Here is a 111213-nt window from a genome sequence, read left to right on the forward strand (position 1 = left end):
AACCTGTCGCCGGGACTGGATTTTGAAACGCAGATCATTGCCAAGCACAACATCGCCGAGGTGCTGCGCGCCGAGCTGGCCCGCCCTGGCCATGTGCCGCGCCTGCTGAACGTCGGCTCGGCCACCGACTGCTATCAGCCCATGGAGCGCGAGTTGCGCCTGACGCGCGGCGTGATCGAGCTGCTGCGGGATGCGCGGCATCCGTTCTCGCTCATCACCAAAAGCAGCGGGGTGGAGCGCGACCTGGACCTGCTGGCGCCGCTGGCAGCGCAGCGCCTGGCGGCGGTGTATGTGACCATCACCACGCTGGATGCGGCCCTGGCCCGGCGCATGGAGCCGCGCGCGGCCGCGCCGCACCGGCGCCTGCGCACCATCCGTGCGCTGGCCGAGGCGGGTGTGCCTGTGGGCGTGAGCGTGGCGCCGCAGATTCCCTTCATCACCGAAGACATGGAAAAGGTTCTGGAGGCGGCGTACGAGGCCGGTGCGCGCAGCGCTTTCTACACGGTGATCCGGCTTCCGTGGGAGCTGGATGCGCTGTTTCGCGAATGGCTGGCCCTGCATTACCCCGATCGCGCCGCGCGCGTGATGGCACGCATCCAGGACCTGCACCACCTGGGCCCGGCGGCCCGCGCCGCAGGCAAGAGCTACGACAGCAGTTACGTGTCGCGCATGAAGGGGGCGGGCCTGTGGGCCGACCTGCTGCGCCAGCGGTTTGCCGCATCGTGCCGGCGGCTGGGGCTCAACCGCGAGCGGGTGGAACTGGACCTGGGCCAGTTCCGTCCGGCGCTGGCGCGCGGGCAGGCGTGCCTGTTTTAGGGTTGCGCGAATCACCTGGCTAGCCCATCCACATCTGCTGCACCACCTGCGTGTAAAGCGGAATACCCAGCAGGATGTTGAGCGGGAATGTCACACCCAGCGAAAGGCTCACATAGAGCGACGGGTCGGCCTCGGGGATTGCGTAGCGCACCACTGCGGGTACCGCGATGTACGACGCACTGGCCGCCAGCACCATCAGCAGCACCGCATCACCGGCCGGCACCTGCAGCAACCACGCCAGCACCAGTGCCAGGCTTGCATGCATCAGCGGCCCCAGCACCGCATAGGCCAGCACCCAGGGGGACTGCTTGCGCACCGCAGGCAGGTTGCGCGCAGTGCTCAGTCCCATGTCGAGCAAAAACAGGCATAGCATGCCCTTGAACAGGTCGCCCGAGAATGGCTGCAACGCCGCCTTGCCCGCGTCGCCAGTCAACAGGCCAATCACCATGGCGCCCAGCAGCAGTAACTGGGTGCCGTCGGTGAACGACTCGTGCAGGATCTTGCCCACCGACAGGTGCGGCCCCGGCTTACCGGTTGCCGCGGTGCCCCCACCGATGACCGGGCCCCCGGCCGATGCCATGGCCACCACCGGTTGCACGCGCAAGAGGGGTGTTGAGGCGGTTGCTGACACCGCCTGCCGCTGGCGCAGCGTATTGGCCAGCATCACCGCAAGGATGATGGCGGGCGACTCCATCAGCGCCATGGCTGCCGCCATGTAGCCGCCGTAGGCAATGTGCTGTGACTCCAGATACTGTGTGGCTGTCACGAACGTCACCGCGCTGACCGAACCATAGGTGGCCGCCACCGCTGCCGCGTTAAAGCCCGACAGCACTCGCCGCAGTACTGCATAGCCCACCAGCGGCACCAACACGGCCAGCAGCACCGCCAGCCCCAGGCTGCTGGCCACGCTGGGGGTGAGCCCCGAGGCCGCCAGCGCAAAACCTCCTTTGAGCCCCAGCGCCACCAGCAGGTAGATCGACAAGAACTTCGAGATCGCCGCCGGCATCTCGAGGTTGGAACGGACCAAACCCGCAAACACTCCCAGGGCAAAAAACAAGATCGCAGGGTCCAGCAAGCTTTGCATCAGATAACTCCTTGTGGGGTGGGATGCTAGTGGCGTGACACTCCAAAGTAAAATCGATTCGAATGCGGATATATATAGATAAAAATCTATGAACATCACTTTTCGCCAGTTGCGCCTTTTTCTGGCGCTGGCCGAAACCGGCAGCGTCAGCGCCGCCGCCAAGGTCATGCATGTCACGCAGCCCACGGCGTCCATGCAGCTGCGCGAGGTGACACAGGCCGTGGGCCTGCCGCTGTATGAAGTGGTGTCGCGCCGCGTGCACCTGACCGAGGCGGGGCAGACCCTGGCACGCACCGCACGCGCCATCGCGGGTGAATGGGATGCGTTTGAGCAGCGCGTCTCTGGCGTCAAGGGGCTGACCAGCGGGCGCCTCAAAGTGGCCGTGGTCAGCACCGCCAAATACTTTGTGCCCCGCCTGCTTGGCAGCTTTTGCAAGCTGCACCCGCAGATCGACATATCGCTTGAAGTGCTCAACCGTGACCACGTCATCACCCGACTGCGCAGCAATCTGGACGACCTCTACGTCATGTCCATGCCGCCTGGCGACCTGCCGCTGGAAGACCAGATCCTCATGCCCAATCCGCTGGTCGTCATCGCGCCTGCGGGCCACAAGCTGGCTGCCAAAAAGCGCATCACCATGGCGCAGCTGCAGGCCGAGCGCTTCATCCTGCGCGAAAAAGGATCAGGCACCCGCATGGCCACCGATGCCCACCTGAGCCAGATCGACTTTGCCCCCAGTGCCGTGCTGGAGCTGGGCAGCAACGAGGCCATCAAGGAATCGGTGGAGGGGCAGCTCGGCGTGTCCATCCTGTCCCGCCATGCCCTGGGGCCCCATCACGAAGGCCTGGCTGTCCTCAACGTACAGGGCTTCCCCATCCAGTCGCAATGGCATCTTGTCTGGCCCAGGGGTAAGCAGCTGTCACCCATTGCGGAGGTGTTCCGGCGGCATTTGCTCGGTGAGGCGAAGGGATGGCTGGGGGCGCGGTAAGGAAGCAGGGTAGGGGCCAACAAACAGGCGGGGGCTCCACGGGATTTTCTGAAGCCCCCGCGCGCGGTTTTTCTTCGGTGAAAAACCGCCTGGCCTTCGCGGTGTGTCAGCCGGCCGGCTGGACGGCAGCCGGGTGCCGGCAGCCCGTAAACATGTCCCAATCGCGGTTGTAAACGTTCGTCTTCACATCCATCAACCCCAGCACCGAGTGAAAGTAGCCATCGTGCGTGATGCGCCGCTCGGCCAGGTCTTTTTGCAGGCAGGGGGTGGAGACGCCGCTGCGCGCCTGCATGGCGGGAGACAGCCAGGTGATCCAGGGCACATGCTTTTGCACATCGGGTGCGATGGAATAGGGCAGGCCATGCAGGTAGATGTTGTTCTCGCCCAGCGATTCACCATGATCCGCTACATAAATCATAGCAGTTTGCGCTTTATCCGATTGGGCTGAGAGCCAATTTATTACTGAATCGAGAAACTGGTCGGTCTGCACGATGCTGTTGTCGTAGGCGTTCACCACCTGCGCTTGTGTGCATTCCTGCAGGGCAGTGGAGGTGCATTCGGGCTGGAACTTCTTCAGCGCCGCTGCAGAGCGTTTGAAGTAAGCCGGGCCGTGGCTGCCCATCTGGTGCATCACCACGACGGTGCCTCGGCTGCGCTGCTCGGCGGGCAGGTTGGCCAGGCGCTGATCCAGGTCCTTGAGCATGATGGGGTCCAGGCACTCGCCATCGGGGCACAGCGCCGGGTCTTGCAGCGCCGTGGTGTGCACTTGCCCGACACGCTCGCACACGCCCTTGCAGCCGGCCTGGTTGTCCAGCCACAGCACGGCCAGGCCCGCATGGTGCAGTACATCGATCAGGCTTTCGTAGTTGGCCTTGCGCGCCTCGAAGCCGCTGCGCCCCAGGTGCGAAAACATGCAGGGCACCGATGCGGCGGTGCTGGTGCCGCACGACCAGGCGTTGCGCGCTGTGACCAGGTCGGTACGGGCCGACAGCAGGGGCGTGGTGGGCCGGTCGTAGCCGTTGAGGCCGAAGTTCACGCTGCGGCCGGTTTCGCCCAGCACCAGCACCAGCAGGGGCGGCTTTTGCTGGCCCATATAGCTGGCGCCCAGTTGGGCGTCGCGGCCCAGCGGCATCAGCGTGCTGGTGTCCAGCCGCAGCGGCTTGGTGGCGATGTTGCCCAGGGCGTACACACTGTTGAGCGGATTGATCAGGTAGCGCAGCTTGGTGTGGTTGCGCATGACGGAGGCGAAGTCCTGGAACACCAGCAGCAGGCAGACCACGATGACCACGATCGAACCCACCAGCAGTGCGCCGTTATGGGCCATGTGGCGAAAGGCATGCATGCGGCGCACCGGGCGCCGGTACAGCCACAGCAGCGGCGGGGCCGTGAGTGCCAGCACCGTGGCCAGCATGCGCCAGTTGAGGAGGTCGCCGGCCTCTTTCACATCCGTCTGCATGACGTTGACCAGCATGCTGGCATCGATGGCAATGCCATAGGCCAGCATGAAATAGGCACCGAAAGCGGCCATGAGCAGCATCACGGTGATGGCGGGCTTGAGCGTCCAGCGCCAGGCCAGCACACTGAGCAGGGCGGCATTGCCCGCCGCCACAATCACCGCAAAAGCCAGCGCAAAGCCCCAGCCGCGCAGCGTGTCCTGCCCCGGCAGCGCGGCCACCTCACGCCACAGCGGAACGTTGCAGGCGGTGGCCAGCCAGGCGCTGGCGAGCACCACGACCCACGCGGGGTGGATGTCGCGAGACGGATGGGTAGGGTGGGCAACGGCACGACGGCCGAACGCGAGGCGCTGCATACGCTGCAATAACAATGGCATCAGGCATTGTTTGCAGCGCAGCTTAAGTGGATATTAATGTTCAGGCAAGCGAGGTTGCATGGTGCTGCAGGTGGTCGGCCAGGAAGGTCTGGATGAAATAGTAGCCATGGTCGTAGCCTGCATGGCGGCGCAGCGTGAGCGGCTGCCCGACCTGGGCGCAGGCACTCTCGAACAGGTGTGGGTGCAGCTGCGTTGCCAGAAACTGGTCGGCCAGCCCCTGGTCGATCAGGATGCCCTGGGGGTAGGGCGCGTTGCCTTGCCGGCCCATCAGAACACTCGCGTCATGTGCGGCCCAGGTGCTCTCATCCTGGCCCAGATACCCGGTGAAGGCGTTGTGCCCCCACGGGCACTGGGTGGGCGCGCAAATGGGTGCAAAGGCCGAAACGCTGCGGAACACACCGGGGTGCCGCAAGGCAAGCGTGAGCGCACCGTGGCCGCCCATCGAATGCCCGAACAAGCCCAGCCGCTGGTCGTCCAGGGAAAACTGCGCCGCCACGTCGGGCAGCAACTCTTTGATGAGGTAGTTCTCCATGCACCAGTGACCGGCCCAGGGCGCCTCGGTGGCGTCCAGATAGAAGCCGGCGCCCACGCCGAACTCCCAGTGGTTGCTTTCACCCACAATGCCCGCGCCACGTGGGCTGGTGTCCGGGGTGAGGATGGCCAGCCCCCATTGCGCCGCCAGGCGCTGCGCACCGGCCTTGATGGCGAAGGTTTCTTCCGTGCAGGTCAGGCCGGCCAGGTAGGTGAGCAGCGGCACTTTCTGCCCGGCCAGGGCCTGAGGTGGCAGATACAGGCCAAAGCGCATGGGCAGGCCGATTTCGGACGAGCTGTGCTTGTAAAAGCGCTGCACGCCGCCAAAGCAGGCGTGTTCGCTGATCAGTTCCAGTGCGGTGAATGTCATGAATATCAAATTTGATAGCTGCTAGCGCTTATGGATAAAGCGCTAGCGGCCATTTTTATCAGTAAATGACCACGCCGCGGATGGACTCGCCGCGCTTCATCAGGTCGAACCCCTTGTTGATGTCTTCGAGCGGCATGGTGTGGGTGATCAGGTCGTCGATGTTGATCTTGCCGTCCATGTACCAGTCCACGATTTTTGGCACATCGGTGCGGCCGCGGGCGCCACCAAAGGCCGAGCCTTCCCATTTGCGGCCGGTGACCAGCTGGAAGGGGCGGGTGCTGATCTCGGCGCCGGCCTCGGCCACCCCGATGATGATGCTGCGGCCCCAGCCCTTGTGCGTGCATTCGAGCGCCTGGCGCATCACGGTGGTGTTGCCGATGCACTCGAAGCTGTAGTCGGCGCCGCCGTCGGTGAGTTGCACGATGGCGTCCACCACGTTCTCCACCTCTTTCGGGTTGATGAAGTGCGTCATGCCGAACTTGCGCGCCATCTCCTGGCGCGCGGGGTTGATGTCCACGCCGATGATCTTGTCGGCGCCCACCATTTTTGCGCCCTGGATCACGTTCAGGCCGATGCCGCCCAGGCCGAACACCACCACGTTGGCGCCCGCTTCGACCTTGGCGGTGAAGATCACAGCGCCGATGCCGGTGGTAACGCCGCAGCCGATGTAGCAGACCTTGTCAAAGGGCGCATCCTCGCGGATCTTGGCCAGCGAGATCTCGGGCGCCACGGTGTAGTTGCTGAAGGTGCTGGTGCCCATGTAGTGAAAAATCGGCTTGCCATCCAGGCTGAAGCGGCTGGTGTCGTCGGGCATCAGGCCCTTGCCTTGCGTGCCGCGAATCAACTGGCACAGGTTGGTCTTGCGCGACAGGCAGAACTTGCACTGGCGGCATTCGGGTGTGTACAGCGGAATGACATGGTCGCCCTTCTTGAGCGTGGTGACGCCCGGCCCCACGTCCACCACGATGCCCGCGCCTTCGTGGCCCAGGATGGCCGGGAAGATGCCTTCCGGGTCGGCGCCCGAGAGCGTGTAGTAATCGGTGTGGCAGATGCCGGTGGCCTTGATCTCGACCAGCACTTCGCCGAATTTGGGTCCCTCAAGGTCCACGGTTTCAATGGTCAGGGGCTGGCCTGCTTGCCAGGCGACGGCGGCTTTCGTTTTCATGGGGGTTCCTCTGGTGACGGTGTCGCAGCACTATACGGGCACCGGCGCGCGTTGGTAACAGGCACAAAAAAGCCCGCCGGGGTGCGGCGGGCTTTGGAGCTGTGGGGCGCGCGGGGTGCGCCGCCGATCAACGGGCCGTCAGGGGCGGGACATCGCGGCGCACCGAGCCGGTGAACAGCTGGCGTGGGCGGCCGATCTTGTACTCGGGGTCGCTGATCATTTCGTTGAGCTGGGCAATCCAGCCCACCGTGCGGGCCAGCGCGAAGATGCCGGTGAACAGGTTGACTGGAATGCCCATGGCGCGCTGCACAATGCCCGAGTAGAAGTCCACGTTCGGGTAGAGCTTGCGCGAGACGAAGTAGTCGTCTTCGAGGGCGATTTTTTCCAGCTCTTTGGCCAGCTTGAACAGCGGATCGTTTTCGAGGCCCAGCTCCTTGAGCACTTCGTTGCAGGTTTCCTGCATGAGCTTGGCGCGGGGGTCGTAGTTCTTGTAGACGCGGTGGCCAAAACCCATCAGCTTCACGCCGGAGTTCTTGTCCTTGACCTTCTCCATGAACTCGCCCACCTTGGCCACGCCGCCCTGGCGCTGGATGTCTTCCAGCATGTTCAGGCAGGCTTCGTTGGCGCCACCGTGGGCAGGGCCCCACAGGCAGGCCACGCCAGCGGAGATGGCCGCAAACGGGTTGGTGCCCGACGAGCCGCACAGGCGCACGGTGGAGGTCGAGGCGTTTTGCTCGTGGTCGGCGTGCAGGATGAAGATGCGGTCCAGGGCGCGCTCGAGCACCGGGTTGACCTTGTAGTCTTCACAGGGCGTGCCGAACATCATGCGCAGGAAATTGCCGGAGTACGACAGGTCGTTGCGCGGGTACATGTAAGGCTGGCCGACGCCGTACTTGTAGGCCATGGCGACCAGCGTGGGCATCTTGGCAATCAGGCGGATTGCGGCGATGTCGCGGTGCTGCGGGTTGTTGATGTCGGTGCTGTCATGGTAGAAGGCCGACATGGCGCCCACCAAGCCCGTGAGCACTGCCATGGGGTGCGCGTCACGGCGGAAACCGCGCAGGAAGAACTGCATCTGCTCGTTGACCATGGTGTGGTCGAGCACCAGCTTGTGAAAGTCACCGCGCTGGGTGGCGTTGGGCAGCTCACCCTTGAGCAGCAGGTAGCAGGTGTCCAGGTAGTCGCACTGCGTGGCCAGTTGCTCGATGGGGTAGCCGCGGTACAGCAACTCGCCCTTGTCGCCATCGATGTAGGTGATGGCGGACTGGCACGACGCCGTGGACAGGAAACCGGGGTCGTAGGTGAACATGCCGGTTTGAGCGTACAGCTTGCGGATGTCGATGACGTCCGGGCCGATGGTGCCCTGGTACACCGGCATTTCCACGCTGGGGCTGCCGTTACTGAACGACAGGGTGGCTTTGTTGTCAGCGAGTTTCATTGTTGATTTCCTTTGGGTTTCCGATGATCCGGTCTGGGGCTATCGATTCAGTGCCAATGCACTATTGCACCGCGGTGCTGCCACCTTGCCGCAGCATGCCCAGCACTTCGTGCACGTCTGGTGTGTCCAGCGGGGCCTGTGGCTCGCGCCGGCGCAGCAACAGGTCCAGCAGGTCGTTGTCCGCCAGGTCCATGAGGGCCATCAGGCCGTCGGCGTGGCGTTGGGTCAGCTGGGGCTCAAAACGGGTGAAAAACTGCTCGATGAACAGGTCGTTCTCCAGCAGCCCTCTCCGGCAGCGCCAGTGCAGCTTGCTCAGTGCGCGCTCGTCCAGCAGCGGTGAGGCTGCTGCACTGGCGATGGTGGACGTTTCGCTCATGGCTTTGCGCTCGCTTCAGATGGCGCGACGCACCATCAGTTCCTTGATCTTGCCGATGGCGCGCGTGGGGTTCAGGCCCTTGGGGCACACGTCCACGCAGTTCATGATGGTGTGGCAGCGGAACAGGCGGTAGGGGTCTTCGAGGTTGTCGAGGCGCGCACCCGTGGCGTCATCGCGGCTGTCGGCGATGAAGCGGTAGGCCTGCAGCAGACCTGCGGGGCCCACGAACTTGTCGGGGTTCCACCAGAAGCTCGGGCAGGATGTGGAGCAGCTGGCGCACAGGATGCACTCGTACAGGCCGTTGAGTTCTTCGCGCTCTTCGGGTGACTGCAGGCGCTCACGGTCGGGTGCCAGTTCTTCGTTGATCAGGTAGGGCTTGATCGAGTTGTACTGCTTGAAGAACTGCGTCATGTCCACGATCAGGTCGCGGATCACGGGCAGGCCCGGCAGCGGCTTGAGCACGATGGTGCCTTTGAGCGTGTTCATGTTGGTCAGGCAGGCCAGGCCGTTCTTGCCATTGATGTTCATGGCGTCCGAACCGCAGACGCCTTCACGGCAGGATCGGCGGAACGACAGCGTGGGGTCCTGTTCCTTGAGCTTGATCAGCGCGTCCAGCAGCATGCGCTCATGGCCGTCGAGTTCGATCTCGATCGTCTGCATGTAGGGCTTGGCATCCTTGTCCGGATCGTAGCGGTAGATTTGGAATGTGCGTTTTTGCATGTTTCTTCTCTCGTGACGATTTAGAACGTACGGACCTTCGGAGGAACGCTGTCCACCGTCAAAGGCTTGAGGTTGACGGGCTTGTAGTCGAGGCGGCTGCCTTCGCTGTACCACAGCGTGTGCTTGAGCCATTCCTTGTCGTTGCGGCCCAGCGGGAAGTCGGCGTGGTCGGCGGGGTGCTCGTAGTCGTACACGGTGTGGGCACCACGGCATTCCTTGCGGGCTGCAGCCGACACCATGGTGGCCTGGGCCACTTCGATCAGGTTGTCCACTTCCAGCGCCTCGATGCGCGCGGTGTTGAACACCTTGGACTTGTCCTTGAGCGTGACGCCCGCGACCTGGTTGCGGATTTCGGCGATCTTCTTGACGCCTTCGTCCATGCTGGCCTGGGTGCGGAACACGCCGGCATGCTGCTGCATGGTGGTGCGGATGTCGCCGGCCAGGTTCTGCGCGTAAATGCCGTCATTGGACTTGTCGAGCTGGTTCAGACGTTCCAGGGTGCGGTCGGCCGCATCCTTGGGCAGGGGCTTGTGCTCCTTGTTCTTGTTGTTGAACTCGACGATGTGGCGGCCAGCGGCCTTGCCGAACACCAGCAGATCCAGCAGCGAATTGGTGCCCAGGCGGTTGGCGCCGTGCACGCTCACGCATGCGCATTCGCCCACGGCATACAGGCCGTTCACCACGGCGTTGTTGACACCATTGGCCTGGGTGATCACCTGGCCATTGATGTTGGTGGGCACGCCGCCCATCTGGTAGTGGATGGTGGGCACCACGGGAATGTCTTCCTTGGTGATGTCCACGTTGGCGAAGTTGACGCCAATTTCATACACCGACGGCAGGCGCTTGTGGATGGTGTCTGCGCCCAGGTGGCTGAGCTTGAGCATCACATAGTCCTTGTTCGGACCACAGCCACGGCCTTCCTTGATTTCCTGGTCCATCGAACGCGAGACGAAGTCGCGCGGCGCCAGATCCTTCAGGGTGGGCGCATAGCGCTCCATGAAGCGCTCGCCATTGCTGTTGAGCAGGATGGCGCCTTCGCCGCGGCAGCCTTCGGTCAGCAGCACACCGGCACCGGCCACGCCGGTGGGGTGGAATTGCCAGAACTCCATGTCCTGCAGCGCAATGCCGGCACGGGCCGCCATGCCCAGGCCATCACCGGTGTTGATGAAGGCGTTGGTGGAGGCGGCAAAGATGCGGCCGGCGCCACCGGTGGCCAGCAGCACGGTCTTGGCTTCCAGGATGTACAGGTCGCCGGTTTCCATCTCCAGCGCGGTCACGCCCACCACGTCGCCGTCGGCGTCGCGGATCAGGTCCAGGGCCATCCACTCGACGAAGAAGTTGGTCTTGGCCTTGACGTTCTGCTGGTACAGCGTGTGCAGCATGGCGTGGCCGGTGCGGTCGGCGGCGGCGCAGGCGCGCTGCACGGGCTTTTCGCCGTAATTGGCGGTGTGGCCGCCGAAGGGGCGCTGGTAGATCGTGCCGTCAGGGTTGCGGTCGAACGGCATGCCGAAGTGTTCGAGCTCATACACCACCTTCGGTGCTTCGCGGCACATGAACTCGATGGCGTCCTGATCGCCCAGCCAGTCGGAGCCCTTGATGGTGTCGTAGAAGTGGTAGTGCCAGTTGTCCTCGCTCATGTTGCCCAGAGAGGCCGAAACGCCGCCTTGGGCCGCCACGGTGTGGCTGCGGGTGGGGAACACCTTGGACAGCGAGGCCACGTTCAGGCCTGCGCGGGAGAGTTCAAGCGCGGCGCGCATGCCGGAGCCGCCGGCACCGATGATGACGACGTCAAATTTGCGCTTGGTGATGTTAGCGTTGGTGTAGCTCATTGTTTTTTGCCTTCAGTCGCGGGAATCAGAGACGCCACAGAACCTGGATGCCCCAGCCGGCGCAGCCGACCAGCCAGACGATGGTAAAAATCTGCAGCACCAGGCGCAGGCCCAGCGGCTTGACGTAATCCATCCAGATGTTGCGCATGCCAACCCAGACGTGCCAGGCCAGTGCAACGATCACGGCGAGCGTCAGGACCTTCATCCACTGGTTCGAAAAAATGGAGGCCCAGCGGTCATAGCCGATGGGGCCTTTGGTCAGGACCAGCTGGGCAAGCACGATCACGGTGAACAGTGCCATCAGGGCGGCGGTAACGCGCTGGCTCAGCCAGTCGCGCAGGCCATAGTGGGCACCTACGACGGTGCGCTTGTAACCGTAGTTGTCGGACATGGTGGGTTTCCTTTTAGTCATGGCGCGGCGCGCCGAACCCGGCGCCGCCGCGGGTTGAATCAGTACAGGCCGAACAGCTTGGCTGCCAGCACCAGCGTCAGTGCAACGCTGATGACCAGCGTTACCAGCGCAGACGTCTTGCCAAACTGTTTATTGACGGCCTCATGGCTCACATCCATCCACAAATGGCGCAGGCCGGCAATCAGGTGGTGCAGGTAGGCCCAGATCAGCGCGAGGGCCACGAGCTTGATGAACCAGCCGGGGGCAAAACCCAGCCCGGAATTGAAGGCGGCCTTGAAGGTGCCAAAGGAGATTTCGGAGGACACGGAGGTGTCGAACATCCAGAGCACGAACGGCAGCAGCAGGAACATGACCGCTCCGCTGGCTCGGTGCAGGATCGAAACCCAGGCAGCCGGCGTCATGCGGTAAGTGGTGAGGTCCTTGAAGGCGTTGATGTTGCGGAATTCAGGCCGTTTTTTTGCAAGCTCTGTCATGGCGGGTGCTTTCGTGGATGTAACTGCTTTGTAATTTGAAGATGCAAAGAACGCAAAATTCTATTGCAACGCAACAAGTGGGGTTTTCCATGGGTGCAATATTTTGACGTTTCTGCTCAAGTGCCAGCGTGCTGTCAGCTTAATTCGTTGTGGTAATGGTGGGTGTCGGTGCGATAAAGACCACGCCGTAACTCCATCGGAACATCGTTGTAGGTGTAGGCGATACGCTCCACGCTCAGCAGCGGTGTGCCAGCCGGGGTGTGCAACAGCTGCGCCTGCTCGCTGTCGGGCAGCACGGCACGGATTTTTTCTTCGGCCCGCACCATGCGAACGCCAAAGTCGAGTTCAAACATGGCGTAGGTCGGGCCCTGGTAGCCGGCCATCTGCTCGGCTGTCAGGCCCTTGAAGGCCTGACCCGGAAGCCAGATGTCTTCGAGAATGGTGGGCTCGCCCGCAAACGACAGGATGCGGCGCGCCTGCACCACCGGGTCGCCGCTGCGCAGCGCCAAGGCGCGCGCTACATCGGCACTGGCGCGCACGCGCCGGCATTCCAGCACGGTGCGTTGTGCTGGCCCTTCCACGCGGGCGTCGCCGGTATCGGGCAGCAGCTTCAGGAAGCGGTATTGCACATGCTGCTCGGCATGGGTGGCCACGAAAGTGCCCTTGCCCTGGCGGCGCATCACAAGATTTTCGGCTGCCAGTTCGTCAATGGCCTTGCGCACCGTGCCCTGGCTCACGCGAAACCGCGCCGCCAGTTCCATTTCGCTTGGAATGGCTTCGCCGGGCTTCCATTCGCCCTGTTGCAGGCTCTGCAGGATCAGCGCCTTGATCTGTTGGTACAGCGGGCTGAACGCCGGTGTCACTGCGCCCGCACCACCGGGGGGCGGCGCTGCTGCGTCAACGTTGAACGGAAGCGAGGACATGGCGAGGATAAGGGTGGTGCGGTTATGCGAGGCGGCCTCGCGGGCTGATAACCGGGCTCGATCATATCTTATATAAGACATAAGACAAATTGACCTTGCGCAGCAATCAGCGGTACACTCCAAGGCTGTTTTGCGGAGCACGGGCTGCTGGTAACAGGCGCTGGTGCAACGTGCACCAATACCTGTTTTTTTCCCACTTCCTGGAGTTTTCACCATGAGCAAGAAGCCCGTCCGTGTTGCCGTTACCGGCGCTGCTGGTCAAATCGGTTACGCCCTGCTGTTTCGCATCGCCTCCGGCGAAATGCTGGGCAAGGACCAGCCCGTCATCCTGCAACTGCTCGAAGTGCCCGTGGAAGGCCCGCAAAAGGCGCTCAAGGGCGTGATGATGGAACTCGATGACTGCGCTTTCCCGCTGCTCGTCGAGATGACCGCCCACAGCGACCCGATGACCGCCTTCAAGGATGCCGACTATGCCCTGCTGGTGGGTTCGCGCCCCCGCGGCCCTGGCATGGAACGCGCCGAGCTGCTGGCCGTCAACGGTGCCATCTTCACCGCACAGGGCAAGGCGCTGAACGCCGTGGCCAGCCGCGACGTGAAGGTGCTGGTGGTGGGCAACCCCGCCAACACCAACGCCTACATCGCCATGAAGAGCGCGCCAGACCTGCCACGCAAGAACTTCACCGCCATGCTGCGTCTGGACCACAACCGCGCTGCCAGCCAGATCGCTGCCAAGACCGGCAAGGCCGTGGCCGACATCGAGAAGCTGACCGTCTGGGGCAACCACTCGCCCACCATGTACGCCGACTACCGCTTCGCCACCATCAAGGGCGAGAGCGTGGCCAAGATGATCAACGACCAGGAATGGAACGCCAACGTGTTCCTGCCCACCGTGGGCAAGCGTGGCGCGGCCATCATCGAGGCACGCGGCCTGTCGTCGGCTGCCTCGGCTGCCAACGCCGCCATCGATCACATGCGCGACTGGGCCCTGGGCACCAACGGCAAGTGGGTCACCATGGGCATTCCGTCGGACGGCCAGTACGGCATTCCCAAGGACACGATGTTCGGTTTCCCCGTCACCTGTGAAAACGGCGAATACAAGATCGTTGAAGGTCTGGAAATCGACGCGTTCTCGCAAGAGCGCATCAACATCACGCTGGCCGAACTGCAAGGCGAGCAAGACGGCGTCAAGCACCTGCTCTGACACCATGAGCGTTATGCGCCGCGCAGACCCACCCCCAGGCATTGCCTCCCTTCCCCAGGGCGGCGCAGCCGGTGGCGTGATCAGCGCGGGCGGGCGTGCCCATCCGCGCGATGTGCTGCTGGGCGCACAGGCGGCTTCCGCCACCTTGCCGGTGTGCGATCACTACAGTGGGGCTCCGGCGCGCATGCTCAAGAGCCTGCAATTGCAGGCCCAGATGACCGAGGAGTTCGGCGCCTGCGTCTTCGACGTGACGCTGGACTGCGAAGATGGGGCGCCGGTGGGTGACGAAGCAGCGCACGCGGCCCTGGTGGCCACGCTGGCGCGCGATGCCGCTCCGGCTGCGCGCGTGGGTGCACGGGTGCACCCCGTGGACCACCCCGCATTTGCCAATGATGTGGCCACCATCGCCGGTGAGGCCGGTCATCGGCTCACCCACATCATGCTGCCCAAGGTCGAGTCGGTGGATGACGTCTTGCGGGCGGAAAAAGCCCTGCAGCGCGCATCGGCCGGCCACTTGCCCTTGCAGGTGCTGATTGAATCTCCGGCTGCGGTGCACCGCGCTTTCGAGATCGCTGCGCACCCGCTGGTGCAAAGCCTGAGCTTCGGGCTGATGGATTTCGTGTCGGCCCATGGCGGCGCCATTCCCGCATCGGCCATGACCTCGGCGGGGCAATTCACGCATCCGCTGGTGGTGCGTGCCAAGCTGGAAATCGCCTCGGCCTGCCATGCCCATGGCAAGGTGCCATCGCACTGCGTGGTGACCGAATTCAGCGACATGGCGGCCATGCAGGCCGCAGCCAGCCGCGCTGCGCGCGAGTTTGGCTACACGCGCATGTGGAGCATCCATCCGGCGCAGATCCGACCCATCCTCGAGGCCTTCGCGCCCACGCAGGATGACATTGAAGTTGCATCAAAAATAATAGCTGCTGCCGCAGACGCTGATTGGGCTCCGATCAGTTTTGAAGGCACATTGCATGACCGTGCCAGTTTCCGTTACTACTGGCAGGTTCTGGAACGTGCACACAGCACCGGGCGCACCTTGCCCCCGGCCGTGTGTTCGTGGTTTGCTCCGTCCGTTCCCCTCTGTCCCTGAACATTTACCTGCAGGACCCCTGATGAAAACCTTTATCGCTTCTGCCCTGATGCTGCTGGCGCCCGCCTTCGTGATGGCCCAGACACCCGCCCAGCCTGCAGCCAAGCCCGCTGCCAAGGCAACCGCCAACGCAACCACCAAGGCCCCGGCCAAAGCCAAGACCGCCAAGGCAGAGCCCCCAAGCAGCCGCACCCAGCTCAGGTCCGCCACCGGCCAGGTGGCCGCGGGCATCATGGCCGCCGAAGCCGCCCTGTCGCCTGCCGAGCTGGCCATTGCCGAACGCGTGCATGTAGGCCGCATCGCCTGCGAGCTCGGTGCCTACGTCACCCTGAAGGCCGACCCCGCCTCCCCCGGCCACTTCGATGTGGAAGGCAAGGGCTTCAAGTACCGCATGGCACCTGTCGCAACCTCCACCGGCGCAGTGCGCCTGGAAGACCAGAAGGGCGGCGCTGTCTGGTTGCAGATTGCCAACAAGTCCATGCTCATGGACCAAAAGCGCGGCCAGCGCCTGGCCGATGAATGCATGAGCCCCGAGCAGAACCTGGTTGCCGAGTCTCTCAAGAAGAACCCGCCCCCCAGCGTGTTCGAACCCTTGCCCGTCGCCAAGAAATAACGATTGCGGTGCGAACGGCCTGCGGCGCGCACCCATCCCACTTTAGTTAGAACGCAACCGGAGAAAATTGATGTTGAAAGCCTACCGTGACCATGTGGCCGAACGCGCCGCATTGGGCATTCCGCCACTGCCTTTGAGCGCCAAGCAGACCAGCGAACTGATCGAGTTGCTGAAGAACCCGCCCGCTGGCGAGGAAGCAACCCTGCTCGACCTGATCACGCACCGCGTGCCCGCCGGCGTGGACGATGCCGCCAAGGTCAAGGCAAGCTATCTGGCCGCCGTGGCCCATGGCACGGAAGTGTGCAGCCTCATTGGCCGCGAGAAGGCCACGCAACTGCTGGGCACCATGCTGGGCGGCTACAACCTCACGCCGCTGATCGACCTGCTCGACGACGCTGCCGTGGCGTCCGTGGCGGCCGAGGGCCTGAAGAAGACCCTGCTGATGTTCGACCAGTTCCATGACGTCAAGGAAAAGGCCGACAAGGGCAACACCTTCGCCAAGGCCGTTCTGCAAAGCTGGGCCGATGCCGAGTGGTTCACCAGCCGCCCTGAAGTGCCCCAGAGCATCAAGCTCACGGTGCTCAAGGTCACCGGCGAAACCAACACCGACGACCTGTCGCCCGCGCCCGACGCCTGGAGCCGCCCCGACATTCCTCTGCATGCCCTGGCCATGCTCAAGAACAAGCGCGACGGCATCACCCCTGAAGAAGACGGCAAGCGCGGCCCGGTGAAGTTCATCGAAGACCTGCGCGCCAAGGGCAACCTCGTGGCCTACGTGGGCGACGTGGTGGGCACGGGTTCGAGCCGCAAGTCTGCCACCAACAGCGTGTTGTGGTTCACTGGCGAAGACATTCCCTTCGTGCCCAACAAGCGTTTTGGTGGCGTGTGCCTGGGCAGCAAGATCGCTCCCATCTTCTACAACACCATGGAAGACGCGGGCGCGCTGCCCATTGAGCTCGACGTGAGCCAGATGCACATGGGCGACGAGATCGAGCTGCTGCCCTACGCCGGCAAGGCGCTCAAGGACGGCCAGGTCATCGCTGAATTCGAAGTCAAGAGCGAAGTGCTGTTCGACGAAGTGCGCGCCGGCGGCCGCATTCCGCTGATCATCGGCCGCGGCCTGACCACCAAGGCCCGCGAAGCCCTGGGCCTGGCGCCTTCCACGCTGTTCCGCCTGCCGCAAGTGCCTGCTGCCACCGGCAAGGGCTTCACGCTGGCGCAGAAGATGGTCGGCCGCGCCTGCGGCCTGCCCGAAAAGGACGGCAACCAGCTGGGCGTGCTGCCCGGCACCTATTGCGAACCCCGCATGACCTCGGTGGGCTCGCAAGACACCACCGGCCCCATGACGCGCGACGAACTCAAGGACCTGGCCTGCCTGGGCTTCAGCTCCGACCTCGTCATGCAGTCGTTCTGCCACACGGCCGCTTATCCCAAGCCCGTGGACGTGAAGATGCACCACGAGCTGCCCGAGTTCATCAGCAACCGCGGTGGCATCTCGCTCAAGCCCGGTGACGGCATCATCCACAGCTGGCTCAACCGCATGCTGCTGCCCGATACCGTGGGTACAGGTGGCGATTCGCACACCCGTTTCCCCATCGGCATCAGCTTCCCCGCAGGTTCGGGCCTGGTGGCCTTCGCTGCGGCCACGGGCGTGATGCCGCTGGATATGCCCGAATCGGTGCTGGTGCGCTTCAAGGGCCAGATGCAGCCCGGCGTGACGCTGCGCGACCTGGTGCACGCGATTCCGCTGTATGCCATCAAGGCCGGCTTGCTGACGGTGGAAAAGCAGGGCAAGAAGAACATCTTCTCGGGCCGCATTCTGGAAATTGAAGGTCTGCCCGACATGAAGGTCGAGCAGGCATTCGAGCTGTCTGACGCCTCGGCCGAACGCTCTGCCGCCGGCTGCACCGTGCGCCTGAACAAGGAGCCGATCATCGAGTACATCAACTCGAACATCGTGCTGCTCAAGAACATGATCGCCCAGGGCTACGCCGACGCGCGCACCATTGGCCGCCGTATTCAGGCCATGGAAGCCTGGCTGGCCAAACCCGAGCTGCTGGCACCCGATGCCGACGCCGAATACGCCGCCGTGATCGAGATCGACCTGGCCGAGATCACCGAGCCCATCGTCTGCTGCCCCAACGACCCCGATGACGCCAAGACGCTGTCGGACGTGGCCGGCGCCAAGATCGACGAAGTGTTCATCGGCTCGTGCATGACCAACATCGGGCACTTCCGCGCCGCTTCCAAGCTGCTTGAAGGCAAGAAGGACATCCCGGTCAAGCTGTGGATGGCCCCGCCCACCAAGATGGATGCGCACCAGCTCACCGAAGAAGGCCACTACGGCGTGTTCGGCGCAGCCGGTGCCCGCATGGAAATGCCGGGCTGTTCGCTGTGCATGGGCAACCAGGCACAGGTGAAGGAAGGCGCTACCGTGATGTCCACCAGCACGCGCAACTTCCCCAACCGCCTGGGCAAGAACACCAACGTGTACCTGGGTTCTGCCGAGCTGTCGGCCATCGCCTCCAAGCTGGGCCGCATCCCCACCAAGGCCGAATACCTGGCCGACATGGGCGTGCTCAGCGCCAATGGCGACAAGATCTACAAGTACATGAACTTTGACCAGATCGCCGAGTACAAGGACGTGGCCGACGGCGTAGCCGCCTGAACGAATCACGCCCCTTGCGGCTGAAATAAAGGCCCGGTGCTCGCAAGAGCATCGGGCCTTTTGCTATTAATTTAGTAGCTCTTAGCGCTTGCTGTATGTGCGCTAGAGGCTGATTTCGTCTAAGAACTTATCCGTAAATAGATAAAATATCATTCCGAGCTGCAGCGAACGCGGCGTCGGAGTGATACGTTGAGCAAACGAGTTGATTCGTGGGTGGTAACGGATGAGTTCTGGCAGCGTGTGGAACCACTGGTCCCTCAACGCGCACAGGTCCCGGGCAAACAGTACGTTCGCAAGCCTGGAGCAGGTCGGCCGGCAAAGCCAGCACGCCAGGTGTTCGAGGCCATCGTGTTTGTGTTGCGGACAGGCTGCCAGTGGAAGGCACTGCCTGCTGAGCGCTTTGGTAGCGCCAGCGCCATTCACAAACGCTTTCTTGAATGGGAGAAGGCGGGCTTCTTTGAAGCAGTCTGGAAAGCTGGCTTGGCGGAATACGACGAGATGCAGGGTATCGCGTGGCGATGGCAAAGCGTCGATGGCGCGATGATGAAGGCACCATTGGCACAAGAAGCTGTCGGCCCGAACCCGACGGACCGGGGGAAAAAAGGGAAGCAAACGCCATCTGCTGGTGGACGGCCGTGGCGTCCCGTTGTCGCTCGTCGTGAGCGGGGCCAATGTCCATGACTGCAAGAGGCTTGATGCGGTGCTCAGTGCAATTGTTATCAAGCACCAGGCCCCATCCCACAGACGAAACAAACATTTGTGCGCCGACGCGGGCTACCGAGGCGCAGAGCATCTTCGCGCGATAGAAGGTCATGGCTACATCCCTCACGTTGTCAGTCGCCGCAAGGAGACCGAGATCAAGCGGCGCAACCCCAAGCACAAGGCCAGGCTCTGGGTTGTTGAGGTGTGCCACAGCTGGTTCAACCGCTTTCGCAAATTGCTTGTGCGCTACGAGAAGCTCGAGCGCAGCTTCCTCGCGCTCAACCATCTCGCTGCGGCCATCATCGCGTTTCGCAAGGTGCCGTTGAACGTCAACATAATTTACGGATAAGTTCTAAATTTTTTCGGTTTCAAATACCCGCGCCAGCAATGCGCCTTCGGCCGGCCCTGCCAGCGGAATGCGCACGCGCAGCGGGCTGCCTGCCGCTACCTGCAGCGGTGCACCGTCCAGGCCCAGCATCTGCTCCAGCCGCAGCGTGCGGTTGCCGCTGGGGTGAATGATTTCCAGCATGTCGCCCACGGCAAAGCGGTTTTTTGTTTCTACTTCGGCCCAGCCGTCCTGCACGGCCTTGACTTCGCCCACGAACTGGCTGCGCTGGTTTTCAGAGCTGCCGGTTTCGTAGTTCTGGTAGTCGTTGGCGGGGCGGCGCTCCAGAAAACCGGTTGTGTAGCCCCGGTTGGACAGGCCTTCGAGTTCGGTGATGAGTGCTGGGTTGAAGGGGCGACCGGCCACAGCGTCGTCGATGGCGCGGCGGTAGACCTGCGCCGTACGCGAAACGTAGTACTGGCTCTTGGTGCGGCCCTCGATCTTGAGCGAATCGACGCCGATTTCCACCAGACGCTGCACATGCTCGACGGCGCGCAGGTCCTTGCTGTTCATGATGTAGGTGCCGTGCTCGTCCTCCATGATGGGCATGAGCTGGCCGGGGCGCTCTTTTTCTTCCAGCAGATAGACCTGGTCGGCCAGCGGGTGGCGCGCGCCACCACCGCAGGCCGCAAAGGCGGCGTGGTCCTCTTCCTGGGCCTTGGCAAAGTCGAAATCGCCGTCCATGCGCACGGCCATGGCCTCGCCGGTGTTCGGGTCCACCGTTGCGGGTTGCGTGGCGTAGTTCCAGCGGCAGGCATTGGTGCAGGTGCCCTGGTTGCTGTCGCGCCGGTTGAAGTAGCCCGAGAGCAGGCAGCGGCCCGAATAGGCGATGCACAGCGCGCCGTGCACGAACACTTCCAGCTCCATGTCGGGGCATTCCTGGCGGATCTTGGCGATCTCGTCCAGGCTCAGTTCGCGCGAGAGGATGATGCGCGTCACGCCCACCTTCTGCCAGAACTTCACGGCTGCGTAGTTGACGGTGTTGGCCTGCACCGAGAGGTGGATGGCCACCTCGGGCCACTTCTCGCGCACCATCATGATCAGGCCGGGGTCGGCCATGATGAGGGCGTCCGGGCGCATGGCGATGATGGGCTCGATGTCGCGCAGGTAGGTGCGCACCTTGTCGTTGTGCGGCAGCAGGTTGCTGGTCAGAAAGAATTTTTTGCCGCGCGCATGGGCTTCGCGGATGCCTTGCTCGATCTGTTCCTGGCGGAATTCGTTGTTGCGGGCGCGCAGGGAGTAGCGTGGCTGGCCGGCATAGACAGCGTCGGCGCCAAAGTCGTAGGCCGCGCGCATCTTGTCGAGCGAGCCGGCGGGCAGCAGCAGTTCGGGGCTTTTCAGGGTCATGGTTGATTGTGGCCGGGGGGCAAAGAAACCGCTCTGCGCTACCTCAGTAAACCGGCAGGTTGAGGCGCCGTCGCTGCCCTCGTCGCTGTAGCGATTCGAAGCGGGGCGCTTCGCTCCATGGCGATATTTTCAGTCCTGCGGGCGAAAGCCGATTTCCAGCGCGGGCGGAACGCGACCGTCCACGTCGCGGGGCAGCGACTCGGTCTTGTCCAGCGCGCGCAGCACGGCGTCGTCCCAGGCCTTGTTGCCGCTTGACTGGATCAGCTTGGTGCCAACGATCGTGCCATCAGGCGCAGCGCGCACCTGTACCACCGCGCGCGGATTGCCGGCGATGGCATCGGGGTACACGATGTTGGGTCGGACCTTGGCTGCCACCTTGCCGCCATAGCTGCCCGAAGGGCCGGAGCTCTGCTTGGCGGTACCCGAGGCGGTTTCGCCGCCCGTGGCACCGGCCAGGCCTTGCATGCGGCGCAGGTTCTCCTGGCGCCTGGCTTCCGCGGCCTTGGCCTCGGCCTTGTCGAGGGCGTCCTGCTTGCGTTTGTCTTCCTGCGCCTGGCGTTTTTTGTCCTCGGCCTGCTGCTTTTGCTTTTCCAGTTTTTCCAGGCGTTCTTTCTCGCGCTCGGCTTTTTGCTGTTCGGCCTTTTCCTTTTGCAGGCGTTCTTTCTTTTCCTGCTCCAGGCGCTCGCGGCGCTCTTCTTCCTTGCGTTCACGCTCCCGTTTCTCGCGTTCGAGCTGCTGCTGGCGCTCTTTCTTTTCTTTTTCCAGGCGCTTTTTCTCGCGCTCGATGGCGATGTCGGCTTCGCGGGTGTCCGGCTCTGCCTGCCGAGGGGGGGGAGGTGGGGGTGGTGGCGGGGCAGGGGTGGGTTTGGGCGGCTCGGGCTCGGGCTCGGGTGTGGGGGCGGGGGGCTCCACCGCCCGGGGGCCGCCTGTTGCGGAACGGCCGACCACAGCTCGGCCTCGACGGCCGGCATGTCGGCGCTGGTCTTCCAGTTCACGCCCCAGGTCAGGGCGCCAATCAGGATCGCGTGCGCCAGTACGGCCAGCGCAATGGCGCGCAGGCGGGCCGGCGGGCGGGGCGGGGCAAACTGGTCGCGATCGTCGTGGGCGTGCATGCGATTAGGGTAGGGGCGGGTCGGCGCTCAGCCACCGCTCTTGACGGCCAGTGCGACGCGGGCCACACCGGCCTGTTGCAGGGCCGACATGGCTTTCATGACCGATTCGTAAGAGACGTTCTTGTCGGCGCTGATGAGCACCGGCGTGTCTTCTGGCTGGTCCTTGAGCCAGTTTTTGGCCGTGGCGCCCAGGCTCTGCAGCGGCACCGGGCGCTCGTTGCCGTCGGCCTTGAAGCGTACGCTGCCGTCCTTTTCCACGATCACGTCGGCACGGGTCTTGGGCACCTTGGCCCCTTTGCCAACGGAGGGCACATTGACCGAACTGGGCGTGAGCATGGGCGCCGTCACCATGAAGATGATGAGCAGCACCAACATCACGTCGATGAAGGGCACCATGTTGATTTCGTTCATGGAACGGCGGCGGCTGCCGGTGCGCGAGGCCATTGCGGGCATGTCGGTTTCCCGGTTCAGTGGCCCGACGGCGAGCCGGGGTGGGCGCCCAGGTTGCGCTGCAGGATGTTGGTGAACTCTTCGATGAAGGTTTCCTGGTGGTTGGCCACGCGGTCAATGTCGCGCGCAAAACGGTTGTAGGCGATCACGGCCGGGATGGCGGCGAACAGGCCGAGGGCGGTGGCCACCAGGGCCTCGGCGATGCCGGGCGCCACGGTGGCCAGCGTGACCTGCTCCATGCCGGCAAAGCCCGTGAAGGCGTGCATGATGCCCCACACCGTGCCAAACAGGCCCACGTAAGGGCTCACCGAGGCCACCGAGCCCAAAAAGGAAAGGCTGGATTCGACCACGTCCATCTCGCGCTGAAAGCTGGCGCGCATGGCGCGGCGGGCGCCGTCGAGCAGCGTGCCGGGGTCGGTGATGCGGCGTTCGCGCAGCTTCTGGTGCTCGCGCATGCCGCTGGCGAAGATGCGCTCCATGGGGCCGGCGTTCTTGGCGTTCTGCGCGGCGCTGGCATACAGATCATTGAGGCTGGTGCCCGACCAGAAGTCGCGCTCGAAATCATCATTCAGAGCTTTCACCCGCTTCAAGGCAAACAGCTTGCGAAAGATGGCCGCCCAGCTGGCGACGGACACGCCCAGCAGCAGCAGCATGACGAGTTGCACCACCCAGCTGGCGTGCAGCACCAGGGAGACGATGGACATGTCTTGGGAATTCATGAAAGTTGTTCCAGAAGGGTGCTCGGGATTCTTGCGGGGCGCATGCTGGCGGCGTCCACCCAGCCGATGCGGATGGTGCCTTCGCTCAGCACAATGCGCGGTTGATCGGTCAATTGCTCATTATTTAATAGCGACTGCTGCACGATTGTCAAGGACGCGCGGCCTGCTTCCTGCAAATGGGCGGTAACAATGAGTTCATCGTCCAAGCGGGCCGGGCGCAGGTAGCGCAGGCGGGCATCGGTTACGACGAACATTCCGCCCGTTTGTTCCCGCAAGCCGTGCTGGCCAATGCCCAGCGAGCGCAGCCACTCGGTGCGCGCGCGCTCAAAGAACTTCAGGTAGTTGGCATAAAACACGATGCCGCCGGCATCGGTGTCTTCCCAGTAAATACGGATCGGGAACTCGAAGGGCATGGTTCAGCGTCCGCACGGCCGCCCGAAGGGCGCTGAGCGCCCCTTTGGGGGCAGCGATACATGCAACGATGAGCGTGGGGGGCGTTCATTTCACTTCAGCCCAGCAGGGCGCGCAGGCGCGCTACGGATTCCTGCAGCTGCGCCATCGAATTGGCGGTGGAGAAGCGCACGAAGCGCTGCGGATCAAAGGTGCCGAAGTCGCGCCCCGGCGTCACCGCCAGATGGGCGCGGCGCATCACCTCGTAGGCAAAGTCCCAGCTGCCCTGCACGCCGAGCTTTTCGCACGCACTGGTGCAATCGGCCCAGGCATAAAAGGCGCCGTCGGGCATCACGGGCACCGCCAGGCCCAGGGCCTGCAGTTCGGGGATGAAGTAGTCGCGCCGGGCCTTGAACTCGGCGCGTCGGCGTTCGTATTCAGCGATGCTCTCGGCCTCGAAGCAGGCCATGGCCGCCAGTTGCGACACGGTGCTGGCGCAGATGAACAGGTTTTGCGCGAGGCGTTCGACCACGGGCACCATGGCATCGGGCACCACCATCCAGCCCAGGCGCCAGCCCGTCATGTTGAAGTATTTGCTGAAGCTGTTGATGCTGATGACGTTGTCGTCGATGGCCAGGGCCGTCTGGCCGAAAGCATCGTCGTACGAAAGGCCCAGATAGATCTCGTCGATCATCGTCACGCCGCCCCGCTCCTGCACCACGCCGTGGATGCGGCGCAGTTCTTCGGGCGCGATCGAGGTGCCCGTGGGGTTGGAGGGCGAGGCCAGCAAAACGCCGCGTGTCTTGCTGTTCCAGGCCGCCTGCACCTTGTCGGCGCTCAGCTGGTAGCGCTCGGCGGCGGTGGTGGGGATCAGCACCGCGTTGCCTTCGGCGGCGCTGACAAAATGCCGGTTGCACGGGTAGCTGGGGTCGGGCATCAGCACCTCGTCGCCCGCCTCGATCAGCGCCAGGCAAGCCAGGTGCAGCGCCGCCGAGGCGCCCGCAGTGACCACGATGCGGCGTGCGGGCACGTTGACGCCAAAGCGCTGCTGGTACCAGCCGCTGATGCGCTCGCGCAGGGGCTCGTAGCCCAGCGACTGCGTGTATTGGGTGGCGCCATCGTGCACGGCGCGTGCGGCGGCCTCTTGCACCAGCGGGGGTGCCGTGAAATCGGGCTCGCCAATGTTCAGGAAGATCATGGGCTGGCTGCTGCCGGCCACCTCGCGGGCCATGGCCTGCGCGGCCTTGGCGACTTCCATGACATAAAACGGATCAATGCGCTCGGCGCGCCGGGAAAACTTCATGGGGCGGGATCCTGCCCGCGCGGGGCGGGGGGTGGCGAAAAAGGCAGGCCGCAGGGCGGCCTGTAACGCTGGTTCAAGCGCCGGTTCAGGCGCCAGCGTCGGTGCTGGCGGGTGCGGCGGGGGGCGCTGCGCCCTTGTCCGCTGCCACTTCGGCTGCGCGCAGGAGGGGCGCCAGGCCGTTGAGCACGGCGTTCACATACTTGTGGCCATCGGTGCCGCCAAATTCCTTGGCCAGCTCGATGCACTCGTTGAGCACCACGCGCCAGGGCACATCCAGGCAGTGCTGAAACTCGTACACGCCGATCCACATGGTGGCGTGTTCGATGGGCGAGATCTCGGCCATCTTGCGGTCGAGCAGCGGCGTGATCAGGGCATCGAGCTCGGCGGCCGCGTTGATGCAGCCGTGCAGCACGGCGTTGTAGTGCGCGGCGTCGGCCTTGTGAAAGCCGGCCAGATCGCGCGTGAACGAATCAATGGCCGTGGCCTCGTTGCGGCCCACGATGTGCTGATACAGCGCCTGCAGCACAAACTCGCGGGCGCGGCTGCGGTTGGATTTGGAGGCCGCCTTGCGCACGCCGTTGCTCTTGAGCCCGGTGCGGGCCTGCTTGGGGGGGCGTGCAGGCGTGGACGCGGCGGGCGTGGTGGGATCGGTCATGACAATGCTTCCAGCAGGTTGGCCATTTCCACCGCCACGTAGGCGGCATCGCGACCCTTTTCAGTCTGGCGCGCAATGGCCTGATCCAGGTTCTCGGTGGTCAGGATGGCGTTGGCCACGGGCACCTGGTAGTCGAGCGCGATGCGCGAGACGGCCGCGCCCGATTCGTTGGCCACCAGCTCGAAGTGGTAGGTCTCGCCACGGATGATGCAGCCCAGCGCGATCAGTGCGTCGAACTCGTCGCGCTCGGCCAGGGCCTGCAGCGCCACGGGCACTTCGAGGGCGCCGGGCACCAGCACGTGGGTGATGTGCTTTTCCTGCACGCCCAGGTCGAGCAGTGCAGCGCGGCAGGCCGTGGCCAGTGCGTTGGTGACGCTTTCGTTGAAGCGGGCCTGCACGATGCCGATGTGCAGTTTCTTGCCGTCGAGCCGGTCTGCTGTTCCTTTTTCTGCGCCAAACATGGTCGTTCCTTTTATTCTTTGGGGATGTAGCCGGTGATTTCGAGTCCGTAGCCCGCCATGCTGGGCATGCGGCGGGGCTGGCCCATGAGCTGCATCTTGGCAACGCCCACTTCGCGCAGGATCTGCGCGCCCACGCCGTAGGTGCGCAGGTCCATGCGGCCGCGCTCGGGGGCCTGTGCGGCACGCGCCGTGCCTTCGAATTGCTCCAGCAACTGCGCGGCGCTCTCGCCGCAGTTGAGCAGCACGGCCACGCCCTGGCCCTGGGTGGCGATGTAGTGCAGGCTGGTGTCCAGGCCCACGAGTGCATGGACCGGTTGACTTCGAGTGCGTCGAGCACCGACAGCGGTTCGTGCACGCGCACGGGCACCACGTCGTCGGCGCTCCATTGCCCCTTGACCAAGGCCAGGTGCACCGCGCCGCTGGGCTTGTCGCGGAAGGCGTGGGTGGTGAACTCGCCGTAGGCCGTTTGCAGTGTGCGCGTGCCCACCTTCTCGACCAGCGATTCGTTGCGGATGCGGTGCTCGATCAGGTCGGCGATGGTGCCGATCTTGATGCCGTGCTCGGCGGCGAATACCTGCAGGTCCGGCAGGCGCGCCATGGTGCCGTCGTCTTTCATGATCTCGCAGATCACAGCGGAGGGGCTGCAGCCGGCCATGGCGGAGAGGTCGCAGCCGGCCTCGGTGTGGCCCGCGCGCATGAGCACGCCGCCGTCCACCGCCTGCAGCGGGAAGATGTGGCCGGGTTGCACCAGATCGCTGGCCTGGCTGCTCTTGGCCACGGCCACCTGGATGGTGCGCGCGCGGTCGGCGGCCGAGATACCGGTGGTCACGCCCTCGGCGGCCTCGATGGAGACCGTGAAGGCCGTGCTGTACACGGTGCCGTTGCGCGTGGCCATGGGCGGCAGCTTGAGGTGTTCGCAGCGTTCGCGCGTGAGCGTCAGGCAGATCAGGCCGCGGCCAAAGCGCGCCATGAAGTTGATGGCCTCTGGCGTGACATGGTCGGCTGCCAGCACCAGGTCGCCTTCGTTTTCACGGTCTTCTTCGTCCACCAGGATGACCATGCGCCCGGCGCGCATCTCGGCCACGATGTCTTGCACCGGCGAGATGGGCGCGGGGGTGAGGGGGATGTTCATGGGAGGGCTTTCGTTGGGGGCCGCAGTGAACGGTCGGGCGGCAGCGCAGGTTCCCGAGGCCAGACGGCTGTGCAGGCCTGCAAGGCCCGCCCCAAAGAACATGCGATGCGGCGCGGCCGCACGGTGCAGAGATCGGCGCGGTGCGCAGAACTCCAAAGCAACTGATTTTAGTTCAGACCGGGCCGGCCTGCCGTCGGCCAGGCAAGTTCAGGGCTGCAGCTCGACATCGCTCACGGGATAGGCCACGCAGGGCAGCACGCAGCCCTCGGCCATTTCTTCGGACGACAGCCCGGGCCACTCGATCTCGTAGCGCACGCTGCCCTGGCGCAGCTGCCCCAGGCAGGTGCGGCAGGTGCCGTTGCGGCATGAGCTGGGCCAGTCGATGCCGCCTTGTTCCAGCGAGACCAGCAGCGGCTGGTCGGGCCAGGCATCGCATTGCGCGCCGTCGGGTGCAACGCGGGCGATGAAAAAAGGCGCTGTCATGGGGGAAAGGGACGAATCGCTCATGGTTCCAAGGGGGTCAGTGGCTGGGCGCGGTGCGTTGCCACACCAGCAGCAAGTTATTGGCGGGCAGCGCGTGGCGTGCGGCCAGGCGCAGGCCGGCGCGCTGCGCTTCGCGTGCGACGTCACTGAGCGCACGAATGCCCCAGGCCGGGTTTTGGGCGCGCAGGCTGGCATCGAACGCCAGGTTGCCGGGGCCGTGGGTACATCGTCTTCGAGGTAGGGCCCGTAGGTGACCAGGTGCCCCGTGGGCGCGAGGTGCCTTGCGGCGCCCTGCATCAGGCCTGCGCAGCACGCCCAGGGCGCGATGTGCAGCATGTTGGCGCAGTAGATGAGGTCAAACGGAGCGGTAAAGGTGGGGCCTGTGCTCGGCCAGCGGTCTGAAAGCACGTCCAGCAGCAGCGGCGCCCGCACGTTGCTGGCGCCCGCGTTGGCGCTCCAGGCGGCAATCGAGGCGAAACCGTGGGGCGCTGCATCGGTAGGCTGCCAAGTCCAGCCGGGCAAGGCCGCGCCAAAGCAGGCTGCATGCTGGCCCGTGCCGCTGGCAATTTCCAGCGCGGCGCCGCGCTCGGGCAGTAAGGCCTGCAGCACCGCCAGGATGGGGCCGCTGTTGCGCGCGGCGGCAGGGCTGTGTTCACGGGCATCGAAAGGCATGATTTGGATAAAAAAACGGTTCTAGCGCTTACCGGTAAAGCGGTTAAAGCTATTGAAAAAGGAGTGCTGTCTGCCGCCGTGTCTGCGCCTCGATAGTGCTTAAAAAATGGGCGATGCGATGGATTTCTTTACAAATCAAGGGCTTGGCGCCGCCATACAGGACTTGTCAAAAGTTATCCACACCATTGTCCAGTGTGGACTGGGATAAGCTGGTGTCGATGTGGACTGCACTGCTTAAAAAACAGGCGGTGCAGGGGATTTCTTTATGAATCAATCACTTGGCGCTGCCATACAAGGCTTGTCAAAACTTATCCACATGATTGTCCAGCGCTGGCAGGGATAACCGGTCTGACTTTGGCCCAGCTTTCGTTCGCCGCCGGTGTGGCTCAGGCGGCTACCTTGACGCCTTTCCAGAAGGCAACGCGGCCGCGGATTTCTTCGGCCTCGGGCTTGGGGTCGGCATAGAACCAGGCCGCGTCGGTATTCATCTCGCCATCGACCAGCAGCGACAGGTAACTTGCCTGCCCTTTCCATGCGCAGGTGGTCTTGTGGTTGCTGAAGGTGAAGTACTCGCGCTTGAGAGCGCTTTCGGGGAAGTAATGGTTGCCTTCGACCACCACGGTGTCGTCGCTCTCGGCAACCACCACGCCGTTCCAGCTGGCTTTCATGGGAATCCTTTATCGCATTAAAATGGGTTGCAACGCTTATGGGATAAGCGCTGCATGCTATCAATTCAATAGTTTGGCTCGCATGGCCGCAATGCACAGGTGATGCGGCTGCGCAACCCTGCGCCGGCGCCGCATTTTCGTGCGTCAGTCAAACAGCGCGTCAAAGCCTTCCTCCGGGGTGAAGCGGCGATCGCGGTAATGCAGCCGCGTGGGGCCGGGCAGGGCGCGCTCGCGCACGGGGTGCATGGCATCGCCGGGGTAGCAGATCACGCGCACGCCCTCGTGGTCGAACGGCTCGGGCAGGATGAGGGGCGGGCGCTGGCTGCGTGCGGCGGCCAGCACGCTGGCCACGCTGGCATGGCGCGCCAGATGGGCCAGGCTCATGATTTGCGGCGGCGCCAGGTCGATGCGGCCATCGCGGTATTGCTCCAGCGCCGTGCGCGGCGCCAGCCACAGGCTGTCGGTGGTTTCCTCGTCGTCGTGTCTCGCGGTCTGGTCGGCAGGCGCCTGGGCGACAAAAAAGCGCGTGTCAAAGCGGCGCGTGCCCATGGTGGGCGCCAGCGGCGTGATCCAGCGCGACCAGGGCGCGAGCTGGCGGGTTTGCAGGCGCAGCTGCAGTGCGGCCAGCACCTGCGCAAACGGCTGGCCTTCGCGCAGCATGGCGCGGGCGCGCAGGGCATCCACCGGGGCGTCGCCCCCCAGGGGCTCGGCCAGCAGCAGGCCGCATTCCTCCAGCGCTTCGCGCAACGCGGCTACATACAGGCCGGCGGCGGTGGGGTGGTCGGTGTCGGGCTCGTTCAGTCGCTCGTGCAGCGCGGCGTGGGGCTGGTCGAGGTGGGCGGCGGGGTTCAACGTGGCGTCGTCGGCATCGAGCTTGCCGCCGGGAAACACATACACCCCCGCCATGTTCGATGCCTTGGCGTGGCGGCGCAGCAGCAGCACCTCGGGGCCGGCAGCGGCGTCGCGCAGCAGCACCACGGTGGCGGCTGCGCGGGGCGTTTCGGAATCAACGGGGGTTGCAGGCTGCATGGGAGCTTTCGTGGGGCGGGCAGTCACGGGCCGGACTGGTGGGGCGCTTTTTGTGGCGTAGAGTGCTGCTCTATTTTCCACATTCATCACAACACAGGGGAGTGATTGCAGCATGGCGATTGATTTCAAAGGCCGCGTGGCCATCGTGACGGGCGCCGGTGGTGGCCTGGGCCGCCAGCATGCATTGGCACTGGCCGCGCGCGGCGCCAAGGTGCTGGTCAATGACCTGGGCAGCGGCGTGCATGGCGAGGGCGGCTCGGTCAGCCCGGCGCAGGCGGTGGTCGATGAAATCCGTGCTGCCGGTGGCGAGGCGCTGGCCAACGGCGCATCGGTCACCGACTTTGCTGCGGTCGAAGCCATGGTGCAGCAGGCCATCGACGCCTGGGGCCGGGTGGATATTCTGGTGAACAACGCTGGCATCCTGCGCGACAAGAGCTTTGCCAAGATGGACATGGCGGACTTCCGCCTGGTGGTCGAGGTGCACCTGATGGGCGCTGCCAATTGCTGCAAGGCCGTGTGGCCGCACATGGTGGCGCAGGAATATGGCCGCATCGTCATGACCACCTCGTCCACGGGTCTGTATGGCAACTTTGGCCAGGCCAACTATGGCGCGGCCAAGCTGGCCCAGGTGGGCCTGATGCAGACGCTGGCCATTGAAGGCGCCAAGCACCACATCCATGTGAACGCCCTGGCACCCACGGCCGCCACGCGCATGACCGAAGGCCTGATGCCCGAGGAGGTGCTGGCCGCCCTGAAACCCGAGGCCGTGGTGCCGGCCATGCTGGTGCTGGCGCACGAGAGCGCGCCCACGCGCACCATCTTGTGCGCGGGCGCCGGCACCTTCGAGGCGGCGCACATCACGCTCACGCAGGGCATCCACCTGGGCCTGGGCGCCGATGTGCCCGAGCAGCTGGCCGCGCGCCTGGCCGAGGCGTGCGACCGCGCCGGCGAGCAGATACCACAAAGCGGTGCAGCCCAGGGCACCAACGAAGTGGGCAAGGCGCTGGCGGCAAGGGTTTGACCGGCAGGCAGGCGGATGTGGCTGCGCCGTGCTAAGTTCCGGGCCGACCCGAAGATCGGTAACAAAGATATGAGCACCTTGCAGCAAAAAATCACCGCCTGCCCCCCCGATGCCCTGGCTGGCATCCGCCGTGGCATCGAAAAAGAAGGCCTGCGCGTGCTGCCCACGGGCGATCTGGCCCTCACGCCGCACCCGGCGGCGCTGGGCTCGGCACTCACCCATCCGCACATCACCACCGACTACAGCGAGTCGCAGATCGAGCTGGTGACCGGTGCGCACCGGGGCGTGCAGCAGTGCCTCAATGAGCTCACCGAAATCCATCAGTTTGCGCTGCGCACGCTGCACGAGCATGGCGACGAGATGCTGTGGGTGTCGAGCATGCCGTGCCGCCTGCCCACCGACGAAACCATTCCGCTGGCCCGCTACGGCAGCTCCAACGTCGGGCGCGCCAAAAGCGTGTACCGCATGGGCCTGGGCCACCGCTATGGCCGGCGCATGCAGACCATTTGCGGCATCCACTACAACTGGTCGATGCCGGGGGTGACGAGCGAGCAGTATTTCGCGCTGATCCGCAACTTTCGCCGCAACGCCTTTGTGCTGCTGTACCTGTTTGGCGCCTCGCCCGCGCTGTGCCCGTGCTTTGCCCAGGGGCGACCGCATGCCCTGCAGCGCCTGAGTGACCAGGCGCTTTATCTGCCGCACGCCACCTCGCTGCGCATGGGCCGCCTGGGCTACCAGAGCGACGCGCAGGCCACGCTGGCCGTCAGCTACAACGGTCTCGATGGCTATGCCGATTCGCTGCACGAGGCGCTTACGCAGCCCTATCCCGCCTACGAGGCCGTGGGCATCCGCAACCCGGGTGGCGACTACAACCAGCTGGGCACCAGCCTGCTGCAGATCGAAAACGAGTTCTACGGCACCATCCGCCCCAAGCGCGTGATCCAGCCCGGCGAGCGCCCGCTGCATGCGCTGCGCGAGCGCGGGTCGAGTATGTCGAGGTTCGCCTGATGGACCTGGACCCGTTTGTGCCCGTGGGCATCACGGCCGAGACCATGCGGCTGCTCGATGTGTTCCTGCTGCACTGCCTGCTGACCGACAGCCCGCCCGACACGCCGAAAGAAATCACCGAACTCAAGCACAACCAGCATCTCACGGCTGCGCGTGGCCGCGAACCCGGCCTGTGCCTGGTGCGCAATGGCCACAACGTGCCGCTGGTGGACTGGGCCGCGCAGGTGCTGCAGGAATGCGCACCGCTGGCCGCCGCGCTGGACGCCACGCACCACAGCACCGACTACAGCGCCGCGCTGGCCAGCGCCCGCGCCACGCTGGCCCACCCGGGGCAGACGCCCTCGGCCCGCGTGCTGGCGCAGATGGCGCACGAGCACGGCAACAGCTTCACCGGCTTCAGCACCCACCAGTCGGCCCTGGCGCGCGATGCGCTGCTGGCCCTGCCCTGGAGCGACACCCAGCAGGCGCGGTTTGCCGCACTGGCCGATGAATCGGTGGCCGCGCAAAAGGCCATCGAGGCGGCCGACACGCTGCCCTTTGAGGAATGGCGCCAGCACTACATGGCGGCGCAGGGGCTGGGCTGAGCCCTTTTACGAAGTCAGGGCACGCCAGGCGCGCTGCGAAGGGCCTCTGACAAAGCCGCAGAATCCTTGGTCAGGAACCCTGCGCCCGCTTCCGGCGATCCACTGGCCACGCTCAGGCAATGACGGCAACGGACTTCACCTGGACCCAGACTGGCAAGTTCGGTTCGATGTGCAGTTCCTCCACGGACTTGCGTGTCACGCGCGAAATCAAGGACTGTCCGTCGCAGCGAATGCGCACCAACGCTTGCGCAGGGTGGCTGTCTGCCATGACGGCCTCGACCACGCCGGGGAGATGGTTCTGGATGCTGCTGCGCATCGGCTCATCGAGCGTCAGGCTGACATCCCGCGCCTGCACACGCAGCCGAACGCGGCTGCCGGGGGGCAGTCCGCTGTCACGCACCAGAATGTATCGGTCCTTGAGCTGAACGCGGGCGAGATGCCAGCGCGTATCCCGGTCGACGAGCGTCCCCTCAATCACGGTAGCGGCCTCTTCGCCCGCCAGTGCGGGCAAGTCGCCCCGCGCCAGAACCTCGCCCACGGGGCCGACGGCGACTGCCTTTCCGTTTTCGAGTACCACCACTTCGTCTGCCAGCCGGCTCAGCTCGTCCATCGAATGCGTGACGTAGAGCATGGGTACCGCCAGTTGGTCACGCAAGCGCTCAAGCCACGGCATGATTTCGTGCCGGCGGGGAAGATCGAGGGAAGCGAGTGGTTCATCCAGCAGCAGCAGTCTGGGTCGGGTGGCCAGGGCGCGGGCAATGGCCACACGTTGCCGCTCACCGCCGGAAAGATCGTGGGGGCGGCGTTGGAGCAGGGCGCGAATTCCCAGCAGATCGATGGCCTCGTCCAGGGTCTTGCGATCTGCCGATTTCTCGGTGCGACGCAGCCCGTATTCGAGGTTACGCTGCACATCCAGATGCCCGAACAGGCTGGCTTCCTGGAAGACGTAGCCCAGCGGACGACGCCAGGTCGGCACGAAAATGCCCCGTGCATCGTCCTGCCAAACCGAATCCCCGATGCGAACGCAGCCGCAAGCGCCACGTTCGAGTCCCGCCACACCGCGAAGGATGGTTGTTTTGCCCGACCCCGAAGTACCGAAAAGCACCGTGATGCCTCTTGCGCGGAGCTGAAGATCAACATCGACGTCGAACTGCGCGCGCGGCAGCCTCAACTGGATTTGGTTGGTGTCGGTCATCAGCGCATCACGCTCGCGCCATTGCGCTTGAGCAGCGACAGGCACAGAAGGACCACGAAGGAAAAGGCCAGCATGCCGCCCGCCAGCCAGTGCGCCTGAACATACTCCATCGCTTCGACGTGGCCGTAGATCTGGGTGGAAACGACCCGCGTCTTGCCCGGGATGTTGCCGCCGATCATCAGCACCACGCCGAACTCACCCACCGTGTGGGCAAAGCTGAGGATGGCGGCGGTGAGCAGACCGGGGCGTGCCAGCGGCAGCGCGATGCTGAAGAAGGCGTCAAGCGGACTCGCGCGCAGCGTTGCGGCAGCTTCAAGGGGGCGCTCCCCGATGGACTCGAAGGCGTGCTGGATCGGCTGCACGGCGAAAGGCAGCGAGAACGCGATCGAACCGATCAACAGGCCGGTGAAGGTGAAGGACAGCGTGCCCCAGCCCAAGGCCAGGGTCAGCTGCCCCAGTGGCCCCTGTGGCCCCATCAGTACCAGCAGGTAAAAGCCCAGCACCGACGGCGGCAATACCAGGGGCAAGGTCACGATGGCGCTGATTGGCGCCCGCCAGCGCGAGCGCGTCTGTGAAAGCCACCAGGCCAGGGGCGTCGCCAAGAGCAACAGCAGCAGTGTCGTCAGCGTCGCCAGCTCCAGTGTGAGCCAGATGGCCTGCCAGGCGTGGTGGTCCAGCATGGCCAACCTTAAAGCCCGTAACCGTAAGCGCGGATGATGTTCTTCGCCGATTCGCCCTTCAGGTAGCGCATCAGTTCAGGGGCGGCAGGGTTGTCTTTCCCCTTGGCGAGGATGAGCGCGTCCTGGCGGATCGGGTCATGGAGCGTTTCCGGCACCATCCAGGCGGAGCCCTCGGTTACGCGCCCATCGGCGAACACCTGAGACAGCGCGACGAAGCCCAGCGGGGCGTTCTGTGTGGCAACGAACTGGTAGGTCTGACCGATGTTCTCACCCTGAACAAACTTGCTGCGCAGCGTTTCGGTGAGGCCGAGTTTGTTCAAGGTGTCCATTGCCGCCGCACCATAGGGTGCGAGCTTGGGATCGGCCAGCGCGATGCGCTCGAACGATCCTCTACGCAGCACATCGCCCTTGTCGTCGACCAGCCCCGGCTGCTTGCTCCACAGGACCAGCTTGCCGACGGCGTAGGTAAAGCGCGTGCCCCCCACGCCATGACCTTCCCGTTCCAGACGCGCGGGAGTCTCATCATCGGCGGCGAACAAGACCTCGAACGGGGCCCCGTTCTTGATCTGCGCATAGAACTTGCCCGTCGAGCCGAAGGACAGCGCCAGCGTGTGCCCCGTCTCCTTTTCGAAGGCCTTGGCAATCTTTTGCATCGGTGCCGTGAAGTTTGCGGCGACGGCGACACTGAGCTCGGCCGCCTGCAGCGAGCCGCTCAGAAACAGGCCAGCACACATGAGCAAAGCAACGGGTTTCATGAGGAAAGCTCGCTATTCAAAAATGGAATAGCGAGTATAGCCACGCTGTGGCCGCGAGGGGACAATCCGAGCATGAACGAATCACACCCCCTGCAGCTCGATGCCGCGCTCGGGCACGACGCAACAGACAAGCGCATCGACGTGCTGCGTCGCATCGGGGCGGCTGGCTCCATCTCGGAAGCGGCGCGTGGTGCTGGCATCAGCTACAAGGCCGCCTGGCAGGCCATTGAAACCCTTGGCAACCTTACCGGCACGCCGCTGGTGGAAAAGGCCGTCGGAGGCAGCGGCGGTGGTGGTGCGCAACTGACACCGGCCGGGCACCGGGTGCTGCGGGCCTTCGATCTGTTCGTGGCGGCCCGCCAGGCCGTCATGGCCCAGCTGGATGATGAGGATGGTGTGAGCGTGCCGTCACTCGGCCTGGCCGCGCTCGGGCTGCGAACCAGCATGCGCAACCAGCTTCCTTGTGTCGTTGCGGACATGCGCACATCGGGCGCTGCGGTCCGGGTGGAACTCGCGTTGTCGGATGGAACCCGCCTTTCGTCGCGAATCACTCTGGAGAGCGCACAGCTACTCGACCTCACCAAGGGCAGGGACGTCCTTGCGTTGTGCAAGGCGACCGCAGTCAGTGTCTCCTGTGGGGATTCCGGGCCTGTCTCGACCAATACGCTGGGTGGGCGCGTGGTTCGGGTTTCGGGAGACACGGGAGCCGCCGAGGTGAACTTGAAGCTTGACTGCGGCTTGTCGATGGTTGGATTCGCATCAGGCGCCGGCAATCTGAACGTGGGTGATGCCTGTGTGGCCCACATTGACGATTCGTCTGTCGTGATCGCGCTTGCAGGCTGATCCGCGACTGTGGGAGGGGCAGGGGAAACAGCGGCCTGTCTACCAACCATCCAGCCAGCGGGTTATTTCCATCGGCACCCGCAGTTTGTCGTCTTTAATCAAAAATGATAGCTTCTTGCGCTTATGCAGCAAGGGCGGATTCAAGTCCAAGTGCAACAAATATTCATTAATGCACTGAATCGGGCTGTAGGGTCAGCCGGGCCAAATGTTCGGCATAAACCTCAATGGGCTTGCTCCACCCCAGAGTCATCCTGGGGCGCCCATTGAGCTCATCGGCTACGGCATCCAGATACTCCTGGCTATAGCCGCTCAGATCAGTCCCCTTGGGGAAGTACTGCCGCAGCAATCCATTGGTGTTTTCGTTGGAGCCCCGCTGCCAGGGGCTGTAGGGGTCACAGAAGTACACCTTCATGCCCGTGTTCTCGGTGAGCTTGGCATGCTCTGCCATCTCACTGCCACGGTCATAGGTCAGGCTCTGGCGCATCGGGCTGGCAATGCCATTGAGCTTGTCGCTGAAGGCCTGCAGTACATGTGCCGCTGTCGCCGGGTTGGGGTGCGGCAGCTTGACCAGCACCACCAGGCGGGTCGTGCGCTCGAGCAGCGTGCCAATGGCACTGGCATTGCCTTTGCCTTTGATGAGGTCGCCCTCCCAGTGCCCGGGCAACTGACGATCCTCAATCTCGGGTGGGCGCACATGGATGCTCAGCAGATCGGTGATCTGTCCACGCCGATCCTCGCCTTTGGAGCGCGGCCAGCGCTTGGCGCGGGCCATGCGCAAGCAGGCCACCAGCTCCTTCTTGAGCTCTCCGCGGGGCTGGGCGTAGATGCAGGTGTAGATGCTCTCGTGGGACACTTGTTTGCGCTTGTTGTCAGGGTGCAGTTTCTTCAACTGCCCAGCGATTTGCTGGGGAGACCAGTGCCGGAGCAGATAGTCGCGAACGATCTTGAACAAAGGTCCATCGCGGTGCAGTTTGGGCTGGGGACGGGCAAAGCATCTGCGCCTGTCGCTGCGTTGCTGGGCGAACTTGGAGGTGTAGGCCTTGGCGCCCGCATTGCGTTGGCATTCCCGGCTGATGGTGCTCTTGCAGCGCCCCAAGGCCCGCGCTATGGCGCTGAGGCTTTGCTTTTGCTGAAGCCCCAAGGCGATCGCATGGCGTTCGCTCTCGCTCAAATGCTGGTAGTTCTTCTTTGTCATCTTGACCTCAATTCTCGGTGTTGCACTTCGGAACTGAGGCCGCCAAGCGCTGTGGGCCTTTTTTATTCGAAGTTGACAGGATCGATCTGTAGCAGCGCTTCCTGTCGCCAGTATTCGGCCGCATCCAGATAGCCCTCCCACACGCAGCCATTGCAGCCCCGCCCGCAGCAGGTGGTGGGCTCGGGCGGGGGCGCTCGTAGCGCCAGGCCCTGGGCCCGGGCCTGCTGCTGCAGCACTTCGAACATGGCGCGGGCCGAGGGGCCATCGGTGGCGCGGGCGGGCCACGGCGCCCGCAGGTTGGCCGTCACGACCGGTCGCGGGCCTTGGTGGCCGCCGCCCGGCGCATGGCGTAACGCACCAGAAACCCGCCCCCCAGCACCAGCGCGAACCAGCCCGCCAGGGCCGACTGGGCCATGATGTCCTGCACGCTGGGCGAACGCGCCACATAGGGGCCAATCAGCACCACCAGCCCAATCAGGGCGCAGGTGACGCCCTTGAACAATAGCTCTTTGTCGGCCTTTTCGGCAGGACTGGCGGGGCTGCTGGGGCGGTTGGCGGGTGAGGGCATGGCAGGGGTGGAACGGATGGGGGCGGGACACGATTATCCTTGCCACCCTCAGCCCGCACCGAATCAACAAGAAAGTACCCCCTCGCATGGCCATCCAGTGGTTCCCCGGTCACATGCACCTGACCAAGAAAGCCATCACCGAACGCATCAAGGACATTGACGTGGTGATCGAGGTGCTGGACGCGCGCCTGCCGGGCTCCAGCGCCAATCCGCTGCTGGCCGAACTCACGGGCCACAAGCCCACGCTCAAGGTGCTCAACAAGCAGGACGTGGCCGACCCCGATCGCACCGCGCTGTGGCTGGACTGGTACAACGCCCAGAGTGCCACGCGCGCCGTGGCGCTGGATGCGTCAGACCCTGCTCCCGCCCGCAAGCTGATCGACGCCTGCCACCTGCTGGCGCCAAACCGCGGCGGCATGGCCAAGCCCATGCGCGTGCTGATCTGCGGCGTGCCCAACGTGGGCAAGTCCACGCTCATCAATACGCTCACCAACAAGCGCCAGGCCAAGACGGGCGACGAGGCCGGCATCACCAAGCTGGAGCAGCGCATCACGCTGGCCGACGACTTTTACCTGTGGGACACGCCCGGCATGCTGTGGCCGCGCATTGTCGTAGTGGAAAGCGGCTACAACCTGGCCGCCAGCGGCGCCATTGGCCGCAATGCGTATGACGAGGAATTGGTGGCGCTGGAGCTGCTGCGCCGCCTGCAAACGCACTATGCGCCCCTGCTGGAGGCGCGCTACAAGCTGGGCCTGCCCGGCGGCACTGTGGCCAGCATGCACGACGAGGAACTGCTCGAAGCCATTGGGCGAAAGCGCGGCGCCATGCTGGGCGGAGGGCGCGTGAACCTGCAAAAAACCGCCGAGATCGTGATGACCGATTTCCGTACTGCCATTTTGGGGCGCATCACGCTGGAAACGCCCACCGAGTTCGAGGCCTGGCGGGCCGCCGGTGCGCTGGCGGACGCCGAGCGCGAAGCCAAGAAGCAGGCCCGCGAAAACCGCAAGAAGAAGGGCAGCGGCACCCGCGAGCCTTGAGCCTTGCGGAAGGGCCCGGTCCTTTGGAGTCGCGACCTTCCTTGCCCCATCGCAAAAAAACCGCTGCCGTTTATTTGTTCTTGTCCTTGCCGCGCGGGATCACCGTGGTCATGGGCGGCATGGGGCGGTCAGAGCCGTGGCCTTCCTTGGGCGGTGAGGTGTCTTTCTTCGGCTTTTTTGCCATCTTGTTGTTGTGCATCTGTCCTTTGGCCATAGATCCTCCTGGGCGGGTCTCGGAATGGGACCACTCGGGGGATGGTACGTCACAAACCGGGCGGGCTCGCCCATCGTGGGTTGCAAGTTGGTCTGCCTTGCGTGGCCTTTTCCAATGGGATAGCGCGCGGACCGGGCTTCAGAAAGCCGAACCCGGCTGGGCCAGAAACGCCAGCTCGCCGGGCGTGGACATGCGCCCCAGTGCGGCATTGCGGTGCGGATAGCGGCCGAACCGCGCAATGATGTCGCGGTGCGCAACTTCGAAGCGCAGGTTGTTCTCCAGCCCCGGCTGGTCAAACAGCACCATGGCCTTGGCGTGGATGGCGCTGGATTCGCTGTGCATGTAGGGCAGGTAGGCAAAGGCCCGCTGCGCCGGTGGCAGGGCCGCATCGTGGCCGCCGGCCACCAGTTCCTGGGCCAGCACCAGCGCCTGGGCATCCTGTGCAAATGCCAGCGGCGTGCCGCGATGGATGTTGCGAGAGAACTGGTCGAGCACCACGATCTCGGCCAGGCGGCCCTGCGGCGTCGCACGCCATCCCCACAGTTCGCAGCGCTGCGCCGCCTGCCAGACGGAGCCAAAGCGCACACGGATCATGGCGTCGATCGCGTCTTCCTGGGCAAAGTGCTGCGCGGGTGAGAGTTCTTCGAACCAGAAATGAACGATGTCTTCGGCTTGCATGAATAGTGGTTTGTATCAAAAAGGCTGCTGGCGCTTGATGATAAAGCGCGACGTGCTATTAAAAACATAGTGAATGCTCGTCGCCCCGGGCAGGCGCCCGCCAAACCGGGCGAGGCGGGTGAACCGGCTACCGTGCGCCGGGCGCGGTTTGCCAGGGCAGCCCTGCCAGCAGCCGTTGCCAGTCTGCTGCAGGGGCCGCCGCGCCGTGGTCCACTGGCGCGGCATTTGCGGCAGGGTCGATGGGGGCGATGGCGGTGGTCCATGCGGGCCACTGCAGGCCGCTGTCCAGCTGCAGGGTAATGCCCGTTACCGGGTGCGGCACGGTCAGATGCCACGCGTGTAGCCACAGCCTTTGATGGCCCAGCCGCTCGGCCCACCAGCGGTTCAGCGGCCCTTTGCCGTGCGTGGCGTCGCCAATGATGGGGTGCGCCAGGTGCTTGAGGTGGCGCCGGATCTGGTGGCGCCGCCCGGTGGTGGGCACGGCCTCCACCAGCGATACGCGCGTGGTGGCAAAGCGGGCGTCACTGGCCTCGGGCAGTGTGAGCTGTGCCAGGCGGCGAAAGCGCGTGTGGGCATCCTGCACGGCGGCATCGGCAGGGGCGTCATCGGGCTTGAGGGCGTGGTCCACTTCGATGGCTTCAGGCGCCCAGCCGCGCACCATGGCCAGATAGCGTTTGTGCGTCGCCCCATGCTCGAAGGCCTGCGACAGTGCGCGCGCCGCGGCGCTGTGCAGCGCCATCACCAGCACGCCGCAGGTGCCCTTGTCGAGCCGGTGCACGGGGTACACATGCTGGCCGAGCTGGTCGCGCAGGGTTTGCATCACAAAGCGTGTCTCGCCCGCATCCAGGCCCGTGCGGTGCACCAGCCAGCCAGCGGGCTTGTAAACGGCCACGATGTGCTCGTCGCGCCAGAGGATGTGCAAGGGGGGCATGGGTGGGGGCGCGGGAGCGAAGATGCAGTAAAACACCGAAGGCGCGCATTGTGCAGGAAGTAAGCGATGGCTCGCACACTGGCTACGATGGGTTACCACCCGTGCCTGCACCAAGGGGCTGTGCGCGCGACAATCGGGGCCATGACGAAGAAAACCATCCTCCCGCTGCAACTGCTGATTGCGCCCGACAAGAACGACCCGGCCCCGCTCATCCTCTACCACGGGCGCAATTGCCCCGACGGCTTCGGTGCCGCGCTGGCCGCGTGGCTCTATTACGGCGACAGCGCGCAATACCTGGGGCTGGATCACGGCGATGTGAAGACGGTGGACGATCTGCCCCCCGTGGCGGGCCGCACGGTCTATGTGCTCGATTTTTCGTTCTCTGCCGAGATCCTGCAGGCCATCGACCAGAGTGCAGCCAAGCTGGTGATGCTGGACCACCACAAAAGCGCCGCCGAAAAGCTCACCGGCTTTGCCTGCCGCTGCGGCGTGGTGCACTTTGACATGAGCAAATCGGGCTCTCGGCTGGCATGGGAGTTCTTCCATCCCGAGCAGCCCGTGCCGGCCCTGCTCCAATACATCGAGGACCGCGACATCTGGAAATGGGAGTTCCCCGAAAGCGCGGGCTTTTTGTCGGCCCTCGACATGGAACCCCAGGAATTTGCGCGCTGGCAGGAGATCGCGGCCTTCACGCCCGGGCAGCTCACCGCTTTCATGGCGCGCGGCGCGGCGATGGACGAAAAATACCGCAAGCTCGCCGGCGATATTGCCGAGGGCGCACAGCCCCTGGTGTTCAACGGCATCGAGGGCCTGATGGTGAACGCGCCCGGCATGTTCCACAGTCTGGTGGGCGACCTGCTCTCGGCCAAGACCGGCACCTTTGCCCTGATGTGGAGCGCAGGCGCCCAGGGCGTCAAAGTGGGCCTGCGGGCGCAGCGCAATTTCGACTGCATTGCGCTGGCCGAAAGCATGGGCGGCGGCGGCCACGCGCAGGCCTGCGGCTTCAAGATGGGGACCGAGCGGCTCGCGGAACTGCTCAGCGGTGTTTTCAACGCCCAGCCTGCAGCAGCCGACCAAGAATGCGCGCCATAGTCCGAGTTGGAGCTGTGCTTTGCACCGAGATCGGGCGCGTTCTGGCACGTTGCTCGGACACCGACAAAAAATTCTCAGTCTCTGAATGGCGCCGGCGCGCGAGCCGGCCGCAAGCCATGGGTCATCGTTGGTGCCGATGCCGATAGCTCCACGGTGCCAGCGGGCGGGGCTGTGCCCATAGCCCCCTGCCGCTGGCACGGGCCTGCTGTTGCAACCGCACCAGGGTCGGATGCTCGCTGGCATAGGGCGTGTACACCCAGGCCAGGCCTGCGCGCACCTGGGCGGTGGCCACATCGGTGCCTCCGCAGCGCACATGGGCCACGGTGCGGCCGTAGTGGTCTTCGTCCACCGGGTGCAGCGTGGCGCGCTGCCTGAAACACAGTTGCGCCAGATGCTGCCGCGCCCGCTGGCCAAACGCCTGCTTGCGCTCGGGGGCGTCGATGGCCGCGATGCGTACTTTCACCTGCTGGTAGGCGCCGGGTGCGCCGCAACGGGCGGTCAGGGTATCGCCGTCGCTGATGGCGACGACCAGGCAGAACAGGGCAGAGACAGGCACGGGTGCGGTAGATACAAGAAAGAAATCAGGCCCATGGCCAGGGGCATATGGCCAGTGGCGTGCGACACGGCTCGCGGGAGCGGGCGGCGCGGGCGGGCGGCGCAGCGAAGGGGGCGACTATAAGCCCCGCGCTGGCGTCGGCGCCGGTGGGCTTGGCGGCCGCGCTGGAGGCTTGGGCCCCACCGCGAATCCCGGTGCGTCTGCGCTGGCTCCCACGGGCGCTAACGTGGTGGCGATGCCTGCTCCGCCGGCTGGATTGGCACGGCGATCAGGCGCCGTGGATGCGCTGCCAGGGCGCTTCCCGCCGCCAGGCCCACCGCATCGGCCAGCCAGTCGCTCCATTCGCCATAGCGCCAGCCGGTGGCGGCCTGCGCCAGTTCAATGGCACCACCAAAAGCCAGCAGCCCGATGGCCACGCGCCACGGCTCGCGCGGATAGGCCAGCAGGCCCACGGTGGCCAGCGCGGTAAAGGCCAGGGCGTGCTGGGCCTTGTCCCACAGGTTGAAGACCTGCGGCGGCAGATAGGCGACGGGCATCAGCGACAGCACTGCAACGCCCAGCGACAAGGCCCAGAACCCCCACACCAGCCCAGGGTGCGACCACCGCAACATGCGCACGGCGGTCGTCATGCGGCACCGCCTTGCTGTGCAGGCAGGCTTTTTTCCAGCAGCCGCACCAGCGTGTGCAGCAGCCGGTTGACGGGTGTGGCAATGCCCTGCGCCTCGCCGCGGCGCACGATGAAGCCGTTGAGATGGTCGATCTCGCTGCGCTTGCCGCGCGCCAGGTCCTGCGCGGTAGAGGACATTTGCGCGGGCATGGTGGCCGCCAGGCGCAGCACCGCATCCAGGGTGTCTGCGGGCAGTGTGATGCCGCTGGCCTGCGCCACCTGCCGGCATTCGTGCACGATGTCCTGCATCACCTGGGGCACGGCCAGGCCCGGGCTGTTCATGATCTCGCCATAGGGCAGCCGGGTGATGGCCGACAGGGCGTTGTAGGCGCAGTTGAGCACCAGCTTGGCCCACAGCGCGCCCGCCACGTCGTCGGACACCTGCACCGGCACGCCCGCTGCACCCAGGGTGGCGGCGATGTCCGCGCTGGCGGGCGCGGGTGCAATCACCAGCTCGCCGCGCCCGTGGTGCCGCACATGGCCCGGCCCCGCCATTTCGGTGGCCACGTACACCACGGCAGGGATCACGGGGCGGCCAATGACCGCCTGCAGCCGCTCGGCGTTGTCCACGCCGTTTTGCAGGCTGAGCACCACCGCGCCCTCGGCCAGGTGCTGGGCCAGCGCGCGGCCCGCGCTTTCGGTGTCGGTGGATTTCACGCAGAACAGCACCCAATGCGCACCGCGCACGGCGCTGGCATCGGTGCTGGCCGCCACGCGCACCCGCTGCGCAAATGCCTGCGTTTCAAGCAGCAGGCCGTTGGCGTTGATGGCCTGGGCATGGTGCGCGCGGGCAATCAATGTGACCCCATGGCCGGCGCGCGCCAGCATGCCGCCGTAGTAGCAGCCCACGGCGCCCGCGCCCATCACGGCAATCTTCATGAAAAAAACCTTTGTCTCAAGCCCGCCTTCGGGCGAAGGCGCCATTGTGCGATGCCCGTGGCCAGCGCGGAAATTTACGGGGAACCGGCCGCCCGCTTTGCGGTCTGAGGCGGGGTGGCATGATCATGCAATGCCCGCGAAAATTGCCACCCCAAGGAGTACCCGGTTTTGAGTTTGTCCTGGATGCCCCAGCGCACCCCTTTTCACGCCGCCGCCACAGCGCCCGCCGGGCGGGGGCTTTGCGGTGGGTTTTTTGCCTGTTGGCTGTTGCGGCCCTGCTGGCCGGGTGTGCTGCGCCGACCAAGGTGTATTCGCCGCAGGAAGATTTCGGCTCGGTGGCCACCTATTCGCGCCTGTTCGATGCCGCGCCGGCGCAAACCTGTGAGGCTGCCCGGCGTGCGCTGCTGAGCCAGGGTTACATCATCAACACCCATCTGGCCGAGATGGTGGAGGGCCGCAAGAGCTTTCAGCCCGAGGCCGACGCGCACCTGCAGATGATGATCCGCGTGGTGTGCGTGCCCGAAAGCGCCAATGGCAAGGTCAGCCTGGGCTTTGTGACTGCTCTGCAAGACCGCTACACGCTCAAGAAGACCAACAACTCCGCCAGCGTGGGCGTGGGCGGCGTGGGCTCGTTGTCGCTGCCCTTTCTGGCCACCGACGAAGCCCTGATCAAGGTGGGCAGCGAGACCATTGCCTCGGATGGTTTCTACGACAGTTTTTTTGAGCTCGTCAACCGGTACCTGGCCATGGGTGACGGGTCGGTGGAGTAGTGCGTGCGGGGCGAGATTCGCCCAGCCAGCGCCCCAGCCCCTGTCAGGCCATTTCAGGCCCTTTCAGTCGGCCCAGGCCCCCGGTGCCAATCCTTCGAGCGTGTACGGCCCGATGGCTGCGCGAATGAGCCGCAGCGTGGGGTGGCCCACGGCGGCTGTCATGCGGCGCACCTGGCGGTTGCGGCCCTCGCGAATGATCAGCTCGATCCATGCCGTGGGAATGGCCTTGCGCTCGCGGATGGGCGGGTTGCGCTGCCACACCGCAGGCGCGGGCTCCAGCAGGCGCGCACTGGCGGGCAGCGTTGGGCCGTCGTTGAGCTGCACGCCGCGGCGCAGCGCGGCCAGCGCGGCTTCATCGGGCAAGCCCTCCACTTGCACCCAATAGGTTTTCTCCATCTTGAAGCGCGGGTCGGCAATGCGGGCCTGTAGCTGGCCGTCGTTGGTGAGCAGCAGCAGCCCTTCGCTGTCGGCATCCAGCCGCCCGGCCACATACACGCCGGGCAGGTCGATGTAGTCCTTCAGACCTTGCCATCTGCCTTCGGCCGTAAACTGGCTCAGCACGCCATAGGGCTTGTTGAAGCGGAGCAGGCGCATCAGGTGCGACGAGGTGGAAGACGGCGAGGTGGGCGGCGCCACCGGGCTGCGGGATGACGGGCCTGCCAGGGTGGTGCGGCGGGGGGCAAGGTTCATGGCACGGCAAGCGTAGGGGGCGGCGGGGTTGCCGCACCGGCGCTCATTTGTCGTCGTCGCTGCCCGCCACGGCGCGCACGCCTGCGGCGCCCACATCCACCGCCGCGCCCACCACGGTGGCGCCGACCTTCACGGTGGTGGCTGCCACCGTGATGGCTGCATCGGCCACGGCCACCACGGCGCAGCCTGTGCATGCCAGCGATATGCACAACAGTGCCAGGCGCCACGCTGTGCGGCTGCGTGGGTCGGAAGGGGTTGCTACAGACATGGTCGAATCCTCGGTTGCGGGCGCGCGGCCCCGGTGCGCTTTCATGCGGGTACAAACAGCGCCGGGTCCACCATGGCGCGGTTGAGCATCACGCCCCAGTGCAGGTGGGGGCCTGTCACGCGGCCCGTGGCGCCCACCTTGCAGAATGCCTCGCCGGCCTTCAGCACATCGCCTACGCGCACGTCCATGCTGCTCAGGTGGCAATACATGGTGAGCAGGCCTTGGCCGTGGTCCAGCCACACGGTGCCGCCATTGAAGAAGTAGTCGCCCACATCGATCACCTTGCCCGGCAGCGGCGCCACAATGGGCGTGCCCGTGGCGGCGGCAATGTCCATGCCGCTGTGCGGATTGCGCGGCTGGCCGTTGAAAACGCGCCGCAGCCCGAATGAGCTGGAGCGCCGCCCCGGCACCGGCACCTGCATGCGCAGTGACTGCAGCGCGCCGCCTGCGGGCTGCTCGCTGAACGTGGCCATCACCTGCGCCTGGTGGTCGCGCTCGCGCTCATAGCGGGCCTGGTCTTCGGGCGACAGGTCCACCGTGCGCGGCGACACCTTCAGGTGCTGTTCCTTGTACTGCTTGGGTGTCACGGTGTAGGGCACCTGCCGCGCGCCGCTGCCATCGGCCTGCACAACGCTGATGGTCGCATCGCCCAGCGCCGCCGCCAGCGGTATGCCCACCACGGCCGTCCACTCGATGGCATCGCCCACCACCAGCACCGGCACATCGGCATCGCCTTGGCGCACATGCGCCTGCGGGCGCGTGGCCGCCGGGCCCAGCGACAGGCGCGCCACGCCACCCGGCACCGCCAGTGCATGGGGCCACACCGTGGGCGGTGCGGGCTGCGGCTTTGCATTGCTGCCCAGGGCCGGAAGCGCCAGCAGGCTGCCCGCGCCCAGCAATGCAGCGCGGCGGGTGAAAAGGGGCAGGGCGGTGTGGTGAGGGGCAGTGGCGGACACGGCGTGGGCAGACATCGGTGAAGCGAACAACAAGAAGCAGGCAGAACCAGGGGCGGGCGCAAGGCGGCTGCGCACTGCAGTGGCAGCCCGCCATTGTGCCGCTGCTGTGGGCGCCTCCATGCTGCACCACCCACTTTCGTTGACGGCGTTCGCCTACATGGCGCCGCACAGGCCGCATCCACAATCGCGCCATGCTTAAAGCACCAGGTCGCCGCCGCTCCACCGTGCCCACCGTTCTGCTGACGGCTGTGGCCACGGGTGCCCTCGTGCTGCTGGCGCTCAACTTCACCGCCGGTGAGAAGAAGGTGCAGCAGCAACTCCCCCGCCTGTACAACACCGCCAGCCCGCATTTCGAGCGCGCGCTGGGCAGTCTGCTAGGGCCCGGCATCGTGGGCGGCAACGCGGTGACCGAGCTGCTCAACGGCGACCAGATTTTTCCGCCCATGCTGGCCGCCATCCAGAGCGCCCAAAAAAGCATTACTTTTGAAACCTACATCTACTGGTCGGGCGACATCGGCAAGCAGTTTGCCGACGCCCTGAGCGAGCGCGCCCGCGCCGGTGTGCGCGTGCATGTGCTGCTGGACTGGGTGGGCAGCGCCAAGATGGACGAAAGCTACCTCACCGAGATGCAGCAGGCCGGCGTGCAGATTGAAAAATTCCACAAACCCCACTGGTACAACCTGGCCCGTCTGAACAACCGCACCCACCGCAAGCTGCTGGTGGTGGACGGGCAGGTGGCATTCACCGGCGGCGTGGGCATTGCGCCGCAGTGGACGGGCAACGCACAAGATCCCGGCCATTGGCGCGACTCGCACTACCTAGTGCGCGGCCCCGTGGTGGCGCAGATGCAGGCCACTTTTCTGGACAACTGGCTCAAGGTCACCGGCAAGGTGCTGCATGGCGAGCTGTATTTCCCGCCCATCGCGCCCGCCGGTGCGCAAAAGGCGCAGATGTTCTCCAGCTCGCCATCGAGCGGCAGCGAGAGCATGCAGCTCATGTACCACCTGGCCATCACGGCGGCCGAGCGCAGCATCGACCTGTCGGTGGCGTATTTCGTGCCCGACGAGCTCACCCAAAAGCTGCTGATGGACGCCCTGGCGCGCGGCGTGCGCGTGCGCTTCATCACCCCCGGCGAGCACACCGACACCGAAGCCGTGAAAGCCGCATCCCGCGCCACCTGGGGCCCGCTGCTGCAGGCGGGCGCCGAGATTTATGAGTTCCAGCCCACCATGTACCACTGCAAGGTCATGGTCGTGGACCAGTTGCTGGTGTCGGTGGGCTCCACCAATTTCGACAACCGCTCATTCCGCCTGAACGACGAGGCCAATCTGAACGTGTACGACGCCGCGTTTGCCCAGCGGCAGACCGCGGTGTTTGAAGACGACCTCAAGCGATCGCGCCGCGTAACCTACGAAGAATGGCTGAACCGGCCACTGCGCGAGAAGGTGCACGAGAAGCTGACGGGATGGCTGCGTTCGCAGCTCTGAGCCCCATCGGCCCGTAACCGGGGCCTGCGCCTCAGTGCGTGATGAACTCGTAAGTCACCGCCTCGCTCTCCACCATGTCCAGAATGTCGTTGAGCACATCGTCGTCATCGGTGCTGCTCCAGGTTTCCTCGGGGTTGCTGGCAAACAGCGGCTCGATGGCCACGTCCATGAACACGCCATTGGGCAGCTTGAGCACCGGCGTGCCTTCGGACGTTCCTACCAGTTCCCAGTCGTCCGGCACGGACATTTCAAGCTGGATGGTGACGTTGAGTTTTTTCATGGCGGGTTCCTTGAGGATAAGGCGGCGAGGGTAACCGAATTTGATGGCAAACGGGCACTTTGCGCAGCAGGGATAAGCGCTATTAGCTATTAAAAAAATAGCTACCAAGGCTGACCAGTCATCGCGATGGTGCGTTGGGCCAGTCTGCCGCACCCGCCACGCCCACGCAAGGCCACACACATTGCACGCGCCCTGCGCGCAACCCGGCCGCAGTGGGGGTTAGCCCGGAATTTCCGCCTCGACCAGCAGCGCCAGCAACTGCAGCGACTCTTGCCAGCCCAGATAGCACGCCTCGGTGGGGATGACGGCCGGAATGCCTGCCTGCACCACCGCCAGCTCGGTGCCCACCGACACGGCCTTGAACGTGATCGTGGTGCGCATCTCGCCCGGCAGGTTGGGGTCGTCAAAGCGGTCGGTGTGGACGATGCGCTCGCCCGGCACCAGCTCTACATACTCGCCGCCGAACGCATGGATGGCGCCGCTGCCCAGGTTGGTGAACTGCATGCGGTAGCTGCCGCCCACGCGCGCATCCATGCTCAGCACCCGGCCCGTAAACCCGTGCGGCGGCAGCCACTTGGCCATGGCGTCGGGGTCGAGAAAGGCGCGGTACACCCGCTCGGGCGGCGCGCGCAACACGCGGTGCAGAGTGACGGTGCCCGTGGTGGGGCCTGTGGTGGTCATGGTTGGTGTCCTTTCAGTCGGAAAGCGGCGGTCGAACCCATGAGCGGCGAAAAGCCGTCCGCCTTTCTACGACGAATGAACCGGGGCGTGTTCGACACCCTGTAACCAAAAGAGAAACCCCGGCCGCCGAGCCCTCACGCGGCGACGGGCTGGGCGCGGTAGCTCTCGGTGCCCTGCGCCCACGCCAGCAACCGGTCGATGTTGGGGTGCTTGCCGGGGAAGGCCCGCGCATCGGCCACATGCTCGGCATACCACTCCAGCCCCAGGCTGGCCGCTGCCGGAGTGATGCTGCCGCCATACAGCGCCGCCAGCGCGGCATACACCACCAGTGATCCACCCTGACCGGGCTTGTTCTCGATGGTGGCCAGCACCTGGCCATCGGCGCCCGCAAGGTGCAGGGCGGCGAGGTGGCTGGCGGAGGGGAGTTGCTTGAGGCGGTCTGCGAAGTTCATGATGATGGTGTTGATAAAAAGCTTGAATGAAATTGGCCGCTAGCGCTTTATGGATAAGCGATAGCAGCTATGAAAAGATGAGTGAACCTTGATGGTAAACGATGAGCGGGGTGAACGCATCACGCCTGCCACACCCCAAACCCCGCCGAGCGCAGGTCGATGCCGATTTCGATTTCCCGGTCCACCGCCTCCTCGTAGCCCATGGGGTTGAAGCCTTCATACAGATCGGGCAGCAGCCGCAGGCCATATTGCGTCACAAACCGGTTGGCCTGGATGCCCGCCTTGTGCTTGTCAAACCGCACATCCGGGTCCAGGCCCGTCATGCCCACGTAAACGCAGGGCTTGCCGTCGATGTAGCCGGGGTTGCACTTGCGAAAACGCGGCTCGTTCAACACGTCTTTGGAGAGTTCGACCACGTAGACGTGTTGGTGGGGCTTGCGACGGCGCATGGGGCTGTTGTGGGCAAAAATTGGCTCTACCGCAAGTGAGGTGAGCGCAAGCAGCTGCGAAAAATGTAGCAAACAGACGAGTGGCAATCAGAGCGACAGGCCCCGCGCAATCCAATCTGCCCACTCATCCAGGCGCAACGCTACGGCCAGACTCTAACCAAGCTCGTCCAGCAGAGGCTGCACAGCTTGTAGCAACGCGGGAAGAGCGGTTTGGGTGATGTTCCACACCGTGCCCGTGTTCACCGTTGCGTAGCCGTGGATAAGCTGATTGCGGAAAGCCACGATCTGCGCCAGGTCTGGAATGCGGGCCGCCAAGCCCGCGTCCAGTTTGGACAACTGGTTGAGCGCTTCGCCAATGATTTCAAACTTGCGCTCCACTGCTGCCTGAGCCATCGGATTGGCTGCGTAGGCTTCTGCGTCCATGCCCTTGGTGAACGACTCGATAGCCAGCGCTGACTCGCGCACGTCCCACAAAAAAGCGCGTGGGTCACGCTGCATAAACGGCCTCGCGGTGGCGGTTGATGCTGGCCAACACGTAGGGGTTTCGCACCGCGCCCGGCTCCACCAGATCCACACCCCGGCCTAGCAGGGCTTCCAGTGCCGTTTTTGCACCAAAAAAAGTATCCAGGCCGGGCTGCGTGCCGGGCGCGAACTCCACCAGAAAGTCCACGTCGCTGTGCTCGGGGTCAAAGTCATCGGCCCGCGCGGCCGAGCCAAACACTTCCAGTCGGCGAATACCGAAGCGCTGGCAGATGGCTGAGATGCCGGAGCGGTGTTGGGCAATGGCGGGGTGCATTGGGATAAGTGTACCGGCGGGGTTTTCGTGTGCAGCAGCCTTGGCAGAGCGCGTGGTGGAATATGCGGACAAAGGCGGTTAATCAGAGGCTGATCCTGACTGTTCCCATGGCCCCAATAGCGTGAGTGCGGCGCAGAAGATCCACTCAGCTGTGCAATCCTGGGGCCGCGCCGGGGGCTTGGAGCCGGTCTTACGGCGCGCTCCCCAGTGCTGCCAGCAGCCGGGCGCTGACCTCGGTGGCATCGGGGGTGGCGAACTGCATGTTGTGCTGCTCCGTCAGCGGGCCATGGCCGGGCTCCATGCCACCGGCAGCGCCATAGCCCATGGCCTTGAACTTCCAAAACCCCCCCACTTTTTTGAGCGAGCCCACATGCGCGCCATCGGCTGTGTGCACCGCCACCACTCCGTCGTTGACGGGCAGCAACTGCAGGGGCCCGCCATCGGGCCGGGCGGCATGTGGGCAAAGGTGGTGGTGAAAGTGGGCGATAAGGTCTGGGTGTGAGGCATGGCGGTTTGTATCTCAAAACGCCCGGCGCCCACCGCATGCGGGCAGCGTGGCCCTGTAATGAAAGATGTCACGCCGGGGGCCACAGGTGCCGCACGCACCCGTTGGGCTGCATGGGCTGGGGTATGTCAGGCGGGCGGTTTGTAAGCATCAAATCAGCCCTTGGCGCATGGAGAAATTGGAGTCTGACCCCAAATATTGCAGCCCGGCGTTAAAACGCCGTCGAATTACTTGCTCCTGGATGTTATGTCCGCCCTGGGCTACTCGCAATTGCACCCGCTCAATGGCCATTTCAGCGGTTGGTAGCTACGCGAGCGACGCAGCGTTTGGTGATTGGGGCAGGCGGACGTGGGAAGTTCACTTCCAGTTCATTAGCAGTAGGCAAGTCCTGACCCCGATGTGCGAAAAATATTCCAATCCAAGGTGGTAGATTTTCATCTGGGGCAGCAGTTCTTGGGTGCATTTTTTTGGTGTTCAGGTTCGGATCAAGATGATTTTGTTTCTTGGTCTGAGTAAACGTCATTGCCTCTTGATGTATTTCAAATAAGGCCGGGTGTTTAGTTCTTTTTTTGTTTAATTAGAACGGAATTTCATCATCCATTTCCTTCATTGATTTTTCGTAATTTGATTCGCTTATCAAGAAGTCGAAGGAGCATTTGTTGAGTATTTTTTTAAATTTGTGGTCTCAAAATAATAAATTGGGAATAACTCTTCGTCTCTATCGTTGTATGGATCGCTTTCAATGATGCTAAAAATTAAATTTATTGCCTCATTTTTTGAGGTTGGCGGTTCAATTTTGCATCCAGCGTGTCTTGGAATGAAAACTATATAATTAATAAGGCGTGGCAACGAAAAGCCTACATCGTTAAAAATATAGTTGTGGCTTTGATATCTTTCTTCTTCGATTATATTTTTATCGTATTCGTCAGGGTCTTCGTCATCAAAAATATCGTCGGCGCGAGCAGTCAGAGCATTATCGTATGTTAATTCTGTTGATGAATAATCGCTGCAAGCTTTGCTGAGGCTTCGTCTGATTTCATTCAGCATTGAACTGTTCATTGTGTCGTAGAATTCATCGCATGTTAGTGATAATTCGAGCGCTGCACGAGTGGCTATCTTTGTGATGTCTTTAAATAGAGCGTTAGACATAATTTCTCATTTGTTTGTTGCTGTTTGGTAAATCTGAACTATTTTCCCCAGCTATCCTTCAACCCCGTCACCCGGTTGAATACCGGCTTGCCCGGTGCATGGTCCTTCCGGGCGGCCACGAAGTAGCCAAAGCGCTCGAACTGGAACTTGTCGTCGGGTTGGACTGCCGCCAGTGATGGCTCCACATACGCCGTCACCACCTTCAGGCTGCCCGGGTTCAGCAGGGCCAAAAAGTCCTTGCCGCCCGCGTCGGGCTGAGCGTCGGAAGGAAAAAATGGGGTCACACTCCAATTTACCCTCAGGTCTCAACTCCAACAGTAACCAGCTCCCTTAGCCTCGCTGGAGAAATTTCCAATCCGTTCGGCCAGCACAAAGCACCCGCATCAATAAAAACACGGTCGAAATAGGCGGCCTCTCGCAAGGCTTCCAAGAGCGGTCCTTGGTGATTGGCGAGGTAAGCCGCGGCGTCGAAAAGGCCGTGCGTGTGGTCGCTGAATTCAAGCTCCAGTTTCCACGGTCCTGCATGGTGGACGTTGAGTACCTTAATCACGATCGGCTCCTTGTATGCGTTCCAAAGGCTCAAAACGCTGGGCTCGAAGCCAGTTGGCTTGCAATTCAGATTGATGCACCTGGCACCACTCTTTGATAATCGCTGCCACTTTGCGGGGAAGATCACCTTCGCTGATCTGGCCCGTGGCGATGTTCACCAATGCTTCAAACCCTTGGTATTCCACATGGATGTGGGGTGGCGGGTGGTCATCGTGCCACATGCGCACGATGATGCCAAAGAAGATGGACAGGGTGGGCATGGGTCACTTGCCCCAAGAATCCTTCAACCCCACCGCCAAGTTAAACACCGGCTTCTCCGCCTTGTGGTCATTGCGATCCGCCACAAAGTACCCGTGTCGCTCAAACTGGAACTTGTCGTCCGGCTTGGCATTGGCCAATGACGGTTCCACGATGGCGGTCACCACCTTCAGGCTGTTCGGGTTCAGGCTTTCAATAAAGTCCTTGCCGCCCGCGTCGGGGTGGGCGTCCACGAACAGGCGGTCGTACATGCGCACTTCGGCGTTCACGCCGTCGGCCATGCCCACCCAGGTGATGGCTGCTTTCACCTTCACGCTGTCGGCGCCGGGGGTGCCGCTCTTGGTGTCGGGCACCACGGTGGCCAGCACTTCGGTGATGTTGCCGTCGGCGTCTTTGGTGCAGCCGGTGCACTCGATCACGTAGCCGCCCTTCAGGCGGACCTTGTTGCCGGGGAAGAGACGCTTGTAGCCCTTGGGGGGCACTTCTTCAAAGTCTTCGCGTTCGATCCACACTTCCTTGCCGATGGTGAAGTGGCGCACGGGGCTTTCTGTTCCCTCGGGCGGGTGGGGCAGGGCGGGCAGGCTGCAGGGCTCCAGGTGGCCGGCTCCCATGACTTCGTCCCAGTTGGTCAGCACCAGCTTGACGGGGTTGATCACCGCCATGCCGCGGTGGGCCTTGAGTTCCAGGTCTTCGCGCAGGCAGCCTTCCAGGGTGCTGTAGTCGATCCAGCTGTCGGATTTGGTCACGCCAATGCGTTCGGCAAACATCTGCAGCGCGGCGGGGGTGTAGCCGCGGCGGCGCAGGCCGACGATGGTGGGCATGCGGGGGTCGTCCCAGCCGCTGACCTTGTGGTCGTACACCAGTTGGGCCAGCTTGCGCTTGCTGGTGATGACGTAGGTGAGGTTCAGGCGCGCAAATTCGTACTGGCGGGGGGGCGGGCTGGCCAGCAGCCCGCCTTCGGTCAAGCGCTCCAGTAGCCAGTCATAAAAGGGGCGCTGGTCTTCAAACTCCAGCGTGCACAGGCTGTGGGTGATCTGCTCTAGCGCGTCTTCAATCGGGTGCGCGTAGGTGTACATGGGGTAGATACACCAGGTGTCGCCCGTGTTGTGGTGCGTGGCGCGGCGAATGCGGTAGATGGCCGGGTCGCGCATGTTGATGTTGGGGCTGGCCATGTCGATCTTGGCGCGCAGCACCATGCTGCCGTCTTCGTGCTTGCCGTCGCGCATTTCGCGGAAGCGGGCGAGGTTTTCGGCGGGGGTGCGGGTGCGGAAGGGGCTGTCTACGCCGGGCTTGCCGAAGTCGCCCCGGTTGATGCGCATCTGCTCGGCGGTTTGCTCGTCCACATAGGCGTGGCCGGCTTCGATCAGATATTCCGCCGCGCGGTACATGAAGTCGAAGTAGTCGCTGGCCTGGTACAGGTTGCTTTCGCCGCCGTTGTTCCAGCCGAAGCCCAGCCACTGCACCGCGTCCTTGATGCTGTTGACGTATTCGGTGTCTTCTTTTTCGGGGTTGGTGTCGTCAAAGCGCAGGTGGCACACGCCACCGTAGTCGCGCGCCAGGCCAAAGTTGATGCAGATGCTTTTGGCGTGGCCAATGTGCAGGTAGCCATTGGGCTCGGGCGGGAAGCGGGTGCGGATTTTGGCGGGGTCGGGCTGGCCGGCCGCGTGGTGGGCGGCGTCGCCGGGCTGCCGGCCCAGCGGCGGCTGGCGTAAGTGCCTTTTTCGAGGTCGCTCTCGATGATCTGGCGCAGAAAGTTGCTGGGTTTGACGGCTTCGGGGGCTGCTGCGTGGGCGGCGGGTGTGGTGTTGGCAGGGGTGGGGGTGCTCATGCGGCCATTTTAGGGGCGGCTTGTGGAAATGAGGCGCGTGCGCAGGCGGGCAAAGTTGGGGGTGTGTACGTCCGGAAACAATATCGGGCCCGTTTCATGACATCCTTTTGGCCCTGTGGTGCGTTGTGTACCAGTGAGGCATGTCCAGTTGGTTGGCTGCCTCTGTCCCTCAAGGAGATTTCCATGACGAAAACCCGTTCTATCTATGCCATGGCCGCTGCTGCCAGTGTGGCGCTGGCCCTGCTTGCGGGCGCTGGCACTGCACAAGCGCGCGATGTGTACTGGTCGGTGGGCGTGAATTCGCCAGGCGTGGCGTTGGGCGTCAGCAATGGCGGCTATCCCGTTTACGTGGCCCCCGCGCCGGTGTATGTGGCGCCCCGGCCCATTTATTACCAGCCGCCGCCACCGGTCTATTACGCACCGCCCCGGCCCGTGTACTACGCTCCTCCGGTCATGGTAGGTGCACCTGTGTATGGTGGTTATTACCGTGGCGGTGGGCACCGCCACTGGCGCGGCAATGAAGGTTGGCGTGGCGATGAAGGTTGGCGTGGCGATGAAGGTTGGCGCGGAGAGCGCGGCCGGCATGGTCATCGTGATTGACCGTTAAGGCGCGGCGAAAGCCGTTCGCTTGTCACGACGGCGTATGCAAAGCAGCCTTTGGAGGCTGCTTTGTGCTGTCCGGGGCCGCATAATCCGGCGTTCTGACCTGTCGGCGGCCTTCGCTTTCGGCAGGTGCCATGCTGGAGCGCACCCTTGAAAACTGTTTACGTCCTCAACGGCCCCAACCTGAACCTGCTGGGCACACGCGAGCCCGCCGTGTATGGCGTCCATACGCTGGCCGATGTGGAGCAGATGTGTATCGAAGCGTGTGCCCGCCACGGTTTTGCGCTGCGCTTTCACCAAAGCAACCATGAGGGCGCGCTAGTGGACTGGATTCACGAGGCCGGCCGCCTGCAAGCCGCGGGCGAACTGGCGGGCGTGGTGCTCAATGCGGGCGCCTACACCCACACCAGCGTGGCGCTGCTTGATGCCATCAAGGGCACGGGCGTTGCGCTGATCGAGCTGCACATCAGCAACGTGCACGCGCGCGAGAGCTTTCGCCACCACTCCTATATTTCCGCCGCCGCCAAGGCGGTGATGTGCGGCTTTGGCGTGAAGGGCTATGGCCTGGCCATTGACGGCCTGGCCGGGCTGTAAGGGCCTGATTTTCTCGTTGAGTCCCTTTACGCCTTTGCAATGAACGATTTGGTAATTTCTCCCGAGGTGCAGCGGCTGGCTGCGCAAGCCGTGCGCCACACCACGCCCTGCGGGGCGGGCGACATCGTCTGGCATGTGTGGGGCCAGGCCCGGCCGGGCGTGCGCCCGCTGGTGCTGCTGCACGGCGGCAGCGGCAGCTGGACGCATTGGGTGCGCAATCTCGATGCGTTGCTGGCCGCCGGCCACCAGCTGTGGGTGCCCGATTTGCCCGGTTTCGGTGATTCGGCCGCGCCGCTGGCGGGTGGCGATGCCGATGCGTTGGTGGCCCCGCTGCGCGAGGGGTTGCAACTGCTGCTGGGCAACGCGCCCTGTGACCTGGTGGGGTTCTCCTTTGGCGGCATGACGGCGGGCCTGTTGCTGGCGGCCCACCCCGAGCTGGCCGAGCGGCTGGTGCTGGTGGGGGCGCCAGCCATGGGCGTGGTGCCCAACCGGCAGTTTGAGCTGAAAGCCTGGCGCCACCTGACCGATCCGGAAGAGCAACTCGCCATTCACCGCTACAACCTGGGGGTGTTGATGCTGCACGACAAGCGCCTCATTGACGGCTTGGCCCTGCAGACGCATGTGGCCAATGTAGTGCGCGACCGCATGCCGCGCCGCCGCCTGGCGCACACCGACATCCTGGCGCGCTCGTTGCCGCAGGTGGCCTGCCCGGTGCACGCCATTTATGGCGAGCACGACGCGCTGTACAAAAGCTGGATCCACCAGCTCGAAGCGGCCTTTGCCGCAGCTGCCCCCGATTTTCGGGGGATGCACCTGGTGCCCAACGCCGGCCACTGGGTGCAGTTTGAGCAGCCCGAGGCGTTTGATGCGGCGCTGCTGGCGGCGCTGGCCTGAGCACCATGGCGCGGGGTGCTGCATGACCGCCGCGCTGCTGCAGGTGGTTGAAGCCGAGGTGGAGTTCACCGCCATGCGCGCCCAGGGCGCCGGTGGCCAGAACGTCAACAAGGTATCCAGCGCGGTGCACCTGCGATTTGATGTGGGCGCCTCGTCGCTGCCCGAGGATGTCAAAGAGCGCCTGCTGTGCCTGCGCGACACCCGCATCACGCAAGACGGCGTGGTGGTCATCAAGGCCCAGCAATACCGCAGCCAGGAGCAAAACCGGGCCGACGCGCTGGCGCGGTTGAACGCGTTGGTGCAATCGGTGGCGCAGCCGCCCCGCACGCGCCGCGCCACCAAGCCCACCTACGGCTCCAGACAGCGGCGCCTGGAAACCAAAACCCAGCGCGGCGAAACCAAGGCATTGCGCGGCAAGGTGCGTGAGTGAGCGATTGGGCTGTGCTATTGGGCAAGTTTTTGGAACGATATGTCTGGCGGCAGAGGGATTGAAACAATGACTGATAGCTCCTACATTCTGCGTATTCACTGAAAGCCTTCCATGTCCACTTCTGCCCCCGCCGCCAGCCACGTTGCCAGCCCGGCCCTGGTTCCGACTCTTTTTGTCTCGCATGGTGCGCCCCTGTTTGCGCTGGAGCCGGGTGAAACCGGCCCCGCGCTCACCCGCTGGGGCCAGGGCTTGCGCGCGCAGTTTCCGGACTTGCGCGGCGTGGTCGTCATGTCGCCGCACTGGATGTCCCGCACCCCCCAGGTCATGACGGGCGCGCAGCCTGCCACCTGGCACGACTTTGGCGGTTTTCCGCCGGCGCTGTATCAGCTGCAATACCCCGCCCCCGGCGAGCCCGCGCTGGCGCAGGAGGTGCTGAGCCTGCTGCAGGCGGCCGGTGTGCCCGCCCAGGGCGATGCGCAGCGCCCGTTTGACCATGGCGCCTGGGTGGCGCTGATGCACCTGTTCCCCCAGGCCGACCTGCCCGTGGTGCAGGTGGCGTTGCCCGTGGGCGCTGGCCCCGCCGAGGTCTATGCCATGGGCGCTGCATTGCGCGGTCTGCGCAGCCAGGGCGTGCTGGTGCTGGGCTCGGGCAGCATGACGCACAACCTGGCCGAGTTTTTTGGCGGCGCGCGCGAACCCGCGCCCTATGTGATCGAGTTCAGCCGCTGGATCGAATCGGCCCTTGCGCGCGGCGACCTGAAGGCGCTGCTCAACTACCGCAGCCTGGCGCCCCACGCCGAGCGCGCCCACCCCACGGAAGACCATTTCCTGCCGCTGTTCTTTGCGCTGGGCGCAGCCGGCGACGATTTGCACGTCAACTACCTGAGCCGCGAGGTGATGTACAGCATGCTCGCTATGGATGCGTTTGCACTGCAGCCAGCGGCATGACCGCGCCGACTCGCCCCATTTACCAATCAAAACCGCCTCTGGCGCTTTCCCATGCTTGATCTACCGCTCACTTTTTTGCAACGTCCTGCCGCTGCGGGCACTCCCCGGCCATGGCTGCTGGTGCTGATGCATGGCGTGGGCAGCAACGAGCAGGATCTGTTTGGCCTGTCCGCGCAGATTCCTGACCGCTTTCATGTGCTGAGCCTGCGCGCGCCCAACCGCATGGGGCCGGGCTCGCACGCGTGGTTTGATTTTTCAGTGGAACCCGGTGGCGCCCGCAGCATCAACGAGGCGCAAGAGGCCGCCAGCCGCGCGCTGGTGGCGCAGACCGTGGAGGCGGCGTCGGCCCAGCTGGGCATTCCGCCCGAGCGCGTGGTGGTGGGGGGCTTCAGCCAGGGCGGCATCATGGCCCTGTCGCTGCTGCTGACGCGGCCCGATTTGCTGCATGCCGCCATGGTCTGGCACAGCCGCCTGCTGGCGCAGGTGGTGCCGCTGCAGGCACCGTCTGATGCCTTGCGCGGCAAGAAACTGTGGCTGAGCCACGGCACGCACGACAACGTGATTCCGCTGGCCAACGCCCAGGCCATTGCGCACCACATGGCCCCGTTGCCCGTGTCGGTGAGCTACCACGAGTTTCCGGGCGCGCACGAGATTCGTCCGTCCGAGCTGGCCGCCACGGTGGCGTGGCTGGAGTCACTCTCGACCACCCCTGCGCCGTATTGAGGTGTGTCGGTTTGCTACTTGATTTGTAGCTGCTTGCGCTTTAGGGTAAAGGGCCAGAGCCGTATTTTGCTCTGATCGCGCAGCGGTCCGGGATCAGTCCGGCTGGGGCAGCCCGGGCAGAAAGAACCCATCCAGCACCGGCATCAGCGCCGGAAACTCCTGCGCAAACCGCGTCCGGTTCACAAAATACGCCTCGCAAGCCACCGCGAAAAACTCGGCGGGTGCCGTGGCGCCATAGGCATCGAGCCAGGGTTGCGCGGCGCCAAAGCGCTCGGCCATGATCACGCGCTCGCGAAAATCGGCATAGGCCGGCTCCCACGCGGCCCACCATGCTTCGTGGGCGGCGCGGGCCGTGCGGGTGCCCATGAAGCCCGCAGGCAGGGGCGGACAGCCGTTGGGGGCGCCGCTGCGCATGTCGAGCTTGTGCACGAACTCGTGCACCACCACGTTGGTGCCGCGCTCGGTGTTGTGGCTGGTGTTGGCCACATGCTGCCAGCTGAGCATGATGGGGCCGCGCTCCATGGCCTCGCCCAGCAGCACCTCGGTGTGTTCGTGCACCACGCCAGCCTCGTCCACCGTCTGGCGGCGCGCCACAGCCTCGCTGGGGTGCACCACGATGCCCACAAAATCGTCATACCAGCCCAGGGCTGCGGCCGCGTCGCCCCAGTGCAGCAGCGGCAGACAGGCCTGCGCGGCGATGTCGATGGCCATGGCATCGGTCACCACGAGGCCATGGGCGCCGTGGAACTGCTTGTGGTGCAAGAACAGGGCGCTGAGCGCGCGCAGCTTGGCCTGGTCGTGCAGCGACAGGGCTGCGAGAAACGGGTAGCGCTGCAGTGTCTCCAGCCACAGCGTGGCCGAGATGTCAGGCACGGGCGCCACGGTGGCGCGAACGCGGCTCCAGAGCCGGTTGAGAAGGGGGGGCATGGCGATCAGGCAGCAGGAGGTCGGGCTCCGCGCAGTTCAGGATCGCCCGTACATGGGGGCCCAATTCACGCGTTCCAGGCCCGCAGCGGTCAGGCGCAGCACCTCGGTGCGCGGCGGGTGGGCGGTGGCGTCCCAGTCGCTGAGCACCACCCGCTGCAGGCCAGGGGCCAGGGCGTGGGTCGCGGGCTTGTGGGTATGGCCGTGGATCAGGGTGTGCGCGTTGGCGGCCGTAAGCCAGGCGATGGCTGCGGGGCCATCCACATCGGCGTAGATGGCGCCCGACTGTTTGCGCGCTTCGCTCTCCTGGCGAATACCGCGTGCCTGCGACCGGCGCACGGCCAGGGGCTGCGCCAGAAAGCGACCTTGCCACTCGGCACTGCGCGCCTGCACGCGAAAGCGCTGGTAGTCCACATCGTCAAGGCAGAGCAGGTCGCCATGGCTGAGGACAAAGCGCTGTCCACCAAAGACCAGCACCGTCGGGTCCGCCAGGCCGGTGATGCCGCAGTGCGCGAGGAAGGCCGGGCCCGCCAGAAAGTCGCGGTTGCCGTGCATGAAATACACGGGCAGGCGCTGCGCTGCAGCCTGCAGGGCAGCGCAGCCCTGGGCTTCGAAACTGGCGGGCTCCTGAATGGCGTCGTCGCCCACCCACACCTCGAACAGGTCGCCCAGGATGAAAAGGGCGTCGGCCGGGGTGGTCTGCAGATAGTGCTGCCAGGCGGCCACGGTGGCGGGCTCGCTGGCCTGCAGGTGCAGGTCGGAAATGAAATCGACCGTGCGCCAGTGCGAAGGAGCGGCAAGCTCCTCGAACCGGGGCACGGTCGTGGTCACGGAGATCGTTTTCAGATCAGAGTGCCACTGCCTTTTCGATGATCACATCTTCCTTGGGCACGTCGTCATGGAAACCGCTGCGGCCGGTCTTGACGGCCTTGATCTTGTCCACCACGTCGGTGCCGGACACGACCTTGCCGAACACGGCGTAGCCCCAGCCTTGGGCCGACGGCGCTGTGTGGTTCAGGAAGCCGTTGTCGGCCACGTTGATGAAGAACTGCGCGGTGGCCGAGTGCGGGTCGCTGGTGCGGGCCATGGCCACGGTGTAGTTGGCGTTCTTGAGGCCATTGTTGGCTTCGTTCTGGATGGGCGCATCCGAGTTCTTTTGCTTCATGCCGGGCTCAAAGCCGCCGCCTTGCACCATGAAACCGGGGATCACACGATGAAAGATCGTGTTGTTGTAGTGGCCCTTGTTCACATAGGACAGGAAGTTCTCGACCGACTTGGGCGCCTTGTCGGCGTCGAGCTCGAGGGTGATGACGCCGTAGTTGGCGATGTGCAGTTCGACTTGGGGGTTGCTCATGGCAAGGCCTTTCAAAAAAATGGGTTACTTCACCAATGTGGCGGAGGTGATGGTGACTGGGGTGGTGGGCACGTTCTGGTGGCCGCCCTTGTTGCCGGTGGGCACGGTCTTGATCTTGTCCACCACCTCGGTGCCGCTCACCACCTTGCCGAACACGGCGTAGCCATGGCCGTCAGGCTGGGGGGCGTTGAGCATGGCGTTGTCCTTCACGTTGATGAAGAACTGCGCGGTGGCCGAATTGGGGTTGCCAGTGCGCGCCATGGCGATGGTGTAGGTGTCGTTCTTGAGACCATTGCTGGCTTCGAGCGGAATCGGGGTCTTGGTGGGCTTTTGCACCATGTCGGCCGTGAAGCCGCCGCCCTGGATCATGAAGCCGTCGATCACGCGGTGGAACACGGTGCCGTCGTAGTGCTTGTCTTTTACATAGGTCAGAAAGTTTTCGACCGTCTTGGGCGCCTTGGCGGGATCGAGCTGCACCACGATGTCACCCATCGAGGTGGCCAGTTTGACCTTGGGGGCGTCCTGCGCCTGGACTGGCGATGCTATTGAAAACATAGCTGCCAGCGCAATGCCAGCAATCGCAATAGTCGATTTTCTTTTGGAAATCATGCAGAACTCCTTGAATGAATCGGGGCCGCGAACTAGGGGGTACCGGTGCGGGAATGGGCAAAGTGGCGCCGAAGTTACCACCGGTCCGCCAGCGGTGCAGGCGGCATTGCCGCAAAACCCCTGCCGCAGGCGGTGGTCAGGGGCGTGAGGCTGCGGGCTTGGCCGCGGCACGGGCAGGCGCGGGCTGGAACAGCTCGCGCAGCTGGGTCTGCTTCATTTTGACGGCGGGGTTGTTGGCCTCCAGCTGCTGCGCCTTGGCGTAGGACTGGTAAGCCAGCCGGGCGTAGATGTCGCCCAGGTTTTCGTGGGCCGCCGCGTAGGCGGGGTTGTTGCGCACTGCCATCTCCAGCGCTGTGCGGGCCTTGTCCAGCTGGTTCTGGCTGGCGTAGATCACCGCCAGGTTGTTGTAGGGCTCGGGCAGCTCGGGGTATTCCTGGATGAGCTGGGTGAAGGTGGCGATGGCCGCGTCGGTCTGGCCGATGTCGGTTTGCGCCACGCCGCGCAGAAAGCGCAACTGCGGGTCGCGCGGGGCGGCCGTCAGGCGCTGGTCTGCCTTGCCCAGAGCTTCGGCGGCCTTGCCGGTTTTGAGCAACTGGGTGATTTCGACATAGTCGCTGGCGTGGGCCATGCCAGCGCCCAGCCATGCGGTCAGGGCCAACAGGCGCAAAAGTCGTGGGAGGGTGCTGCAGACTTGCTTCATGGCGGGTAGGGAGGAGGTGCGCGCCGTCCGGGGCCGGGCGGGGCTTATACTTCGGCGGATTGTAGCTGAGGGGGTTGTCATGACGGTGCGCTGTTGCCGCTGGTGATTTCGCTGGGCGCCCAAGGCTGGGCGCATCCCCTCGCAGGGCCCAACCCTTTCGCTGCAGGGTGAGCTGGCTTCACCCGTCCCCCCATCAAGTCTCTCGTTACAGAAATCCCATGAGTTTGCGCATCTACAACACGCTGTCGCGTGCCTTGGAAGATTTTTCCCCGCTCGAACCTGGTCATGTGCGCATGTATGTGTGCGGCATGACCATCTATGACCTGTGCCACATTGGCCACGCCCGCATGATGATGGCGTTTGACGTGGTGCAGCGCTGGCTCAAAAGCAGCGGCTACCGCGTGACCTATGTGCGCAACATCACCGACATTGATGACAAGATCATCAAGCGGGCACTGGAGCGGGGCATCACCATCCGCCAGCTCACCGACGAAATGATCGCCGCCATGCACCAGGACATCGGCCTGCTGGGCATCGAGCCACCATCGGTCGAGCCCCGCGCCACCGAATACGTGCCGCAGATGCTGTCGCTGATCGGCCAGCTCGAAGGCAAGGGCCTGGCCTATCGCTCGCCCCATGGCGACGTGAACTACTCGGTGCGCAAGTTTGCGGGCTACGGCAAGCTCTCGGGTAAATCGCTGGATGAGCTGCGCGCCGGTGAACGCGTTGCGGTGCAGGACGGCAAGGAAGATCCGCTCGACTTTGTGCTGTGGAAATCCGCCAAAGAGGGCGAGCCGCCCGAAGCCAAGTGGGACAGCCCCTTTGGCGCGGGCCGCCCGGGCTGGCACATCGAATGCTCGGCCATGAGCTGCGCCACGCTGGGCGAAACTTTTGACATCCACGGTGGCGGTGCTGACCTGCAGTTTCCGCACCATGAAAACGAAATCGCCCAGAGCGAAGGCGCCACGGGCAAGCCGCTGGCGCGCTTTTGGGTGCACAACGGTTTCGTGCGCGTGGACAACGAGAAGATGAGCAAGTCGCTTGGCAACTTCTTCACCATCCGCGATGTGCTGAAGCAATACGACGCCGAGACGGTGCGCTTTTTCATCGTGCGGGCCCATTACCGCAGCGCGCTGAACTACAGCGATGCCCACCTCGACGACGCGCGCCAGGCGCTCAAGCGGCTGTACACGGCGCTCAGCCTGGTGGCACCGGCCAAGGTGGCCATCGACTGGGCCGAGCCCCATGCCGCCCGCTTCAAGGCGGCCATGGATGAGGACTTTGGCACACCCGAGGCGATTGCCGTGCTGTTCGACCTGGCCAGCGAGGTCAACAAGACCCGCTCGCCGGAGCTGGCAGGCCTGCTCAAGGCGCTGGCCGGCTGCCTGGGGCTACTTCAGGGCGATCCGCAGGCCTTCTTGCAGGCCGGTGCGGGTTTTGACGAGGCCGCCATCCAGGCGCAGATTGCGGCCCGCGCTGCCGCCAAGGCGGGCAAGGATTTTGCAGAGGCTGACCGCATCCGCAATGCCCTGCTGGCCCAGGGCATCGTGCTCAAGGATTCGGCCGCTGGAACGACTTGGGAAGCCGCGCAGTGACAATTTGCAACATGAAATACGCCTCCAGGGCAGATGGGGCGAGCAGTGGCAGCTTCTAAAAATGTAGCGGCCGAGGTCCTCGTTTCGTCCAGCCCGGCGCTGGCTACCCCCGACTACTGGGCCGAGGCCTGCAAGCACCTGATGAAGAAGGACCGGGTGATGAAGCGCCTGATTCCCCAGTTTGGTGACGCGGCCTTGCAAACGCGCGGCGATGCGTTCACCACGCTGGCGCGCAGCATTGTCGGGCAGCAGATTTCGGTGAAGGCTGCGCAAACCGTGTGGGAGCGCTTTGCCGCACTGCCGCGCAGCATAAAGCCGGGCAATGTGCTCAAGCTCAAGATCGACGACATGCGCGCGGCGGGGCTGTCTGCCCGCAAGGTGGACTACCTGGTGGACCTGGCGCTGCACTTCGATGCGGGCAAGCTGCATGTGAAGGACTGGACGTCGATGGACGATGAGGCCATCATTGCCGAACTGGTGGCCATCCGCGGCATCGGCCGCTGGACGGCCGAGATGTTCCTGATCTTCTATCTGATGCGGCCCAATGTCTTGCCCCTGGACGATGTGGGCCTGATCAACGGCATCAGCAAGAACTATTTTTCGGGCGATCCGGTCAGCCGCAGCGATGCCCGCGAGGTGGCCGAGGCCTGGAAACCCTGGTGCAGTGTGGCGACTTGGTATATTTGGAGATCGCTCGATCCGTTGCCTGTGGCCTATTGAGGCCCGTTTCATCAGTCATGAATCGGTTGCAACACAGGCCTCGCACCAGAGGCCCTGAGGGCGCGACCCAAGGAGAAATACGTTGGCGAAAAAGACCTTTCTGGATTTCGAGCAGCCCATTGCCGAACTCGAATCCAAAATCGAAGAACTGCGCTACGTGCAGACCGAGAGCGCGGTGGATATCTCGGAAGAAATCGACCAGCTCAGCAAGAAGAGCCAGCAGCTCACCAAGGACATCTACAGCGAGCTGAGCCCCTGGCAGATCACCAAGATTGCCCGCCACCCCGAGCGCCCCTACACGCTCGACTACGTGCGCGACATCTTCACCGACTTTGTCGAGCTGCACGGTGACCGCCACTACGCGGACGACCTGTCGATCGTGGGCGGGCTGGCGCGCTTCAACGGCCACGCCTGCATGGTGCTGGGCCAGCAAAAAGGCCGCGACACCAAGGAGCGCGCCATGCGCAACTTCGGCATGAGCAAGCCCGAGGGCTACCGCAAGGCACTGCGCCTCATGAAAACGGCCGAAAAGTTCAAGCTCCCCGTGTTCACTTTTGTGGACACACCGGGTGCCTATCCGGGCATCGACGCCGAGGAGCGCGGCCAGTCAGAAGCCATTGGCCGCAACATCTTCGAGATGGCGCAGCTTGAAGTGCCCATCATCACCACGATCATTGGCGAAGGCGGCTCCGGTGGTGCGCTGGCCATCAGCGTGGGCGACCAGGTGGTGATGTTGCAGTACGCCATCTACTCGGTCATCAGCCCCGAAGGCTGCGCTTCCATCCTCTGGAAGACCAGTGACAAGGCCCAGGAAGCGGCCGACGCCCTGGGCATCACGGCGCACCGCCTCAAGGCCCTGGGCCTGGTGGACAAGATCGTCAGCGAGCCCGTCGGCGGCGCGCACCGCGATCCCAAGCAGATGGCTGCATTCCTCAAGCGCGCCCTGGGCGACGCGTTCCGCCAGGTGGCCGACCTCAAGACCAAAGACCTGCTGGATCGCCGCTACGACCGCCTCCAAAGCTATGGCCGATTCACTGACACCAAGGCCGAAAGCCGCTGAACCCGTTGTGGCGAAGGCTGCAGCCTTCTGCCTGCCCCGTGCCATGGCCCCGCAAGGGGCCTTTGCATTGGTGCGGTCGCATCGGGGCCACGGATGGATGAGGGCGCGCAATGACGCAGTCGTTTGACGCTGCCATCGCCGCCTTTTCGCCTGCATTGCCGTTGGCAGTGGGGCTGAGTGGTGGTGCCGACTCGACGGCGCTGCTGCTGGCCTGCGTACAAAAATGGCCGGGGCAGGTGCATGCCATCCATGTGCACCATGGCCTGCAAGCCGCCGCCGACGATTTTGAGCGCCATTGCCAAGCGTTGTGCGAACGCCTGCAGGTGCCACTTACCGTGCGGCGCGTCGACGGACGCCACGCCCCGGGCGAGAGCCCCGAAGATGCCGCGCGCCAGGCCAGATACAAGGCTTTTGACGATGTAGCCCAATCCAGTCAAGCGCTAGATGCTATTCATTCAATAGCGCTTGCGCAGCATGCGGATGACCAGGTCGAGACGCTGTTGCTGGCCTTGTCGCGCGGCGCCGGCGTGGCGGGCCTGGCTGCCATGCCCGCCTATTGGGAGCGGGACGGTATCCGCTGGCACCGGCCCTTGCTGCGCGTGGCGGGGGCGCAGGTGCGCGACTGGCTGCGCGCCCAAGGGCAGAACTGGGTGGAGGACCCCACCAACACCGACGAGCGCTTCACGCGCAACCGCATCCGGGCGCAACTGCTGCCGGCGCTGGAGGCCGCATTTCCGTCCTTCCGGGATACGTTTGCGCGGTCGGCCGGCCACGCTGCCCAGGCCAGCGCGTTGTTGCTGGAGCTGGCGCAGCAAGACCTGCTGCAGGTGGGCAGCCCCCCGCAACTTGCGCCCCTGCGCGCGCTGAGCCGTGCACGCCAGGCCAACCTGCTGCGCCACTGGCTGCGTATGGCGCATGCCACCACGCCCACCACCGCGCAGCTGCAGGAGTTGCTGGACCAGCTGGCCGCCTGCAGCACGCGCGGCCATCGCATTCACATCAAGGTAGGACGGGGATTCGTGGTGCGATCGGGGGCGCAGCTCGATTGGTACAATCCCAAGGTTTTGGTCTAACAACGGCACGAAAAACGGCGGCGCACCAAAACAGTGTCCAACCCGCGCTGCGGCTCCAGTTTCGTCACCCCCAATATCCCATGGCATTGATCGTTCATAAATACGGCGGCACCTCGATGGGCTCTCCCGAGCGCATTCGCAATGTTGCCAAGCGCGTGGCCAAATGGGCGCGGGCCGGCCACCAGATGGTGGTGGTTCCCAGCGCCATGAGCGGCGAAACCAACCGCCTGCTCGGTCTGGCCAAGGAGCTGGCGCCCGAGCGCGCCATGCAGTCTTACCACCGCGAGCTGGACATGCTGGCCGCCACTGGCGAGCAGGCCTCGTCAGCGTTGCTGGCGATTGCGCTGCAGTCCGAAGGCATGCAGGCGGTCAGCTACGCGGGCTGGCAGGTTCCCATCCGCACCGACAGCAGCTACACCAAGGCGCGCATCGAGTCGATTGACGACCAGCGTGTACGTGCCGACCTGAACGCCGGCAAGGTGGTCATCGTCACGGGCTTTCAGGGCATCGACAGCGAAGGCAACATCACCACGCTGGGTCGCGGTGGCTCCGACACATCTGCCGTGGCCGTGGCAGCCGCCATGAAAGCCGCCGAATGCCTGATCTACACCGATGTGGATGGCGTCTACACCACCGACCCACGCGTGGTGCCCGAGGCACGTCGCCTGCAAACGGTGAGCTTCGAGGAAATGCTGGAAATGGCCAGCCTCGGCAGCAAGGTGCTGCAGATCCGCTCGGTCGAGTTTGCGGGCAAATACAAGGTGCCCATGCGTGTGCTCTCGAGCTTCACGCCCTGGGACATCGATATCAACGAAGAAGCCAAGTCCGGCACGCTGATCACTTTTGAGGAAGACGAAAAAATGGAACAAGCCGTCGTATCCGGCATCGCTTTCAACCGCGACGAAGCCAAGATCTCGGTGCTGGGCGTGCCCGACAAGCCAGGCATCGCCTACCAGATCCTGGGCGCGGTGGCTGACGCCAACATTGAAGTCGACGTGATCATCCAGAACGTCAGCAAGGACGGCAAGACCGACTTCAGCTTCACCGTGAATCGCAACGACTATGCGCGTACGGTCGAACTGCTCAAGGAAAAAGTGCTGCCCGAACTGGGCGCGCAAGAAGTGGCAGGCGACACCAAGATCTGCAAGGTGAGCATTGTCGGTATCGGCATGCGCAGCCATGTGGGCGTGGCCAGCAAGATGTTCCGCACCTTGAGCGAAGAGGGCATCAACATTCAGATGATTTCCACTTCCGAAATCAAGACCTCGGTGGTCATCGACGAAAAATACATGGAACTGGCTGTTCGCAGCCTGCACAAGGCCTTCGAACTCGACCAGCCTGCCGCCTGAGAGAGCCTGAATTGCCTCGAAAATGAGGCATAATAGCTGGATTGGAAACGTGACCGAGTGGCCGAAGGTGCTCCCCTGCTAAGGGAGTATGGGGTGTAGAGCCTCATCGAGGGTTCGAATCCCTCCGTTTCCGCCAGATACCGCTATAAGTTGTTGATTTTAAACGGCTTTTTAGCAAGTCATCAAATCGTTATACGGCTGGTTATACGGTTGCTTTCAGCCAATTCAAGGCATAGAAAGTGGCATTACCAGCATGAAGAAGTTCTAGAGCCCCCGGTCCTAGAACTTTTTTTCATTGGTGGCTTCCCTTTTTACATCACCAGCCACCAGCTCGGCAGCAGGTTCCAGCGGCTTTCCCGCCAGCGCCACCATGCCGCGCATCAGCAACCAGTGCTCGGCAGCGTTCAGCGCCGTATCTTGCGCCCAGCGCCTGACATCGGTCACCGCCATGTCGCGGGACATCCACACGGTTTCTTCCCAGTACCATGTCGCCAGCCATGTGGCGCGTTCGCCGCTGACAGCATTCACGTACCGCAGCTGCGGCGCCTGGTGCCCTGCCGCCTCAAACCGCTCGGCAATCGCCGCTTGGTGCGCAGCCGACAGCCGCCCTTCGCCCTCAATCTTCAGCCAAAGCCTCAATCCCTGCGCCCAGCTGTTTTGGCCCAGTCGCATCGCCGTGGCCATTGGCACATCGGCTCGCAGCGCCCGTGCCGTCGGCTCCAGCACCACGCCCGCTTCGGCATAGCGCAAAGCCGCAGTTGGTGACAGCTCGACGCGCCATTCATCGCTGTTGCCCTGCTCCTGGGCGATATGCGCTTGCAATGCTTCAGCCACACACTGCCACCACAACACGTGCAGGCCCGGGGCATCGTCAATGCCCATCGTTGCCCGTTCCAACTGAGCTACCTGCCGCGCCAGCACCAGTTGCGGCACTCCCATCGCCTCGGCCGCATCCCGAAACGCTAGCATGGCGTGGCCCTCGCTGACCGAGCGCCCCAGCGCCCTCCGGGCAAACCTCAGCACCCAAGCATGGTCTGTTCGCCCCGACTTGGCTTGCCACAACAGCACCACAGCCACAGCGCCCAGCGTATCGAGCGACTCGCGCAAGGCCTCCTCAAACCCTGCGGTGCCCATCCACGCATGCCACTGCACCAGCTCGGTGATGCCGTACGCCGCCATGAACCACACCAACACGCGCAGCGCACGCACAGGCTCCCGGGCTTCTACGTTCCAAAGCAGGCGAGCCAGCTCGGCATCGCCTTCGTCGCTTTGCAGGTACTGCTCCAGCAAGGCCTGCAGATCCCGCAAGGAATCCAAGCCCAGGCGGGGTCGGGCATGTTTGCAGAAGTACCTCACCGCTGCCATGCGCTGCGGCCACGCCGGTGGTGTGTGCAGCGCCGTGTCGATCAGCTCCAAAAGCAGCTGCGCTGCGCCATCCCCGGTTTCATGATTCGACATTTGCGAACGGTGTGACTGCTGCGCTGGAAACTCCAACAGTGCGGTCAACAACCGCTCAAACGGCTCGGGCGTCAAGGAATCGTCGAGCATGAGGAATACCCTCCAAGGAAAGAAGCGAAAACGAAAATAAACGCCATATAGAAAGCTCCCGCCCATGCAGCAGCGGCACCTTGCACAAAGCTCGGCGCGACCAAAAGCGGAAGTTGAGAAAAGAAAAGGAGAGAGAAAAACCGAAAGGAGGAACGAGCCGAACGGGGCTACTCGTCCTCTTGCGGCTGCGCCACAGGTGACAGCACCAGCACGGCGTCGATGTTCACGCGCTCACTGAACGTGGCCACCACACGCCGTGGCTGCTTGCTCGCCCAGCCGGTCAGCATGGCATTCCACGGCACCAGCGGTATCGGTGCCATGGCCGGGTCCAGCACCAGCAAATCGCTGCGCTCCCCCGCCTCGCAGCGCACCCCCACTGCCAACACCCAGTGCATGTAGCGCTCGGTAGAAAAGCACACCAAACACAGGTGACCTTCTTCCAGGGCATCCAAGGTGCGTTCGATCACGCGTGAGCGCACTTCCTTGCAGTGCACGCGCTCGGCATAGGGGGCCAGTTGCTGCTGGAGTTCTTCGACCTCGCAGCCATCAAAGTAGTACCGCTGCGCCACTTTGCGCAACGCCACCAGCCTCGCATCCTTGGTGTCCCAGATCAGCGCATTGCGCCGTACTTGGCCAAACACCATCAAAGCCATCAAAACGCAGTGGTAGCCACACGTGGCGTCAACCTCCCCCTGGCGCACATGCAGCCGTTGGTTGCCCACCATGGGACCGTGCATGCCAGCGCCCAGCCGGGGGTGGCAATGGTAGGAATGCTGCATGGCTCAGTATTCCTCCGGCAGCAGCAAGGTGGTCGAGCGCCGGTCGGCCTCGGTGATGATCCACAGCCGGTGGTTTGGCGGGATGTCGTAGGCGGACAGGACACGGCTGCCATACGTGAGAGCTGCAGCATTCGCTTGCTTGTCCTCATTGCACAGGTCACCCCAATCCCCAGCGACGTGACGCAGCACAAACGGCAGCGGTGCCAGCTGCAGTGCTTCGAGCATGTCGAGCGCACCGGGCGTGATCAGCACTTGGCCCAAGGGAAATAAGGGGCGGCGTTGTTGTTCATAGCGCGCCAATGCAGCGGCCTGACCAGGCGAAGAGGTCATGGAAATGCTCCTGAAAAGAAAAACAGAAAAGGAAGGGACGGGCGCTGCGCCCAGTGCGAAGCACCGAACCACGCAAAGCGCGACGGTGCACTCGCGCCTTCCCGCTACAGACCCTGACGCGATACATCGCCATCCCGCCACGACCACAGCGATGACCACGGCCACGGCTGCGCCAAGCGTGCTGTCATGGCGACAGCGGCGCGCAAGCGAGCCACCGTGGTGGCACGGCGTTCGGTGGAATCAAATGGGGGAAATAGGCCCGGGCATGCAGGCAGGAAGAAAGTTGATATTGCTTTTTCGACAGCTTGCCAAATCAAACCAAGCCATCAAAAACCAATATTAACTCAGTGGCATTATATCACAATGCCGGCATTATAGATTTTGGTCGTCAATATCAGCGATATTGCGAAAATATTTCCATTTGGTTTTCAATTTGTAAAATCAGGAAAATTACCAGAAATGAAAAGCGCGCAGAAAAGCAATTCATATCAGAATGACGGAGCCCGTCGCTTTGCCAATCTAATTCACGGATATTTATTGGTTATATGTGTGAATAAAATTGAGAAGGCGCATTTTAATTGACAGGCGCAACTTAATAAATTATTTCGCCTTTGTTTCAACAAACTCCGACACCCCTCTTGTGAAAATGCTTTCTTTGGTTTTTAACCCATATTTTTTTACCAGTTCTCGATAAAGATCGGCTCTATTTCCACTGTACTTATGTCGAGCATTTTTTCTTGTGGATTTTCTAAGTCCCGCAATTTTTCCTGAATTGATTGCCTTATCTATAGCTAGTTTAATTTCTCCGAGATTTTTTCTGCCTATTACTTCGATGATGCCCTTCTTGGTTGTTTTCTTGATTGGTTGATGTGAAATTAGGGGAGCGATCAATTCAATTTGGGTATCCATTTCTTCTTTTGATGGAATGCCGCGCAGCAGAAAAATATCCATGGGAGTTGACTTTTGGTTAGTTGCTTCATTTTTGGTGATGCATAAAACTTCAAAATACTTCGATCCCTTTGATTCTCTCCAGCCGGTGTAGTGCTCAGTGAAATAATCTTTATTCAGTACGCCGCGAAGAACAAGATAAAGCCATATTCTGTACCAAACTATTTTATGAAGATTTGTTTCGGGCTTAATTGCTGGAGCTTCGTTCGCTAGTGCATTTTGAACTATTTCTCTTGTTTTGGGCTCGCCTTTTGATTTAATCGAAGTGGATCTAATTTTCTGCAGGCCCAAAAGTCCCGCTATATTATTGGGTGCTTTTTTATTTTTTGGTTCAATATCAGGATTCGCAGAGTTGCCCCTGGGTTTTTCATATTTTGAAACTAATTCAATAAAGAAATCGCAAGTCCAATTTGTGTGCAATTTTGATAATATTTCATGCTTTCTCATGGGTATGACGATTGGTTGATTTATTTGGTATTAGATAAGCTGAGCTTTTACCCGTCTGATAGCCGCCATAGGCTTCGCCTTTGAAAGGGCTCGCCAAGAGTGAGTGCCGCCACTTTCCTCGTGCCGCTTGCGTCATCAGTGGCGCCTCGTTCCTCTCCTTGTTTGTACACCAGCACGGCACCGGGTGCACCTCTTTCCTCCGAACTGGTGTCGCGTCTTCGCTTCCATTTTCCTCTTTCCTCTCGGTTTAGTCACGGCGCAAGCTGCCGTTTACCTTCTTCCTCTCGACTGCGCGCGCTGCATTGCGCACCGTCAGATCAGACGCAGCTCGGCGCACATCGCATAGTCTGCAAAGCCAGCATTGGCGCGGCTTTGCGGGGAGTTGATCACATTCCAAAAAAAGAAATGTAAAGACTTTCAGCTGGGCATGCGCATGTTGCGTTCTGCCCGTAGCACTTTGATGGAGTTCGTCCATGAACGAAAAGATGCTGGCTGTAGTGACTGATCAAGCGGCGCCGTCGCGGGGATGCATGAGGTCTGTTCCTGCCCTTCCCGATCCCCTGCGCAACTTCAGCGGCCTTCCCGATGAGGCTTTTGTTCGCCTCCCCGTGGTGCTGATGCTGCTGGGAGTATCCCGCGCGACCGTCTGGCGGCTGTGCAAATCTGGCGCTTTACCTGCTCCTAAAAAGCTGGGCAGCCGAATTTCGGTCTGGAATGTGGGCGCGTTGCGCAATGTTCTGAATTCAGGTTCGCTTTGGAAGGGTTCTGCCCCGGCATAAAACGAGGATTTATCAACTGAGCATGACGTCAATAAAAACCACATTGACGTCAAAAAAGCGCTTGTTTTTGAGCATTTATAGGGTCGGTTGACGAGATCGAGCACCACGCAAATGCACTGTTTTGTAGTAATTGAGTAGCTATGACCAACCAATAGTTGAGCAGCTAAACCTAACCAATCCTGTAAACAAATCAAGTGACCAAATGGCAAAGCAATGGAGTGTCGAGCATATGAGTAGGGCAACACTGCACTTTTCATCATGGACATCCATGGGAAGCCAAATGGTCAACGTCAACACTTACTAAATAATTATGTCTGATTCCCAAAAACTGATCATCCGCCTTCCAGAAGTTCTTCCAGAACATGGGCCCATCCTGTTTCCCGCAAAGCACTTACTCATCATTGATGAAAAGCGTGCTCTTACCCTTAAGTCCGTGGAGGGTGACATTTGTGGACTGACCACTGCCAAAAACAAGATTACAGCGATTACCAACGCGGTGCATGAGGTGTGTGCCTATGGTTTTTCGCAAAATCACCCAGCAATGCTTGTTGGGAGTAATGTGGTTATGCACAACCTCGTATATTATTCGGCGCCTACCTGTCTCTATACGCTGCAACGCTTATTGATTAAGAAGGGGGTAAGCCCGAGCTATGTGAAGACCATCCGGGTGGAGCACTGCAGCTTTCAGGAGATCACGCTAACCTTTTGTTTGCAGTTTGAGTCTGCAAAACAGGCTAGAACTCTTTTGAAGCGGCTCAAGCGCTACGCAGGCATTGTTTTGAAGTCGCCACGCAGCCAATCCGAAAAGGCATCGAAGAAGATCGGCTTTGCAGGATCTGGGGATAGCGAGTCTTGGTATATCAACAAGACGGATCATCGCTCGACGCTGTTTTATATCAAGGATCGAAATCAGGCCGGAAAATACTCTTCCTTCGAGTCTCCTGAGGTGGCGAAGAAAATCTATACGCTGGGTCAGAGCCTGCTCCGCATTGAAATCACGTTGAACTCCAACTACCTGGTTGCCAACGGTCTCGATGACCCTCAGGCCTGGCGGGGCACCAAGGGTAAGGAGATCTGCGAGCGCGAGTTCAACTGGCTGCGCAAGTTGCTGAAGGTGGATGTGGACTATCGGGTCAACAAGCCTCAAAAGCGCCATATGGAGGGGCTGGGTGAGCGCGAGCAGTCTGTCCTCGACTGGTATCTGAAGGGAAAGCCCGTAAATCGGCACCCGAAATTCCAGTCAGGCGAGTGGAAGAAGTCGCCGATCAAGCGCCGCATTCAGGACCGCCTGCGCATTGACATTGACATTCCTTGGAAGGAGCACTGCCGCATGGCGATCCCTGGGCTGAGCGACTTGTTGTCGCTTGATCGGCTGGTTGTGCCCCCGGCGGAGTTGCTCGATCACTGCCATGTGTTATCGACAGTCAAGCGCAAGAATCGTGAGCTGAAAGAACTGGCGAAAGCGGAAATCGCTGCGGCCGAAGCAAAGCTTGCGATGCAAGCACGCGCCAAGGGCAAGCGTGGTATTGCCCGCCGCGCCGCGGCATCTGCCGATTCGTCTGTGCTGGAGGTGATTCTTGCAGCACTGCGGGAGAAGGGGGTGGAGCTGTGTTTTTCCATGGGAGCGGGTAACGGGGACGGCACGACGGCCGATATTTCTGACTTGATGGGGTAGTGTTTGTGGCCCCGTGGCTCTGTCTTTCCGAGCCACGGGGCTCTCGCTTCGAACTCTAAAAGACAGATCTGGGCGCACCGTCCGGGCAAGCCGTTCTCCGCAGCAAGCCCCTTCATACTGTGACGCCTCCCAGAAAATGAGCGTCATGGCGCCCATCTGAACACTACGGCACTCTCACAATAGCGCTTTTTCAATCACCGATTCTTTGTGCCCATCTACAACGCAGAAATCTCCGCTGGATCGCTCATGCCGCTCGAAAGCAAGCGCATCGCTGCGCTGTTGCTCACGCAGCCAGACGAGGCCGCGTGGCGACATGCCATCGAGATCGACAACATTCTGCAAAAGAAGACCCCCGCCACGGCACGGCGCCAGGCCACGCTGATCCGCAAGCGCTTGACGACGCTGGATGCGCAGGGCTGGAAGTTGATCGCCGAGCGCGAGAGCGAAGTGCAAATTCAGTTGCTGCTCGCTGCCACCATCAAGCACAGCCCGTTGCTTGGCGACTTCATACGCACTGTCTACGCCCTGCGACAGCGACGGCTCGAACCTGCTCTGGCGCCGCAAGACTGGCCAGACTTCTTGGCCGAATGCGCCCACTACGACCCTGCAGTTGCACAGTGGACAGATTCCACGCGGGCCAAGCTGTTCCAGGTCATTGTTCGCGTGCTTGCAGAGGCCAAATACCTGGACAATGCCCGCAGCATGCGACTCACCCCCCGATCGCTGCACCCCGATGTGCGGCGCTACCTCGGTGAACGCCATGAAACCTATGTCCTCGAATGCCTGGAGCGCGCGCAATGACGCTGAGCCTTGAAGAACGCCTGAATCAGATCCTGCCGCGTATCACCTCGCGAGATTTCCTCGACAGCAAGGGGCTGGGCAACGAAATTGGCTTCTGGATCTTCGACTACCCGCCTGACCGTGAAATGGATGTGCGGGATTTCCTCTCAGGCACCGTAGTTCCCACCCTGGGCAAGCAGTCACCAGCCATTCGCTGCGCTTTAGTCGATCTGTTGACTCTGGTGACGGAGTTATTGGAAGAGCGCAAGTTGCTCGACAAAGCCATCGCCATGCAGCAAACCAAAGGCAACGATGGTGCCCTGGCCGCTCTGCGCTCGGTGCTCAAAGAAGACAAGCTGGCCCAAAAAATTGCATATCTGCATGACATCGCTGCACTGGATTTGCTCGTATTAACTGGCGTGGGCGCCGTCTACCCCATGCTGCGCACCCACACGCTGCTTTCTGCACTGCACCCGATCATGGGTAACACGCCACTGCTCATGTTCTTTCCGGGCCGGTACGATGGCCACTCGCTGCGCCTGTTCAACACGCTGGCCGAAGACCACTACTACCGGGCCTTCCGCCTGGTTCCCGAAACCACTTGAGTTCGCGCCTCCGTCTTCGCTCACCCGCTGCACCCCATCCCATCACAGTCCCATGATCATTCGCGACCTGTTCCAAAAGCCCATCGACCGCCCCATCAACGGCGTCATCAAAGCCGACCAGATGGACGCAGCCAGCGTGTGGCAAGAGCTGGAGGAATACGTCGTCACCAAGCAGATCAGCGAATACCTGCGCAGATTCTTTGACGCTTATTTGGCCGCCATCGACCGTCCGCATGACGCGGCCATCACTGACCGCATGGGCGTCTGGGTCAGCGGGTTCTTTGGCTCGGGCAAATCGCACTTCATCAAGATACTGTCGTACCTGCTGGAAAACCTGCAGGCGCAAAACCCCGAAACGGGAGAAAAGCGCAGCGCCGCCCAGTTCTTCGATCACCACAAGATCAAAGACGCCATGCTGCAGGCCGACATTCAACGCGCCGTGCAGGGCACCGCTGATGTGATCCTGTTCAACATCGACGCCAAGGCCGACAGCAAAACAGACCGCGACGCCATCCTGCAAGTGTTCCTGCGCGTCTTCAACGAAAAGTTAGGCTACTCGGGCGACGCTCCGCACATCGCCGACATGGAGCGCCACCTGGTCTCCAAGGGCGCTCTCGATGTCTTCAAGGCCGCCTTTGCAGCATCCAACGGCAGCACCTGGGAGCAAGAGCGCGACGCCGTGGATTTCTTGCGTGACGACATCGTGGTGGCGCTTGCCCAAGCTCTCAAGATGACGTCCGAGTCTGCTGGCCAGTGGTTTGACCGTGCCCGCGATGACTTTCGCATCAACATCGAAAGCTTTGCCAAGGTCGTCAACGACTACCTTGCTACCAAACCTGCCAACCACAAGGTGATCTTTCTGGTGGATGAGGTGGGTCAGTTTATCGGTGCCAATTCGCAGCTCATGCTCAGCCTGCAAACCATCACCGAGCAGTTGGGCACGCAGTGCAAGGGCCGTGCCTGGGTTATCGTCACTAGCCAAGAAGACATCGACGCCGCCATTGGCGAGGCGAACAAGGCCAAGTCGCAAGACTTCTCCAAGATTCAGGGGCGTTTTCATACGCGGCTGTCTCTGGCAAGCAGCAACACCGACGAAGTGATTGGCGAACGCTTGCTCTCCAAGACCGAGGCGGCCCATGTATTGCTGCGCGATGCCTTTGCTGGCAAGGGCGATGTCATCAACAACCAGCTCAGCTTTGTCGGCAATGCCGTCAGCCTGCGCGGCTACAAAGACGCTGCCGAGTTTGTCGCCTGCTACCCCTTTGCGCCGTACCAGTTCACGCTGCTGCAAAAGATCTTTGAGACCATCCGCAAAGTGGGCGCCACCGGCAAGCACCTCTCGCGCGGCGAACGCTCATTGCTCGACGCCTTCCAGTCGGCTGCCGTGCGCAACGCCCCCAAAGGCATCGACGTGCTGGTGCCGCTGTACGACTTCTATCCGTCCATCGAAAGTTTCATCGACGGCATGGCCAAGCGCTCCATCGACGAGGCCCCCCTCAACCCGGCCCTGCAGCCGTACGACAGCCAGCTGCTCAAGGCGATGTTTCTGATTCGCTACATCCCCGACATCGTCAAACCCAACATCGACAACCTTGCCACGCTGTGCATTGACCAGATCGACGCCGACAAGCTCGCACTCAAGCGCCAGATTCAAGAGAGCCTGGCACGGCTTGAACAGCAACGGCTGGTCAGCCGCAACGGCGACCAGTGGTTCTTTCTGACCAATGAAGAGCGCGACGTGGCCCGCGAGATTGGCCATGTGGACGTATCCACCGCAGAAAAATCCCGCCTGCTGGCCGAAATCGTGTTCGATGAAATCCTGGGCAGCCAGACCAAGGTACGCCACCGCGATACCAAGTCAGACTACGAATTCAACCGCCTGCTCGACGGCGCGCCCTGGCGCCAGGCCAGCCATGCCCTCAGCTTTGAAGTGCTCACCCCGCTGGGCGACGACTACGACAAACTGCACAGCGCCAAATGCATCCTGCGCAGCAGCGAAGGCGCCGGGCGCGCCCTCGTGCGCTTGGCTGAGGGCGACCGCCTCGACATCGAACTGGCCACCTACCAGCAAATCGAAAAATACATCGTCAGCCCCAAGGCCGACCAGGCCACGCCATCGCTCAAACGCATCTTGGCCGACCGCAAGGATGAAAACCGCGAACGCCGCCAGCGCCTGGTGCACCAGCTGTCTGAACTCATCACCGCTGGCGACTTCTACGCCCTGGGCCAGCCGGTGCAAATCAAGGCCAGCAGCCCGGCCACCGTGCTCGATGAGCTGCTCAACTACCTCATCACCAACACTTACAGCAAGCTGCCCTACCTGAAGGTGCGCCAGGCCGACCCCATTGCAGAAATCAAAGCCGTGCTCAGCGCAGGCGACTTGGCGCAGCACGCCCTGGCACTGAACGGCGAAGCGGGCAACCCCCTGGCGGTGCAAGAGCTGCGCGACTACCTGCAACTGGCCGCCAGCCAGTCCCGCGTGCTGCTGTCCGACGTGGTGGACCGCTTTGCTGGCATCCCCTGGGGCTGGAAGCCTGAGTGGGAAACGGTGCTGCTCGTCGCCCGCTTGTTCATGGCGGGCGAGATCAAGCTCATGCTCGAAGGCAGTGACCTCGACCCCGCCAGCGCCGCCGACCCGCTCACCAAATCCGCCCGCTTCAAGCAAGTCTCCATCTTGAAGCGCAAAACCGCCGACGCCACCACCCTGCGCCGCGCGCGCGAGCTATACAAAGACCTGTTCAGCCAACTGGGCCGTGAAGATGAAGACAGCCTGGTGGCCGAATACCGCACCCGTTTGGGCGACTGGCAGTCAGACCTCAAAAGCTACGCCCTCACCGCCGCCACCCCCCACCATCCGGGCAAGCCCACCATTGATGCAGCACTGGCCCGCATCGGCCAGCAGCTCGCCATCCGCGACAGCTTTGCCTTCATCGAGGCGCTGCTCTCCGCCAAGGACGACTGGCAAGACGCTGCCGACGACATCCACGACCTCGTCAACTTCTACAAAACCCAGATCACCGCCTGGCGCAAGCTGCTGGCCGCTCTCAGCCAGTTTGCAGACAACCGCGAAGCCCTGAACAAGGTGCCCCAGGCGGCAACGGCACTGGCAGAGCTGACTCAGATCCGCGACAACCCCCAGCCCTACGCCTTGGTCAACCGCATCGAGCCGTTGGTGGCTACGGTCGCCTCCGTCAACGAGCAACTGGCGCAGGAAAAGCGAGAAAAAGCCCTGCTTTCCATCGACGAAAAGCTGGCCGTCGTTCAAAAGCAGCTCAATGCCACTGCCGCCGCCACCCCAGAGCTGTCCAACAAGGCCCTCAAACCCTTGCAAGACCTCAAGGCACGCATTGCAGGCCTCACCGGCATTGCGCAAATCCTGTACCTGCAAAGCCAAGGCGGCGACGCCATGGACGAGGCCATCACCCTCATCGAAGCCGCCGTGGCCGCTGCTGCCGCCAAGCCCACCACCCCCAGGGTGGCCAGCCCCGGCGATACCACCCAGCCCCTGCAAACCGGCCAGCCCAACGCTTTGGTAAGTCCAGCACCGGCCCCCAAAACAACCCGCGTGGTGCGCGCTGCCGAGTTCTCCAATCAGCCATATTTGGAAACCGAGGCTGAGGTGGATGCCTACCTCACCCGGCTCAAGTCCGAACTCTTGGCCGTGGTGCGTGCCGGGCAAAAAGCGCGCGTGCAGTAAACGGCGACAACGCTGAGACAGGAATTTTTAACTGATGTGGAGAGCGTCGAATGTTCAAAATCACTGGCCTCGACGAGGCAATGAAAAAGCTCAACGACTTGCAGAGGAAGGCCGAGGCGATAAACAAACAGTCAGTACCCGTCGGTGAAGTCCTCACGCCTGCTTTCCTGCTGCGTCATACACCGTTTGGTTCCGCTGACGAGATGTACCAGGCAAGCGGTTTCAAGATCGAAACCCCAGAAGATTTTGCAGCCATCCCCGACGAAGAGTGGGACGCGTTCATTCGTTCCATATCCAGCTTTACGGACTGGAAGTCCATGCTGAACGAAGCCGGAAAAGAGTGGGCAGCTCAAAAGCTAGGCCTGAAATGACGCAAACCGAATTGGCCGCGAGCTCGGCTCTCACCGTCGCTTTTCAAGATATGGAAGACGCAAAGGCCGACTTCCAACAAGCAGAGTTCAAAGAGGCGGCGCACGTACTGAATCGGCTGGTGGCGGTTTTCGACCGCGAGCCATTGGCAAGCTTTTTGTCTGAGGCTCTCCCAACAGTCGATTTCGACGATTGGTTGCAGCGTGCTGAAGCCACAGCAGGTTCGCATGTTGGCTCAGCGCATCTGAACTGGCCCCACGACCGCGCAGAGCGGGTGTCGATGCAGATAGCACTCTGCCGATACATTGCAGCCAAGAAAGTCGATTTTCTGAATTTTGTGCACAGCCACTTCCATGTTGGAAGTTCTCTGTCAGCACACGTATTCGTTTTCCACGCCAAGATTCTGGAGCCGCTTCTCAGAGACATACGCAGGCTCAGTGAGCTTCGCCAAGTTCCATCCATCTTGACCCAGGCCATTGGTCGCATCCCCCAGAGCGGTGACGTCACCCTTGATAACTTGTTGCAACTGGCATGCGAACGCTTCCGAGATCCCGCACCATCCGCGCGTAACGATGCCATCGAAAAGCTGTGGGACGGGTGGGAACGCCTAAAAACCCTTGCGGGCGGCAACAAGGGAGAGTCCGCCCAAGCCATGCTGGATGCCGTCGCTTTGCCAGGCAGCAGGTTCAGAGAGCTTGTGGAAACAGAGGCCCGGGCGCTGACAAAAATCGGGAACGAGTTTCACATACGGCACTTCGAGACAGACAAAACCCCCCTGCAGCCTGCCGAGGTGGACTACCTGTTTCATCGCATGTTTGCGCTCATCAACCTGATCCTGAACGCCCGTGCGCGCGCTGCATCGGAGGAGTCCTTCAACATGCCTGCCGACTTCATGCAAACAGGCCGCGCCGATACGCCCCCTCAAGAGCGCGAGGCCTTCTGAACCCCGCCCACGCGCGTGCCGAAGGCTGGGTGCTGGTGACCAACAACGCGCGCGAGTTTTGCCGTGTGGAAGGGCTGGCGGTAGAAAACTGGGTTACCCCAAAGCAAAAACACTATCAAACCAATAGCTGCTTGCGCTTGCTGAATAAGCGCTAGAGCCACTTTTGACCATAACTTCAGGTTGCCCCTTTTTACGGCGCCCCCGCAATATGGCAACAGGCCGTTGCCAAATCTCTGGCACCCCATGGCAATTTAACGTATAAAGAAGAACAACTAACGTTAATAAAGCGCACGCCACGCCATGCAAACCCTCACTCAAACCCAATTTCAAGCAGCCTTTGCCCATGGCGCTGTGCAATCGGTGGCGCTGGAGCCCGTGGGCTCGCAGTTTGCCGTGAAGGTGACCACCCTCACCGGCGAGGCTTCACTGGTGCAGGCGCGGGGCACGCAGGCACGGCTGTTTGGCACCACCGACGCTGCCTTGAAGCTGCTGCACAAGCTGGGTGTGCGCCGCATCGTGCTCGAAGGTTTGGAAAATTGGCAGCCGGATCAGGCACCCGAGCACAAACGCAGCCGCCCCGACCGCGCCCAGGCACTCACCCACGCCGCCGAATACGACCGCTGGGTGCGGGCCAAGGTGCAGGCCAGCCGCGGCAGCACGCAGCACGCTATTCCGCCCGACGAATGGCAAAGCATCCGCGCTGAAAAACTAGCCCAACAAAAAGCATTGCAGGCCCGGCAGCCGCAATGACGTGCGCCGCCTACCGCGTGGACCGTCGGCCTGAATACCGCCAAGACCTCAACGCCATTGAAGCCTGGATTGCACAAGACAACGCCAGCGCAGCCATCGACATGTGGCTGTGGATCGACGGGCAGGTGGACCACCTGGCCGACCCCAACTTTCCCCGCCGTACCAGCACGCGGGTCAACGGGGCGCATGAACTCGTCGCGCACGAAAACTACATCGTCTACTTCGACCAGAACGAAGACCAGTGCGTCGTCACAGTGCATGCCGTCGTGCATGTGGCCCGCATCACCCCGCCTCCATTCCATCGGTGATGCACATCCCTGCCTCGAAAATATTAAAAAACAATAGCTGCCAGCGCTTGATAGATAAGCGCTAGAGCCACTTTTGACCGTAAAAACATGAACAAGTCCAACCTCAAGTCCTACGCCCCCCAGGCCCGCAAAGACTTCATCGCCGCCGTCACCGCCCGCGCCAACCTGCTGGGCCTGTCGGATAAGGCTGGCACGCTGGAAGTAGCCCCCGCCCAAACTCAGGGTGACGTCACCGTCATCGCCGGTCAAGCCTGGACCGCCAAGGTCAGCGGCCAGCGCGACAAGCTCATCGAGCGCATCCGCAAAGACGGCTTTGCCCACACCATGGAAGCCGTGGCCTACACCTGGTTCAACCGCTTTGCCGCGCTGCGCTACATGGAGCTGCACGACTACCTGGGCCACGGCCACCGGGCGCTGTCCAGCACCTCGGGTGGGCTGCCAGACATCCTCACCCACGCCACAGATCTGACCAGCGAACTCCCAGGCCTGAACGCCGCCAAGGTCACCGAACTCAAACTCGCAGGCAACCGCGATGGCGAGTTGTACCGCATGCTGCTGGTGGCCCAGTGCAACGCCTTGTCCCGCGCCATGCCCTTTTTGTTTGAGCGCATTGACGACGACTCCGAGCTGCTGCTGCCCGACAACCTATTGCGCAGCGACTCCGTCATTGCCAAGCTGGTGGCAGAGATCCCCGAAGAAGACTGGGAAGACGAGGTCGAAATCATCGGCTGGCTGTACCAGTTCTATATCAGTGAGAAGAAGGACCAGGTCATTGGCAAGGTGGTCAAAAGCGAGGACATCCCCGCCGCCACCCAGCTCTTCACGCCCAACTGGATCGTGCAATACCTGGTGCAAAACAGCGTGGGCCGCCTGTGGCTCATGGCCAACCCGCAAAGCACCTTGGCGAAGGAGTGGCCGTACTACATCACCCCCGCCGAGCAAACGCCCGAGGTGCAAGCCCAGCTCGATGCCCTTATTCAGACCCGCGTGCGGGAAGATGGCGACACCCTCAACCCCGAGTCCATCACCGTGCTGGACCCGGCTTGCGGCAGCGGCCACATTCTGGTGGTGGCCTATGACGTGCTCAAGGCCATTTACCTGGAGCGCGGCTACAGAGTCAGAGACATACCGCGCCTGATACTGGAAAAGAACCTGTTTGGCCTGGACATTGACGACCGCGCTGCCCAAATGGCCGGCTTTGCACTGCTGATGAAAGCCCGCGCGGACGACCGCCGCCTGTTCAGCGACGAAAGCAACCCGCCCCGCCTCAACGTGCTCAGCCTGCAGGAAAGCACGGGGCTGGACGCCGACGCCCTGTGCGCCGCGCTGACCCCCGTAGGTCGGGTTAGCCCGCAGGGCGTAACCCGACACCCCGAGGCCGCATGGGCCAACCCCGACCTGTTCCCCGCCACCCAGCCGCAAATGACCCTGGGCGAACCGGATTCACTCCCTCTCCCCCTGGGAGAGGGCGGGGGTGAGGGCTGCCTCCGCGCCACCATCGCCGAACTGATCGCCACCTTTGCCCACGCCAAAACCTTTGGTTCTTTGATACAAATCGGCCTCAAGCGCTTACCCAGCTTGCGCGAGCAGCTATCAATTTTGAAGAACGCCGAAGCCTCGGGCGACCTCTACGCCCAAGCCGCCGCCAAAGACCTGCTGCCGCTGGTGCGCCAGGCGCTGGTGTTGGGGATGCAGTTTGATGCGGTGGTGGCCAATCCGCCGTATATGGGCGGTAAGGGCATGACCCCGGCGCTGAAGGACTACGCCCGAGCCACCTTCCCCGACAGCAAAGCCGACTTGTTCGCCATGTTCATGGAGCGCGGCTTTGGCTGGTGCAAGCCCAGCGGCTTCAACAGCATGGTGACGATGCAGAGTTGGATGTTTTTGTCGTCGTATGAGGCCATGCGGGAGAAGTTGCTGACCCAGCGCACGATTCAGACCATGGCGCACTTGGGCGCGCGGGCGTTTGGCGAGATTTCGGGCGAAGTGGTGCAAACCACGGCCTTTGTGCTGCAAGGCCAGCATTTCTCGGGATTCAAGCCGGTGTTTTTCCGCTTGGTGGACGGGCAGGAGGCGGAGAAAGAAGCCGCATTGCGGAGCAATCAAAACCGCTTCGATGCCACGGTGCAGGATGATTTCAAGAAAATTCCGGGGAGTCCGGTGGCGTATTGGGTAAGTAAAAACACCATTGACGCATTCAGTAATCGGAAAATATCTGATATAGCTGAAACCAGACTCGGAATGGCTACGGCTGACAACAATAAATTTCTTAGACTTTGGCACGAGGTCAACATCGATAAGCTTGGCTTGAAAGTTTTATCCAGAGAAATTGCGGCTAAAACTAAGAAGAAATGGTTCCAATATCAGAAAGGGGGTGACTTCCGGAAATGGTATGGAAATTTAGAATATGTTGTTAATTGGGAGTCTGACGGTTACGAAATTCAGAATTTTTCTGATGAGGCAACAGGTCGAATAAGATCGCATAACTACAATCTGGATTACATTTTTAAGGAGGGAGTTACTTGGAATGCTCTCTCATCTTCAAATACTTCAGCAAGAATTTCGATAGGATCACTTTTTGATAATGCGGGCTCATCAATGTTTGCAGTCAAAACAGAAGATAGTTTAGCCTTGCTTTCTCTCATGAATAGCTATGTTGTTAGTAATTTGGTAAAAATCATATCCCCTACACTTAACTATCAGCCAGGCGATATATCAAAAATTCCTGTGGCTTACTCTGCCATTCAGGGGATTGAGCTTGCAATTAATGCAAAAAATGCAATTGAAATTGCAAAAACCGATTGGGACTCATTTGAGACATCGTTCGATTTTTTGGGTGTTGATTTAGTTGCAAAATTCAAAGATGAGTCACTGCTCGTCAATACTTGGAATAAATATTCGGTTGGCGTTGCAGATGCTCATGCAGCACTAAAAAACATCGAATTTGAAAACAACCGATTGCTGATTGATGCCTACGGCCTCCAAGACGAACTTTCTCCCGAAGTCCCCGAAGACCAAATCACCCTGACTCACGCCGACCGTGAAAAAGACTGCCAGCGCCTGATCTCCTACGCCATCGGCTGCATGATGGGCCGCTACAGCCTCGACGAACCCGGCCTGATCTATGCCCACGCGGGCAACGTCGGCTTCGAGCCTGGCCGCTATGCCACCTTCCCCGCAGATGCCGACGGAATCGTCCCCATTACCGACGAACTCTGGTTTTCCGACGATGCACCAAGCCGCATCCGCGAATTCCTGCGCGCCGTCTGGGGGCCAGACACCCTGGAAGAAAACATGGCCTGGTTGGCTGAGAGCCTGGGTACCAAAGCTTCTGAGACTCCAGACGAGACCATCCGCCGCTACATCGCCGACAAGTTCTTCAAAGACCACCTGCAAACCTACAAAAAGCGCCCCATCTACTGGCTCTTCAGCAGCGGCAAACAAGGCGCCTTCCAAGCTCTGGTCTATCTGCACCGCTACCACGAGGGCACACTCGCCCGCCTGCGCGCCGAATACGTCGTGCCCCTCACCGGCAAAATCCAGAACCGCATCGAGATGCTGCAAAAAGACGCTTCAGCCGCCAACAGTACCGCCGCCCGCAACAAGTTAGCCAAAGAAGTGGAAAAGCTCAAGAAGAAGCACGTAGAGCTTCTGGCCTACGACGAACAACTCCGCCACTACGCCGACATGCGCATCACCCTGGATCTGGATGATGGGGTGAAGGTGAACTATGGGAAGTTTGGGGATTTGCTGGAGGGGGTGAAACTGGTCACGGGTGGGGCGGGGGATGACTAAGATCGACGGTTACAGGAGCACACCACATGCTTGACTCTTTATTGATCAAAAATTTTCGTTCGCTGGAGCACTTGGAGGTGCCCGCGCTGGGGCGCGTCAACTTGATGGTGGGCAAGAACAACTCGGGCAAGAGCACGGTGCTGGAGGCGCTGCGCCTGTATGCGGGCAACGCACAGCGGCCATTGCTTGAAGCCATTGCGCAAGAGCACGACGAACGCTATCGAGTGCGAGAGTCGGAGGCCTTGGATGCTGAATCATTGCTGCCTTTTCAGGACTTCTTCCCGGGGCGGTCCTTTCCTATGGACGACACGGCCATCGAAATTGGCAGTGGCACGTCAGAGGATGATCGCTTGCAAATCTCTCATGCCATGATGGAAGAGAGCATCGGCGAGCCCGAGTTGCTTGAAGGCGAATTGATCAACAGGATTCGCCGTCGATACATCCAAAAGTTTGAAGCAGATTTGTTTCCTGGTGAATTGCAGCAGGTCATCCTGGTGCGCAAGGGGGAGCGGTTATTTCCTCCCGTCAAGTTGCTGAACGGTGCACGTCGATCATCTGCGTACGACGCGACTTCAGTGCCTTGTAGTTTTATCCCCACCCAATTCATTTCAATGGATGAATTGGCGGACGAGTGGGACCGGATCGTTTTCACCGAGCAGGAAGCAGTTGTCAAAAAGGCGCTTCTAGTCATCGAGCCCGACTTTGACAACCTCACTTTTGTGCGTGCTGATGGCTACTCGCCATCCGGCGTGAGGACAAGGCCTTCTCGTACTGCCATGGTGAAGCTGAAAGGGGTTGATCGACCTGTTCCGCTCAACAGCATGGGGGACGGCATGCTGCGTGTGCTGCAACTGGCATTGAAGCTCTTCGCTGCCAAGGGTGGTTTCTTGCTGATCGACGAGTTTGAAAACGGTTTGCACTACTCGGTGCAAGAGAAGGTGTGGGGTCTGTTGTTTGAAGTGGCAGAGCGGCACAACATTCAAATCTTCGCCACCACGCACAGTTGGGATTGCATTGAGAGCTTCACCAAAGTGGCCGTTGCGCGCACAGAGACCGATGGTGTGCTGTTCCGTTTGGGCCGCAGCGTGCGCACCAGTGATCAAGGCCGGGTGATTGCCACGGTGTTTGATGAGGCTGCATTGCAGAACATTACTCAGCAGGATGTGGAAGTGCGATGAGCGCCAAAAATGTTCTTTTGGTTGAGGGCGAGTCCGATCGTGGTTTTTTTGAAGATCTGTGCAAACTTTGGGGAGTGTCTGTCCAACCGATTGCAGTTCGCACGCCTCGCGACGCCGGGCACGCAAAGGACACGAAGCAAGCCGCGTTTGATGTTCTGGAAAAAACGTATTTGCCCCAATTGGCGGATGGCCAGATTGAGCGGCTGGCTATCGCTGTTGATGCAGACCAACACGCTAACGGCGGAGGCTTTGCACGCACGCGGGACCATCTGACTCAGCGCCTCACTCTTGCGGGTTATCACCTGCGGGCTGGCTCTGGAGCTGGGGGTTTTCTTTTTGGCCACAGCGATGGACTAAACGACCTTGGCGCTTGGTTGATGCCCAACAACGCCGACGATGGCATGCTGGAAGACTGGATTCAGTTGAACCTTCATCCTGGTGAAGCAGCGTTGATGCAGCACGCCAAGAGTTCGATTGATCAAATTCCGGGCGGCCCCAAGTTCAAACCGTTGCGGCGTTCAAAGGCCGAAGTGGCCACATGGCTGGCATGGCAGTCCGAACCTGACCATGGGCTGTGGCAAGCAGCCAAACCCGGCCTGCTGGATAACGCGGCGCCGCAGCTGCAAGCGTTGAAGACTTGGCTGATGAGAGTGTTTCCCGCAAATTGATCTGTCAAGTTGCTGCTATTCCAATTGGTTAACTGGCTGTTGACCAATTCGTGGGGTGAGCATGAGGTTGCCCAAATTAAAGCGGCAACGTCGTTTCTTTTCACCCTTCGGCAGCACTGCTCTGAAGACCTGCAGTAGCTCAATTTACCTTGCGTCCATCATTTAAAGGGGCTTTGAATGGCTTGGCTTGATTCGCTTTTTGCAGGTGCAAAGGCCTTTTTAAAAGGCGCCGTGGTCGCGGTCAGGGAGACCGTGAAGGCCGTGCTGGAGGAGATTGATAACTCGTCATTTGGTAAGGCTGCCACGCAACTGGTGCGCGGGGTTGCCGAACGCCATTTCAACGTAGCGAAGGATCTTGCCGATGAAGAGCAAGAGTTGGCTGAAAAGAGACGACGTGATGGGCGCCTCACGGAGAACGATCTCGATCGCTTGCGTGAGATTGAGGCTGAGCGTGACCGTTTGCGGCGCGAACTGGATGAAGCCAAAGCGGCGCGTTCTGCCCAGGAGCTGCGAGAGGCGCAGGGCGATGTCATTGCAGCGGCAGTGACAGGCGACGAGGCAGCGGCTTCAATTGGCATCCTGTCAACAAAGGTATGCCCTGAGTGTGGAGGCGCCATGCGTATCCAACTAGGTGGCTTCAATACCAAGACGGATCGGCAGACCTTTTATTGGCAATGCACTTCGCCCAACCCGCTTCCATGCCCAACGCTGAAGCTCGACCCTGAAGCTGAGCGCACATCTGTGTTGCGCCGACCCGATGCCGACTTGGATGGATCTCGCAAGCAGCGCGAGGAGATCTGGACTCGCCCGGATGTGCTGAACAAGGCGCATGGCCGATTGCGTGCGAGTCTTGATGAAGAAGACGAAGAGATCGTTTGCCCTGCCCACATGCTCCCCATGAAGCTCATGCCCAAGCCTTCTGCTGGGGGCCGCATGCTGGACAGCTACGAGTACATCTGCCTGGGCATTACGCCCGACGGCCGTGCTTGTGGCCATAAAGTGCCGGTCAAGAGCTTTCCACAAGTGTCAGCGGCGCTCAGGCGGCGTGAGGGGCGCGGCATTATTGATGGCTAAATTGCGCAAAGGGCTGTTGCACTATTGCCTCGGTTGATATCGGCTAATGCCCGCCGCTGCAGCCCCCTCGAAGAGCGCCAGTGCTCGCCAAGGCCACCGAGCGCGGCTGCCTGACCAAATAAGTGGGCCCGGATTGATCAGCATCCAGGAGCCAGACAACGGAAATTTATGAGCCAGCAACGCCTGATTGAAAGTTTAACCAGCCTGTTTAGCACACGTCCGGTGGTGTTCTGGCACGACGTGGAGGCGGAGTTCGCCTTGGTCGTGGACGGCCTGCAACTAGACGGCGTACGACTCGTACGCCTGGATGACACGCCCACGCTGCAGTTGAAGATTGACATCGAGCGCTCGCCCGGCCAGCGCTGGTTGATTTACAGCACCCAGCCCGAGCCGGAACCTGCACAAGACTGGCTGCTGGACGTGCGCCTGCGCAGCAAGTCGTTTCGGGCAGATACCACGTCCATCCTGCTGGAAGACCTGGGCCTGACCACGCAGGCACTGCGCCATCACCTGAAAGAGCGGGCCAAGTTTTTGCGCGCCAAGGATCGGGTAGAGCGCCTCAAGCGCCTGGTGCTGCCGGGCGACGGTGCGCCAGATCTGGACCGCAAAATGCTGGCCGTGCTTACTCGTGCCGACCAGCCAGAGCTGTTTGCCATGCTGCAGCGCTTGTTTGCCTCGCTGGTGGTGGATGGCGAGGCCGACCTGGCTGCACAGCCCAAGGCCTGGCAAGACATTGCGGCCAACGATTTGGCGCCTGAGTTCTGGGGTTTGGTGCGCTCGCAACTGGGCTATGCCGACGCAGAGCCCAACCTGCGTGACTTGCTAGTGCGTGTGTTGGTGACCGACCTGTGCCGGTGCCTGGACGGCGCACCGCCGCGCCAGTTGGCGCATTTTGTGTTGCCCGACCGCGCGCTGGCGGCCAATGCCTCGGTGTTTGCGGCGCGGTGGCGGTCAGACCTGGCCTTTTTCAGCAGTTACAACGTGCTGGCCCGTGCTGTGGCCCAGGAGCTGAACTTGGCGCAATTACTGGCCAGCTACACGGCAGAGCAACTGGCCGAATGCATGGCCTTTGAGGAATTGGAGCTGCGGGTGGTGCAGGACCTCAAGCAACGCATCGTGGCGGGGGCAGGGGCCAACATGGACGTGGTGCATGGTTTGATTGCGCGGCGGCGTGACGGGCATTGGGCCAACCCCTTGTTGGCCAGTGCCAGCGAGCGCACCCGCGCGCTGGCGGCTTGCTACGACGCGCTCAAGGCAGCGGCAGACTTTTTCAGCCTCAAGGCCAGCCATGCGGCGGGCTTTAGCTTTGCTGATGCAGCAACGGCCTTTGGCCAATACCGCGAGCACCTGTACCGCTTTGACCAGCTGTACCGGCACTTTCACACGGCAGCGGATGCCGTGGAGCCTTCAGGCTGGGCAGTGCTGCATGAGCTGCGCACATCCATCGAAAATCTGTATTCAGGCTGGTTTGTGCCGCAGCTGGGTGCCGCGTGGGCGAAAGTGGTGGAAGGCGACCAAGGCTTGCTGCAGCACTGGTCCCTGCCCGATGTAACGCCGCAGCAGGCGTTTTATGAGCGTGAGGTGCAGCCTTTGTACAGCGGCGGTGCCAAGCGGGTGTTTGTGGTGATTTCAGACGCTTTGCGCTATGAGGTGGCACAGGAACTGGTGCAGTTCACCAACGGTAAAAACCGTTTTAAAGCGTCCCTGGGCACTATGCTGGGAGTGCTGCCCAGCTACACGGCGTTGGGCATGGCAGCCTTGCTACCGCACCAAACACTCGCATACAAGGAAAGCGCCAACCTCGATGTGCTGGCTGATGGCCACCTTGTTGCTACTTTGGAGCAGCGCAATGAGCACCTGAAGGGCGTCGGCGGCATGGCCATCAAGGCCGAAGACCTGATAGCCCTGGGCAAGGAAAAAGGCCGCGAGCTGGTTCGTGATCGCCAGCTCATCTACATCTACCACGACCGCATCGACATGACGGGCGACAAGCAGGCGTCAGAGTCCAAGACCTTTGAGGCGGCGGCGCAGACGGTGCAGGAGTTGTCGCAGTTGCTGGGCTTCATCATCAACTCGCTCAACGGATCGACCGTGCTGGTGACGGCGGACCATGGTTTCATCTACCAGGAGTCGCCCCTGGATGGCGCTGATAAATCGACGCTGGAAGACAAACCCGCAGGGACGCTGAAAGCCAAGAAGCGCTATCTGATCGGCCGCAACCTGGGCACGACCGCCAAGGCCTGGGCGGGCAATACGGCGGTGACGGCGGGCACCACGCCTGAAGGTAGCCTGGATTTTTGGGTGCCCAAAGGGGCCAGTCGCTTTCACTTCGCCGGTGGCGCACGCTTTGTGCATGGCAGTGCCATGCCGCAAGAGGTGGTGATCCCGGTGATCACGGTGCGCGAGAGCGAGGCCGACCACGCCAAGACCCGGCCCGTGAATATCAGCGTGCTGGGCAATGTGGGCAAGATGGTGACCAGTTCGCAGCGTTTCGAGTTCATACAGACCGATGCGGTGTCCGAGCGGGTGCTGGCGCGTACGGTGGTGGTCTCGCTGCGCGAGGGCGACGCGCCGATCAGCGACGAGCAGACGCTGACGTTTGACAGCACTTCCCAGCTGCTGGATGAGCGCAAGCGTTCGGTATTTTTGACGGTGCTCGCCGGTGCGCATGACCCGCACCGCCGCTATGACCTGGTGATGCGTGATGCCATCACCAAGGTGGAAGTGCTGCGCCTGCCCATCAAGGTGGACTTGGCGTTTGGCAGTGACTTTTAATGCAATGCGGTTTTTTTTAGAACGCGAATGACACAAGAACTGAACACCCCCACCGCCGCGCCACCATCCGAAGCATTGGAGTCCGCTGCAGGCGCGAGCCTGGACGATCTGCTCAACACGCACTTCGCTGGAAAGGTAGTCCGCAAGGATCTGACCAAGCTCATCAAGGAAGGTGCCAATGTGCCGGTGTACGTGCTGGAGTACCTGCTGGGCATGTACTGCGCGAGCAACGACGAGGCCACCATTCAGAATGGTCTGCAGATGGTCAAGCGCGTGCTGGCTGAAAACTATGTGCGCGCGGACGAGGCAGAAAAGGTCAAATCGAAGGTGCGCGAGAGCGGCACGTACAAAGTGATCGACAAGATCACTGTCAAGCTCAATGAAAAGCGCGACCTGTACGAGGCGCTGCTATCCAACCTGGGTGTGAAGAACGCCGAGATCTCGGACTCGTATGTGCGCCAGTTCGAGAAGCTGCTGGTGGGCGGCATCTGGTGCATCGTCACGCTGAAGTACCACTTTGAGGAAGACCAGCGCGGATCGCCTTTCACCGTGACCGAACTCAAGCCCATTCAGATGCCCAACATGGACATGCAGGCACTGTTTGAGGCGCGCAAGGCGTTCACCGATGCGCAGTGGATCGACGCGTTGATCCGCTCCACGGGCATGGAGCCGACCTGCTTCAAGGAGCGCGAAAAATGGCACCTGCTGGCGCGCATGGTGCCGCTGGTGGAAAACAACTACAACTTCTGCGAGCTGGGCCCGCGTGGCACCGGCAAGAGCCACATCTACAAGGAAATCAGCCCTAACAGCATTCTGGTGTCGGGCGGGCAGACCACGGTGGCCAATCTGTTCTACAACATGAGCGCTCGCAAGGTGGGGCTGGTGGGCTTGTGGGACGTGGTGGCTTTTGATGAAGTTGCGGGGATTAACTTCAAGGACCACGATGGTGTGCAGATCATGAAGGACTACATGGCCTCGGGCTCGTTCAGCCGGGGCCGCGAGTCCATCAACGCCAGCGCTGCCATGGTGTTTGTGGGCAACATCAACCAGAGCGTGGAGTCTCTGGTCAAGACCTCGCACCTGCTGGCCCCGTTCCCGGAAGCCATGATCGACTCGGCCTTTTTTGACCGTTTTCATGCCTATGTGCCAGGCTGGGAAATTCCGAAAATGCGGCCCGAGTTCTTTACCAACCAGTACGGCCTGATCGTGGACTACTTGGCGGAGTACCTGCGTGAAATGCGCAAGTACAGCTTTGCCGATGCCATCGACAAGTGGTTCAAGCTGGGCAACAACCTGAACCAGCGCGACACCATTGCCGTGCGCCGCACCACGTCAGGCCTGCTCAAGCTGGTGTGTCCGAACGGCGAGTACACCAAGGATGCGGTGCGCAAGTGCCTGGAATATGCCCTGGAAACCCGGCGCCGCGTGAAGGAGCAGCTCAAGAAAATTGGCGGTATGGAGTTTTACGACGTGCATTTCAGCTACATCGACTTGGAAGACGGTGTGGAGCGCTTCGTAACCGTGCCGGAACAGTCGGGCGGCGCATTGGTGCCGGAGGGGCGCCTGCAACCAGGCACCTTGCACACCATCAGCATGGGTGCCTCAGAAATGCCGGGTATCTACCGGCTGGAGATCCAGTCGATTCCAGGCGGCGGCAAGGTCAACGTGTCCGGGGCAGCGCCACGAGAAGCCGTCAAGGTGGCCTTTGACTACTTCAAAGCCAACTCCTCGCGAGTGAGCGCGTCTATCAAACCAGGCGAGCGGGATTTTCATACCCACTTGGTGGAACTGCAAAACAGCGGTGCCCCCCAAGCACTGACACTGGCCAGCTTCATTGCGCTGTGCTCAGCAGCCCTGGCCAAGCCTGTGCAGTCGCAATTGGCTGTGTTGGGAGACATGAGCCTGGGCGGCACCATTGTTCAGGTGCGCAATCTGGCGGAGAGCATGCAGGTGGCCTTTGATGCAGGCGCCAAACGCATCTTGCTGCCGATGTCGAGCGTGACGGACATCCCCTCCGTGCCGGGCGAGTTGTTCGCCAAGTTTCAGACCAGCTTTTACTCAGATCCGGTGGATGCTGCGTTCAAGGCCTTGGGGGTTGAATAAGCGCTCTGTATCGCCTTGTCTTTCAGCCAGTTCGTCGTGACCGCTCCTGAAAGAAGCTGTTGCGCCCAGCCTCATTTTCAATTCCCTCGAATTCGAGGGAATTGATCCAGGGTTTACTTACCGCCGTATATCCAGCGATTCGGCTAGGCAACTATGGGCTATTGATGTGGAACGGGTGTCGCGTTTGGGCCGAGCTGCGTCGGTTCGGCGTGTACCGCCCAAGCCTCCATCATCGCACGCCGCTTTTCCAACATATCACCGCGTCGATACGCCGCCTCCACCTTGTTGCCAACGGTGTGTGCCAGTGCCATTTCGGCCATTTCCTGTGGGTAGTCCGTGGTTTCCGCCGTCCAATCCCGGAAGGTAGAACGGAAGCCATGAACGGTTAGATCGTCACGTTTCATGCGTCGCAGTACAGCAGTGAGCGTCATGTCGGAGAGGGGTTTGTGGTCACGCACGCCGGGGAATACGACATCTACGTCATCGAGCCTCAGTGCTTTCATTCCCTGCAGGATGGTCATCGCGGCGTCTGACAAAGGTACGCGGTGTTCGCGGTGCGCTTTCATGCGCTCGGCTGGGACGATCCAAAGGCGGTTGTCCAAGTCCAGTTCGTCCCATGTCATGCCGCGCACTTCGCCCGAACGAGCAGCCGTCAGGATGGTGAATTGCACGGCCAGTGCCCCGATACCAGCTTGAGCACGTAACTCGGCCATGAATGGCTTCATTTCCTGCCAGGGCAGTGCCGGGTGGTGTTTGACCTTGGCCACCTTGGAACGGGCAGGTAAGAGGGAGTCAAGGTGGCCTTTCCAGCGAGCGGGGTTCTCCCCATTGCGATACTTGTGCACAGTGGCCCAGTCGAGGATAGATTCGACGCGGCCCCGCAGGCGAGAAGCGGTTTCTGATTTGATGTGCCAAATAGGCTCAAGCAAGCGCATGACATGCGCCGTCTCAATCATGCCTACATCCATCTTTCCGATGACGGGACTGGCATAGGTATTCAGGGTGCTGGTCCACTGCTCTGCATGTTTGGCACTTTTCCACCCTGAGCGATGAGATTCGACGTACTGCGTGGCGCACCAGTCAAACGTGACCGCCTTAGCATCTGCCACACGTGCTGCCGCCACGGCTTCTTGCTTGACTTTCATTGGGTCAATGCCCTCGCGCACTTGCTTGCGCCATGCACTGGCTTTTTCACGGGCTTCGACTAGTGTCCTGAGTTAGAAATTCGCAGACAAAATCTTTCGATGCTTGCAAGGATGTCGTCGGCGGACTTGGCCCAGACGAATGGTTTTGGATCCGCGTTGTTGAGTTCGAGGTATTCGCGGATTGCTTGTTCGAGCTGTCTTGTTGATCTGTGCGTGCCGCGACGGATGCACTTCTCGGTCAGGGTGGCGAACCAGCGCTCGACCTGGTTCAGCCAGGATGCAGAGGTGGGCGTGAAGTGCACGTGAAACCTGGGATGTCTGCCGAACCATGCCCTGATTGAGGGGGTCTTGTGCGTGCCGTAGTTGTCCATCACCAGATGCACGTCCAAGCCAGCAGGCACGTTGGCTTCGATGGTTCGCAGAAATTGCAGGAACTCCGTGCTGCGATGGCGCCGATGCAACTCCCCGATCACTTCGCCCGTGGCAATGTCCAGCGCCGCAAACAGCGTCGTCGTGCCATGGCGCATGTAGTCGTGGGTTCGCCGCTCGGGGATGCCCGGTGCCAGCGGCAGGATCGGCTGTGTACGGTCCAGCGCCTGGATCTGGCTCTTCTCATCCACGCACAACACCATCGCCTTGAGCGGCGGATCCATGTACAGGCCGACAATGTCGCGCACCTTCTCGACGAACAGCGGATCACTGGAGAGTTTGAAGGTTTCATGGCGGTGCGGCTGCAAGCCGAAAGCCCGCCAGATTCGACTCACAGCCGTCTGTGACACATCCATGGCGCGCGCCATACTGCGCGTGCTCCAGTGCGTGGCACCAGCGGGCACGGACTCCAGCGTCTTGGCGATGACGGCATCGACTCGGGCATCGTCGATCGTACGCGGTGCACCCGGGCGCGGTGCGTCAAGCAGACCGTCCAGCCGCAGCTGGACAAACCGACCGCGCCACTTCGATACCGTCTGCTGCGTGACCCGCTGGCGCGCTGCCACCACTTTGTTATCCGAACCTTCGGCACAGGCCAGCACGATGCGCGCTCGCAACGCCAGAGCCTGCGCCGTCTTGCGACGCTTGGTCAGCGCGATCAGCTGTTCGCGCTCCGTCACGCTCAACACCAATGGAGTCTTTGGTCTTCCGCTCATGGCCACCTCATCGTGCAATGACACCACACGACTGATTGCATTGGCAGAAAATAATTCAATGAATTTTTAACTCAGGACACTAGGGAGACATCGGGGTATGGCCCCAGCCCAGTCCAGCGCTCACGGCCATTGAATGCATAGCGCAGAATCCACGACTTGGAACCCCCTTCGGTGACCTTGAGCCACAGGCCTGCACCGTCGCCATGCATACCGGCTTCCTTGAGCTTGGTAGCTTGCAGTTGAGTGAGTTTGTTGGCTTTGACCATGGGCAGAGTTCGACGGAGGTGAGACCCGAATTTTGGTCTCGTTATACGGAAAAGTATACGGAAAAAACGCGAGATTGAGGGAAGTCATTGGAAACAACGTGAGACGATAAAACATCATAAGTTATTGTTTTTATTGGTTTTTTCGTTGATTAATGCGATTTCATGATGTGATGTGAAACGCAGATTCGACTTCCTCCGTTTCCGCCAAACAACAAAGCCCCGCATGTCGGGGCTTTTTTGTTTTTGGCGATTGGCGCGGTGGTGTCCGTCGGCCAATAAGCACCTTCAGAGACACAACAGTGCCAGCGCGTTACTCATCGATAGATGCGCTCCAGCGGTCGCCCCAGTTCTGGGCGCGGTCGATGTTGCGCCGGTCCCGTTTTGTGGGGCGTCCTTCCTGCAAGGCGGCGGCGGGTTCGGGGGCCAGTCGGCGCTGTTCGGCGGCTTTTTCACGGGCGGCGATGCTGTCGGGTGTTTCTTCGTACAGCCGTTGTGCCACCGGGGCCGGGCCGCGTGCGCCGCTCAATCCCCGCACGATCACTGTGCGTGCGATGACGCCCTGGCGCAAGGCCACGGTGTCGCCACAGCGCAGGTCGCGGGCCGGTTTGGCTTGCTGGCCATTGACGGTGACACGGCCCTTGCCGATTTCTTCGGTGGCCAGGCTGCGGGTTTTGTAGAACCGCGCGCACCACAGCCATTTGTCCAGTCGCATCGTTTCGGGGGAATTCATGGGGAGGATTGTGCCGTGGCGGCGGTGTTGAGGGAGCCGTCTGTGGGCGGGGGCAGTGGCAGGTGAACGACGGCGTCCAGCCCCGCCACACGGCCTGATTCCACGCGGTTGGTCAGCGCAATGCGGCCACCGAGCGCCTGAACGATCTCGTGGCAGATGGCCAGGCCCAGGCCGCTGCCGGTGCGTACGTCACCTGCAGAGAAGGGCTGGAAGAGGCGTGCGGCCAGTTCATCGTCGACGCCGCTGCCATGGTCGCTTATGCAAAGCACTGCCTGGTGATCGGCGCAGCGCAGGTCGACCGCCAGATCGCTGCCTTGCGGGGCATGGCGGATTGCGTTGTGCAGAAGATTGCGGGCCAGCTCGCGCAGCATCCATTCGTGGGCCGCTACCGTTGTCGGTTCGGTGTGGATGCCAAAGTCGAGGTCGCGCTGCGCGATCAGGGGTGACAGGTCCAGTGCCACGGTGCGCAGAATGTCATCGAACCGGTTTGGCGGCGGCGCGCTTTGCTGGCGCAGCTGCTCGACCTTGGCCAGCGCCAGCATCTGGTTGGCCAGTTGTGTGGCGCGGTCGACCGTGTCGCTGATCTCCTGCAGTGCTTGCAGAGCCGGCACATCGCCGCGGAGGGCCGACTGCACCTGCGTCTTGAGCACGGCCAGCGGCGTGCGCAACTGGTGCGATGTGTCGCGCACAAACCGCTTTTGGTGGCGCAGCAGGTGCTGCAGCCGTTGCATGACCTGGTTGGTGCTGTCGATCAGGGGTTGCAGCTCACGGGGGGCAGAGTTGGCGGCGATCGGGCTCAGGTCGCCATCGGGCCGTGCCTGCAGCTGTTGACTGAGCTGGCGCACCGGGCGCGTGGCCCGTTGCACCACGATGACCACGGTGAGCGCAATCACGCCGATCAGCAGCGCCTGCCGGGCCAGTGTGTTCCACAGGATTTGCAGCGCCAGGGTTTCGCGCACTTCCAGGGTTTCCGCCACCTGGATGACCGCCATGCCGCGGCCATTGGCACTGGCCACGGGTTGCAGCAACACGGCCACGCGCACGTGCTCGCCGCGGAACTGGTCGTCATAGAAATCCACCAGCGCGGCATAGGGGGGGCGATCCGGAATGCGCCCGCGCCATGCCGCAAGTTCGGCAAATCCCGAGACCATTTCGCCCTGCAGGGTGGAGACGCGATAGAACATGTGGCTCTGGTTGTCGGCCTCGAAGGCCTCGAGCGCGGCGTAGGGCACGATGGCCCGCAGTTGCGCCGCGTCGTCGTACCCCGACACATCCAGCTGTTCGCTGATGGTTTTGGCCGATGCCAGCAAGGTGCGGTCGTAGGCGGTGTTCAGCGATGCCAGGGCCTGGCGGTACAGGCTGAACGTGTTGAAGGCGATGAACGCCACCACCGGCAGCAAGATGCCCATCAGCAGCCGCCGCCGCAGTGACGGGGCGCGCAACGCAGCGGGCCTTGTCACGTATCGGCCCTGAGCAGATAGCCCAGCCCGCGCAGCGTCATGAGGGTCAGGCCCGTGCCGGCCAGCTTTTTGCGCAGGCGGTACACCACCACCTCGATGGCTTCGTACTGCACGTCCAGCTGGCCGGGGAACACCAGTTCATAGAGGCGCTCTTTGGTGACCGCATGGCCCGGCTGCACCAGCAGGGCATGCATCAGCGCCAGTTCGCGGGGCGTGAGTTCCATCACCTCGCTGTTGCGGTACAGCGCGCCACTGTCCTTGTCGTAGCGGATGGCCCCGATCTGAACCGAGTGGCCTGCCGCTGGCGTGGGGTCTGCGCTGCGCCGGAGCAGGGCGCGCAGCCGTGCTTCCAGTTCGTCCAGATCGAACGGCTTGGGCAGGTAGTCATCGGCACCGGCATTGAGGCCTAGCACCCGGTCGCCCACGGTGCCGCGTGCGGTGAGGATCAGCACCGGCGTGCGCAGTCCGCGGGTGCGGGCCTGTTGCAGCACTTGCAGGCCATCGAGGCCGGGCAGGGTGAGGTCGAGCACCACGGCATCGGGCAGACGTGCGGCCCACTGGCGGAGCGCCGCCGCGCCGTCGCCCACGGCGGTGACCTCCATGCCCCGGCGCGCCAATGCGCGCTGCAGCGTGAGCTGCATGGTGGGGTCGTCTTCGACGAGAAGCAATTGCATGCGCGGCACCATAGCACCGACCTCGCCAGGCCGCGGCATCAGTGTTTTCCCTGAGCGTGCGGACAGCCGTTTGACAGGCTGTGCGCGCATCATCGGGCGGTTCGCCAACCTTATAAGGAGACATCGATGCGTCGCGATACCTTTCTCAAATCCCTGGCCGCGCTGGCTGCGGCCGGGGCCTTGCCCCTGTCGGCCCATGCCGCCAGCGCCGTCAAGATGATGCTGCCCGCCAACCCGGGCGGCGGGTGGGACTCCACGGGCCGTGCGCTGGGCAAGGCCTTGCTTGAATCGGGGGCCGCATCGTCGGTCACCTACGACAACAAGGGTGGCGCCGCCGGTGCGATCGGCCTGGCGCAGTTCGTCAACTCCAGCAAGGGCGACCCGAACGCCCTGATGGTGATGGGCGCAGTAATGCTGGGCGGCATCATCACGGGCAAGCCGCCGGTGAGCCTGTCGCAGGCGACGCCGATTGCGCGACTGACCAGCGAATACAACGTGTTCGTGCTGCCCGCCAATTCGCCCTTCAAGAGCATGGCCGAAGTCATTGCCCAGCTCAAGAAAGACCCCGGCAGCGTGAAGTGGGGTGGCGGCTCGCGCGGCTCTACCGAGCACATTGCCGCTGCGATGATCGCCCGCGAAGTGGGCGTGGACCCGGCCAGGATCAACTACGTGGCGTTCCGGGGAGGTGGCGAGGCGATTGCAGCCATCCTGGGCGGCAACGTGACGATTGGCGGTGGCGGCTATAGCGAGATGGCCGAGTACATCGCCACCAAGAAGATGACGCCCATTGCCGTGACCTCAGGCCAGCGTCTCAAAAACTCCACGGTGCCGACGCTTAAGGAGCAGGGCATCAACGTGGAGATTGGCAACTGGCGCGGCGTGTATGCCGGCCCCGGCATCACGGCCGAGCAGCGCAAGGCGCTGACGGAGATGGTCGCCAAGGCCGTCAAAAGCAAGAGCTGGGCCGAATCGCTGCAGAAGAACGACTGGACCCCGGCCTGGATGGCGGGCGACGAGTTTGCGAATTTTGTGGACAGCGAATTTGCCAGCCTGCGCGCCACCATGGTCAAGGCGGGCATGGTCTGAACCGTGCCCCTGCGCCGTGCGACAGCCCCGGCGAGCGCACGGCGGTTCTGTGCGCCGCCACTGTGGTGCGCGCCGTATTACGCACACCGTATTGCACACCTTTTGCCCTGTGCCCAAGGGCTTGAGAAAGACCCCCGCATGTCTGATCCCACAACCCCTCCTTCATCGTCCGATCCGGCCACGGTGCCCGGCGTTGCCGGCAACCGGCCAGCCCTGCGCATGCAGACCGTGGTGGGCGCCGGCGTGCTGCTGACCGCAGCGGCGCTGGCGCTGGGCGCCCTGGATATTCCATCGAACGCGGGTTATGGCGGCGTGGGCCCCAATTTTCTGCCCTGGCTGGTGGCGGGCGTGCTGGCGCTGTGCGGCGGCGTGCTGCTGTGGGAGGCCCGATCGGGCGGATTTCGCGCCATGGAAGAGCCCAATGGCTCCGCGCGTGCGCACAAGCCGGCCTTTGTGTGGGTGTCGGCCGGCCTGTTGCTCAACGCGGCCCTCATCACCACGGTGGGCTTCATCCTGAGCTGCACGCTGTGCTATGTGCTGGCCGTGCAGGGGCTGCGCCGGGCTGCAGGGCAGGACGCAGGCACCGCGAGCACCTGGGCGGTGGATGGGTTGACGGGCGTGCTGATCTCGGCGCCCGTCTATTGGACTTTCACGCAGTTCCTGGCGATCAACCTGCCAGGGCTTACGCAAACCGGGTGGTTGTGATGGAAATTTTTGATGCACTGATGGCGGGCTTTGCGACCGCCGCCACGCCCGCCAACCTGCTGTGGGCCCTGGTGGGCTGCGCGCTGGGCACGGCCGTGGGCGTGCTGCCGGGCATTGGCCCTGCGGTGGCAGTGGCCATGCTGCTGCCCATTACGGCCAAGGTCGAGGTCACGGCCTCGATGATCTTTTTTGCCGGCATCTACTACGGTGCCATGTATGGCGGCTCCACCACCTCCATCCTGCTCAACACGCCGGGCGAAACCGCCAGCATGGTCACGGCCATGGAGGGCAACAAGATGGCCAAGAGCGGCCGGGCCGGAGCGGCGCTGGCCACATCGGCTATCGGTTCGTTCGTGGCGGGCACCGTTGCCACCGTGGTCGTGACCCTGTTTGCCCCCTATGTGGCCGACTTTGCCGTGAAGCTGGGCCCACCCGAATATTTCATGCTGATGGTGTTGGCTTTCACCACCGTGAGCGCGGTGCTGGGCAAGAGCACGGTGCGCGGCATCACGGCGCTGTTCGTGGGGCTGGCGGCCGGTTGCATCGGCATGGACCAGATTTCGGGCGCGGCGCGCTACACCGGCGGCAAGCCTGAGTTGCTCGATGGCATCGACATCGTGCTGGTCGCCGTGGGTCTGTTTGCCGTGGCCGAGGTGCTGTATGCGGCAATGTACGAGGGCCGCGTGGTCGAGTCGCGCAACAGCATGAGCCGCGTGCACATGACCGCGCGCGACTGGAAACGCTCCATTCCCGCGTGGCTGCGCGGCACGCTGATCGGCACGCCGTTCGGCTGCATTCCGGCGGGCGGCACCGAGATTCCGACCTTTCTGAGCTACGCCACCGAAAAGAAGCTGGCCAAGGACACCGACAAGGCCGAGTTCGGCACCATGGGTGCGATCGAAGGCGTGGCCGGCCCCGAGGCCGCCAACAATGCTACCGTGACCGCAGCCATGATTCCGCTGCTCACGCTGGGCATTCCCACCTCCAACACCACGGCGGTGCTGCTGGGCGCGTTCCAGAACTACGGCATCAACCCCGGGCCACAGCTGTTCACCACCTCGGCTACGCTGGTGTGGGCGCTGATTGCGTCGCTGTACATCGGCAACGTAATGCTGCTGGTGCTGAACCTGCCCATGGTGGGCCTGTGGGTGAAGCTGCTGAAAATTCCCAAGCCGCAGCTGTATGCGGGCATCCTGATTTTTGCCACGGTGGGGGCCTACGGCATGCGCCAGAGCACCTTCGATCTGTTCCTGTTGTATGGCATTGGCATGCTCGGCGTGCTGATGCGGCGCTTTGACTTTCCTACGGCACCCGTGGTGGTGGGCATGATCCTGGGGCCGCTGGCCGAGGCGCAGATGCGCAATGCGGTGTCGATTGGCGAGGGCAGCTGGCTCATCTTTGTGCAGCGCCCGATGTCGCTCACGCTGCTCATCATCGTGCTGGCCGTGCTGATCCTGCCGCGTCTCTTCCAGCACATCGCGCAGCGCAAGCTGGCGCGCCTGCAGCAGCTCGATGCATGAGCCGCGTGGGTGCTTGAGCGGCCACGTTACATCATTTTTCAAGCCAAATAGGCTTTAAGCCCTTGATTTATAAGCGCGAATAGCTATTAATATAGTAGCTAATCTGCGTGCAGGCGCAGGAGTGTCGTCTGGCCAGAGCGCGCTACCATCGCGGCCATGCCTTTGCTCAATGAAGACGCCCCCGCACTGCCGATGGATGCCCAGGGCATTCTGGAGCTGGCGGCGCGCTCCATGTTCCAGCTGTTTTCCAGCGTCAGCCAGGGCATGTTCCTGGTGGACCGCAGCGGGCGCATCGTCTGGGTGAACGAGGGTTACCAGCGCTTTTTGCCCGCCCTGGGGTTCTCGTCGGTGGACCAGTTTGTCGGCCGCACCGTGGAGGAGGTGATCCCCAACACGCAGATGCGCCGGGTGCTCGAAACCGGTCAGCCCGTGCTGATCGACCTGCTCACCAACAAGGCGGGCACCTTTGTGGTCAGCCGCATTCCCTTGCGCGACGAGGCCGAGCGCGTCATCGGTGCCATCGGCATCGTGCTGTTTGACCACCCCGAAACCACGCTGCAGCCCCTGATCGGCAAATTTGCCCTGCTGCAGCGCGACCTTGACGACGCGCGGCGCGAGCTGGCCAGCCAGCGCAGCCGCTCGCTGGCCGTGTCGGGCGATGGCCAGCGGCGCGCCAAATACACCTTTGCCAGCTTTGTCGGGTCGAGCCCTGCGGCGTCCGAGGTCAAGCGCCAGGCGCGCCGTGCCGCGCAGTCATCCAGCCCGGTGCTGCTGCTGGGCGAAACCGGCACCGGCAAGGAGCTGCTGGCCCATGCCATCCATGCCGCATCCAGCCGCGCCAGCGGCCCGTTTGTCAGCGTGAACATCGCCGCCGTGCCCGACACGCTGCTCGAAGCCGAGTTCTTTGGCGTGGCGCCCGGCGCCTACACCGGCGCCGACCGCAAGGGGCGCGACGGCAAGTTCAAGCTGGCCGACGGCGGCACGCTGTTTCTCGACGAAATCGGCGACATGCCGCAAAGCCTGCAGGCCAAGCTGCTGCGTGCGCTGCAAGAGGGCGAGATCGAACCCCTGGGCTCGAACAAGCTGGTGCCGTTCAATGTGCGCGTGGTGGCCGCCACCTCGCGCGACCTGGCGGCGCTGGTGCGCGACAGCCGGTTTCGCGAAGACCTTTTTTATCGCCTGCATGTGCTGCCGGTGCGCGTGCCGCCGCTGCGCGAGCGGCGCAGTGACATCCCCGCGCTGGTGGAAGTGCTGGGCGAAGACCTGGCGCTGCGCAACGGCACAGCGCCGCCCGAACTGCGGCCCGATGCCATGGCGCTGCTGGCCGGACAGCCCTGGCGCGGCAACATCCGCGAGCTGCGCAATGTGCTGGAACAGGCCGCCATGCGCAGCGATTCGCAGTCCATTGATGCCTACCAGCTCGAACGCATCCTGCGCGAAGCAGGGGTGGAACCTGCGGCCCCCGTGCGCGATGCCCTGACTGAGCCCGGGCCGCTGGGCGACGAGCAGCGCTACCTGCGCCCCCTGGCCGAGCAGGTGGCCGAGCTGGAACAGCGCGCCATTGCGGCGGCGCTCAAGGCCCACGGGGGCAACAAGCAGGCCACGGCGCGACAGCTGGGCATCTCGCGGGCCACACTCTATGGACGTCTGGAAAACCCTGAATAAAAAACAGTCAAATGTCTGAATTTCAGACGCTTTGCATGTCTGAAATTCAGGCATTGTCATTCGATTTGAATAATTTAGCCATATAAATCAATGGTTTGAAGACTGGCACGAACTGTGCGATGTTCAGTCAAAACAACAGGAGACAACCCCATGCAACGCCGCACCCTGGTCGCACTGGCCACCCTGGCCGCCACACTGTCTGCCCCCGTATTCAGTCAGTCGGGTGAAATCCGCATCGCCCATGTCTACAGCAAGACCGGCCCGCTCGAAGCCTATGGCAAGCAGACGCAGACTGGCCTGATGATGGGGCTCGAATACGCCACGGGCGGCACCATGGCCGTCAACGGCAAGAAGATCGTGGTGATCGAGAAGGACGACCAGGGCAAGCCCGACCTGGGCAAGAGCCTGCTGGCCTCGGCCTATTCGGACGACAAGGCCGACATCGCCGTGGGGCCCACCTCGTCGGGCGTGGCGCTGGCGCTGCTGCCCGTGGCCGAGGAATACAAAAAAATCCTGCTGGTCGAGCCCGCCGTGGCGGATGCCATCACGGGCGACAAGTGGAACAAATACATCTTTCGCACCGGCCGCAACAGCAGCCAGGACGCCATCGGCAACGCCGTGGCCATCGACAAGCCGGGTGTGACCATCGCCACGCTGGCGCAGGACTATGCCTTCGGCCGCGATGGTGTGAAAGCCTTCAAGGACGCCATCAAGAGCGCCAAGCTGGTGCACGAGGAATACCTGCCCACCACCACCACCGACTTCACCGCCGGTGCGCAGCGGCTGATCGACAAGCTCAAGGACCAGCCGGGCCGCAAGATCATCTGGATCTTGTGGGCCGGTGCGGGCAACCCGTTCAAGATTGCCGACATGGACTTGAAACGCTACGGCATCGAGATCGCCACCGGCGGCAACATCCTGCCCGCCATGGCCAGCTTCAAGAACTTCCCGGGCATGGAAGGCGCCACCTACTACTACTTTGGCATCCCCAAGAACCCGGTGAATGAAGCCCTGGTGTCAGCCCACTACAAGCAGTTCAAGGCACCGCCCGATTTCTTTACGGCCGGCGGCTTCAGCTCGGCGATGGCGCTGGTCACCGCGCTCAAGGCCACGGGCGGCGATGTCAATACCAACAAGCTCATCAAGACCATGGAAGGCATGAGCTTTGACACCCCCAAGGGCAAGATGACTTTCCGCAAGGAAGACCACCAGGCCCTGCAGAGCATGTACCACTTCAAGATCAAGGTGGACCCGGCCTTTGCCTGGGGCGTGCCCGAGCTGGTGCGCGAGATCAAGCCCGAAGAAATGAACGTGCCGGTCCGCAACAAGCGCTGACCGGGTCCGGGTGGCCCTGCGGGGCTGCTTAATGCTCACTTTTCAATAGCTGCATGCGCTTGAAGGACAAGCGCTCAGGGGTTGTTTTGTCAAAAAAACAGGGGAGTGGGCTGCCGATGGCTTTTGGCGGCGCACTCACCACACATGCTTGAAACCAGAGACCTGACCATCCGTTTTGGCGGCCATGTGGCGGTGAACGCCGTGAGCTGCGCGTTCGCGCCGGGCACGCTGACTGCCATCGTGGGTCCCAATGGCGCGGGCAAGACCACGTATTTCAATCTGATCTCGGGGCAGCTGCGGGCCAGTGCCGGCACAGTCACGCTGGGCGGACGGGACCTGACGGGCCAGGCGCCATCGGCGCGCACGCGGGCCGGGCTGGGGCGGGCGTTTCAGCTCACCAACCTGTTCCCGGGCCTCACGGTGCTGGAGAACGTGCGCCTGGCCGTGCAGGCCACGCGCGCCGGCGCACACCGCCGCGGGCTGAACCTGTGGAGCATCTGGAGCGACCACCGCGCACTCACCGAGCGGGCCGAAGCCATCCTGCACACCGTGTCGATGCTGGAGCGCCGCGACACCCCCGTGGCCCGCCTGCCGCACGGCGACCAGCGCAAGCTCGAAGTGGCGCTGCTGATGGCGCTGGAGCCGCAGGTCTACATGTTCGACGAGCCCACCGCCGGCATGGGCCACGACGAGGCCCCCGTGATCCTGAACCTGATCCGCGAACTCAAGCAAGACAAGACCAAGATCATCCTGCTGGTCGAGCACAAGATGGACGTGGTGCGCGAGCTGGCCGACCGCATCATCGTGCTGACCAACGGTACGCTGGTGGCCGATGGCGCACCCGCCGAGGTGATTGCCTCGCCCGTGGTGCAAGAGGCCTACCTGGGCGTGGCAAAAGACGCAGACAGGGAGGCCGCATGAGCGACAACCTGCTGGAATTGAAGGGCGTGCACACGCACATCGGCGCGTACCACATCCTGCATGGCGTCGATCTGGTCGTGCCCAGGGGCCAGCTCACCATGCTGCTGGGCCGCAACGGCGCGGGCAAGACGACCACGCTGCGCACCATCATGGGCCTGTGGCACGCCTCCAGAGGCACGGTGCGCTTTGCCGGCAACGACATCACGGCGCTGCACACGCCGCAGATCGCCGGCATGAACATCGCCTACGTGCCCGAAAACATGGGCATATTTGCCGACCTCACGGTGAAGGAAAACATGCTGCTGGCCGCCCGCAAGGCGCGCAACGCGGCGCAGATGGATACCACACGCCTCGAATGGATCTTTCGGCTTTTTCCGGCGGTCGAGAAGTTCTGGAACCACCCCGCAGGCAAGCTCAGCGGCGGGCAAAAGCAGATGGTGGCCGTGGCGCGCGCCATCATCGAGCCGCGTGATCTGCTCATCGTGGACGAGCCCAGCAAGGGCTTGGCCCCGGCCATCATCAACAACATGATCGAGGCGTTCGACCAGCTCAAGAAGAGCGGCGTAACCATTCTGTTGGTCGAGCAGAACATCCACTTCGCCAAGCGCCTGGGCGACACCGTGGCCGTGATGGACAACGGCCAGGTGGTGCACGCCGGCAGCATGGCCGCGCTGGCCGAGGACGAGGCGCTGCAGCGCTCGCTGCTGGGGTTGGCGTTATGAATTTCAAATCGTTTTGGCCTCTGGCGCTTATTCTTAAAGCGCCATCAGCTATAAAATTAATAGCGTTATGGGCGCAAGCCGGGAGACCCGCATGAGCGCCGCCCGCGACCTCGACTGGAAGCCCCTGGCCCTGGTGCCCGCACTGGCGCTGCTGGTGCTGCCGTTCATCGGCTCGCCCAGCACCTGGCTCACGCTCACGGTGGCGGGGCTGGCCATGGGCATGATCATCTTCATCATTGCTTCGGGCCTGACGCTGGTGTTCGGTCTGATGGACGTGCTCAACTTCGGCCACGGCGTGTTCATCGCGCTCGGTGCCTTCGTCGCCACCAGCGTGCTGGGCGCCATGGGCGACTGGACGGGGTCTGACCAGCTGTGGCGCAACCTGGTGGCTGTGTTGCCCGCCATGCTGGTGGCCATGGCGGTAGCTGGCGCCGTGGGCCTGGCGTTCGAGCGCTTCATCGTGCGGCCCGTGTATGGCCAGCATTTGAAGCAGATCCTCATCACCATGGGCGGCATGATCATTGGTGAAGAGCTCATCAAGGTCATCTGGGGCCCGGCGCAGATTCCGCTGCCGCTGCCCGAGGCCATGCGCGGCTCGCTGCTGATTGGCGATGCGGCCATCGAGAAATACCGCCTGGTGGCGGTGGCCGTGGGCCTGGTGGTTTTCGGCGTGCTGGCCTGGACACTGTCGCGCACCAAGGTCGGCCTGCTGATCCGTGCCGGTGTGCAAGACCGCGAGATGGTGGAGAGCCTGGGCTACCGCATCCGCCGCCTGTTTGTGGGCGTGTTCGTGGTGGGCTCGGCCCTGGCGGGGCTGGGCGGCGTGATGTGGGGCCTGTACCAGCAGAACGTGGTGCCGCAGATGGGCGCGCAGGTCAATGTGCTGATCTTCATCGTGATCATCATTGGCGGCTTGGGCAGCACGGGCGGGGCGCTCATCGGCGCGCTGCTGGTGGGGCTGATGGCCAACTACACCGGCTTTCTGGCCCCCAAGGTGGCGCTGTTCTCGAACATCGCGTTGATGGTCGCCATCCTGCTGTGGCGGCCGCAGGGCGTCTATCCCGTGGCCAACCGCTGATGGGGAGCCGACTGACATGCTGAATCGACTTCTCTCCGACGACTACCCGCGCAGCAAGGTGCTGGCGGCCATTCTTCTGGCCGTGCTTCTGGGCCTGGCGTTTGCACCCTTTTTGTTCCCCGGCGTCAAGGCACTGTCGGTGGCGGCCAAGGTGCTGATCTTTGTGGTGCTGGTGGCCAGCTTCGATTTGCTGCTCGGCTACACCGGCATCGTGAGCTTTGCGCACACCATGTTCTTTGGCATCGGGGCCTATGGCGTTGCCGTGGCTACCACGCGCATGGGGCCGACTTGGACCGCGCTGGCCGTGGGCATTGGCGGCGCTCTGGTGCTCTCGCTGCTGCTGTCGCTGGCCGTGGGGCTGTTCTCGCTGCGCGTGCGGGCCATCTTCTTCGCCATGATCACGCTGGCCGTGGCGGCCGCGTTCCAGACGCTGGCCTCACAGCTGTCGGACATCACGGGCGGCGAGGACGGGCTGACCTTCAAGGTGCCCGAGATGCTGTCGCCCAGCTTCGAGCCGTTCGAAGAGCCGTTCCTGGGCGTCACACTGGACGGTCGGCTGATCTGCTACTACCTGCTGTTCGTCACCGCCTTGGTGCTGGTGCTGGCGCTGCTGCGCATCGTCAACTCGCCGTTCGGTCGCGTGCTGCAGGCCATTCGCGAAAACGAGTTTCGTGCCGAGGCCATTGGCTACCGGGTGGTGGTGTACCGCACCACATCCAGCGTGCTGTCGGCCCTGTTCGCCACCATGGCGGGCGCGATGCTCGCGCTCTGGCTGCGCTACAACGGGCCGGACACATCGCTCAGCTTCGAAATCATGATGGACTGCCTGCTCATCGTGGTGATCGGTGGCATGGGCACCATCTACGGCTCGGCCATCGGGGCCGTGCTTTTCCTGGTGGCGCAAAGCTACCTGCAAGACCTGCTGCGCCTGGGCCACGAGGCCACCGCGGGCGTGCCGTGGCTATCGGCGCTGCTTTCACCCGACCGCTGGCTGTTGTGGCTGGGCGTGTTGTTTGTTCTTTCTGTCTATTACTTTCCCGCTGGCGTTGTTGGACGCCTGCGATCGCGGCGCGCCCAAGCCTGAGTGCGCATTTTTGTGTCAGTAAAAAAGGAGACAACATGAAAGTGAATCTGAAGGAAAAACGCGCCCTCAAAGTGGCCATGACCGCGTTGGCGGGGGCTGTACTGGCTGCCTGTGGTGGAGGCTCATCCACCCCGACCAACAACCTTCCCACGGGCGTAACGCAGGTGAGTGCCACCGTTTATCCCGCCACCACAGTGGGCAAGGGGGACAGTGCCGCTACGCAGGATTTGTTGACGGGTGGTATCGGCAAGACTGGGCTAGGCGGCGCCACGCCGGCTTATGCGGATCCCGCCAACCCCACGGCGGCAGAGCTGCGCCGCAATGCCTTGTATTCCAACTACCGCGGCATTCTGGATTACTCGGCCAACGGCGGCTACGGCAGCCTGTATGGCCCCAATGTCACGGCGGCAGGCGCAGTGACTGCCAGCGAGGGGCTGATTCCCGGCCGCGAATATGTGGCGGTGCTGGACGACGGATCGGGCCGCAAGCGGACAGTGATTGCCGTGCAGGTGCCCGACAGCTTCAACCAGGCCAACCCCTGCGTGGTGCTGGGTGCGTCGTCGGGTTCGCGCGGCGTCTACGGCGCCATCGGCACGGCCGGCGAGTGGGGCCTGAAAAAGGGCTGCGCCGTAGCGCTGACCGATGCCGGCAAGGGCGTGGGTCTGTACAACATGATGGACGATACCGTGCACAAAGTGGATGGCACGCGCGCCACCCGCTCGGCGGCAGGGCCCCTGAATTTCTTTGCTGCCAACATCACCGATGCGGCCCGGGCTGCCTACAACGCACTGTTTCCGAACCGCCTGGCCCTCAAGCAGGTGCACTCGCAGCAAAACCCTGAAAAGGACTGGGGCAACGACACGCTGGCGGCCGGCCGCTATGCGCTGTTTGTGCTGAACGACCGCTATGGCACAGCCGCCAATCCGGTGCCTTTCACACCCGAGAACACGATTGTGATTGCCGGCTCGGCATCCAACGGCGGTGCGGCCTCGCTGGGCGCGGCCGAGAAAGACAGCGGGGGGCTGATCGACGGCGTGGTGGCTTCCGAGCCCGTAACCGAGATGCCCACATCCAGCGGCTATGGCATCCAGTTCGGCGGTGCGGCCGTCACCGGTTATGGCAAGACGCTGGCCGATTACACGACCTACGGCAACCTCTACCAGCCCTGCGCGGCGCTGGCGGCGGGTGCGGCGTTCGTTGAACCGTCAACGTATAACGTAATGAGTTCAGCATTCATGACAGCCCGAGCCACGGCGCGCTGCGATGGCCTGGCGGCCAAGGGGCTGGTGAGCGGTGTCGATACGGCGGCCCGCTCGCTCGATGCACTGAACAAGCTGCGCGCCTATGGCTGGACAACCGACAACGACACCATGCACAACGCCCACTACGGTCTGGGCAACGGCCCCATCCTGTCGGCCATGTACCCGGTGAGCTACGGGCGTTTCCCGGTTGAAGCCAATGTCTGCAACACCAGTTTCGCGGCGGTGAAT

112 protein-coding genes, 1 tRNA gene and 5 pseudogenes (2 of these 118 cut by a window edge) are annotated in these 111213 nt (G+C 62.6%); 52 read left to right on the forward strand and 66 right to left on the reverse strand.

Annotated elements, in window-relative coordinates; genetic code table 11:
* Window positions 1–816, forward strand: the 3' portion of a protein-coding gene (locus tag CBP34_RS06040) for a PA0069 family radical SAM protein (protein WP_094097565.1). Its footprint begins 336 nt before the window's first position; 816 of the gene's 1152 nt are visible here — the last part of the coding sequence; the start codon falls outside the window, past its left edge; it ends in the stop codon at window positions 814–816.
* 19 nt (window positions 817–835) lie between these two features.
* Here the strand turns inward: CBP34_RS06040 and CBP34_RS06045 are convergent, their stop codons facing one another.
* Window positions 836–1900, reverse strand: coding sequence for a sodium-dependent bicarbonate transport family permease (locus tag CBP34_RS06045; RefSeq protein WP_094097566.1), 1065 nt, complete (start codon window positions 1898–1900; stop codon window positions 836–838).
* 88 nt (window positions 1901–1988) lie between these two features.
* Here CBP34_RS06045 and CBP34_RS06050 point away from each other — a divergent pair, with 88 nt between their 5' ends.
* Window positions 1989–2888: a LysR family transcriptional regulator gene (locus tag CBP34_RS06050; protein WP_094097567.1), complete on the forward strand. Its 900-nt coding sequence runs from the start codon at window positions 1989–1991 to the stop codon at window positions 2886–2888.
* A gap of 106 nt (window positions 2889–2994) precedes the next feature.
* Here CBP34_RS06050 and CBP34_RS06055 read toward each other — a convergent pair whose 3' ends face one another.
* From CBP34_RS06055 to CBP34_RS06100, 10 genes are all read right to left on the reverse strand, one after another.
* Window positions 2995–4719 (reverse strand): phosphoethanolamine transferase, encoded by a 1725-nt coding sequence (locus CBP34_RS06055; RefSeq protein ID WP_094097568.1) that lies wholly within the window; start codon window positions 4717–4719, stop codon window positions 2995–2997.
* 40 nt (window positions 4720–4759) lie between these two features.
* Window positions 4760–5620, reverse strand: a complete 861-nt coding sequence (gene fghA, locus CBP34_RS06060) for an S-formylglutathione hydrolase (protein ID WP_094097569.1) — start codon at window positions 5618–5620, stop codon at window positions 4760–4762.
* A 58-nt stretch (window positions 5621–5678) separates the two neighbouring features.
* On the reverse strand, window positions 5679–6785 hold the full coding sequence (locus CBP34_RS06065) for an S-(hydroxymethyl)glutathione dehydrogenase/class III alcohol dehydrogenase (RefSeq protein WP_094097570.1): 1107 nt from the start codon (window positions 6783–6785) through the stop codon (window positions 5679–5681).
* Window positions 6786–6912: 127 nt separating this feature from the next.
* Window positions 6913–8223 (reverse strand): citrate synthase, encoded by a 1311-nt coding sequence (gltA, locus tag CBP34_RS06070; RefSeq protein ID WP_086911869.1) that lies wholly within the window; start codon window positions 8221–8223, stop codon window positions 6913–6915.
* A gap of 61 nt (window positions 8224–8284) precedes the next feature.
* Complete coding sequence (locus CBP34_RS06075; RefSeq protein WP_094097571.1) at window positions 8285–8599, reverse strand: FAD assembly factor SdhE; 315 nt, start codon at window positions 8597–8599, stop codon at window positions 8285–8287.
* Window positions 8600–8614: 15 nt separating this feature from the next.
* Window positions 8615–9319 carry a succinate dehydrogenase iron-sulfur subunit gene (locus CBP34_RS06080; protein ID WP_086911871.1) on the reverse strand — a complete coding sequence of 235 codons (705 nt, stop codon included), beginning with the start codon at window positions 9317–9319 and terminating at the stop codon, window positions 8615–8617.
* A gap of 20 nt (window positions 9320–9339) precedes the next feature.
* Window positions 9340–11148 (reverse strand): succinate dehydrogenase flavoprotein subunit, encoded by a 1809-nt coding sequence (sdhA, locus tag CBP34_RS06085; protein WP_094097572.1) that lies wholly within the window; start codon window positions 11146–11148, stop codon window positions 9340–9342.
* Between the two features lie 25 nt (window positions 11149–11173).
* Complete coding sequence (gene sdhD, locus CBP34_RS06090) at window positions 11174–11539, reverse strand: succinate dehydrogenase, hydrophobic membrane anchor protein (protein ID WP_086911873.1); 366 nt, start codon at window positions 11537–11539, stop codon at window positions 11174–11176.
* Between the two features lie 59 nt (window positions 11540–11598).
* Window positions 11599–12033, reverse strand: a complete 435-nt coding sequence (gene sdhC / locus CBP34_RS06095) for a succinate dehydrogenase, cytochrome b556 subunit (protein WP_086911874.1) — start codon at window positions 12031–12033, stop codon at window positions 11599–11601.
* Between the two features lie 134 nt (window positions 12034–12167).
* Window positions 12168–12956 carry a GntR family transcriptional regulator gene (locus CBP34_RS06100; protein WP_086926953.1) on the reverse strand — a complete coding sequence of 263 codons (789 nt, stop codon included), beginning with the start codon at window positions 12954–12956 and terminating at the stop codon, window positions 12168–12170.
* A gap of 214 nt (window positions 12957–13170) precedes the next feature.
* Between CBP34_RS06100 and CBP34_RS06105 the strand changes: the two genes are divergently transcribed.
* From CBP34_RS06105 to CBP34_RS06125, 5 genes are all read left to right on the forward strand, one after another.
* Window positions 13171–14157 (forward strand): malate dehydrogenase, encoded by a 987-nt coding sequence (locus CBP34_RS06105; RefSeq protein ID WP_086911876.1) that lies wholly within the window; start codon window positions 13171–13173, stop codon window positions 14155–14157.
* Between the two features lie 13 nt (window positions 14158–14170).
* Window positions 14171–15250, forward strand: coding sequence for an HpcH/HpaI aldolase/citrate lyase family protein (locus CBP34_RS06110; protein ID WP_094097573.1), 1080 nt, complete (start codon window positions 14171–14173; stop codon window positions 15248–15250).
* Window positions 15251–15272: 22 nt separating this feature from the next.
* Window positions 15273–15863: a hypothetical protein gene (locus CBP34_RS06115; protein ID WP_086911877.1), complete on the forward strand. Its 591-nt coding sequence runs from the start codon at window positions 15273–15275 to the stop codon at window positions 15861–15863.
* Between the two features lie 70 nt (window positions 15864–15933).
* A complete protein-coding gene (acnB, locus tag CBP34_RS06120; RefSeq protein WP_094097574.1) occupies window positions 15934–18531 on the forward strand; it encodes a bifunctional aconitate hydratase 2/2-methylisocitrate dehydratase in 2598 nt (865 codons plus the stop codon).
* A gap of 189 nt (window positions 18532–18720) precedes the next feature.
* A protein-coding gene (locus CBP34_RS06125) for an IS5 family transposase (RefSeq protein WP_157896439.1) occupies window positions 18721–19582 on the forward strand; the annotation gives its coding sequence in 2 pieces (ribosomal slippage) (window positions 18721–19136 and window positions 19135–19582; 864 coding nt in all).
* 3 nt (window positions 19583–19585) lie between these two features.
* Here the strand turns inward: CBP34_RS06125 and trhP are convergent.
* The 13 genes and pseudogenes from trhP to CBP34_RS06190 all read right to left on the reverse strand — a co-directional run bounded on the left by trhP (window position 19586) and on the right by CBP34_RS06190 (window position 30039).
* Window positions 19586–20965 carry a prephenate-dependent tRNA uridine(34) hydroxylase TrhP gene (trhP, locus tag CBP34_RS06130; protein WP_094097575.1) on the reverse strand — a complete coding sequence of 460 codons (1380 nt, stop codon included), beginning with the start codon at window positions 20963–20965 and terminating at the stop codon, window positions 19586–19588.
* Between the two features lie 129 nt (window positions 20966–21094).
* A complete protein-coding gene (tolA, locus tag CBP34_RS06135; RefSeq protein WP_236748526.1) occupies window positions 21095–21913 on the reverse strand; it encodes a cell envelope integrity protein TolA in 819 nt (272 codons plus the stop codon).
* Window positions 21914–22104: 191 nt separating this feature from the next.
* Complete coding sequence (locus tag CBP34_RS06140) at window positions 22105–22530, reverse strand: ExbD/TolR family protein (protein ID WP_086926957.1); 426 nt, start codon at window positions 22528–22530, stop codon at window positions 22105–22107.
* Window positions 22531–22544: 14 nt separating this feature from the next.
* Window positions 22545–23246: a protein TolQ gene (gene tolQ / locus CBP34_RS06145; protein ID WP_094097576.1), complete on the reverse strand. Its 702-nt coding sequence runs from the start codon at window positions 23244–23246 to the stop codon at window positions 22545–22547.
* Window positions 23243–23659 (reverse strand): tol-pal system-associated acyl-CoA thioesterase, encoded by a 417-nt coding sequence (gene ybgC / locus CBP34_RS06150; protein ID WP_094097577.1) that lies wholly within the window; start codon window positions 23657–23659, stop codon window positions 23243–23245. The genes tolQ and ybgC overlap by 4 nt, the downstream gene beginning before the upstream one ends.
* A 95-nt stretch (window positions 23660–23754) precedes the next feature.
* Window positions 23755–24939, reverse strand: coding sequence for a pyridoxal phosphate-dependent aminotransferase (locus tag CBP34_RS06155; RefSeq protein ID WP_086911884.1), 1185 nt, complete (start codon window positions 24937–24939; stop codon window positions 23755–23757).
* Window positions 24940–25024: 85 nt separating this feature from the next.
* On the reverse strand, window positions 25025–25594 hold the full coding sequence (nusB, locus tag CBP34_RS06160; RefSeq protein WP_086911885.1) for a transcription antitermination factor NusB: 570 nt from the start codon (window positions 25592–25594) through the stop codon (window positions 25025–25027).
* Window positions 25591–26055, reverse strand: a complete 465-nt coding sequence (gene ribH, locus CBP34_RS06165) for a 6,7-dimethyl-8-ribityllumazine synthase (RefSeq protein WP_086911886.1) — start codon at window positions 26053–26055, stop codon at window positions 25591–25593. The genes nusB and ribH overlap by 4 nt, the downstream gene beginning before the upstream one ends.
* Before the next feature lie 11 nt (window positions 26056–26066).
* Window positions 26067–27187 (reverse strand): annotated as a pseudogene (ribBA, locus tag CBP34_RS06170) (bifunctional 3,4-dihydroxy-2-butanone-4-phosphate synthase/GTP cyclohydrolase II).
* Between the two features lie 207 nt (window positions 27188–27394).
* Window positions 27395–27694 carry a 2Fe-2S iron-sulfur cluster-binding protein gene (locus CBP34_RS06175; protein WP_086911887.1) on the reverse strand — a complete coding sequence of 100 codons (300 nt, stop codon included), beginning with the start codon at window positions 27692–27694 and terminating at the stop codon, window positions 27395–27397.
* Between the two features lie 13 nt (window positions 27695–27707).
* Window positions 27708–28342 (reverse strand): annotated as a pseudogene (locus CBP34_RS06180) (DUF938 domain-containing protein).
* A gap of 386 nt (window positions 28343–28728) precedes the next feature.
* Complete coding sequence (locus CBP34_RS06185; protein WP_086911889.1) at window positions 28729–29010, reverse strand: DUF427 domain-containing protein; 282 nt, start codon at window positions 29008–29010, stop codon at window positions 28729–28731.
* Window positions 29011–29154: 144 nt separating this feature from the next.
* A complete protein-coding gene (locus tag CBP34_RS06190; RefSeq protein WP_094097578.1) occupies window positions 29155–30039 on the reverse strand; it encodes an NUDIX hydrolase in 885 nt (294 codons plus the stop codon).
* A gap of 112 nt (window positions 30040–30151) precedes the next feature.
* On the opposite strand from CBP34_RS06190, the gene CBP34_RS06195 reads away from it, so the two are divergent.
* Complete coding sequence (locus CBP34_RS06195; RefSeq protein WP_094097579.1) at window positions 30152–31060, forward strand: SDR family NAD(P)-dependent oxidoreductase; 909 nt, start codon at window positions 30152–30154, stop codon at window positions 31058–31060.
* Window positions 31061–31129: 69 nt separating this feature from the next.
* Window positions 31130–32652, forward strand: a pseudogene (gene gshA / locus CBP34_RS06200) (glutamate--cysteine ligase).
* Between the two features lie 112 nt (window positions 32653–32764).
* On the opposite strand, the gene modC reads toward gshA, so the two are convergent.
* From modC to modA, 3 genes are read right to left on the reverse strand one after another with little or no spacing between them, the layout of a single operon-like run.
* Complete coding sequence (gene modC, locus CBP34_RS06205) at window positions 32765–33847, reverse strand: molybdenum ABC transporter ATP-binding protein (RefSeq protein ID WP_094097580.1); 1083 nt, start codon at window positions 33845–33847, stop codon at window positions 32765–32767.
* Window positions 33847–34527: a molybdate ABC transporter permease subunit gene (gene modB / locus CBP34_RS06210; protein ID WP_086914002.1), complete on the reverse strand. Its 681-nt coding sequence runs from the start codon at window positions 34525–34527 to the stop codon at window positions 33847–33849. The genes modC and modB overlap by 1 nt, the downstream gene beginning before the upstream one ends.
* Before the next feature lie 8 nt (window positions 34528–34535).
* Window positions 34536–35282: a molybdate ABC transporter substrate-binding protein gene (modA, locus tag CBP34_RS06215; RefSeq protein WP_094097581.1), complete on the reverse strand. Its 747-nt coding sequence runs from the start codon at window positions 35280–35282 to the stop codon at window positions 34536–34538.
* Between the two features lie 72 nt (window positions 35283–35354).
* Here modA and CBP34_RS06220 point away from each other — a divergent pair, with 72 nt between their 5' ends.
* Window positions 35355–36125 carry a TOBE domain-containing protein gene (locus CBP34_RS06220; protein ID WP_094097582.1) on the forward strand — a complete coding sequence of 257 codons (771 nt, stop codon included), beginning with the start codon at window positions 35355–35357 and terminating at the stop codon, window positions 36123–36125.
* Window positions 36126–36291: 166 nt separating this feature from the next.
* On the opposite strand, the gene CBP34_RS06225 is transcribed toward CBP34_RS06220, so the two are convergent.
* The 3 genes from CBP34_RS06225 to CBP34_RS06235 form a co-directional block, all read right to left on the reverse strand.
* A complete protein-coding gene (locus CBP34_RS06225) occupies window positions 36292–37320 on the reverse strand; it encodes an IS30 family transposase (protein ID WP_094097583.1) in 1029 nt (342 codons plus the stop codon).
* A gap of 62 nt (window positions 37321–37382) precedes the next feature.
* Window positions 37383–37565 (reverse strand): oxidoreductase-like domain-containing protein, encoded by a 183-nt coding sequence (locus CBP34_RS06230; RefSeq protein WP_094099086.1) that lies wholly within the window; start codon window positions 37563–37565, stop codon window positions 37383–37385.
* Window positions 37566–37624: 59 nt separating this feature from the next.
* A complete protein-coding gene (locus tag CBP34_RS06235) occupies window positions 37625–37888 on the reverse strand; it encodes a hypothetical protein (RefSeq protein ID WP_086911896.1) in 264 nt (87 codons plus the stop codon).
* 86 nt (window positions 37889–37974) lie between these two features.
* Here CBP34_RS06235 and ylqF point away from each other — a divergent pair, with 86 nt between their 5' ends.
* Window positions 37975–38925, forward strand: coding sequence for a ribosome biogenesis GTPase YlqF (gene ylqF, locus CBP34_RS06240; protein ID WP_094097584.1), 951 nt, complete (start codon window positions 37975–37977; stop codon window positions 38923–38925).
* A 70-nt stretch (window positions 38926–38995) separates the two neighbouring features.
* Here the strand turns inward: ylqF and CBP34_RS19625 are convergent, their stop codons facing one another.
* The 3 genes from CBP34_RS19625 to CBP34_RS06250 form a co-directional block, all read right to left on the reverse strand.
* On the reverse strand, window positions 38996–39139 hold the full coding sequence (locus tag CBP34_RS19625; protein ID WP_167372725.1) for a hypothetical protein: 144 nt from the start codon (window positions 39137–39139) through the stop codon (window positions 38996–38998).
* Window positions 39140–39277: 138 nt separating this feature from the next.
* Window positions 39278–39817 carry a DUF924 family protein gene (locus tag CBP34_RS06245; protein ID WP_094097585.1) on the reverse strand — a complete coding sequence of 180 codons (540 nt, stop codon included), beginning with the start codon at window positions 39815–39817 and terminating at the stop codon, window positions 39278–39280.
* A gap of 127 nt (window positions 39818–39944) precedes the next feature.
* Window positions 39945–40748: a pseudouridine synthase gene (locus CBP34_RS06250; RefSeq protein ID WP_094097586.1), complete on the reverse strand. Its 804-nt coding sequence runs from the start codon at window positions 40746–40748 to the stop codon at window positions 39945–39947.
* A 141-nt stretch (window positions 40749–40889) separates the two neighbouring features.
* On the opposite strand from CBP34_RS06250, the gene CBP34_RS06255 reads away from it, so the two are divergent.
* The gene (locus tag CBP34_RS06255) at window positions 40890–41840 is read left to right on the forward strand and encodes a DHH family phosphoesterase (RefSeq protein ID WP_094097587.1); all 951 of its coding nucleotides are present in this window, start codon (window positions 40890–40892) and stop codon (window positions 41838–41840) included.
* Between the two features lie 121 nt (window positions 41841–41961).
* Here CBP34_RS06255 and CBP34_RS06260 read toward each other — a convergent pair whose 3' ends face one another.
* From CBP34_RS06260 to CBP34_RS06270, 3 genes are all read right to left on the reverse strand, one after another.
* Complete coding sequence (locus tag CBP34_RS06260) at window positions 41962–42396, reverse strand: thermonuclease family protein (protein ID WP_086926974.1); 435 nt, start codon at window positions 42394–42396, stop codon at window positions 41962–41964.
* A 221-nt stretch (window positions 42397–42617) separates the two neighbouring features.
* Window positions 42618–43025, reverse strand: a complete 408-nt coding sequence (locus CBP34_RS06265; protein ID WP_204246704.1) for a VanZ family protein — start codon at window positions 43023–43025, stop codon at window positions 42618–42620.
* Window positions 43022–43942 (reverse strand): ketopantoate reductase family protein, encoded by a 921-nt coding sequence (locus CBP34_RS06270; RefSeq protein ID WP_086914004.1) that lies wholly within the window; start codon window positions 43940–43942, stop codon window positions 43022–43024. Before CBP34_RS06270 ends, CBP34_RS06265 begins: the two co-directional genes overlap by 4 nt.
* A gap of 257 nt (window positions 43943–44199) precedes the next feature.
* Between CBP34_RS06270 and CBP34_RS06275 the strand changes: the two genes are divergently transcribed.
* Window positions 44200–44712, forward strand: coding sequence for a DUF2242 domain-containing protein (locus CBP34_RS06275; protein ID WP_418134719.1), 513 nt, complete (start codon window positions 44200–44202; stop codon window positions 44710–44712).
* A 63-nt stretch (window positions 44713–44775) separates the two neighbouring features.
* On the opposite strand, the gene CBP34_RS06280 is transcribed toward CBP34_RS06275, so the two are convergent.
* The 3 genes from CBP34_RS06280 to CBP34_RS06290 form a co-directional block, all read right to left on the reverse strand.
* Window positions 44776–45306, reverse strand: a complete 531-nt coding sequence (locus CBP34_RS06280) for a pseudouridine synthase (RefSeq protein WP_157896520.1) — start codon at window positions 45304–45306, stop codon at window positions 44776–44778.
* 139 nt (window positions 45307–45445) lie between these two features.
* Complete coding sequence (locus CBP34_RS06285; RefSeq protein WP_094099088.1) at window positions 45446–45670, reverse strand: hypothetical protein; 225 nt, start codon at window positions 45668–45670, stop codon at window positions 45446–45448.
* A gap of 41 nt (window positions 45671–45711) precedes the next feature.
* Window positions 45712–46641 (reverse strand): M23 family metallopeptidase, encoded by a 930-nt coding sequence (locus CBP34_RS06290; RefSeq protein WP_094097588.1) that lies wholly within the window; start codon window positions 46639–46641, stop codon window positions 45712–45714.
* 176 nt (window positions 46642–46817) lie between these two features.
* Between CBP34_RS06290 and CBP34_RS06295 the strand changes: the two genes are divergently transcribed.
* Entirely contained in the window at window positions 46818–48113 is a 1296-nt protein-coding gene (locus tag CBP34_RS06295; protein ID WP_208616374.1) for a phospholipase D-like domain-containing protein, read from the forward strand.
* A 31-nt stretch (window positions 48114–48144) separates the two neighbouring features.
* Here CBP34_RS06295 and CBP34_RS06300 read toward each other — a convergent pair whose 3' ends face one another.
* From CBP34_RS06300 to CBP34_RS06355, 12 genes and pseudogenes are all read right to left on the reverse strand, one after another.
* Entirely contained in the window at window positions 48145–48393 is a 249-nt protein-coding gene (locus tag CBP34_RS06300; RefSeq protein ID WP_086911905.1) for a hypothetical protein, read from the reverse strand.
* Between the two features lie 219 nt (window positions 48394–48612).
* Window positions 48613–49074 (reverse strand): SRPBCC family protein, encoded by a 462-nt coding sequence (locus tag CBP34_RS06305; protein ID WP_094097590.1) that lies wholly within the window; start codon window positions 49072–49074, stop codon window positions 48613–48615.
* A gap of 134 nt (window positions 49075–49208) precedes the next feature.
* Window positions 49209–49526, reverse strand: coding sequence for a DUF2322 family protein (locus CBP34_RS06310; protein WP_086911907.1), 318 nt, complete (start codon window positions 49524–49526; stop codon window positions 49209–49211).
* Window positions 49527–49645: 119 nt separating this feature from the next.
* On the reverse strand, window positions 49646–49975 hold the full coding sequence (locus CBP34_RS06315; protein WP_094097591.1) for a hypothetical protein: 330 nt from the start codon (window positions 49973–49975) through the stop codon (window positions 49646–49648).
* 153 nt (window positions 49976–50128) lie between these two features.
* Window positions 50129–50473 (reverse strand): HepT-like ribonuclease domain-containing protein, encoded by a 345-nt coding sequence (locus CBP34_RS06320; RefSeq protein WP_094097592.1) that lies wholly within the window; start codon window positions 50471–50473, stop codon window positions 50129–50131.
* Entirely contained in the window at window positions 50463–50771 is a 309-nt protein-coding gene (locus CBP34_RS06325; RefSeq protein ID WP_094097593.1) for a nucleotidyltransferase family protein, read from the reverse strand. The genes CBP34_RS06320 and CBP34_RS06325 overlap by 11 nt, the downstream gene beginning before the upstream one ends.
* Before the next feature lie 190 nt (window positions 50772–50961).
* Entirely contained in the window at window positions 50962–51165 is a 204-nt protein-coding gene (locus tag CBP34_RS19950; protein WP_236748529.1) for a hypothetical protein, read from the reverse strand.
* Between the two features lie 747 nt (window positions 51166–51912).
* Window positions 51913–52323 carry a hypothetical protein gene (locus CBP34_RS19375; RefSeq protein ID WP_157896440.1) on the reverse strand — a complete coding sequence of 137 codons (411 nt, stop codon included), beginning with the start codon at window positions 52321–52323 and terminating at the stop codon, window positions 51913–51915.
* A 140-nt stretch (window positions 52324–52463) separates the two neighbouring features.
* A pseudogene (locus CBP34_RS06340) lies at window positions 52464–52691 on the reverse strand (glutamine--tRNA ligase); the annotation flags it as partial.
* 32 nt (window positions 52692–52723) lie between these two features.
* Window positions 52724–52975 carry a DUF2442 domain-containing protein gene (locus CBP34_RS06345; protein ID WP_094097596.1) on the reverse strand — a complete coding sequence of 84 codons (252 nt, stop codon included), beginning with the start codon at window positions 52973–52975 and terminating at the stop codon, window positions 52724–52726.
* A complete protein-coding gene (locus tag CBP34_RS06350; protein ID WP_094097597.1) occupies window positions 52968–53234 on the reverse strand; it encodes a DUF4160 domain-containing protein in 267 nt (88 codons plus the stop codon). The genes CBP34_RS06345 and CBP34_RS06350 overlap by 8 nt, the downstream gene beginning before the upstream one ends.
* 3 nt (window positions 53235–53237) lie before the next feature.
* Window positions 53238–55060: pseudogene (locus CBP34_RS06355) on the reverse strand (glutamine--tRNA ligase/YqeY domain fusion protein).
* 183 nt (window positions 55061–55243) lie between these two features.
* On the opposite strand from CBP34_RS06355, the gene CBP34_RS06360 reads away from it, so the two are divergent.
* From CBP34_RS06360 to CBP34_RS06385, 6 genes are all read left to right on the forward strand, one after another.
* Entirely contained in the window at window positions 55244–55660 is a 417-nt protein-coding gene (locus CBP34_RS06360) for a hypothetical protein (protein WP_094097599.1), read from the forward strand.
* A 153-nt stretch (window positions 55661–55813) separates the two neighbouring features.
* Entirely contained in the window at window positions 55814–56257 is a 444-nt protein-coding gene (gene aroQ / locus CBP34_RS06365; RefSeq protein WP_094097600.1) for a type II 3-dehydroquinate dehydratase, read from the forward strand.
* Between the two features lie 39 nt (window positions 56258–56296).
* Window positions 56297–57151: an alpha/beta fold hydrolase gene (locus CBP34_RS06370; protein ID WP_094097601.1), complete on the forward strand. Its 855-nt coding sequence runs from the start codon at window positions 56297–56299 to the stop codon at window positions 57149–57151.
* 22 nt (window positions 57152–57173) lie between these two features.
* Window positions 57174–57581 carry an alternative ribosome rescue aminoacyl-tRNA hydrolase ArfB gene (gene arfB / locus CBP34_RS06375; protein ID WP_094099089.1) on the forward strand — a complete coding sequence of 136 codons (408 nt, stop codon included), beginning with the start codon at window positions 57174–57176 and terminating at the stop codon, window positions 57579–57581.
* Between the two features lie 111 nt (window positions 57582–57692).
* Window positions 57693–58529 (forward strand): DODA-type extradiol aromatic ring-opening family dioxygenase, encoded by an 837-nt coding sequence (locus tag CBP34_RS06380; RefSeq protein ID WP_094097602.1) that lies wholly within the window; start codon window positions 57693–57695, stop codon window positions 58527–58529.
* Window positions 58530–58580: 51 nt separating this feature from the next.
* Window positions 58581–59252: an alpha/beta hydrolase gene (locus CBP34_RS06385; RefSeq protein ID WP_086911918.1), complete on the forward strand. Its 672-nt coding sequence runs from the start codon at window positions 58581–58583 to the stop codon at window positions 59250–59252.
* 93 nt (window positions 59253–59345) lie between these two features.
* Here the strand turns inward: CBP34_RS06385 and CBP34_RS06390 are convergent, their stop codons facing one another.
* From CBP34_RS06390 to CBP34_RS06410, 5 genes are all read right to left on the reverse strand, one after another.
* Complete coding sequence (locus tag CBP34_RS06390) at window positions 59346–60179, reverse strand: M90 family metallopeptidase (RefSeq protein WP_094097603.1); 834 nt, start codon at window positions 60177–60179, stop codon at window positions 59346–59348.
* A 36-nt stretch (window positions 60180–60215) separates the two neighbouring features.
* A complete protein-coding gene (locus CBP34_RS06395; RefSeq protein ID WP_094097604.1) occupies window positions 60216–61007 on the reverse strand; it encodes a UDP-2,3-diacylglucosamine diphosphatase in 792 nt (263 codons plus the stop codon).
* 16 nt (window positions 61008–61023) lie between these two features.
* Window positions 61024–61530: a peptidylprolyl isomerase gene (locus CBP34_RS06400; RefSeq protein ID WP_094097605.1), complete on the reverse strand. Its 507-nt coding sequence runs from the start codon at window positions 61528–61530 to the stop codon at window positions 61024–61026.
* 24 nt (window positions 61531–61554) lie between these two features.
* Window positions 61555–62139, reverse strand: a complete 585-nt coding sequence (locus tag CBP34_RS06405) for a peptidylprolyl isomerase (protein ID WP_094097606.1) — start codon at window positions 62137–62139, stop codon at window positions 61555–61557.
* A gap of 136 nt (window positions 62140–62275) precedes the next feature.
* Entirely contained in the window at window positions 62276–62839 is a 564-nt protein-coding gene (locus tag CBP34_RS06410; RefSeq protein ID WP_157896441.1) for a tetratricopeptide repeat protein, read from the reverse strand.
* A gap of 218 nt (window positions 62840–63057) precedes the next feature.
* Here CBP34_RS06410 and cysS point away from each other — a divergent pair, with 218 nt between their 5' ends.
* The 6 genes from cysS (at window position 63058) to CBP34_RS06440 (ending at window position 68772) form a co-directional block, all read left to right on the forward strand.
* A complete protein-coding gene (gene cysS, locus CBP34_RS06415; RefSeq protein ID WP_094097607.1) occupies window positions 63058–64434 on the forward strand; it encodes a cysteine--tRNA ligase in 1377 nt (458 codons plus the stop codon).
* 33 nt (window positions 64435–64467) lie between these two features.
* Window positions 64468–65154, forward strand: coding sequence for a DNA-3-methyladenine glycosylase family protein (locus tag CBP34_RS06420; RefSeq protein WP_418134707.1), 687 nt, complete (start codon window positions 64468–64470; stop codon window positions 65152–65154).
* 82 nt (window positions 65155–65236) lie between these two features.
* Entirely contained in the window at window positions 65237–66214 is a 978-nt protein-coding gene (locus tag CBP34_RS06425) for an acetyl-CoA carboxylase carboxyltransferase subunit alpha (protein WP_094097608.1), read from the forward strand.
* Between the two features lie 110 nt (window positions 66215–66324).
* Window positions 66325–67287, forward strand: coding sequence for a tRNA lysidine(34) synthetase TilS (gene tilS, locus CBP34_RS06430; RefSeq protein ID WP_094097609.1), 963 nt, complete (start codon window positions 66325–66327; stop codon window positions 67285–67287).
* Window positions 67288–67367: 80 nt separating this feature from the next.
* Window positions 67368–68636, forward strand: coding sequence for an aspartate kinase (locus CBP34_RS06435; RefSeq protein WP_086911926.1), 1269 nt, complete (start codon window positions 67368–67370; stop codon window positions 68634–68636).
* Window positions 68637–68679: 43 nt separating this feature from the next.
* A tRNA-Ser gene (locus CBP34_RS06440) sits at window positions 68680–68772 on the forward strand.
* A 143-nt stretch (window positions 68773–68915) separates the two neighbouring features.
* Here the strand turns inward: CBP34_RS06440 and CBP34_RS06445 are convergent.
* From CBP34_RS06445 to CBP34_RS06455, 3 genes are all read right to left on the reverse strand, one after another.
* A complete protein-coding gene (locus CBP34_RS06445) occupies window positions 68916–70184 on the reverse strand; it encodes a hypothetical protein (RefSeq protein WP_094097610.1) in 1269 nt (422 codons plus the stop codon).
* A 167-nt stretch (window positions 70185–70351) separates the two neighbouring features.
* Complete coding sequence (locus CBP34_RS06450; RefSeq protein WP_094097611.1) at window positions 70352–70963, reverse strand: hypothetical protein; 612 nt, start codon at window positions 70961–70963, stop codon at window positions 70352–70354.
* Between the two features lie 3 nt (window positions 70964–70966).
* Window positions 70967–71293, reverse strand: a complete 327-nt coding sequence (locus tag CBP34_RS06455; protein WP_094097612.1) for a type I restriction endonuclease subunit M — start codon at window positions 71291–71293, stop codon at window positions 70967–70969.
* Between CBP34_RS06455 and CBP34_RS19560 the strand changes: the two genes are divergently transcribed.
* Entirely contained in the window at window positions 71292–71636 is a 345-nt protein-coding gene (locus CBP34_RS19560) for a hypothetical protein (RefSeq protein ID WP_162290898.1), read from the forward strand. The two genes, CBP34_RS06455 and CBP34_RS19560, sit on opposite strands and share 2 nt — an antisense overlap.
* 257 nt (window positions 71637–71893) lie before the next feature.
* On the opposite strand, the gene CBP34_RS19380 is transcribed toward CBP34_RS19560, so the two are convergent.
* Window positions 71894–72688, reverse strand: a complete 795-nt coding sequence (locus CBP34_RS19380) for a hypothetical protein (RefSeq protein ID WP_157896442.1) — start codon at window positions 72686–72688, stop codon at window positions 71894–71896.
* Between the two features lie 473 nt (window positions 72689–73161).
* Between CBP34_RS19380 and CBP34_RS06460 the strand changes: the two genes are divergently transcribed.
* From CBP34_RS06460 to brxL, 15 genes are all read left to right on the forward strand, one after another.
* Window positions 73162–73467, forward strand: coding sequence for a helix-turn-helix transcriptional regulator (locus tag CBP34_RS06460; protein WP_236748531.1), 306 nt, complete (start codon window positions 73162–73164; stop codon window positions 73465–73467).
* Window positions 73468–73777: 310 nt separating this feature from the next.
* Window positions 73778–75142, forward strand: a complete 1365-nt coding sequence (locus CBP34_RS06465) for a hypothetical protein (RefSeq protein WP_157896443.1) — start codon at window positions 73778–73780, stop codon at window positions 75140–75142.
* A gap of 207 nt (window positions 75143–75349) precedes the next feature.
* A complete protein-coding gene (locus tag CBP34_RS06470; RefSeq protein ID WP_094097614.1) occupies window positions 75350–75943 on the forward strand; it encodes a DUF1819 family protein in 594 nt (197 codons plus the stop codon).
* A complete protein-coding gene (locus tag CBP34_RS06475) occupies window positions 75940–76527 on the forward strand; it encodes a DUF1788 domain-containing protein (RefSeq protein WP_094097615.1) in 588 nt (195 codons plus the stop codon). The genes CBP34_RS06470 and CBP34_RS06475 overlap by 4 nt, the downstream gene beginning before the upstream one ends.
* Before the next feature lie 52 nt (window positions 76528–76579).
* Window positions 76580–80224: a BREX system P-loop protein BrxC gene (gene brxC / locus CBP34_RS06480; RefSeq protein WP_094097616.1), complete on the forward strand. Its 3645-nt coding sequence runs from the start codon at window positions 76580–76582 to the stop codon at window positions 80222–80224.
* A 50-nt stretch (window positions 80225–80274) separates the two neighbouring features.
* Complete coding sequence (locus CBP34_RS06485) at window positions 80275–80595, forward strand: hypothetical protein (protein WP_094097617.1); 321 nt, start codon at window positions 80275–80277, stop codon at window positions 80593–80595.
* A complete protein-coding gene (locus tag CBP34_RS19565; protein ID WP_162290893.1) occupies window positions 80592–81536 on the forward strand; it encodes a hypothetical protein in 945 nt (314 codons plus the stop codon). The genes CBP34_RS06485 and CBP34_RS19565 overlap by 4 nt, the downstream gene beginning before the upstream one ends.
* A 300-nt stretch (window positions 81537–81836) precedes the next feature.
* Window positions 81837–82286: a hypothetical protein gene (locus tag CBP34_RS06495; protein ID WP_157896444.1), complete on the forward strand. Its 450-nt coding sequence runs from the start codon at window positions 81837–81839 to the stop codon at window positions 82284–82286.
* The gene (locus CBP34_RS06500; protein ID WP_094097620.1) at window positions 82283–82594 is read left to right on the forward strand and encodes a type II toxin-antitoxin system RelE/ParE family toxin; all 312 of its coding nucleotides are present in this window, start codon (window positions 82283–82285) and stop codon (window positions 82592–82594) included. Before CBP34_RS06495 ends, CBP34_RS06500 begins: the two co-directional genes overlap by 4 nt.
* An 87-nt stretch (window positions 82595–82681) precedes the next feature.
* Window positions 82682–86389 carry a BREX-1 system adenine-specific DNA-methyltransferase PglX gene (gene pglX, locus CBP34_RS06510; protein WP_208616375.1) on the forward strand — a complete coding sequence of 1236 codons (3708 nt, stop codon included), beginning with the start codon at window positions 82682–82684 and terminating at the stop codon, window positions 86387–86389.
* 26 nt (window positions 86390–86415) lie between these two features.
* Window positions 86416–87567 (forward strand): AAA family ATPase, encoded by a 1152-nt coding sequence (locus CBP34_RS06515; RefSeq protein WP_094097621.1) that lies wholly within the window; start codon window positions 86416–86418, stop codon window positions 87565–87567.
* Window positions 87564–88235, forward strand: coding sequence for a DUF3226 domain-containing protein (locus CBP34_RS19385; RefSeq protein WP_157896445.1), 672 nt, complete (start codon window positions 87564–87566; stop codon window positions 88233–88235). Before CBP34_RS06515 ends, CBP34_RS19385 begins: the two co-directional genes overlap by 4 nt.
* A gap of 177 nt (window positions 88236–88412) precedes the next feature.
* Window positions 88413–89309: a hypothetical protein gene (locus CBP34_RS06530; protein WP_094097624.1), complete on the forward strand. Its 897-nt coding sequence runs from the start codon at window positions 88413–88415 to the stop codon at window positions 89307–89309.
* 168 nt (window positions 89310–89477) lie between these two features.
* On the forward strand, window positions 89478–92084 hold the full coding sequence (gene pglZ / locus CBP34_RS06535; protein WP_094097625.1) for a BREX-1 system phosphatase PglZ type A: 2607 nt from the start codon (window positions 89478–89480) through the stop codon (window positions 92082–92084).
* Window positions 92085–92111: 27 nt separating this feature from the next.
* Complete coding sequence (gene brxL / locus CBP34_RS06540; RefSeq protein ID WP_236748532.1) at window positions 92112–94187, forward strand: protease Lon-related BREX system protein BrxL; 2076 nt, start codon at window positions 92112–92114, stop codon at window positions 94185–94187.
* Between the two features lie 158 nt (window positions 94188–94345).
* On the opposite strand, the gene CBP34_RS06545 is transcribed toward brxL, so the two are convergent.
* The 6 genes from CBP34_RS06545 to CBP34_RS06570 form a co-directional block, all read right to left on the reverse strand.
* Complete coding sequence (locus CBP34_RS06545; protein ID WP_094097626.1) at window positions 94346–95332, reverse strand: tyrosine-type recombinase/integrase; 987 nt, start codon at window positions 95330–95332, stop codon at window positions 94346–94348.
* 59 nt (window positions 95333–95391) lie between these two features.
* Window positions 95392–96477, reverse strand: coding sequence for an IS630 family transposase (locus CBP34_RS06550; protein WP_094099064.1), 1086 nt, complete (start codon window positions 96475–96477; stop codon window positions 95392–95394).
* Window positions 96478–96548: 71 nt separating this feature from the next.
* A complete protein-coding gene (locus tag CBP34_RS06555; protein WP_094097627.1) occupies window positions 96549–96743 on the reverse strand; it encodes an Arm DNA-binding domain-containing protein in 195 nt (64 codons plus the stop codon).
* Between the two features lie 310 nt (window positions 96744–97053).
* Window positions 97054–97473 (reverse strand): RNA-binding S4 domain-containing protein, encoded by a 420-nt coding sequence (locus tag CBP34_RS06560; protein ID WP_094097628.1) that lies wholly within the window; start codon window positions 97471–97473, stop codon window positions 97054–97056.
* Window positions 97470–98882, reverse strand: coding sequence for a sensor histidine kinase (locus CBP34_RS06565; protein ID WP_094099094.1), 1413 nt, complete (start codon window positions 98880–98882; stop codon window positions 97470–97472). The genes CBP34_RS06560 and CBP34_RS06565 overlap by 4 nt, the downstream gene beginning before the upstream one ends.
* Before the next feature lie 47 nt (window positions 98883–98929).
* Entirely contained in the window at window positions 98930–99619 is a 690-nt protein-coding gene (locus CBP34_RS06570) for a response regulator transcription factor (protein WP_094097629.1), read from the reverse strand.
* Between the two features lie 114 nt (window positions 99620–99733).
* Here CBP34_RS06570 and CBP34_RS06575 point away from each other — a divergent pair, with 114 nt between their 5' ends.
* From CBP34_RS06575 to CBP34_RS06620, 10 genes are all read left to right on the forward strand, one after another.
* Window positions 99734–100693, forward strand: a complete 960-nt coding sequence (locus tag CBP34_RS06575; RefSeq protein WP_094097630.1) for a Bug family tripartite tricarboxylate transporter substrate binding protein — start codon at window positions 99734–99736, stop codon at window positions 100691–100693.
* A gap of 138 nt (window positions 100694–100831) precedes the next feature.
* Window positions 100832–101398 carry a tripartite tricarboxylate transporter TctB family protein gene (locus CBP34_RS06580; protein WP_094097631.1) on the forward strand — a complete coding sequence of 189 codons (567 nt, stop codon included), beginning with the start codon at window positions 100832–100834 and terminating at the stop codon, window positions 101396–101398.
* Window positions 101398–102918 carry a tripartite tricarboxylate transporter permease gene (locus tag CBP34_RS06585; protein WP_086911930.1) on the forward strand — a complete coding sequence of 507 codons (1521 nt, stop codon included), beginning with the start codon at window positions 101398–101400 and terminating at the stop codon, window positions 102916–102918. The genes CBP34_RS06580 and CBP34_RS06585 overlap by 1 nt, the downstream gene beginning before the upstream one ends.
* A gap of 156 nt (window positions 102919–103074) precedes the next feature.
* A complete protein-coding gene (locus tag CBP34_RS06590) occupies window positions 103075–104583 on the forward strand; it encodes a sigma-54 interaction domain-containing protein (RefSeq protein WP_094097632.1) in 1509 nt (502 codons plus the stop codon).
* Window positions 104584–104733: 150 nt separating this feature from the next.
* Window positions 104734–105918 (forward strand): substrate-binding domain-containing protein, encoded by a 1185-nt coding sequence (locus CBP34_RS06595; protein WP_094097633.1) that lies wholly within the window; start codon window positions 104734–104736, stop codon window positions 105916–105918.
* A gap of 144 nt (window positions 105919–106062) precedes the next feature.
* Complete coding sequence (locus CBP34_RS06600; protein WP_094097634.1) at window positions 106063–106839, forward strand: ABC transporter ATP-binding protein; 777 nt, start codon at window positions 106063–106065, stop codon at window positions 106837–106839.
* Window positions 106836–107561 carry an ABC transporter ATP-binding protein gene (locus CBP34_RS06605; protein WP_094097635.1) on the forward strand — a complete coding sequence of 242 codons (726 nt, stop codon included), beginning with the start codon at window positions 106836–106838 and terminating at the stop codon, window positions 107559–107561. Before CBP34_RS06600 ends, CBP34_RS06605 begins: the two co-directional genes overlap by 4 nt.
* 91 nt (window positions 107562–107652) lie before the next feature.
* Window positions 107653–108639, forward strand: a complete 987-nt coding sequence (locus CBP34_RS06610) for a branched-chain amino acid ABC transporter permease (RefSeq protein ID WP_086928673.1) — start codon at window positions 107653–107655, stop codon at window positions 108637–108639.
* A gap of 16 nt (window positions 108640–108655) precedes the next feature.
* On the forward strand, window positions 108656–109723 hold the full coding sequence (locus CBP34_RS06615; RefSeq protein ID WP_094097636.1) for a branched-chain amino acid ABC transporter permease: 1068 nt from the start codon (window positions 108656–108658) through the stop codon (window positions 109721–109723).
* A gap of 35 nt (window positions 109724–109758) precedes the next feature.
* A protein-coding gene (locus CBP34_RS06620) for a 3-hydroxybutyrate oligomer hydrolase family protein (protein WP_208616376.1) crosses the window boundary here: on the forward strand, window positions 109759–111213 show its 5' portion. The gene runs 732 nt beyond the window's last position; only the first 1455 of its 2187 coding nucleotides appear in the window; the start codon lies at window positions 109759–109761; its stop codon lies off the right edge, out of view.

It is taken from the genome of Acidovorax carolinensis (genome assembly GCF_002157145.1).
GTDB lineage: Bacteria > Pseudomonadota > Gammaproteobacteria > Burkholderiales > Burkholderiaceae_C > Acidovorax > Acidovorax carolinensis.

Bases quoted from the DNA above. Each gene is read 5' to 3' on its own strand.
- CBP34_RS06045 (WP_094097566.1), bottom strand. From the start codon at position 1,900: ATGCAAAGCTTGCTGGACCCTGCGATCTTGTTTTTTGCCCTGGGAGTG.
- CBP34_RS06050 (WP_094097567.1), top strand. From the start codon at position 1,989: ATGAACATCACTTTTCGCCAGTTGCGCCTTTTTCTGGCGCTGGCCGAA.
- CBP34_RS06055 (WP_094097568.1), bottom strand. From the start codon at position 4,719: ATGCCATTGTTATTGCAGCGTATGCAGCGCCTCGCGTTCGGCCGTCGT.
- fghA (WP_094097569.1), bottom strand. From the start codon at position 5,620: ATGACATTCACCGCACTGGAACTGATCAGCGAACACGCCTGCTTTGGC.
- CBP34_RS06065 (WP_094097570.1), bottom strand. From the start codon at position 6,785: ATGAAAACGAAAGCCGCCGTCGCCTGGCAAGCAGGCCAGCCCCTGACC.
- gltA (WP_086911869.1), bottom strand. From the start codon at position 8,223: ATGAAACTCGCTGACAACAAAGCCACCCTGTCGTTCAGTAACGGCAGC.
- CBP34_RS06075 (WP_094097571.1), bottom strand. From the start codon at position 8,599: ATGAGCGAAACGTCCACCATCGCCAGTGCAGCAGCCTCACCGCTGCTG.
- CBP34_RS06080 (WP_086911871.1), bottom strand. From the start codon at position 9,319: ATGCAAAAACGCACATTCCAAATCTACCGCTACGATCCGGACAAGGAT.
- sdhA (WP_094097572.1), bottom strand. From the start codon at position 11,148: ATGAGCTACACCAACGCTAACATCACCAAGCGCAAATTTGACGTCGTC.
- sdhD (WP_086911873.1), bottom strand. From the start codon at position 11,539: ATGTCCGACAACTACGGTTACAAGCGCACCGTCGTAGGTGCCCACTAT.
- sdhC (WP_086911874.1), bottom strand. From the start codon at position 12,033: ATGACAGAGCTTGCAAAAAAACGGCCTGAATTCCGCAACATCAACGCC.
- CBP34_RS06100 (WP_086926953.1), bottom strand. From the start codon at position 12,956: ATGTCCTCGCTTCCGTTCAACGTTGACGCAGCAGCGCCGCCCCCCGGT.
- CBP34_RS06105 (WP_086911876.1), top strand. From the start codon at position 13,171: ATGAGCAAGAAGCCCGTCCGTGTTGCCGTTACCGGCGCTGCTGGTCAA.
- CBP34_RS06110 (WP_094097573.1), top strand. From the start codon at position 14,171: ATGCGCCGCGCAGACCCACCCCCAGGCATTGCCTCCCTTCCCCAGGGC.
- CBP34_RS06115 (WP_086911877.1), top strand. From the start codon at position 15,273: ATGAAAACCTTTATCGCTTCTGCCCTGATGCTGCTGGCGCCCGCCTTC.
- acnB (WP_094097574.1), top strand. From the start codon at position 15,934: ATGTTGAAAGCCTACCGTGACCATGTGGCCGAACGCGCCGCATTGGGC.
- trhP (WP_094097575.1), bottom strand. From the start codon at position 20,965: ATGACCCTGAAAAGCCCCGAACTGCTGCTGCCCGCCGGCTCGCTCGAC.
- CBP34_RS06140 (WP_086926957.1), bottom strand. From the start codon at position 22,530: ATGCCCGCAATGGCCTCGCGCACCGGCAGCCGCCGCCGTTCCATGAAC.
- tolQ (WP_094097576.1), bottom strand. From the start codon at position 23,246: ATGAATTCCCAAGACATGTCCATCGTCTCCCTGGTGCTGCACGCCAGC.
- ybgC (WP_094097577.1), bottom strand. From the start codon at position 23,659: ATGCCCTTCGAGTTCCCGATCCGTATTTACTGGGAAGACACCGATGCC.
- CBP34_RS06155 (WP_086911884.1), bottom strand. From the start codon at position 24,939: ATGAAGTTTTCCCGGCGCGCCGAGCGCATTGATCCGTTTTATGTCATG.
- nusB (WP_086911885.1), bottom strand. From the start codon at position 25,594: ATGACCGATCCCACCACGCCCGCCGCGTCCACGCCTGCACGCCCCCCC.
- ribH (WP_086911886.1), bottom strand. From the start codon at position 26,055: ATGTTTGGCGCAGAAAAAGGAACAGCAGACCGGCTCGACGGCAAGAAA.
- CBP34_RS06175 (WP_086911887.1), bottom strand. From the start codon at position 27,694: ATGAGCGATTCGTCCCTTTCCCCCATGACAGCGCCTTTTTTCATCGCC.
- CBP34_RS06185 (WP_086911889.1), bottom strand. From the start codon at position 29,010: ATGAAAGCCAGCTGGAACGGCGTGGTGGTTGCCGAGAGCGACGACACC.
- CBP34_RS06190 (WP_094097578.1), bottom strand. From the start codon at position 30,039: ATGCAGCCTGCAACCCCCGTTGATTCCGAAACGCCCCGCGCAGCCGCC.
- CBP34_RS06195 (WP_094097579.1), top strand. From the start codon at position 30,152: ATGGCGATTGATTTCAAAGGCCGCGTGGCCATCGTGACGGGCGCCGGT.
- modC (WP_094097580.1), bottom strand. From the start codon at position 33,847: ATGACCGACACCAACCAAATCCAGTTGAGGCTGCCGCGCGCGCAGTTC.
- modB (WP_086914002.1), bottom strand. From the start codon at position 34,527: ATGCTGGACCACCACGCCTGGCAGGCCATCTGGCTCACACTGGAGCTG.
- modA (WP_094097581.1), bottom strand. From the start codon at position 35,282: ATGAAACCCGTTGCTTTGCTCATGTGTGCTGGCCTGTTTCTGAGCGGC.
- CBP34_RS06220 (WP_094097582.1), top strand. From the start codon at position 35,355: ATGAACGAATCACACCCCCTGCAGCTCGATGCCGCGCTCGGGCACGAC.
- CBP34_RS06225 (WP_094097583.1), bottom strand. From the start codon at position 37,320: ATGACAAAGAAGAACTACCAGCATTTGAGCGAGAGCGAACGCCATGCG.
- CBP34_RS06230 (WP_094099086.1), bottom strand. From the start codon at position 37,565: ATGTTCGAAGTGCTGCAGCAGCAGGCCCGGGCCCAGGGCCTGGCGCTA.
- CBP34_RS06235 (WP_086911896.1), bottom strand. From the start codon at position 37,888: ATGCCCTCACCCGCCAACCGCCCCAGCAGCCCCGCCAGTCCTGCCGAA.
- ylqF (WP_094097584.1), top strand. From the start codon at position 37,975: ATGGCCATCCAGTGGTTCCCCGGTCACATGCACCTGACCAAGAAAGCC.
- CBP34_RS19625 (WP_167372725.1), bottom strand. From the start codon at position 39,139: ATGGCCAAAGGACAGATGCACAACAACAAGATGGCAAAAAAGCCGAAG.
- CBP34_RS06245 (WP_094097585.1), bottom strand. From the start codon at position 39,817: ATGCAAGCCGAAGACATCGTTCATTTCTGGTTCGAAGAACTCTCACCC.
- CBP34_RS06250 (WP_094097586.1), bottom strand. From the start codon at position 40,748: ATGCCCCCCTTGCACATCCTCTGGCGCGACGAGCACATCGTGGCCGTT.
- CBP34_RS06255 (WP_094097587.1), top strand. From the start codon at position 40,890: ATGACGAAGAAAACCATCCTCCCGCTGCAACTGCTGATTGCGCCCGAC.
- CBP34_RS06265 (WP_204246704.1), bottom strand. From the start codon at position 43,025: ATGACGACCGCCGTGCGCATGTTGCGGTGGTCGCACCCTGGGCTGGTG.
- CBP34_RS06270 (WP_086914004.1), bottom strand. From the start codon at position 43,942: ATGAAGATTGCCGTGATGGGCGCGGGCGCCGTGGGCTGCTACTACGGC.
- CBP34_RS06280 (WP_157896520.1), bottom strand. From the start codon at position 45,306: ATGCGCCTGCTCCGCTTCAACAAGCCCTATGGCGTGCTGAGCCAGTTT.
- CBP34_RS06285 (WP_094099088.1), bottom strand. From the start codon at position 45,670: ATGTCTGTAGCAACCCCTTCCGACCCACGCAGCCGCACAGCGTGGCGC.
- CBP34_RS06290 (WP_094097588.1), bottom strand. From the start codon at position 46,641: ATGTCTGCCCACGCCGTGTCCGCCACTGCCCCTCACCACACCGCCCTG.
- CBP34_RS06295 (WP_208616374.1), top strand. From the start codon at position 46,818: ATGCTTAAAGCACCAGGTCGCCGCCGCTCCACCGTGCCCACCGTTCTG.
- CBP34_RS06300 (WP_086911905.1), bottom strand. From the start codon at position 48,393: ATGAAAAAACTCAACGTCACCATCCAGCTTGAAATGTCCGTGCCGGAC.
- CBP34_RS06305 (WP_094097590.1), bottom strand. From the start codon at position 49,074: ATGACCACCACAGGCCCCACCACGGGCACCGTCACTCTGCACCGCGTG.
- CBP34_RS06310 (WP_086911907.1), bottom strand. From the start codon at position 49,526: ATGAACTTCGCAGACCGCCTCAAGCAACTCCCCTCCGCCAGCCACCTC.
- CBP34_RS06315 (WP_094097591.1), bottom strand. From the start codon at position 49,975: ATGCGCCGTCGCAAGCCCCACCAACACGTCTACGTGGTCGAACTCTCC.
- CBP34_RS06320 (WP_094097592.1), bottom strand. From the start codon at position 50,473: ATGCAGCGTGACCCACGCGCTTTTTTGTGGGACGTGCGCGAGTCAGCG.
- CBP34_RS06325 (WP_094097593.1), bottom strand. From the start codon at position 50,771: ATGCACCCCGCCATTGCCCAACACCGCTCCGGCATCTCAGCCATCTGC.
- CBP34_RS19375 (WP_157896440.1), bottom strand. From the start codon at position 52,323: ATGCTGAATGAAATCAGACGAAGCCTCAGCAAAGCTTGCAGCGATTAT.
- CBP34_RS06350 (WP_094097597.1), bottom strand. From the start codon at position 53,234: ATGCCCACCCTGTCCATCTTCTTTGGCATCATCGTGCGCATGTGGCAC.
- CBP34_RS06360 (WP_094097599.1), top strand. From the start codon at position 55,244: ATGACGAAAACCCGTTCTATCTATGCCATGGCCGCTGCTGCCAGTGTG.
- CBP34_RS06370 (WP_094097601.1), top strand. From the start codon at position 56,297: ATGAACGATTTGGTAATTTCTCCCGAGGTGCAGCGGCTGGCTGCGCAA.
- arfB (WP_094099089.1), top strand. From the start codon at position 57,174: ATGACCGCCGCGCTGCTGCAGGTGGTTGAAGCCGAGGTGGAGTTCACC.
- CBP34_RS06380 (WP_094097602.1), top strand. From the start codon at position 57,693: ATGTCCACTTCTGCCCCCGCCGCCAGCCACGTTGCCAGCCCGGCCCTG.
- CBP34_RS06385 (WP_086911918.1), top strand. From the start codon at position 58,581: ATGCTTGATCTACCGCTCACTTTTTTGCAACGTCCTGCCGCTGCGGGC.
- CBP34_RS06390 (WP_094097603.1), bottom strand. From the start codon at position 60,179: ATGCCCCCCCTTCTCAACCGGCTCTGGAGCCGCGTTCGCGCCACCGTG.
- CBP34_RS06400 (WP_094097605.1), bottom strand. From the start codon at position 61,530: ATGAGCAACCCCCAAGTCGAACTGCACATCGCCAACTACGGCGTCATC.
- CBP34_RS06405 (WP_094097606.1), bottom strand. From the start codon at position 62,139: ATGATTTCCAAAAGAAAATCGACTATTGCGATTGCTGGCATTGCGCTG.
- CBP34_RS06410 (WP_157896441.1), bottom strand. From the start codon at position 62,839: ATGAAGCAAGTCTGCAGCACCCTCCCACGACTTTTGCGCCTGTTGGCC.
- cysS (WP_094097607.1), top strand. From the start codon at position 63,058: ATGAGTTTGCGCATCTACAACACGCTGTCGCGTGCCTTGGAAGATTTT.
- CBP34_RS06420 (WP_418134707.1), top strand. From the start codon at position 64,468: ATGGGGCGAGCAGTGGCAGCTTCTAAAAATGTAGCGGCCGAGGTCCTC.
- tilS (WP_094097609.1), top strand. From the start codon at position 66,325: ATGACGCAGTCGTTTGACGCTGCCATCGCCGCCTTTTCGCCTGCATTG.
- CBP34_RS06435 (WP_086911926.1), top strand. From the start codon at position 67,368: ATGGCATTGATCGTTCATAAATACGGCGGCACCTCGATGGGCTCTCCC.
- CBP34_RS06445 (WP_094097610.1), bottom strand. From the start codon at position 70,184: ATGCTCGACGATTCCTTGACGCCCGAGCCGTTTGAGCGGTTGTTGACC.
- CBP34_RS06450 (WP_094097611.1), bottom strand. From the start codon at position 70,963: ATGCAGCATTCCTACCATTGCCACCCCCGGCTGGGCGCTGGCATGCAC.
- CBP34_RS19560 (WP_162290898.1), top strand. From the start codon at position 71,292: ATGGAAATGCTCCTGAAAAGAAAAACAGAAAAGGAAGGGACGGGCGCT.
- CBP34_RS06455 (WP_094097612.1), bottom strand. From the start codon at position 71,293: ATGACCTCTTCGCCTGGTCAGGCCGCTGCATTGGCGCGCTATGAACAA.
- CBP34_RS19380 (WP_157896442.1), bottom strand. From the start codon at position 72,688: ATGAGAAAGCATGAAATATTATCAAAATTGCACACAAATTGGACTTGC.
- CBP34_RS06460 (WP_236748531.1), top strand. From the start codon at position 73,162: ATGAACGAAAAGATGCTGGCTGTAGTGACTGATCAAGCGGCGCCGTCG.
- CBP34_RS06465 (WP_157896443.1), top strand. From the start codon at position 73,778: ATGTCTGATTCCCAAAAACTGATCATCCGCCTTCCAGAAGTTCTTCCA.
- CBP34_RS06475 (WP_094097615.1), top strand. From the start codon at position 75,940: ATGACGCTGAGCCTTGAAGAACGCCTGAATCAGATCCTGCCGCGTATC.
- brxC (WP_094097616.1), top strand. From the start codon at position 76,580: ATGATCATTCGCGACCTGTTCCAAAAGCCCATCGACCGCCCCATCAAC.
- CBP34_RS06485 (WP_094097617.1), top strand. From the start codon at position 80,275: ATGTTCAAAATCACTGGCCTCGACGAGGCAATGAAAAAGCTCAACGAC.
- CBP34_RS19565 (WP_162290893.1), top strand. From the start codon at position 80,592: ATGACGCAAACCGAATTGGCCGCGAGCTCGGCTCTCACCGTCGCTTTT.
- CBP34_RS06495 (WP_157896444.1), top strand. From the start codon at position 81,837: ATGCAAACCCTCACTCAAACCCAATTTCAAGCAGCCTTTGCCCATGGC.
- CBP34_RS06500 (WP_094097620.1), top strand. From the start codon at position 82,283: ATGACGTGCGCCGCCTACCGCGTGGACCGTCGGCCTGAATACCGCCAA.
- pglX (WP_208616375.1), top strand. From the start codon at position 82,682: ATGAACAAGTCCAACCTCAAGTCCTACGCCCCCCAGGCCCGCAAAGAC.
- CBP34_RS06515 (WP_094097621.1), top strand. From the start codon at position 86,416: ATGCTTGACTCTTTATTGATCAAAAATTTTCGTTCGCTGGAGCACTTG.
- CBP34_RS19385 (WP_157896445.1), top strand. From the start codon at position 87,564: ATGAGCGCCAAAAATGTTCTTTTGGTTGAGGGCGAGTCCGATCGTGGT.
- CBP34_RS06530 (WP_094097624.1), top strand. From the start codon at position 88,413: ATGGCTTGGCTTGATTCGCTTTTTGCAGGTGCAAAGGCCTTTTTAAAA.
- pglZ (WP_094097625.1), top strand. From the start codon at position 89,478: ATGAGCCAGCAACGCCTGATTGAAAGTTTAACCAGCCTGTTTAGCACA.
- brxL (WP_236748532.1), top strand. From the start codon at position 92,112: ATGACACAAGAACTGAACACCCCCACCGCCGCGCCACCATCCGAAGCA.
- CBP34_RS06545 (WP_094097626.1), bottom strand. From the start codon at position 95,332: ATGAAAGTCAAGCAAGAAGCCGTGGCGGCAGCACGTGTGGCAGATGCT.
- CBP34_RS06550 (WP_094099064.1), bottom strand. From the start codon at position 96,477: ATGAGCGGAAGACCAAAGACTCCATTGGTGTTGAGCGTGACGGAGCGC.
- CBP34_RS06555 (WP_094097627.1), bottom strand. From the start codon at position 96,743: ATGGTCAAAGCCAACAAACTCACTCAACTGCAAGCTACCAAGCTCAAG.
- CBP34_RS06560 (WP_094097628.1), bottom strand. From the start codon at position 97,473: ATGAATTCCCCCGAAACGATGCGACTGGACAAATGGCTGTGGTGCGCG.
- CBP34_RS06565 (WP_094099094.1), bottom strand. From the start codon at position 98,882: ATGGGCATCTTGCTGCCGGTGGTGGCGTTCATCGCCTTCAACACGTTC.
- CBP34_RS06570 (WP_094097629.1), bottom strand. From the start codon at position 99,619: ATGGTGCCGCGCATGCAATTGCTTCTCGTCGAAGACGACCCCACCATG.
- CBP34_RS06575 (WP_094097630.1), top strand. From the start codon at position 99,734: ATGCGTCGCGATACCTTTCTCAAATCCCTGGCCGCGCTGGCTGCGGCC.
- CBP34_RS06580 (WP_094097631.1), top strand. From the start codon at position 100,832: ATGTCTGATCCCACAACCCCTCCTTCATCGTCCGATCCGGCCACGGTG.
- CBP34_RS06585 (WP_086911930.1), top strand. From the start codon at position 101,398: ATGGAAATTTTTGATGCACTGATGGCGGGCTTTGCGACCGCCGCCACG.
- CBP34_RS06590 (WP_094097632.1), top strand. From the start codon at position 103,075: ATGCCTTTGCTCAATGAAGACGCCCCCGCACTGCCGATGGATGCCCAG.
- CBP34_RS06595 (WP_094097633.1), top strand. From the start codon at position 104,734: ATGCAACGCCGCACCCTGGTCGCACTGGCCACCCTGGCCGCCACACTG.
- CBP34_RS06600 (WP_094097634.1), top strand. From the start codon at position 106,063: ATGCTTGAAACCAGAGACCTGACCATCCGTTTTGGCGGCCATGTGGCG.
- CBP34_RS06605 (WP_094097635.1), top strand. From the start codon at position 106,836: ATGAGCGACAACCTGCTGGAATTGAAGGGCGTGCACACGCACATCGGC.
- CBP34_RS06610 (WP_086928673.1), top strand. From the start codon at position 107,653: ATGAGCGCCGCCCGCGACCTCGACTGGAAGCCCCTGGCCCTGGTGCCC.
- CBP34_RS06615 (WP_094097636.1), top strand. From the start codon at position 108,656: ATGCTGAATCGACTTCTCTCCGACGACTACCCGCGCAGCAAGGTGCTG.